Source organism: Roseobacter sp. MH60115 (genome assembly GCF_015644665.1).
In the GTDB taxonomy this organism is placed as follows: domain Bacteria; phylum Pseudomonadota; class Alphaproteobacteria; order Rhodobacterales; family Rhodobacteraceae; genus Roseobacter.
This window is the reverse complement of the sequence record NZ_JADOBQ010000004.1, coordinates 7,501-118,634: the sequence shown is the minus strand read 5'-3', so window position 1 is coordinate 118,634 and position 111,134 is coordinate 7,501. Positions and strand designations below refer to the sequence as shown.

The window sequence follows — 111,134 nt, the reverse complement described above, 5'->3', positions numbered from 1 at the left end:
CCTTTACCGAAACCGCTAGTGCTCATTTGAATTGCCCTCTTTTATCCCGAACCGGAATGATGCCCATGCACCTTATTGCGATGTTATCCTGCATTGCTGGCACCACCGCAATGACCCTTCTGGGATCGCAGGCTACTGCCGAATGGACGGTAAGCACCGCTTGCGACGATCTGCCTGAAGGCACGGAATATTGCGTGGCTGTCGTTGCCTGTTTTAGTGACAATCAGAACATCACTTTTGTCGGTCGCGCGACGGGCGCAACCGAAGGTTCAATCTTCGGTGCAACGAACGAAGGTGTTCTTTGCCGGGGAACTTGGGTATCGGACAGAGAGCGCGGGTACGGTCGTGCGAACTTTGAGTGTGCCGACGGGCGCAAAGGGTATGCCACCTATACGTCGATTGACCTGTCGACCGGTACAACGATCGGATCGGGTGTCACAGAGGACGGTGTTCAGATCCGTGCGTGGTCCGGCAATGCGATCAAGCAGTTCATGCAGAACGGCAGCGATGACATCAATGCGCGGTTGATGTGCAATGGCGCGCCTACCCCGATCAGCTGATCAGGCCTTATCTGCAAAATCCTTGTGGATGTATTTGCAATCGCAATAGCCGCATTCGACCCAACCGGTATCCTTGGGGATCTGCAGCCATACGCGCGGATGTCCCAAGGCGCCTTCACCACCGTCACAGGCGATGCGGAAACTCTCGACGATCTTGGTTTCGGGCGGCTGCTGCATGGAAAAGGCGTCCTCTGGCTTTGCCGTGCCGTTATGGCCAAAGCCGTGGCGTGGGGCAAGCCCATCCGCACCCCCATAGGTCAATCGCGTTCAATTCGGGCCTGATAGCAGTTGTTGCGTGCAGATCGGACGTGGATGAACGCAACCTCGGGGTTGTTGAAGACATCGGCAACCTTGGCCTGAATATCCGTTGTCGCAACGACTTCGCCCGTGCCGTAGACGATATGTTCATCTGCGGAATAGCCTTTCACCAGGTAATCCGGTGATGTCGTCAGGATTGTGGGCAGATCAGCCGAATTGCCGCCGCGCGCGCAGGGCTTGGCGCACAGGAAAATCGGCCCGGTTTCGGCATAGGCATGCACCCCGTCAAAGGGGCGGTGCGCGAGAATCAGCATCTCCTCTCCCTCAGGCACGTCTCTGAGGCAGTGTCGGCAGGGGTTGCCGGCACCCGTGGAGGTTTTGCGCTGCGGTTTCTGACCGTTGATGTCCAGACCACCGTTTTGAATAGTGCGGACCATATCCGTCTCTAAGGCAATGAAATTAGGCATGTTCGGTATCCCTTTCCGCGTATTTGCTGCGACGGGTGTGCCATGAAGAGGTGGCTGCAATCGATCCGAATGATGCGCTTTCAAAAGAGACTCCAAATAGGAACAAAAGGTGAATATACTGCAGCCCTGCTATGTTTGCCGAACTCAATATCACCTCGAATTTCTCCTTCCTCAAAGGGGCGTCCCATCCTGAGGAATACATGTCACGGGCGGCTGCCTTGGGTCTGCACGCGATTGCCATTGCCGATGAAAATTCGGTGGCCGGGATCGTGCGGGCACATGCGCAGGCCCGCGACATCACGCGGCAACTGCAGGAGCGTGAGGCTTGGGACGCCGCGCATGGACCCATGGGGCCGCCTGCACCAAAAGGCCCGAGCCAGTCGGAAAACATCCTTTCTGTCCGGCCCCGATTGATCCCGGCGGCCCGACTGGTCTTTACCGACGCCTGCCCGGTGACGGTGCTGCCCGAAAGCCGGGCGGGCTGGGGTGTTCTGTGTCGTTTGCTGTCCAAGGGTCGATTGGCTGCGGAAAAAGGTGCCTGTGACCTGCAGCTTGCGGACCTTCTGAAAGGGGGGGCAGGGCTGCAGATGATCCTCTGGCCACAAACGCAAAGCTCACCGGGCGGCGCGGATGGATGGGTGCAAACTGCGCACAGGCTGACGCGCCGCTTTGCCGGAAAACTCCACCTCGGTCTCGTGCCCCAATACGATGGCCGCGATGCTGATCATTTTGCGGGCCTTACGTATCAGGCGGCAGCCCTGGGCATACCAACCCTGGCCAGCGCCGCGCCGCTGATGCACCACGGTGCCCGGCGCAAGCTGGCGGATGTCGTCACGGCCATCCGGTCCCGCTGCCGGGTGGATGCGCTTGGCCGTGACGCATTGCCCAACAGCGAGGCACGCCTGCGTTCCGAGACAGAGATGCGGCGGCTCTTTGCAGGGTTCGAAGAGGCGGTCGACCGCGCCTATGCCCTGTCACAGAACCTGAGTTTCTCGCTGGATGAGCTGCGCTACGAATACCCGTCGGAAGGCACCGAAACCGAAACCCCGTCCGAACGCCTGCGCCGTCTGGCGTATGAGGGTCTGGACTGGCGCTATCCCCAGGGCGCGCCCAAAAAGGTGCACAAACTGCTCGAACACGAGCTGACCCTGATCGCCAAGTTGAAATACGAGCCCTATTTTCTGACGGTCCGCGATATCGTTGCCTTTGCCCGGTCCCGCGACATTCTCTGTCAGGGGCGCGGGTCGGCGGCCAATTCCGTGGTCTGTTTCTGCATGGGCATCACCTCTGTCAGTCCGGAAATCGGCACGATGGTCTTTGAACGTTTCGTCTCCGAGGCGCGTGACGAGCCGCCGGATATCGACGTGGATTTCGAACATGAACGCCGCGAAGAGGTGATCCAGCATATCTATGAACGCTACGGGCGGGAACGCGCAGGCATTTGCGCGACGGTCGTGCATTACCGCGGCAAACGCGCGATCCGCGAGGTGGGCCGCGCCATGGGCCTGACCGAGGACACGATCTCGGCGCTCTCCTCCCAGCTTTGGGGGTTTTTCTCCACCAAGGGGATCGAGGCGGAACGCATGGCTGAAATCGGACTGGATGCCCGCGACCGCCGCCTGCAGCAGACGCTGGAACTGGTCTATGAAATCAACGGTTTCCCCCGGCACCTGTCCCAGCATGTCGGCGGTTTTGTGATCACCGACGGGCGGCTTGATGAGCTGGTGCCTATCGAGAACGCCACGATGGAAGGCCGCACGGTCATCTGCTGGGACAAGGACGACATCGAAGCTCTGGGCATTCTCAAGGTCGACGTGCTGAGCCTTGGCATGCTCACCTGCATCCGCAAGGCGTTTGATCTCCTGAAACTGCACCACAACGCCAGCTATACGCTGGCCACGCTGCCCCCTGAGGATTCGCGCGTCTATGACATGCTGTGCAAGGCCGACAGCATTGGCGTCTTTCAGGTCGAAAGCCGGGCACAGATGAATTTCCTGCCCCGGATGAAGCCCCGCACGTTCTACGATCTGGTGATCGAGGTGGCGATCATCCGGCCCGGTCCCATTCAGGGGGATATGGTGCATCCTTTCATCCGGCGCCGGAACAGGGAGGAAGCGGTTTCCTTCCCCTCGGACGAATTGGGCGAGGTGCTGGGCAAGACATTGGGCGTGCCGCTCTTTCAGGAGCAGGCGATGCAGATCGCCATCGTTGGCGCAGGCTTTACCCCCGATCAGGCGGACCGGCTGCGGCGCTCGCTGGCGACCTTCAAGAAACATGGCAATGTCAGCGAATTCCGGGCGCTGTTTCTGCGCGGGATGAAACGCAACGGCTATGAAGACGACTTTGCCGAGCGGTGTTTTTCCCAGATCGAAGGTTTCGGATCCTACGGGTTTCCCGAAAGCCATGCGGCCAGCTTTGCGCTGCTGGTCTACGCCTCAAGCTGGATCAAATGTCACCACCCGGGCATTTTTGCCTGTGCCTTGCTGAATGCCCAGCCCATGGGGTTCTATGCGCCCGCGCAGATCGTGCGGGATGCGCGTGAACATGGGGTAGAGGTCCGCCCCGTCTGTGTGAACGCCAGTTTCTGGGACAATACGATGGAACCTGACGGGCAGGGCAGGCTGGCGCTGCGGCTGGGGTTTCGCCAGATCAAGGGGTTGAACGAAGAGGATGCAGGCTGGCTGACCGCTGCGCGCGGAAACGGCTACCGCTCCGTGCAGGATGTCTGGCGGCGTGCGGGGCTGGCCCCGGCGCTGATCGTGCGGCTGGCCGAGGCGGATGTCTTTGCAAACATCGGGCTGGCCCGGCGTGATGCGCTTTGGGACGCCAAGGCGCTTGTCCCGGGCGCGGTCTTGCCGCTTTTCGCCAGCGATCTGGACGGCGAGGTGGTCAATGAGCCCGTAGCCCTGCTGCCTGAAATGACAGTGGGGGAAGAGGTGGTCGAGGACTATGTGGCGACACGGCTGACCCTCAAGGCACATCCGCTGGCGCTTTTGCGGGACAGGCTGACACCCGGCGCGGCGGGGATCTCAAAGGAATCCTCCACCTCTGACGGAGAAACGCGAGGCCGGTGAAGGCGGAACGCGGAGAAAGGGTTCACGCCGCCCGGCACAGCCGCTACAAAGCCGCAAAACCGCCCGAGGAGAAGAGCAGATGAGCGCACCGAAACCTGTTGTCTTATGCATTCTGGATGGATGGGGCCTGAGCGACAGACGCGAGGGGAATGCGCCGCTGCTCGCCAAGACGCCCACGATGGACCGGATCATGGCGACCTGCCCGCAGGCGACGCTGACCACCTTTGGCCCGGACGTCGGCCTGCCCAAGGGGCAGATGGGCAATTCCGAGGTGGGGCACACCAATATCGGCGCCGGACGCGTTGTGGCGATGGACCTCGGCCAGATCGATCTGGCCATTGAAGAGGGCACCTTTGCCGAAAACACCCGGATTAGGGCATTTATCACCCGGTTGCATGGCACCGGCGGGACGGCGCATCTGATGGGGGTTGTCTCGGATGGTGGGGTGCACGGTCATCTCAACCACATGATTGCTGCAGCCAAGGCGCTGGATGCGGCTGATGTGCCGGTTGTCATTCACGCGCTGACCGACGGACGCGATGTGAGCCCGAAATCTGCCGAAGCTTTCTTTGAAACTCTGCAAAATGCACTGCCGGAACGGGTCAGGATCGCCACCGTCACGGGGCGCTACTACGCCATGGACCGCGACAATCGCTGGGATCGGGTGTCAAAGGCTTTTGCCGCCATCGTGAAGGGCGAGGGGGCGGAGGCCGCTGATGCCCAGGCCGCCGTTTCGGAGGCCTACGCGCGAGGCGAGACGGATGAGTTCATCGCCCCCACCGTGCTGAATGGATATGCGGGCGCACAGAACGGCGATGCGGTCTTTTGTCTGAACTTCCGGGCCGACCGCGCGCGCGAGATCATGGCAGCCATCGGCGATCCGGGGTTTGACGCCTTTGCAACCGGGGATCGGCCGAACTGGGCCGCCCTGATGGGCATGGCGCAGTATTCCGAGGCGCATTCGGAATACATGTCGGTGATGTATCCAAAGCCGGAGATCGTGAACACCTTGGGCGATTGGGTGTCGCAGAAGGGGTTGCGGCAGTTTCGGCTGGCCGAGACGGAGAAATACCCGCATGTGACCTTCTTTCTGAATGGCGGTGAAGAAGTGTCCTTTGACGGCGAAGACCGCAAGATGCCGAAATCCCCGGATGTGGCGACCTATGATCTGCAGCCCGAGATGTCGGCAGGCGAGGTCACGGCCAGCCTGGTGGGCGCCATTGAGGACGGGTATGACCTGATCGTCGTGAACTACGCTAACCCCGATATGGTGGGGCACACAGGCGATCTTGATGCAGCCATCAAGGCCTGCGAGGCGGTGGATCAGGGGCTGGGTCAGGCCGTCGCGGCGTTGGAGCGGGTGGGTGGTGCGATGATCGTCACCGCCGATCACGGCAATTGTGACATGATGATTGATCCTGAAACCGGTGGCCCGCACACGGCGCATACGCTGAACCCCGTGCCCGTTGCGGTGGTCGGTGCGCCTGCGGGCGCCAAGCTGACCGAGGGGCGGTTGGCCGACCTTGCGCCGACGGTGCTGCACCTGATGGGCATCGCGCCGCCGCCAGAAATGACAGGCCGTTGTTTGCTGACATGAAATGGGCCGCGTTGATCGTTGCACTTTGTCTGCCCGCCGCGGGGTTCGCGCAGCAGGACAATGCCGACCGGGCCCGTGCGGCGATGGCCCTGTTGCAGGACGCATCGGCGCAGCTGGAGGCGGCGGAGTCCGCGCGTGACCGTGTCCGCGCGCTCACGCAGACGATCCAGGCCTTCGAAGACGGGCTGGGGGCCCTGCGCAGCGGCTTGCGTCAGGCCGCCGTCCGCGAGGCGCGGCTGACCGCGCAATTGCAGGCCCGGAACGAAGAAATTGCCACCTTGCTTGCCGTCCTGCAGCGGATCGGCGCGCAACAATCCCCGGTCGCGTTTCTGCATCCCGGCGGGCCGACGGGCACGGCGCGCTCGGGCATGTTGCTGGCGGAGATGACACCTGCGCTGCATGCCCGCGCAAGTGATCTGCGCCGCGATCTGGAAGATCTGCAAATCCTGCGCGCCATACAGACGGATGCCGCCGGAGAGCTGTCCAAAGGGCTCAACGAGGTTCAAGCCGCCCGTACCGCGCTCAACCAGGCGATTGCCGAACGCACCGACCTGCCCAAAAGGTTCACCCAGGATCCGGTGCGCGAAGCGATCCTGATCGCCTCGGCAGAGACGCTGGCGGGTTTCGCCAACGGGCTGGCGCGGGTGGTGGAGGATGAAAGACAGGCCGCACCGGTCACACTGTCCGGTGAGAAAGGCGACCTGCCCCTGCCGGTTCAGGGCATCGTGCTGCATGGTGCAGGCCAGGCCGATGCCGCCGGGATCACCCGCCCGGGGATCATCCTGGCTACCCGTCCGCAGGCGATCGTGACCAGCCCGGTCGCGGCCACGATCCGCTATACCGGACCGCTCCTGGATCTCGGGCAGGTGGTGATTCTCGAACCGCAGGCGGAGGTGCTTTTTGTGCTGGCCGGTTTGGATGTTGTTTACGGTACTGCCGGAGAGGTCATTGACGCAGGGGCTCCTTTGGGGCTTATGGGCGACGCTGCGGCGAAAATCCGGGGCCAATTGTCAACAGATGGTGATGACACTGGCGCAGAGCGATCAGAAACGCTCTATATAGAGGTAAGACATCAGAACGCAGCCGAGGACCCGAGCCTCTGGTTCCGAACCGATAAGGATGGATAGAGAAAAATGAAAAAGTTTGCCATGGCAGCAGTGGGCGGCACGCTCGCAGGCATCATCGCAACGACGCAGGTTGTGGGTCCTCTGTTGGCGCAGGAGACAGCAAAATCCGGCAATGTCTATGAACAGCTGGACCTCTTCGGAGACATCTTTGAGCGCATCCGCGCGCAATATGTCGAGGAGGTCGAGGCCGGTGAGCTGATCGAAGCGGCCATTGACGGGATGCTGACCTCGCTCGATCCGCACTCCAGCTATCTGTCGCCCGATGACGCCTCAGCCATGCGCGTCCAGACACGTGGTGAATTTGGCGGTCTGGGCATCGAGGTCACGCAGGAAGAAGGCTTTGTCAAAGTCGTCTCCCCCATTGATGGGACGCCTGCCGATGAGGCCGGTGTCGAAGCGGGCGATTTCATCACCCACGTGGATGGCGATTCCGTGCTGGGCCTGACGCTGGATGAGGCCGTCGAGATGATGCGCGGCCCCGTGGGGTCGGAAATTCTGATCACCATCGTGCGCGAAGGCGAGACCGAGCCCTTCGATGTGTCGATCATCCGCGACACAATCAAGCTGACGGCGGTGCGCACCCGGACGCAGGGCGACACGGTTGTCTTGCGGGTGACGACCTTCAACGACCAGACCTACACGAACCTCGAAGCGGGCCTGAAAGAACAGATCGAAGAGGCCGGTGGGATCGACAAGATCAACGGGATCGTCGTGGATTTGCGCAACAACCCCGGTGGCCTGCTGACGCAGGCGATCCGCGTGTCGGACGCCTTCCTTGAAGGCGGCGAAATCGTCAGCACGCGCGGTCGCGAGGTTCAGGACGGCGAGCGGTATAATGCCACGGCGGGTGATCTTGCCGAGGGCAAACCGATTGTCGTGCTGATCAACGGCGGGTCCGCGTCGGCCTCGGAAATCGTGGCGGGCGCCTTGCAGGATCACCGCCGCGCCATCGTCGTGGGCACCAAGAGCTTCGGCAAAGGGTCCGTGCAGACCGTTATGCCGCTGCGGGGGGACGGGGCCATGCGCCTCACAACCGCGCGGTATTACACGCCGTCCGGCCGCTCCATCCAGGCTCTGGGCGTGTCGCCGGATATTGTTGTCGAACAGCCCCGCAACCGGCCTGACGAGGAAGAGGACGAGGATACGCCTCGCAGCCTGCGCTCCGAAGCCGATCTGCGCGGTAGCCTGAACAATGACAGCCTGTCCGACGACCAGATCAAGCAGATCGAGGCGGATCGCGCAAAAGCGGATGCGGCGGCGGCCCTGCGGGAAGAGGATTATCAGCTGGCCTATGCCATCGACATTCTCAAGGGCCTCAGCGCGCTGGTGCCTGTCGAGTAATCCGCACATCGCATTGCACTCAAAAAGCCCCGCCGGTTCGACTGGCGGGGCTTTTTCTTAGGCGGTCTCGACGCAATGCCGCCGGAAGGCACGTTTGAGCATATCCAGCTCCGCGCGCAGCAGATCGACCTCCGCGCGCAAGTCATCCCCCAGTGCCTCGCCGGCAATCAGCGTGAAACTGTCGAGCCGGGCACCGGTTTCGGTGTCGGTGATCAGAATGGTCTGAACCCCATCGGCAATCGCCTCCACGGGCACCGGAATGTGCAACAGCCAGCTGCCGGCCTCCGCGGCTGCTGTCAGGGTGACGTCGGGCAGCGGATTTTCCAGGTGTGTCACACTCACGGCAGGTGGCGTATCGCCGGAACCGGTGACGATACCTTCCCAGGTGCCGCCGTGCAATCTTGTCTTGATGACAACCAGCTCAGTCATCTGTTCCGCTCCTAGACTTGCGCGCGCTGGCGGCGTGAAAAGGTCAGATCGCGCAGCGTGACCTGATTCATTTCCGGCCCTTCGAAAATGAAATCGACCCAGGCTTTTTCGATGCGATTTTCGTTCAGAGTGCAGTAGGCGAGGTCAAATTCCACTTCCACGTCCTTGCCGGTCACCTGTACCTCCCGCACGAGCTGTTCGGTGTTCGGGCCATGGCGAATGTTGAGGCGCACAAAAATCTCGATGGGTTTTTCCATTTCGATGATGCTGCTGACGCGCAGGATATGTGTACGTTTGAGGCCATCGACGGCTCCGCCGGGCAGATCGACGACTGCCGACAGGAAGGAGCCGTCAAACCGAAAGACGTCAATGCGCAGGCAGTAGGGCGCCAGATCTTCCTGCCGCGTGTTGCGAACCTGCCGCAGCGTGATCTCGGAGCGGTCACAATCGTGAAAGAGCGTCACCTCATCGCCCAGCATCGATTTGTTCTGCACCGAGGAGAGGCCGGGTATCGGCAACGGACCGCGCCACAGTTCGGGCCGCCAGGCCCAATCGGCGTTATGCGGTTTGGGAAAGCTGTTGGACCCGACAACCGGTAGGGCCAGCCTTTCCTCTGCGGTGTGGATCAGGCGATCCAGATGGGCGCGGAGCAGGCGGGCGCGGGTACGTTGCTTGCGCAGAATGCTCAGTTTCGCGGTACGGGCCTGGCGGGCCGACAGCGCCCAGCCTTGCAAAGCGCGCCGATAGATCGCCGTGTTCCAAAAGGTGTCTCCGCCCTTGCCCATCGGTCTGCGATTTGCCCCTATTGCCTCTGACCGCCCTTATCTAACGAAAGGGTTGCGCGAGTATAAACCACGAAATCGGGACGATGCGTGGATTTTTTGGAGACAGTTGCGCCCGGATCAGAACCGACCCCTTGCGCCTGCCAGAGGCGCAAGGATCAGGGGGATCACAGCGCCATGTAGTCGTGGCCTTCTTCCTTGGCGCCGGGGTGCGTCACCGCGCCCAGGTAGGTTGGCCCAACCAGTTTGGCGTATTTCCACAGGGCGCCCGCGCCGTAGATGGTCTCGCGGGGGCCTGTCCACTGCGCCTTGCGCTCGGCCATTTCGTCGTCGGACACATCCACCGAAATGGTGCCTTCGATGGCGTTCAGGGTGATTACATCGCCGTTTTTCAGCAGGGCGATGGGGCCGCCATGGGCCGCTTCGGGACCAACGTGACCCACGCAGAAGCCGCGCGTGGCGCCAGAAAACCGGCCATCGGTGATCAGTGCTACCTTCTTGCCCATGCCCTGACCGGAGAGCGCCGCCGTGGTTGCCAGCATTTCACGCATGCCGGGGCCGCCGGAGGGGCCTTCGTTGCGGATCACGAAGACGTCGCCTTCCTCATAGGTGCGGTTCTGCACGGCCTCGAAGGCATCCTGTTCGCATTCAAAAACGCGCGCAGGCCCGTTGAAGAGCAGGTGCTGCGGCTCCATACCCGCGATTTTCACGATGGCGCCTTCGGGGGCAAGGTTGCCCTTGAGGCCCACGACACCGCCGGTTTTCGACAGTGGCATCTCCACCGGGTAGATCACCCGGCCGTCCGCTTCCAGCGTGACCTTGTCGATTTCCTCGCCGATGGAATAGCCGGTGGCGGTGATGCAATCCTCGTGGATCAGGCCCGCCTTGCGCAGCTCTTTCATCACAACCGGCACACCGCCTGCTTCATAAAGGTCCTTGGCCACATATTGGCCGCCGGGCTTCAGATCGACAAAATACGGCGTGTCGCGGAAAATCTCGCAGACGTCTTCGAGGAAGAAGTCGATGCCGGCCTCATGCGCCATCGCGGGCAGGTGCAGACCTGCGTTGGTCGACCCGCCGGTGCAGGCCACGATGCGCGCGGCGTTTTCCAGTGATTTGCGGGTCACGATGTCCCGCGCGCGGATGTTCTTTTCGATCAGGTTCATGACCGCCGCACCGGAGGCTTCGGCATAGGCATCGCGGCTCTCGTAGGGGGCGGGGGCCCCGGCGGAGTTCGGCAGCGCAAGGCCAATGGCCTCTGACACGCAGGCCATCGTATTGGCAGTGAACTGCCCGCCGCAGGCCCCGGCAGAGGGGCAGGCCACGCGTTCCAGCACCTCAAGTTCGGCCTCGGTGAGGCTGCCGCTTTGCTGGCGACCGACGGCTTCGAACATGTCCTGAACGGTCAGATCGCGATTGGCAAAATCTTCGGGAACGGCGGCCCCTGTGGGCGCACGGCCCGGCAGGATCGACCCGCCATAGAGGAAGACAGACGGCACGTTCAGACGGATCATCGCCATCATCATGCCCGGCAGCGATTTGTCGCAGCCCGCCAGACCCACGATGGCGTCATAGCAATGCCCGCGCATGGTCAGCTCTACCGTGTCGGCAATCGCCTCGCGGGACGCGAGCGAGGAGCGCATGCCTTCATGCCCCATGGCAATCCCGTCGGTGACGGTGATGGTGGTGAACTCACGCGGCGTGCCGCTTTCGCGTTTCACGCCCATTTTCACGGCCTGCGCCTGACGGTTCAGCGCGATGTTACAGGGGGCGGCCTCGTTCCAGCAGGTCGCGACCCCGACCAGCGGTTGGTGAATTTCCTCATCCGTCATTCCCATGGCGTAGTAGTAGGACCGGTGCGGCGCGCGCGCGGGCCCTTCGGTCACGTGGCGGCTTGGCAGTCTTGATTTGTCAAAACGCTGGCTGGTCATGGGCGGTCTCCCCTTCAAAAAACTCCCGTCCCGAATAGCCAACCCCCCGATGCCCTGCAAGGCACAAGCGTTCAGATATGCACAAGCCTTGATCATCCCAGCGCTTGTATTGCCAAAACCGGAGCCCTAAGTTGCATGAACAGCAACGTTTTTGCGCGTCCCCACCCGTTGCGACGGCGCCGTCAGCCCAATACCGAAAGCCATTGCATGGAATCCTCACTCTTTGCGTTCATTTGGAAGTTTTCCAAACGAGAGCAGCTCTTTTTGCTGTTCTTCACGCTTTTTACCTTTCCCTTTCTCTACGCCACGCTGGAATTGCCCAAGCGGATCATCAATGACGCCATCGGTGCGGCCAGCGATACGGTCACCGTGTTCGGGATCAGCATGACGCAGACCCAGTTCCTGATGGCGCTGTGCTTTGCCTATCTTGGTGCCGTGCTGGTGCACGGGCTGCTGAAAATGCGGCTGAACACCATGAAGGGCGTGCTGGCGGAGCGGATGCTGCGGCGGTTCCGCTACAGGCTGATCAACCGGATGATGCGGTTTCCGCGCGCCTATTTTCGCAAGACCTCGCAGGGTGAACTGGTGTCCATGGTGACATCGGAGGCCGAACCCATGGGCGGTCTGATGGGGGACGCCGTGGCGCAGCCGGTGTTTCAGGCCGGGCAGATGCTGATCATCGTGATCTTCCTCTTTGCGCAGAGCGTGTGGTTCGGCCTGGCCGGTGTGGCGCTGATCCCGCTGCAAGCCTGGCTCATCCCGATGCTGCAGCGCCAGATCAACCAGCTGAACAAGAAGCGCATTGTCGAAGTGCGCAGCTTCTCCTCCGAGATCGGCGAGACAGCGGCAGGCATCGGTGATCTGCGCACCAACGGCGGGCTGCGGTATCGTCTGGCGACTTTCACGGAACGGCTGGGACGGCTTTTCGAGATCCGCTTCCAGATCTATCAGAAAAAATTCTTCATGAAGTTTCTCAACAACTTCATCACCCAGCTGACGCCGTTTTTCTTTTATTCCGCCGGGGGCTATCTGGCGATCCGTGGCGACATCACCGTAGGCGCGCTGGTGGCTGCCCTCGCGGCCTACAAGGACCTGTCCAGCCCGTGGAAAGAGTTGCTGACCTACTACAATCAGGTGCAGGACATGTCCCTGCGCTGGGAAATCGTGACCGAGCGTTTTGCGCCCAAGGACATGATCGACGAGTCGCTCTTTGAAGGTGAGCCCAAGGAGGTGCCCCGGCTTGATGGCGTGATTTCGGTCAAGAACCTGACCGTGCGCAATTCCGACGGGAACGCGGTTCTTGAAAACATCGATCTTGAAATTCCGGCGGGTGCGCGCGTTGCCATTCAGTCGACCAGCCAGGTCGAGCGGACGGCGCTGGCGGAGGTGCTGACCCGCGAGATCATGCCCACCCGCGGCAGTGTGACGGTGGCCGGGCACGAGCTGTCGCAACTGCATCAGGCGGTGATTGCCGCCCGTATTGGGTACGCGCATTCACGTCCCTATCTCTTTGACGGCTCGCTGGGGGACAACCTGCTGATGCCGCTGCGGTCCAGCCCCAAGACCGTGTTGTGGGACCCTGATCGCAAGGACAGGACCGGCATCGAGGCAAAGCGGTCGGGCAACAGCCTCGACAGCACAAAGGCCGACTGGCTCGACCCCGGTCTTGCCGGTCTCAACAGTGCCGAAGAAATCCGCGGCTGGTGGTTCCAACTGGTCGAGGCCATGGGCGTTGACGAGTTCATGTTTCGCCGCATGCTGAATTCGCGCATGGATCCTGAATTGCACACGCAATTGGCGGCCTCCATCGTGGCCATGCGCGAAGAGGTCTATCAGAAACTCGTGGAACGCGGTCTCGACGGCTTTGTGAACCGGTTCCACCCGGAGGAATTCAACCCGTCTATCCCGCTGGGCGGCAACCTGATGTTTGCCTCCCCCAAACGCGATATCTCGCAGCAGGGTCTTGCGGCAGAGCGGGATTTTCTGGCGCTGATCTCCGAAATAGGCCTTGCAGAGCAGGGGATCGCGATCTCGCAGACACTGATCGAGACGCTGCACCAGACCTTTGGCATGGATGGCACCAGCCACCCGCTTTTCACCGCTTTGGGCATCGAGGAAGAGCTTTACGAGCGACTGGTCGACATCGCGACACGGCGGCAGGAAAAAGGCGACCAGGCGCTGACCGAAGAAGAATTTGCGCTGCTGCTGACCGTGCCCTTTGCCTTTACCGCAGAACAGATCGGGCCCGGCTTTCCCGAAAGCTTCAAACAGGAGATCCTCGAAATCCGCCGCAACAAGAGCGACGAGATGCGCGAGCGCACGCGCGGTCTTTTTGTACCGGTCGCCCCGGAAAACTACCTGCCCCGGCTGACGCTGCTGGAAAACGCGCTTTATGGCCGGATTTCCGCCATCGCCGGTGTGCAGGGCGAGTTGATCGAGGATTTGGTGGCCGAAGTGCTGTCGGAACATGGGCTGAAACGCTCCGTGGCAGAGACGATACTGGACATCAAGACCGGCCTGGGCGGCACCAATCTGGCCAGCATTTTCCAGGAGCGCGCCGCCTTCAGCCGGGCCGGGATCAAACGTCCGGATATCCTGATCCTCGACACGGTGCTGGCGAGCCACGATGCCGAAAGCCGCAAACGCACCCGCGCCAAGCTGCAGGATCTGCTGCCCGACACCACGATGATCTTCCTGGAGGACAAATTTGAGAACCCGACGGCCTATGACATGTTCGTCGAGCTCAAGAATGGTCGGATCGATGGGGTAGAGCATACCGATTTGAACGAGAACGAAGACAGCGGATCGGATGATTTGCGCCGCAAGATACGGGTGATTTCGCGCACGGATCTCTTTGGCAAACTGGATTCGCGCAGCCAGCGGCTGCTGGCGTTCTCCGCCCAGTGGTATACGGCGGAGAAGGGCCAGCGCATCTTTGGCATGGGTGAGCGGCCGGATGCGGCCTACCTGTGCCTGTCCGGTAGTGCGATGATGGGGTACCGCGACGACGACGAAAACTGGCACGATGTGACGGCTGTTGGCCCGGGTCGGCTGATCGGGGACCTTGCGGTCATTCTGGACGAGCCGCGCCAGCTTGACCTTGTGGCGATCGAGAAAACGAAATTCCTGCGCATCGGCGCAGAAGAATTCCGGTCCGTGATCGAGACGGACCCGAACGTCCTGATGATCCTCTTGCGCACGGTCGCCGGGCATCTGACCGGTGCGGCGGAACTCTTGCGTGAGGCGCGGGTGGAGATCCCGCAGGACACGCCGGAAGACGCGAAAACGGACGCCTAGGGAGAACGGCACATGTTCTGGCGCAGAGCCTATGCGGCACATGAAGCCCTGATAGCACCGGCGCGCGACACCGCGCAGCTGTGGCGGCTGGTCATGGGGCTGATCATCGCGTCGGGCGTGTATCTGATCTGCAATCAGACGATGTTCCAGACCCTGTTCACCTGGCAGGGCAAGGAGGCAGGCGCCTTTGCGGAACGGCTCAACAGCGGCTCCACACCGTTCACCATGTATCTACTGCTCCTCAGCTTCGGGTTCATGATCCTCGGTGTCGCCGTGGCTCTGCGGGTTGTACACAAACGCGGATTTGGCGGCACTTTGGGCAACTTTCGTCTGTGCATAGCACAGATGCGCGACGTGCTGATCGTGCTTGTTTTGCTCAACGCGGTGATCTGGATCCTGCCACCCTGGGACATGGGCGCGCCACTGGTGCCCAACCTCGGGTGGGGTCTCTGGCTGATGCTGTTGCCGATGTCCCTGCTCGCGGTGCTCGTGCAGGTCAGCGCCGAGGAGGTGCTCTTTCGCGGCTACATTCAACAACAACTGGCCGCGCGGTTCCGCTCCCCGCTGATCTGGATGGTATTTCCTGCCATCCTGTTTGGTTTCGGGCACTACCTGCCGGACACCGCCGGACCGAATGCCCAAACCATCGCCGTCTGGGCGATGATCTTTGGTTTGCTGATGGCCGATCTGACCGCGCGCGCGGGGACGTTGGGGCCCGCGATTGCCGTGCATTTCGTGAACAACGTCGCAGCGATCCTGATCATCTCTCTGCCCGATGACCTGTCGGGTCTGGCGCTTTACCTCAGCCCGTTCTCGCTGGCCGATACAGAGGCGGTGCGGGCCTGGTTACCGGTTGATTTCGGCTTCATGTTCGTCAGCTGGCTGGCCGCACGTCTGGCCATCCGCCGTTGATTGCACTTTTCGCGGGACAGGATTAACTAGGGTCAAGGGACGCCAAAGGAACCGCCATGAACTGGATCACGAACTATGTCCGGCCAAGGATCAACTCGATCTTTTCGCGCCGCGAGACGCCGGACAACCTGTGGACCAAATGCCCCGAATGCGGCACCATGCTGTTTCACCGCGAGGTGTCGGACAATCTGAATGTCTGCACCAACTGTGATCACCACATGCATATCACGCCGCGCGACCGCTTCACGTCGTTGTTCGATGGCGGCATTTTCACGGAAGTGAAGGTCGAGGCGCCCAAGCCTGATCCGCTGAATTTCCGCGATCAGAAACGATATCCCGACCGGCTGAAGGCCGCGCAGAAACAGACCAGCGAAGCCGAAGCCATGCTGGTCGCCAGTGGCGAAATCGGGCGGACGCCGATTGTGGCCGCCGCCCAGGACTTCTCTTTCATGGCGGGGTCCATGGGCATGTATGTGGGCAATGCGATCATTGCCGCGGCCCAGGAAGCGGTGAAGCTGAAACGCCCGCTGATCCTGTTTTCCGCCGCCGGTGGCGCGCGCATGCAGGAGGGGATTCTCAGCCTGATGCAGATGCCGCGCACAACCGTGGCGGTGCAGATGTTGAAGGAGGCGGGCTTGCCCTACATCGTGGTGCTGACGCATCCGACTACCGGCGGCGTCACAGCGAGCTACGCGATGCTGGGCGACGTGCATATTGCCGAGCCCAATGCGCTGATCTGTTTTGCCGGGCCACGGGTCATTGAGCAGACCATCCGCGAGAAGCTGCCCGAAGGCTTCCAACGGGCCGAATATCTGCTGGATCACGGCATGCTGGATCGGGTCACGCATCGCGGCCAGATGCGGGACGAGTTGATCTCCATCACCCGGATGCTGCTTGGCCTGCCCCCTGCGGTACGTGGGGATCTGCCGCCGCCTGAACCGGGCGCGGACCTGCCGCATGCGCTGTCGGAAGAAGAAGATCAAGCCGCTGCCGAGACCGACAAGAAATGACCCCCCAGACATCGGACGTCATCCTGGAGCGGATGATGGCGCTGCACCCCAAGATCATCGATCTGACGCTGGATCGTGTCTGGCGTCTGCTGGAGGCGCTGGGCAATCCGCAGAACGACCTGCCGCCGGTGATCCACATCGCAGGCACCAATGGCAAAGGCTCTACGCTGGCCATGATCCGCGCGGGGCTGGAGGCTGCGGGCAAGACCGTGCACGCCTATACCAGTCCGCATCTGGCGCGGTTTCACGAGCGTATTCGCGTGTCGGGCGAGCTGATTTCAGAGGCGGCGCTGACGGCGGTTCTGGACGAGTGCTATGCTGCGAACAACGGCGAGAACATCACCTATTTCGAGATCACCACCTGCGCGGCATTGCTGGCCTTTGCCCGCTCAAGGGCGGATTACACCCTGCTTGAAGTGGGGCTTGGCGGCCGTCTGGATGCCACCAACGTCATTGCGGCGCCTGCGGTGAGTGTGATCACGCCTGTTTCCATCGATCACCAGCAGTTTCTGGGGGACACGCTGGCCAAGATCGCCTTTGAAAAGGCAAGCATCCTGAAACGCGGCATCCCTTGCGTGGTTGCCCGACAGGAAGAGGACGGTCTGGAGGTCATCGAGGAGGTCGCTGCACGCCTCTGCGCGCCGTTGCTGGCTTACGGTCAGCACTGGCATGTGGGGCCGGAGCGTGACCGGATGGTGTATCAGGACGACAACGGGTTGCTGGATCTGCCGCGTCCCAACCTGCCCGGAGACCATCAGATCATGAATGCCGGTGCGGCGCTGGCCGTGTTGCGACATTTGGGTCTGGACACCCCGGCCTGCGAAGCTGCCGTGACATCCGCCCATTGGCCTGCGCGCATGCAACGGCTGAAGAGCGGCCCGCTTTGCGAGGCGGCGCCGCAGGTCGAGTTATGGCTGGACGGCGGGCACAACCCAGCCGCGGGCGAGGCGCTGACGCGTCACATTGCGAGCCTGCCGACACGGCCCACCTATCTGATCTGCGGCATGCTGAACACCAAGGATATCGGCGGCTATCTGCGTCCCTTGGCGGCGGTGGCTGACGCCCTCGTGGCGGTGTCCATTCCCGGCGAGGCCAATACCTTGCCCGCAGATGTCACCGCCGAGGCTGCGCGGACCGCCGGGTTTCAGGCAACGACAGCCCCGACGGTGATGGACGCGCTGGCGGATATTGCCCGCCGCACACCCGCCGCACGCGTGTTGATCTGTGGGTCCTTGTATCTTGCCGGGGCTGTTCTGCGCGACAACGGCTGAGATCGGGATTGCTTTCGGTCGCATGCGGATGCCCTGTATTTTTCGGGCCGCTGCGGGCAAATCGACAGGAACGCGGACGGCCAGCGACCCGGACCCACACTTTGGCGTCTCAGGGTGTCTAAAGCCCCCAGCCCTCCGACTGCATCTCGCGCAGGCGCGAGGCCGTGCGTTCAAACTCAAACGTGCCTTCTCCTTCGAGATAGAGCATTTCCGGTTTCGCCGCCGCAGAGCAGATCAACCGTACCTTGGCCTCATAAAGCGCATCGATCAGGGTCACGAAGCGCTTGGCCTCATTGAAGTTGTTGCGCGACAGCGTCGGCACATTATCCAGCATCAGCACTTTGACCGCCTCCGCCAGTGCCAGAAAGTCCGCCGGTCCCAGAGGTTTGCCGCACAGGTCGTGAAACCCGGCCCGCGCGACCCCGTTGCGGAACGCGGGCAGTTCCACCTCGCGCCCCTTCACCTTCAGGATCAGCGGCTCGCCCGGGCCCCCGGCGAGATCGTTCCAGACAGCTTCCATGGCGGCGCGCGCCTCGGCGTTGATCGGCGTGAAGTAGACCGGTTGCCCGCCAAGCCGGTCCTGTCGGTAATCGGTGGGGCTGGTCAGCTCAACGACATTCATCTTTTCCTTGATCAGCGCGATGAACGGCAGGAACAGATCGCGGTTGAGCCCGTTGTGGTAGAGGTCATCCGGCACCCGGTTGGACGTGGTGACCACCACGACGCCATCTGCAAACAAGGCCTCGAAAAGCCTGCCGACGATCATCGCATCGGTGATGTCGGTGATCTGCATCTCGTCAAAGGCCAGCAGCCGCACAGAGGCGGCGACATCGGCGGCCACTGGGGCAATGGCGTCCTCGACGCCGGTCTTGCGCACCTCGTGCATGGCGGTGTGGATTTCCTGCATGAAGGCGTGAAAGTGCACGCGCCGCGCCGGAATACCTTCCAGATGTTCCACGAAAAGGTCCATCAGCATGGATTTCCCGCGCCCCACACCGCCCCAGAGGTACAGCCCCTCGGGCGGCTCCGGCGCCTTGCGGAACAATCCCTTTTTAACCGGCACGCTCAGAGCCGCGCGGATGCGGTCGAATTCCGGCAAGACGGTCAGCTGGGCGTCGTCCGCCTGCAGCGCGCCTGCGTCGATCAGGTCTTGATAGATGTCGCCCAGCATTTTCATCATTTCGCAATAGCGCGCGGTGCGTGCGGAGGAAAGGCTGTCGATACATAAGGAAATTTGATGTGACCCAAATAAATGCTGAATTGACCTGTGAGGGGACGGGCGTAGTGTCGCGAGACTGGAGGACCGACCATGCAGCACCGCACCCCCCTTTTCACGCCCGTCTTGATGGTTGGCTGTGTGATCATCATCGCCAGTTTTGCGGTCCGGTCCGCTTTTGGCGTCTTCCAGATCCCGATCGCCGAGGAGTTTGGCTGGCTGCGGGCGGAATTCTCCCTGGCGATTGCCATTCAAAACCTCGCCTGGGGGATCGGGCAGCCGCTCTTTGGCGCGCTGGCCGAAAAGATCGGGGATCGCAAGGCAATCATCCTCGGGGCGCTCATCTATGCGCTGGGGTTGGTGCTGTCGGCCTATTCGGTGACGCCTATTGAGCACCAGCTTTACGCCTGGCTTGTCGGGTTCGGCATCGCCGGTACCGGGTTTGGCGTGATCTTGGCGGTGGTCGGGCGGGCCGCATCGGACGAGAACCGGTCGATGTCGCTGGCCATCGTGTCGGCTGCAGGCAGCGGGGGCCAGATCTTTGGCCCGCCACTGGCCCAGTGGATGCTGGGGTTCATGCCGTGGCAGAATATCTTTCTGGTCTTTGCTCTCTCCATCATCCTTGTGCTGCTCCTGCTGCCGCTGATGCGGGCCCCGCAGGTTGCCACCAGATCCGAGCTGGAAGAGAGCATGGGCGAGATTCTGGTCAAGGCGTTCCGCGATCCCTCCTATACATTCATTTTTCTGGGGTTCTTTTCCTGCGGTTATCAGCTGGCCTTCATCACCGCGCATTTCCCGGCCTTTATTGTCGAGCTTTGTGGTCCCATCGCGCCGGGTGGCATGCTCGATAGCATGGGTGTGAGCACGACCTCCGCCCTGGGCGCCGTGGCCTTGTCGCTGATCGGCGTAGCCAACATCGGCGGCACGCTGCTCGCCGGGTGGCTCGGCAAGCATTATTCCAAGAAATACCTGCTCGCGGCGATCTACGTGGGACGAACCGTGGCCTCGGCGCTTTTCATCATGTTCCCGATCACCCCGACCAGCGTGATCCTGTTTTCCATCGTCATGGGCAGCCTGTGGCTGGCGACGATCCCGCTCACCTCCGGGTTGGTCGCCCATATCTATGGGCTGCGCTACATGGGCACGCTCTATGGGATCGTGTTCTTCAGCCACCAGATGGGCAGCTTCATGGGGGCGTGGCTGGGCGGACGGATGTATGACGTCTATGGCGACTACACGCTGGTCTGGTGGATCGGTGTCGGCGTCGGGGCGTTCAGCGCAATCATCCACCTGCCCATCCGGGAGCGCAGACTGGAAGGGCTGCGCGTGGCCTAGTCGCGGTGCTGCACGAAACCGTTGATTTCTTCCAGCACGTCCGCGGTGTGCGAATAGGGCAGACCGTGGCCCGCGCCCGCGATCACCGCCGTGTGCGCGTCGCTGTTCCAGTGCTGCAGCACGTCACGGGATGACAGCGGGATCACGGTGTCCTTGTCGCCAAAGATCGCCAGCACCGGCACATCTTCGCGGTGCAGCAACCTGTGCGCCTCCTGCAGGTCTTCGGACAGGATACCGGCGAGGCTGGCGCGGACAGCGGGCACAAACCCGCACCAGTTGAGCTCCGCGTCCTGCAGATCGGTGATCCCCGCCACGCTGGTTGGATTGCCTTTTTCAGCCCTCAGCCCCTGACGCAGCAGGATCGGGTAGAGCCCCAGCATCAGCCAGGTGCCAATCACCGACGTGCGCGCCATGAAACCCAATATGCCCTTTTTCAGATCGGCCATTCCGGCGGGCGCAAGCAGAATAAGTTCATGAACACGCCGGGGCGTACGGGCGGCGAAGGTCGTCGCGATCGCCGCTCCCATCGAATACCCAACCAGCGTGATATCATTGTCGACACCCTGATCCTCCAGAAGATCGTTCAACTGCCTCAGAAAGAAGTCACGATCCTGCAGGCCGCTTGGCCGGTCAGAAAATCCGCGTCCGTAAAGGTCATAGACAAGTACGAGGAACCCCATCTGTGCGAGCCCCTTGGCGATCCCCTGCCAGACGAAGCTGGGCGTGGTCAGCCCATGCACGCAAACCACGACGGGACCATCGCCGGGGCCGTACCACTGGTAGTGCGTGATGCCTTGCGACAGCTGCGCAAACTGTCCGGGCGCGGTGGCGCGGGCTTTGTCCCCCATGCGCTTGCGGGTCGCCTCGATGATCAGCGGGGTTGCAATGATCGCGGCCAGAATGAGGTACACCCAGATCATGTGTGAGCCTCCCATCGGTCGAGAATGTAGCGGCTGGTCATCAGATCCAGATGCGCCCCGCCCCCGTTCTTGAAAACCGTGATCTCGTCCTCGCTGCGGCGGGCAAAGGCCTCTGGTGCATAGTAATCGGCCACGATGTCCGACGCCTGAATCGCGCCTGTTTCGATTGGAATCCTGATCTCGCCGATGTGCCCGACCGTGGTATCGAGACTGTCGACAAAGAGCCGTCCCCGCTGCAGGGCCATGTCGTCTACCTCCCGCATATCGGGGCGGTAGGCGCCGATCAGGTCCAGATGCTGCCCGGGTTGCAGCCACTCTCCTCGTATCAGCGGCGTGGTGGACATGGTGGCACAGGTGATGACATCCGCCGCGCGTACGGCGTCTTCCAGCGATGTTGCAACGGTAAGGGCGGGGATCTCCCGCGCCAGGGCTTCAGCATTTGCGCCGGTGCGGTTCCAGATCGTGAACTCTGCTTTGGGAAAGGCCGCGCGATACGCGGCATGCAGCCCACGCGCCTGTGTCCCGGCGCCGACGATTAGGATGTTTCGACTGTCGGGTCGGGCCAGACGCCGCGCAGCAAGCAGGCTGTCACCGGCAGTTTTCCATTTGGTCACCAGATGGAAATCAATGATTGCCTGCAAGGTCCCGTCAGCATCGGAAAACAGCATCACCCCACCGTTGATCGAGGATGCGCCGCGCGCGCTGTTGCCTGGAAAGATCGTGGCGGATTTCACCGCCGACCCCAGCCCGTCTATCCAGGCGGCGCGGTTCAGCAGCGTGTCGGGGTCCCGGTAGAGGAATGTATCGGCAATCTCGGCCTTGGGCAGCCGGTGCCCCGCTGCCAGCGCCTCCGTCAGAGCGATCCAGTCGAGATGTGCCTCGCCTTCTGCAAAGGGGATGACGGTGGTGGTCACCTTGCCTCATCCTGCGTCAAAAGCCCGCTTTCGATCAGCCTTGCGGCCCATCCCTGCGGTCCCTCGAACAGATGCGTCTGCCAGCCCCGCGCGGCGGCGACGGCGATATTGTCGCTACGGTCATCGGTGAAAATCAGGTCGCTGCCGCCCAGTCCAGAGACCTCTTCAAGCTGCGCGTAAATGTCAGGGTCCGGCTTGGTCACCCGCATATGACCAGAGATGAAGTCGCGGTCGAATTCGCGCAGGAACGGATAATGCGTCGCCGCAAAATCATAGCTTTCCACCCCGAAATTGGTCAGTGAAAAAACCGGGACCCCCTTCGACTGCAGGGCCTTCATCAACCGCACGGAATGTTCGATCACCGGGGTTGCCATCTCGATCCAGCGATCATGCCACATCCGGATTTCCGCACGCCAGTCCGGCGTCGCCTCTGCCTGCGCGTAGATCGTATCCGTGAAATGTTCACCGCGATCCACCCGCTCGTTCATGCCGTGCAGATCAACCGCGTCGAACATCTCGCGGCGACGTGGCTCACCGATCACCCGGTCGTAGAATCGTTCCGGTTGCCACTCGATCAGCACATTGCCGATGTCAAAGATCACCGCTTTCGGTTTCATATCCGCATCTTCAATCATGTATTTCAATCAATCGCTTTTGCAGACCGCAGGGCCCGCTCTAATGCGTCCAGAAAACGGGACCTGTCGGCTTTTGTAAAGCCCTTGCCGCCTCCTGTCCGAAACGGATCGGCGGCGCGCAGGTCCGCCATCAGGTCCCGCGTCGCCAAAACATTGCCGATATTGGCCGATGTCAGAGGCTCGCCATTGTGCTTGAGTACCTGCGCCCCGGCCTCCACGCATTTGGCGGCCAAAGGGATATCGCCGGTCACCACGACATCCCCTGCCCCACAGCGCTCCGCGATCCACATATCGGCGATATCCGGCCCGTCCGAGACGATAACGGTTTCCACCAAGGGATTTTGCGAAGGCCTGAGCCCGCCATTGGACACGACAAACATCTTCACGCCATGGCGCGTGGCGACCTTTTCAGCCTCCGCCTTGACCGGACAGGCATCCGCATCGATGTACAGCGCGGTCATGCGTAAAGGGCGTCCGCGTGAAAGGCCACGTGCTCCTCCATGAAAGTGGACACGAAGAAATAGCTGTGATCATACCCCGGCTGCAGCCGCAGTGTCGCCTGCTGACGGCGCGCCGCCGTTGCCGCAGCCAGCGCCTCGGGTTTCAACAGATCAATGAACTGATCCTTGCTGCCGGTATCGATGAGGACGGGCCCTTCAAACCCCTTCTGCTGCATCAACAGGGTCGCATCGTGGGCCGCCCCGGCCTCTTCATTGTTCCCCAAATATGCAGAAAACTGCTTGCGCCCCCAATCGCTGTCCGTCGGGTTCGAAATCGGCGCAAAGGCGGAAACCGAGCGGAACCGCCCCGGCAGCGACATCGCCATGGTCAGCGCGCCATGCCCGCCCATGGAATGGCCGGTGATCGCCTGGCGGGACATGTCCAGCGCAAAGGAATGATCCAGCACCTTTGGCAGTTCCTCGGTGATGTAGTCCCACATGCGGTAGTGCGGCGCCCATGGGTCTTCAGTCGCGTTCACGTAAAACCCGGCACCTTTGCCAAGATCATAGGCCTCGTCATCCGCCACATCCTCGCCGCGCGGGGAGGTATCGGGAAACACCACCGCAATCCCCTGTTCCGCCGCCCAGGCCTGGGCGCCCGCCTTGGTCATCGCATTCTCGTGCGTGCAGGTCAGGCCCGACAGATACCACAGCAGGGGCACGGGGCCGTCTTCGGCTTCGCGCGGCATAAAGAGGCCAAAGGTCATGTCACAGGCGCAGGGTTTCGAGGCGTGCGTATAGACTCCTTGCGTCCCCCCGAAGCAGGCATTTTCAGAGATGGTTTGCATCGGCGGGCTCCTCGTTCCTGATGTACATGATGGCTACCGCGCGTAGCGCGGTGCGACAAGGGGGCTCAGGTCGGTGCGACCACGGCAATGATGCTGCTGACGGTCAGAATGCTGACGATCGTGGACACAAGGATCGCAGCGGAAACCCGGTGCGGGGCCACGCCGTAATGCTGGGCAAGGATGTAGACGTTGCCCGCCACCGGCAAAGCGGCGGCCGAGATGATCACGGCCGCGAAATACGGATCGGCCGGAAACAGGTAAAGCACCCCCACGGCAACAAAAAGCGGATGAAGCCCCAACTTGCAAAAACTCAGCCAGCCCGCGATCTGAAGCCTCTCAGCGGATTTGCTGGCCAGTGACGCGCCGATGGCAAAAAGCGCGCCGGGTGTCGCGGCTCCCCCCAGAATGGCCAGAAACTCATTGGCCGGTGCCGGAATGGGCAGATCGAAAAAGGACCACATCAACCCCACAACGATGGCCACGATCATCGGGTTCTTGATCAGACCCAGTCCCACCGTCCGGAACACGCCGAAACTCAACCGCCCATCGCGGGAGCCGGTGATCAGGATGACAATCAGGCTGGAAAAGACAATGAGATCAACCGCCAGCGCCATCATGATCGGCCCGATGGCGGCCTCCCCCAGCAGCAGGGTCAGCATGGGTACGCCCAGAAAGCCGACATTGCCAATCGCCGCACATTGCGCCTCGACCGCCGTGGTGGCCACATCGAGTTTGCGCAGATATCCCACCAGTGTGGCGATGAGGTAGACGGCCAGGGTCCCAACCAGATACCCGGCGACGAGATTGGTGTCCCAGACGTCTTCAAAGGACAAATTGGCCGAGAAGCGAAACAGCATCGCGGTCAGGGCAAAGTAGAAGACGAATTTGGTGAGATAGGCCGTGGCCTCTTCGCTGAAAAACCGCGTGTAGCCCGCCCAGTACCCCAGACCGATCAATGCAAAGAAGGGGACGGTCTTGAGGAAAACTTCAACCATACTTGGTTGTTAGTGCGAAGCGTCCCGGGCTGCAAGCTAGCCCGATCCGATGAGCACCCCGGCGGCAAAGACCAGGGCGCCGCCGCAAACGACCTGCAGCGTGGCGCGCCAGAAAGGCGTATCCATATACCGGTTCTGGATCCAGGCAATTGCCCAAAGCTCGACAAAGACAACGATGATCGCAATCACCGTCGCGGTCCAGAAATCGGTGATCAGATAGGGCAGGGCATGCCCCAAGCCGCCCAGCGTGGTCATGATCCCGGAAGCAAAGCCGCGTTTGACGGGCGAGCCACGGCCAGACAGTTGCCCGTCGTCTGATGCCGCTTCGGTGAAGCCCATGGAAATGCCCGCACCGACGGAAGCCGCCAGCCCCACGAGGAACGTGGTCCAGGTGTCCTGCGTGGCAAAGGCCGTGGCAAAGATCGGCGCGAGGGTGGAGACCGAGCCATCCATCAGCCCGGCCAGCCCCGGCTGCACCCATGTCAGCAGAAACTGCCGATGCGCGGTCTTTTCCTCGGTGGCCAGCGTGTCCGCATCGAGGTGTTTTGCTTCCAGATCGCTGGCGGTGATCTGGTGACCCGCTTCCGCCGCCGCAAGATCCCCCAGCAGCTTGCGGGTGGCGGCATCCGAGGTCTGCGCGGCAGCGGCGAGATAGAAGGTCTCGGCCTCGCGCTCCATGGCGGCGGCTTCGGTCCGGATACGCTCCAGCCCAAGGTTTTCGACCAGCCAGACGGGCCGCCGGTGGTAGTATCCCGCCACATGCTCCCGCCGAATGAGCGGGATGACATCGCCAAAACGCGTCTTGTGCAGATCGATCAATCGCTGCCTGTGCTGGTCCTCTTCTGCGGCCATCCCGTCAAAAACATGCGCAGAATCGGGAAAATCCGCCCGCAGATACTCCGCATAGCCCCGATAAATGCGCGCATCGTCTTCTTCCGAAGAGATGGCCAATGCCAGTATTTCCTGCTCGCTCAAATCTCGGAACCGCTTGCGGGAAAAGGAAAATCGCATGAAGGTCGCCTTTCAGTTTAGAATAGTTCTAATCTATGAAAAAGCCTTCGGCAACCGGCTTTGCGTGGGGTCATACGGGTTTTTGCTTGGAACTGAACGGTCCGGTTTATATTGTGATTGGGCAAAGTGGGGGACGCCATGACATCGACAGCGGAAATGATCCGCAAGGGCCGGAAATTCGATCAGGTGCTTGAGGGCGCGCGGCAGGTGTTCATGGCGGATGGTTTCGAAGGGGCGAGCGTGGATGAGATCGCGCGCGTGGCCAATGTCTCCAAGGCCACCCTCTACAGCTATTTCCCGGACAAACGGCTGCTGTTCATGGAGGTGGCAACGACGGAATGCCAACGGCAGGCCAGTGATGCGCTGAACAGGATTGATATGAGTGCCGCACCGGAGGAAGTGCTGACCCAGACCGGGCAACATTTCCTGGGCTTCATCACCTCGAAATTCGGACAGCAGATTTTTCGGATCTGTGTTGCCGAATCGGATCGGTTCCCGGAGCTGGGCCAGAAATTCTATAACTCCGGCCCTGCAGTCATGCGCGCGGAGATGGCCGCCTATTTCGAAGAGGCGGAGGCGCGCGGAGAGCTGCGGATCGAGGACCGGACCCTTGCCGCTGATCAATTCGGCGAGCTCTGCAAGGCCGATGTCTGGCCGCGTCTGATTTTCGGCATGACCAAGGTGGTGACCGTCGACGAGATTGAACGCGTGGTCGATGGCGCAGTGAAAACCTTCATGGCGCGGTACGGGACCTAAGCCCCGACATGACTCGACTCAGGATGGGTTGCGCTCTATTTTAGAACAAATAGTGAACAAGTGAGTCTGCCCGTTCTGCTGCCCATGACCAACCGCCGCGTTCTTTCGCTCTGGTTTCCGCATCTGGGGACCGACCGGCTGATCCGCCGAACCCCCCAGCTTGCCGATGTGCCGCTGGCAGTGGTCGAGGAGCAGCAGAATGCGCAGGTGCTGACTTCCCTGAACTTTACTGCGCTTGGCTATGGTTTACGGGTCGGTCAGCCGGTCCGGGATGCCCATGCGATGTGCGAGGGGCTGATCACACGCACCCGCAGCCCGCAGGAGGAGGCCGGTTTTCTTGTATCATTGCAACGGTGGGCCGGAAAGTTCAGCCCCTGGGTCGCAACCGAGGCAGAGGATGGGCTGGTGGTGGACCTGACCGGCTGCGCCCATCTTTTCGGGGGGGAGGCGGCCTTGTTGGAGGTGGTGCAGCAGGACTGCACCGATCTGGGCCTTGCCGTGCGTATGGGGCTGGCGGATACCCGGGGGGCGGCCTGGGCGCTGGCGCGATTTGCGGGGCAGGTGGCCGGGTCGCACCGCTCCGGTGACGCCATCGATCAGGAGGCGCGCGCCACCCGGTCCCGGGCAAGCAAGCGGCGCCACTGGACCCGCGGCGGGGCGGCCCCGGTTGTCACCCTGGGTCCGGAGGAGACCGCGCACCGCATTGCCGCGCCCGGCCAGATGTATTCCGCGCTTGGCCCTTTGCCCATCGCGGCATTGCGCCTGGAGCCGCATATCACCGAACAGCTGTCCCGGCTGGGTCTGCGCCGTATCAGTGACCTGCTGGGGCAGCCGCGTGCAGGTCTGGCGCGGCGCTTCGGGCGGGGGCTGGTGAGGCGCATGGATCAGGCGATGGGCTCTGCGCCGGAACCGGTATCGCCCGCGCGGCCCCCCGATCAGTTTGCCGTCCGGCTGACATTGCCCGACCCCATCGGGCTGGAGGAGGACGTACTTGCCGGGATCGACCGGTTGCTGTCGCGCCTGTGTGCAACCCTGAAAACCAAGGGGCGCGGGGCCCGGCGGGTCCGGCTGCAAGCGTTTCGCAGCGATCATGGGATCGAGAGCATCGAGGTCGGGCTGGCCACGGCCTCGCAGGTGCCAGAGCGTATCCGCCCTCTGCTGGCATTGAAGCTCGGCGAGATCGACGCAGGTTTTGGCATCGACATGCTGCGGTTGGAAGCCGTGCAGACCGAACCGCTTTTTGACCGCACCGTCGAGGGACATCTCGAAGCGGGTCAGGCCGTGAACAGGCGGCTGACACAGGACACGCGGTTTGAGGATCTGATCGGGCGGATCGGCGCGCGGGTGGGGCTGGAAGCCATCACCCGGCGGCACCCGGCCTCAAGCCACATCCCGGAAAAGACCAGCACCGTTCTGGCCGCAGCCTGGTCCAAACCGCATGAGGGGGGCTGGCCCGCGCCCGCCAATCCGCGCCCGGTGTTGATATGGCAGCCCGAGCCGGTGGGCGCGCCGGATACCCCGAAACTGCCGCAGGTGTTTCGCTGGCGCGGGCAGGATCTGACACGGGTGCGGGCCATCGGCCCGGAACGCATCGCGCCCGAATGGTGGCTGGACGATCCCAACTGGCGCAGCGGCGTGCGCGATTACTGGGTGACGGATACCGAAGACGGCCAGCGATTGTGGCTGTTTTACGGGCACGGGCATACGATGTCGTCAGGCTGGTTCTGTCAGGGCGCGTTTGCCTGAGACACCGCGTGGACACATGCCCGCACCGGAGAGTGGTGCGGGCATCATGAACACCAGGCTGCGGCGCTGGGTCAGGCCGGACTGCTCATTCGACGGTGATCGAAATCGCCTCGCTCATCACGGGCGGGTCGTGCGGAATGTGGTTCAGGTCGCCCAGAAGCAGTTGGATGCTGTGTGTCCCGCTGGGCAATTCCTTGGTCACCTGCGTCTGGCCGCCGCCGAAATGCACGATCTGGTCCGTGGCAGGCAGAGCTTCGTTCATGTCGATCCCGGACGGGTCGGTGTTGATCAGCAAGTGGTGATGCCCGGTGTCATCCACATCGGTGCCGGCGGGTGCGACACCCATGCCATCGAGGCCGAAGACGATGGTGACCGGGTTGGAGACCGTCGCGCCATCCTCAGGTGAGATGATATACACCTTTGCGCCCTCCGGCGCTTCGGTGCGGTGCCCATCGGCAAGGACGCCCGTGGCGAGCAGCGCAATCGCGGCGGTTGTGAAAAATGTTCTCATGATCTCCTCCAAAACTGTTTGATCTATACACAAACTGTAGGCCGCGACGGCAGGCTGGCAACGTTTGCGGCCTATCGTACGGGCGTCTCGAAGACTGCTTGTGCCACACGGCCCGCTGCGTCCGAGCACGTTTCTCGGCCCACAGGCTGGTACATGCCGCGACGTGCTCCAACCGGGCGCTGCTACGGGCTGCGTCTTAGCTCTTTGGGCGTTTATCGACGATCCGCACGGCTTTGCCCTCGGACCGGGTAACCGACCCCGTACTGCCCACATCCACTTTCACGCTGATGCCGATGGTTTGCTTGACGGATGCGGAGAGTGCTTTGGCGCACCCGGCTGCGTCGACCGATGTATCCGCCGTTTCACAGAGAATACGCATCTGGTCCATGCGGTCGGGGCGGGTCAATTCGATCTGGAAATGCGGGGCAAGGCCAGGAACGGCCATCAGCGCCTCTTCGATCTGCGTGGGGAAAACATTCACGCCGCGCAGGATGATCATATCATCCGACCGGCCGGTGACTTTTTCCATCCGCCGCATCGTGCGCGCCGTGCCAGGCAAAAGACGCGTCAGGTCGCGGGTACGGTAGCGAATGATCGGGAAAGCTTCCTTGGTCAGAGAGGTAAAAACAAGCTCCCCCTGTTCGCCGTCTGCCACTGGCACGCCGGTTTCGGGGTTGATGATCTCGGGGTAGAAATGGTCTTCCCAGATGTGCAGCCCGTCCTTGCTTTCCACGCATTCCATGGAAACGCCGGGGCCCATCACCTCGGAGAGACCGTAGATATCGACGGCGTGCATATCGAAGGCCTGTTCGATCTCCGCCCGCATTGCGTTTGTCCAGGGCTCTGCCCCAAAGATGCCGACCTGCAGGGAAGAGGCGCGCGGGTCCAACCCCTGCTTGTTGTATTCATCCAGAATCGACAGCGCATAGGATGGGGTGACCGTGATGCCCTTTGGTTGGAAATCCTCGATCAGGCGCACCTGGCGCGGGGTCATCCCGCCGGAGATCGGCACCGTCGCAAGCCCCAATGCGTCTGCCCCGAGGTGAATGCCCAGCCCGCCGGTGAAAAGCCCGTAGCCATAGGCATTATGCAAAAGGTCGCCGGGCACCAGCCCCGCCGCCCGCAGGGAGCGCGCGACAACGCTGGCCCAGTGATCAAGGTCGGTCTGGGTATAGCCGACAACCGTGGGCTGCCCGGTGGTGCCGGAGGAGGCATGGATGCGGGCAACCTGATCCCGGGGCACGGCAAACATGCCAAAAGGGTAATTGTCCCGCAGATCGGTTTTCACCGTAAAAGGAAACTTTGACAGATCCTGCAAGGCGGAAAGATCATCCGGATGCACACCCGCCGCGTCAAAGCTTTGCCGATAGAAGGGCACGTTTTTATAGGCGTGGTTCAATGACCAGCGCAGGCGTTCGGTCTGCAGTGCGGTGATTTCGTCGCGGCTGGCGGTCTCGATGGGATCGAGCGAATGCGGCGCAGGGGTCAGATCCTTCATGCCGGGTCTCCGTTCTCGGGGAAGTGTTGGCCTTTGATGGTGCGGGAGAGACCGCGAAACAGTGCAATCATCGTACCGGCGCTGTTGGACACGGTCACGTCGTAGGTGCCGGACCGTCCGATGCGTGCGACTTCGAGGGCGGTGGCGGTCAGGCGGTCGCCGGCCTTGCCCGGCGCCAGATAGGTGATCTGGTTCTGTTGCGCGACGGTTAGCTGATTGTAGGTATTGCAGGCAAAGGCAAAGGCGGAATCGGCAAGGGTGAAGATATAGCCGCCGTGGCAAATGCCATGCCCGTTCAGCATTTCCGGTGTGACCTGCATGGACAGGGTGGCCATCCCCGGCGCCACCCGATCCAGCTGCATGCCCAGACCCCGGCTGGCAGCGTCCTTATCCATCATCAACGCGGCACATTTTTCGGCGCGGGCCTGCGCCGTCACGTCTTCAGACATACATGTTTCCGATTTTCTCCTCCACTGCGAAATCCGTAACATGAATTGCACGCGCTGTATATCGCAACCTCGGGGCTTGATTTGTGGGCCCAAGAGCGCAAGTCTGGAGCCATGAACATCCCTGTGCCACCGTCCAGCAACCTGCATCACCTCCCGGCAGAGCAGATTTCTTTTCACCGCACGGAGCTTTCAGTCATTCTTTCGCTTTACGGCAGATTTGTTGCAGCGGGCGAATGGCGCGACTACGGGATTTCATGCCTGCGCGATGTGGCGGTGTTTTCGGTATTCCGGCGTACGGCGGAGAACCCGATGTACCGGATCGAGAAACGCCCGAAGATGCGCGACAAGCAAGGGATGTACGCGGTGGTCGGGATGGATGGGCAGATTCTGCGGCGCGGGCATGACCTCAAGACGGTTTTGCGCGTGCTGGAGCGCAAGCTGATCCGCGCCGTCGAGTGATTTTGTCAAAAGGCGGCCCGTGCCGGGCCACACGATGCCTGCAATCGCCTCCGGCAATTGCGTTTGTCGCCTGGGGCACTGTCAGGGTAGTTGTAACCGCTTATGTGCGGTGACAGGTCCGTCTCCCTGGTCCAGGATACGGGCAATTCCAGCCTTGATACCTTCCCTGGCAACGGCCATGTCGCCTGCGTTGGCGTGCAGCATTGTTTGGGGGTCCGTGACCAAGGCGACATGACCTTTCCAGAACAGCAGGTCGTTGCGCTGGTAGGGGCTTTCTGGGGGTAGAAGGGTGCCCAACCGGTCGCATTGCTGATCGCTGTCGCCGGGGCAGGGGATACCGCAGGCCAGGCAAGCCGCTTGCACCAAGCCTGAACAGTCTATCCCGGTGCCGCTATTCCCGCCCCAGAGATAGGGCGTGCCGAGAAACAGTTCTGCGACAGTAACCGGATCGGTGTCGAGGTGATCAATACTGCTCAGATGCTGGCGGGGGATGAACCCCAAATTTGTTTCGATGAAGCCCGCTGTTTCCGACAACGCGGTGACCCTGCTGCCGAACGACAGGCTGGCCAGATCGGGTGATTTCAGATCGGGCCGTTCGTAGGCATGTGTGGTGCGGGCTGACATGCGATGGGTTGCGGCCTGAGGTGCCCCCAGCGCGCGTGCCGGAACGTAGCCGTGAAACCCATCCTTCTCGGCTCGGATCAAGCGCCAGTCTGCGTCGTGATGCAGAACTGTAACGGTGTCTCCTAGGAGAAGTTGACGTTCCCTTTTGCCGTCCGGCTGGCGACGCAGATCGATCAGGGGGCAGGAAATCTGCATGGGATCGGCGCGGGTGACAAGGTTCAGATCGGGCGTGTCGCGGGGATCGGTCATGCGTGGGCCATCTGCGCAAAGGTTTTCAGCAGCGCGCGGGTGCCTTGCCCGGCGCCCCCTTTGGGGCGAGCAGGCGCATCGCTGGGCTGCCATCCGTAGATATCAAAATGTGCGTAGGGTGTTTTTTCGACGAAGCGGCGCAGGAAGAGGGCCGCGGTGATCGAGCCTGCAAACCCGCCTTTCGGCGCATTGTCCAGATCGGCGATACCCGGTTCGATCATCGTCTCGTAAGGCGTGTGAAAGGGCATGCGCCAGATCGGATCGGCCTGTGTTTGTGCAGCGACCTCCAAGAGGTCCACGAAACTGCTGTCATCGCAGTAGTAGGGGGCGAGATCAGGGCCCACCGCAACCCGCGCCGCACCGGTCAACGTGGCCATGGAGACAATGAAGTCGGGATCTTCCTCTTCCGCCAGCGCCAGCGCGTCCGCGAGCACAAGACGGCCCTCGGCATCGGTATTGTTGATTTCAACCGTCAGCCCCTTGCGCGATGTCAGGATATCCCCGGGGCGGAACGCATTGCCGGAGACGGCATTTTCCACAGCCGGGATCAGAACGCGCAACTGCATAGGCAAACCACTGGCCATGATCATCTGCGCGAGGCCAAGCACGGCTGCCGCCCCACCCATGTCCTTTTTCATGAGCCCCATGGAGGCACCGGGTTTCAGGTTCAGACCGCCGGTGTCGAAACACACGCCCTTGCCGACAAGCGTGATGCGCGGGCCCCCATCGCCCCACCGCATGTCGATCAGGCGCGGCGCACGATTGGCGGCGCGGCCGACGGTGTGGATCATCGGCAGGTTTTCTGCGAGCAGGTCATCGCCGAGGGTGACGGCAATCTTCGCGTCATGCTGGGCGGCGAGATTGCGGGCGGCCGCTTCAAGATCATCAGGACCCATATCAGAGGCCGGCGTGTTGATCAGATCGCGGGTCAGCGCCTCCCCCATTGCAATGGCCGCAAGAGCGTTTGCGTCGATGTCCTCAGGTGCCACGAGCCGTGCCGCCATTTCTGTCTGGTCGCGATAGCGGTCGAACCGATATCCCGCGAGCAACCAGCCAAGCGCCTCGATCTCGCTTTGATCTTCTGGCAGGCCCGAGGCGATCCTGTAAGCCCCTTCCGGAAGCTTTGCGGCAGCTGCAGCAAGGTGGAAACGCCCGCGGGCGCGGGTTTGCGCGGAGCCATATCCCACGACGGCACTGTCAGGCGTGCCATCGTCACCGGGGAGCAGCACGGCCTGCCCAAGACCTCCGTTGAACCCCTGCGCCGTGACCCATGTCTGCAGCCGCTCTGGCTGCGCCGAATACCAGCTGTCAAACTGGTCCTGAGGTACGATGTGCAGGGGGTAGGCCGGGCCCGTTGGATCGGCAAAAAGAGGCAGGGGCATGATCAGGGGCCTTTCAAGCGGTGTTTCCCGCCCAGCCTAGACTGTCATGCCCGTCGCGCAAGACATCAGATGGTGATGTCCTGCAGGTCCCAGATGGCGGTCAGCGATTGCTCGCCAATGCGGATCAGCCGGGCCAGTGTCGCTGAGAGAGCCGGACCATCGCCGGCATCGATCGCCGAAATCACGTCGCGTGCCACGCGGGTCAGCACATGCATGCCGATCTGGTCGCCGATGGCGATCAGGGATCGGGCGCATTTGCGCAATTCGGTCAGGTTCGACGAGGAATGAAGGCGGCTGCAGTGGGACAGACGCAGAGCGAGTTCTTCCATAGCACGGCACACCACGTCTTCTGCGCCGGTGTCACCAAGTTCTGCGTAGAGTGCGGCAAGTCGATCCTGATCGACGTGCACGGTTTCCTTCAGCCTGATTTTCAGGACTTGATCCATTAGACTCACCCTTATATGCCCCCACGGCACGCGAGTGTTATGGCCCTAAAATCTATCCAAAGTATTGAGACGGAGGCCTGTTTTAGCTCGAATTCTATATGAATTCAGTATAACTCGGCCCACAAAAAAGACGAACGGGACAGTTATGGATCACGCAAAACCGCTGCCGAACTACCTTGTGCAGCGCTATCACGGCTGGAAAGCGACCGGTTATTCCGAGAACAAGGCGTGGTATCGCCACCTCGCGACCGAGGGGCAGCACCCGAGGGCGATGGTCATTTCCTGCTGCGACAGTCGGGTGAATGCGATCTCGATCTTTGGCGCGGATCAGGGCGAATTCTTCATCCACCGCAACATTGCCAACCTGGTGCCTCCCTACCGGCCGGATGGCGACTATCACGGCACTTCTGCGGCTGTCGAATACGCGGTGGACGTGCTGCATGTGGCGCATCTGATCGTGCTGGGGCACTCGAATTGCGGCGGCGTGAAGGGCTGTATCGAGATGTGCCGTGGCAATGCCCCCGACCTGGAAGAGGAAACCAGTTTCGTCGGGCGCTGGATGGATATCCTGCGGCCGAAATACGATCTCGTGGCCGATGAAAAAGACGCGGCGGTACAGGCACAACAGCTTGAAAAACAAGCGGTTCTTGCCAGTCTGGAAAACCTTCTGACCTTTCCCTTCGTGAGCGAGAAAGTCACCGGCGGGGGGCTGACGCTCCACGGTCTGTGGACGGATATCGGTGAAGGCGGGTTGGAATATTTCGACGCGGGCAGGCAGGCGTTTCAGCCCCTATGAGGACACAAACCCCCGCGGTGGGGCAAGGAGCAGTGCATGGACCAAATTCTCTCACTGGCGGCGACCAACCTGCTGTCTCCCATCATCCTGTCCTTCGCTTTGGGCCTTGCGGCGGCGCTGGCCCGCTCCGACCTCAGCGTGCCCGAGGCGGCGGCCAAGGCGTTGTCGATTTACCTGCTCTTCGCCATCGGGTTCAAAGGCGGGGTCAGCGTTTCTGCGCATGGGATCGACGCGAAACTCGGGTTGACGCTTGTGGCGGGCATCGTGCTGTCGGCGGTGCTGCCGTTGATCGCCTTTGCCCTCTTGAACGTCATGACATCGCTGAGCCGTCTGGATGCCGCCGCCGTCGCCGCGCATTACGGTTCGATCTCTATTGTTACCTTCGTCGCAGCCACCTCGGTGCTCGAAAGCAGCGGCATTGCGTCCGAAGGATACATGGTGGCCGTGGCCGCCGCGATGGAGGCGCCCGCAATCCTGTCGGCGCTGTGGCTCATCTCTCGTGGCGGCGGCAACGGGCAACGCATGGACAGCGACCTGTGGCGCGAGATTTTACTGAACGGATCCATTGTCCTGCTGGTGGGGTCATTTTTCATCGGCTGGGCAACAGGCGAGAAAGGTCTGGAAGAGATTTCCAGCTTCATCGTGGCGCCGTTCAAAGGTGTTTTGTGCCTGTTCCTGCTGGACATGGGGCTGGTTGCCGGACGCGGGTTGCGCGAGCGCAGCGATGTGCTGCGGCCCGGCGTGCTGGCGTTTGGCATTCTGATGCCGGTCATCGGCAGCCTCTGCGGGCTTGGTGCCGGGCTTCTGCTGGGCCTGTCATCCGGTGGCGTCGCGCTGATGATGGTGCTTTCGGCCTCGGCCTCCTACATCGCGGTGCCCGCGGCAATGCGGGTGGCGCTGCCCGAGGCGAACCCGTCAATTTACCTCACGCTGTCTCTTGGGGTAACCTTTCCCTTCAATCTGACGCTCGGCATTCCGCTGTATGTCGCGCTGGCCACGGCCATGACAGGAGCCTGATCCCATGCAGACACATCAAGCAAAACGGGTCGAGATCACCATCGAAGCCATCATGCAATCCCGCCTGACCGAGGCCTTGCTGAAAGCGGAAGTTACCGGTTTCACGGTCCTGCCGGTGCTTGGCGGATCGGGGCGGTCTGGCGCCTGGACCCGCGCGGGCGAGATTGGCCGTGCGAGCGGCATGGTTCAGGTCATCTGCATCATTCGGCCGGAAAAGCTCGACAAACTGTTGGAGGCCGCTTTCAGTGTCGTGGAACGCCACATCGGTGTCGTGGCGATTGTTGACTGCGAAGTGCTTCGGGCAGAACGTTTTTAACCTTTTCTAAACCAAAATTAAGGAATCCTCGGCGACATGAATAGCCGTACTGTTTCGATTCAACTGCCTGCCGATCTGGCACTTGCAGTCCATGATCTGGCGACGGAACAGGAAGGCACGGTTGCAAAGGTTGTCGAGGACCTTCTGGTCGCGCATCTCGCGGCACGCAAAGGGTCCAAACGCCCGTCGGAAGTTGTCGATCAACGGCTGATCTTTGCCCTGCAAAAGCTGCTGTTTCGTGACATGGCAGAGGCGCAGGACTGGGACGATCTGGACGAGCGTTTGCGCCGCCATGGATACTTCATGAAGATCGCCTGGGGCGGGCTGTCTCTGCATACCGAAACCAGCGGCCAGAAACTGTGCAACACCGCCGATCTGGGGTTTTCCTATGTCACCTTCCTGCGGCGATTCGGACCGGGCAAGCCAAGAGATCCACATATGAGCTGAGCCCGTTTTTTTCCGGGCAGTCGGTCAGTTCTGGAAGATACCGGTTGCATGACCGTGCGCTGGCTGTTCATCTTCGAACAGGAAACAGCGCGAGGAGGTCCGGATGGCCTGGTCTGAAATCATCACCTTTACACTGGTCGCGTCACTCTTGGTCATGTCACCCGGCCCGAACGGTGTCCTGATTGCAAAAACCGTACCGACCTCCGGGCGAGCGGCGGGATTCGCGAATGTATTGGGCTTTGTGACCGGGTTTTACCTACACGGTGCGCTTTCAGTGCTCGGCATCTCCATCATCTTGGTGCAATCGGCAACGGCCTTCACCATCGTGAAATACCTCGGGGCGGCTTACCTGTGCTGGATCGGGATCAGGGCATTGATCTCGGCTGTCAGAGGCGTCGCACCGCCAAAAGAGGTGGCACCGGCCAAAAGGCAGCGGACGTTGATGAAAGCCTATATCGAAGGCCTGCTGACAAACGCGCTCAATCCCAAGGTGTCCATGTTCTATCTCGCGGCTTTCCCGCAATTCATCACAATCGGGGAGACAACAGCCGCGTCTTCCTTCCTGCTTGTCTTCATCCACTCCGTGCTGAATGCGATCTGGTTCGGTGCAATGGTGCTCCTTCTGGCGCGTCTCTCCAGAGGGGCCAAGGACGGCAGCTTTCAGCGCTGGCTCAAGGGTGTGACCGGCGTGGTGTTCATCGGTTTCGGAGTAAAACTCGCGTCTTACCGGCCAAACCTGTGACATAGCTTTGCAGGCAGGTCCGGTGCGAAGCCGCTCGCCGCGCTGCCACAAAAAAAGCCCGCCAGCGGTCAACGTGGCGGGCTTTCGTTTAGCTATCTGAAAGATCAGCCTTTTTTCAGCACCCGATTGCCCAGCAATTCGGCGATCTGAACGGCATTGAGAGCAGCCCCCTTGCGCAGGTTGTCCGACACGCACCAGAAGTTCAGCCCGTTATCGATCGTGCTGTCCTGCCGGATGCGGCTGACGAAGGTGGCGAAATCACCGACGCATTCGACGGGCGTGACGTAGCCCGCGTCCTCGCGCTTGTCGATCACCATGACGCCGGGTGCCTCGCGCAGAATCTCGCGCGCCTCATCCTCATCCAGATGATCTTCGAACTCGACATTCACCGACTCCGAGTGACCGACAAAGACCGGCACACGCACACAGGTGGCCGTGACCTTGATGGCTGGATCGACGATTTTCTTCGTCTCCACCATCATCTTCCACTCTTCTTTCGTGTCGCCCGAATCCATGAAGACGTCGATCTGCGGGATCACGTTAAAAGCAATCTGCTTCTGGAACTTCTTGGGTGGCTTGTCATCGGTCGGATTGTAGATCGACTTGGTCTGATCCCAAAGCTCATCGGCACCCTCTTTGCCTGCGCCCGACACCGACTGGTATGTGGAGACCACAACGCGCTTGATCGTCGCGCGGTCGTGCAGCGGCTTCAAGGCCACAACCATCTGCGCTGTCGAGCAGTTGGGGTTGGCGATGATGTTCTTCTTCGCATAGCCCTCGATGGCGTCCGGGTTCACCTCGGGCACAATCAGCGGCACATCCGGGTCATAGCGGTAGAGCGACGAGTTATCGATCACGACGCAACCGGCCTTGGCTGCTGCAGGCGCGTACTTCTTGGTCGCCTCGGACCCCACCGCAAAGAGCGCGATGTCCCAGCCGGTGAAATCAAACGTATCGAGGTCCTTCGTCTTGAGCGTCGTCTCGCCAAAGCTCACTTCCGTGCCCAGCGACTTGCGCGACGCAAGCACCGTGATCTCGTCCACCGGGAAGTGGCGTTCGGAAAGGATGTTCAGCATTTCGCGGCCCACATTGCCTGTGGCGCCCGCAACAACGACGCGGTAACCCATCTGTTTTACTCCAATGTTCAAGTGATGGTCCGCGCCTCTTATACCCCTTGTGTCTTAAGGGGAAGGGCCTCAAGACTTCGTGTTCTGCCACTTGGCGGCAACGGCCTTGGCGGAGTTCAGCAGCAGCGCGATATCCATCGCCACGGCGACAAAGCGCGCGCCCGCGTCCAGAGACGCCTGGATCATGCCATCGTCGGATGTGAGAATGCCCGCAGCCTTGCCGCTGTCACTGATCCGTTTGAGCGCGCCCAGGATCGTGGCCTGCATATCCGGGTGCATGGTCTGGCCCAGATAGCCGAGGCTGGCCGATAGATCCGCGGGGCCGATGAACACGCCGTCAACGCCCTCGACGGCGAGGATTTCGTCCAGGTTTTCGAGGCCGGTCTTGTTCTCCACCTGCACCAACAGGCAAATCTGCGCATCTGCCGTGGGGCCATAGTTTTCTGTCTGGCCGAAGTTCGACACGCGGCCCACTGCATAGCCCACGCCGCGCGTGCCGTTGGGTGGATAGTGGCAGGCCCGCACCAGGTCGCGCGCCTGCTCGGCGGTCTCGACCATGGGCACCAGAACGGTCTGGACACCGACATCAAGCACCTGTTTGAGAATCCAGGTCTCGCCAATTGGAACCCGCACAACCGGATGGCTGGCACTGCCCTTGAGGGCCATCATCTGATCGCGGATCGACCGGATGTCGTTGGGCGAATGCTCCCCGTCGATCAGCAACCAGTCAAACCCCGCGCCGCTGAGGATTTCCGCCGTGTAGCTTTCGGCCATGCTCATCCAACACCCCAACTGGGTCTCACCGTCTGAGAGGGCTTTTTTGAACGTATTGAGGGGCGCTGACATGGTGGTTTTCCTTCGTATGTATCGGTCGCAGACTAAGCACACCAGACGGTGCTGCACCATGGCATGTGTCTCGTTCGGGACAAATGTGGCTGCGTTTCGGACAAAGTCGCCGCTGCGCCTTTCACTCAGGACCATCATGCGCCACCAACTTTTCTTCAGATAGAAATGTGTATTTGACGTTTGGGGGCATTATGAGATTCTTGGCGGGTGCGCTCTTTGGCGCTCTAACTTCTTTTTCAATGTCGGCGCATGCTGCAACAGTGACCTACACGGATCGTAACAGCTTTGCAGCACAGTTGCTGACATCCGATACCGATACCTTCAGCGGATCAGTTTACACCTCAGGCGATAGTCCCGGTGGCCCTCCTAACGCAAGAAGCTATACCAACGCTGGCATGAGTGCGGTGCGTGGCGAGACGGATTTCACGGCGACGTATTTCAGCTCCAACTACGTGTTTGGGCCTTTTGGCACAGGTTCCAACACGTACTATTGTGCGGGATGCAATGGGTCCTTCACTTTGGGTTTCACCACCACATCCCTTGGCACGAACCTCGGGGTCGGTGGCGTTGGGCTGGATATCTTGTTCAACAACACAATCAAGGAAAACCGCTATTCTGCGTTTGTCACTTTTGGTGACGGGTCCATGCAGACCTACGCCCTGCCGGCAGGGAAAAGCTTCTTTGGGATCGCCTCCGATCTACTCGTGTCGTCAATCAATTTTACATCATCACCCACCGGCGGATCGAGGGGCGCCTGCTGTTTTATAATCGACAACCTGACCATCGGCGCGGCGGCGCCCATACTGGCGCCGATTCCGATCCCGGCGGGGTTACCCCTCGTCCTCTCAGGCGTGGGCCTGCTGGGCCTGGTCGGTCGTCGCCGGTCGCAGTTTGGTGGATCATCCTAGTCGCGGATGATGTGCACGTCATTCTGTCGGCGCTGAATAAAGGGGCGTGTTCTGCCGGAGATCCGATGGACCCGCCAATTCTGATCGGACGGCCATGAGCCTGCTCGCAACCCTGCAGGTTTTGCAGTCGATCCAACCTGAACCTGCGTTTATGGCAAAGACGCTGATAGAGCCCCGTTTCCGGATTGGGTCCACAGCTTTGTCCGCCATGCAGCGCCCGGCAAATCGTGCCGCTTGGACCTTTCTCAGATCACCTTGATCACGTCTTTGTCTATCGCCAGCATATAGCCCCGGCGCGCGATGTTCTTGACCAACAGTTCCGCTACGATCTGATTTCCCAGCGTGTCGCGGAGGCGCTTGATCCGTGTTGCGCCCGCCGCCTCTTCACATTCGGTGGGGCTGCGACCTGAAATCATGCCTTCGATTTCCGAGCCTGACAGCACGTCGTCGTCCATCCGCGCCTCGGCCAGCACCGACATCGTCTCCATCGCCGCATCGGTCAGCTTGAAGCCGAGGTTGTTGAGGTAGACGGTGTTCTCCTCGCGGCTGATCAGCAGGGAATTGACCTGTATGCCCGCCCGTTCGATCTGTGCCACGCGGCGGTTGAAACTGACCAGCATGACCAGAAAGACCAGGGCCGCGATGAGCAGCGCCGTGGCAAAGAGGAGCAGCACGAAAATCACCACACGGTAGCTCCTCAACGTATCCGAAAATGCGGTGCCCGACTGGGCGAGGATTTCCAGCAGCTTGATCTCCGCCTGTGCGGTCAGATCGTTGTTTTCGACAAAGAGTTGCTCGACCCGCGCGTTAAAGGCATTGGCATCGGGCAGCGCCCAGAACAACAAGGCAGCGGTGATCAGCAGGATCAGTACAATCGCCGCGATCCCGATGACCACGATCCGTCCGCCCGAACGGCGCATGTCAGAAGCGGAGGAAGTTGGATCCTGCACTCTGTTTCCTTTCTGCCAGCCCGCTTTCATCAAAGACGGAGACAATGTTCAGCAGGGTCCAGCCCTGGGCGGCAAGCCGTGCGGAAAGCTCTGCCCGTGCCGCTCCTTTAGAGCATTGGGAAATCTGCGCCACCCCATAGTGCAATCGCAAGGGGTTGTCCTGTTTGGCCTTGTAGTCGGCGTAACATCCGGCCGTATGGCCCGGTTGGGCAAGGGCAAGTGCCGTAATAAGACCCGCGATGAGGGCTGTGTGTTTCATGGTCCGATCCTGCGCGCCGTATGCAGGATATTCAATAACAAAAGGACCTTAGGGCGTGTGTTATCGGATAACGGGGCGTTGATATTGCCTGTCTGGCAGGGGGTGACCCAGATTGATCCCACAAGGCCGCTTGTTCCGCGAGGGGTCGCAAGATCAAGAAAAGGAAATGCCCCATGCACCGCAAATTCATCGCCACCATCGTCGCCGCTGCCGTCGCGGTTACTGCTTTCGGCAACGCACCTGCACGTGCGGATGAAGATGTCTTGCGCGCACTGGCGGCCATCGCCGGCATCGCGATTGTCGGCAAGGTGATCCACGACAGGAACGAGCGCAAACGCCAAAAGCACACTGTGACACGGAATGTCCATAAAGCGCCCGTCTATCACAACCACAATCAGGTTTATGATCTTGCGCCGCGTCCGCTGCCCCAGCGCGCCAAGAACCGGCGGCTGCTGCCTGGTGATTGCCTGCGCACCGCGGAAACGCGGCAGGGGCGCGTGCGTTACTTTGGCAAGCGCTGCCTGGAGCGGAACTACAATTATGTGAACCGGTTGCCACAGGCCTGTGCGATCCGCTTGCGCGGGGATGATCGCAACCGGCGTGGATACGAGGCGCGGTGTCTGCGCCGTGAAGGATACCAATTGGCCCGCCGCTAAGGATGGGTCGATGCAAGGTCGGGAGGGTTCCCTGACCCGACCTTGACCTGGAAGGGGGCGTTCGGGCGCTTCCTTCCCTTTTTAACCAGTGCCGCGCGCTCCCTCATGGGAGCGCGCTTTTTCGTTTGGGCATCGGAACAACAGGGTTGCACCGTCGCCGTGATCGTTGGATCAGAAGGAATGGAACCCGATTTCGAATTTGAAACCGCAGCCTATGCCGCCGGTGCCTCTCGTGTGGCGGGGGTGGATGAGGTCGGACGGGGGCCGCTGGCGGGGCCCGTCACTGCCGCCGCCGTTGTGCTGGATCCGGCCTCTATTCCCGAGGGGTTGAACGATTCAAAACAGCTGTCGATCAAGAAACGTGTCTATCTGGCGGAACTTCTGACGGACTGCGCCGAGATTTCGGTCGCGCACGCCTCGGTGGAAGAGATCGAGCAACACAATATCCTCCGCGCCAGTCATATTGCGATGATGCGGGCTGTGGCGGGTCTGCCGGATGCGCCGGACTATGTGCTGATCGACGGATCGATGATACCGCGCGGCATGAACATTCCCGCGCAGCCGGTGGTCAAGGGTGACACTCGATGCCTGTCGATTTCGGCGGCCTCCATCGTGGCAAAAATCGCCCGTGACAAGCTGATGGTGGATTTGGCGCAACAGCATCCCGGCTATGGGTGGGAGACGAACATGGGATATGGATCAAAAAGCCACATGTCCGCGCTTCAAAATCTTGGGCCGACCCCACACCATAGACGAACCTTCAAACCGGTGCACAATATCTTGTATCAAGATAAAAACTTAAAGCCTTGATTCAAAAAAGAAATTGACCGCGAATCGCCTTTGACTCATGCTGTGCTCAACCAATGAGTGCAGCAAGCACCGGGACAGAGGCAGAAAAATGATGACCAAGACCAAAGGCGCCACTGCGCTTCCTTTGAACACGATACTTGACGGCGATTGCATCGAGATGATGAACAGCCTGCCAGAGGCGTCCGTCGATCTGATTTTCGCTGATCCGCCTTATAATCTGCAGCTCAAGGGCGAATTGCACCGCCCGGACAACAGCCGCGTGGATGCGGTGGATGACGCCTGGGACCAGTTCTCCAGCTTCAAGGCCTATGATGATTTCACCCGCGCCTGGCTGAAGGCCGCGCGACGCCTGCTGAAGCCAAATGGTGCGATCTGGGTGATCGGCAGCTATCACAATATCTTTCGCGTCGGCGCCGCGCTGCAGGATGCGGGCTTCTGGATCCTGAACGACGTGGTCTGGCGCAAGTCGAACCCGATGCCGAATTTCCGGGGCAAGCGTTTCACCAATGCGCATGAAACGATGATCTGGGCCGGCAAGTCCGAAGACAGCAAATACACCTTCAATTACGAAGCGCTCAAGGCGCTGAACGAAGGCATCCAGATGCGGTCCGACTGGGTGCTGCCGATCTGCAATGGTCACGAGCGGCTGAAAGACCACAAGGGCGACAAGGCGCATCCGACACAAAAGCCCGAAAGCCTGCTGCACCGCGTGCTGGTCGGCTCGACAAATCCGGGAGATGTGGTGCTCGATCCGTTCTTTGGGACCGGGACGACCGGGGCCGTCGCCAAGATGCTGGGGCGTGAATTCATCGGGATCGAACGCGAAGAGGCCTATCGCACGGTTGCGCAAAGACGCATCGCCAAGGTCCGCAAGTTTGACCGCGAAGCGCTGCAGGTCTCGGCTTCCAAACGGGCGGAGCCCCGCGTTCCTTTTGGCCAACTGGTCGAGCGCGGTATGCTGCGCCCGGGCGAGGTGCTCTATTCCCCCCGTGGCCAGATTGCCAAGGTGCGCGCCGATGGCACGCTTGTCGGCAATGACATCAAAGGCTCGATCCATCAGGTGGGTGCCGCCTACGAGGGTGCCCCGAGCTGCAACGGCTGGACCTACTGGACCTTCAGGCAAGAGGGCAAGAACGTGCCCATTGATGTCCTGCGCCAGCAGATCCGCTCGGAAATGGCGAGCTGACGCATCCCTGATTTACGAACACCGCCGGTGCCTGTGGCCTAGACAAGGCTGCCTTTGACGGCACACACCTTACCCCGCCCGATGTGGCGGGGTTTTTTCGTCATCGGGATCAGCGTGAGACGTATGGGCTGTTGCCCGGACGGCAACTTGGTGCCCGCATCTGGTCAAAGCAGTTGATGGATGTGTCATCGGTGTGAATGACCCGGGATCGGTCGAGTGACAGGCCCCGCCCGTACCCGCCTCAGTTCAAACGTCTCGGCCTCACATTGTGATTGAGCGCCGCATGGATGTAGCGAGCACCGAAGTCGGATTTACTGACCACGTGGATCACCCCCGCCGACTGCGCCTTGTCGAACATGAAGGGCGTGGGCCAGTCGCTGACCATTACGATTGGTATCTTGGCAAAATCCGGGTTTTCCGCCAATTCTATCGCAAAATTTGCCCCGGTGCCGTCTGGCAGGTGATTGTCCAGCAGGATAAAGCTGGTCTGATAGCGCGCCATATGCTCGCGCGCCTCTTCGATGGTTGCGGCAACGGCAACGAAAACACCCTTGAAACTCTTGTCGAGGATGCGCTTGATCCGTTCCTGGTCAAAGGTGCTGTCTTCGACAATCAAACAGGTTCGGGTCTGGGCGCTTGTCGGTGATTGTGCAATTTGCTGCTGCATTCTTGCCCCTCGTGTAAATCGCCTGAATGCCACCATTGCCATATAATGTTTAAGATTGAGTGATCGACCTCAGCGCGGCATCGGGTTTGCAGCGCTGTTGTAGGCGCTCCAATCCGTGATTTCCGGATAGTACATCTGCCGCCAGCGCCGCACGCGCGGGTTCATGATACGCCGCCAGAGCGGCGGCACCATCGCGGCCATGGTCATGATCGGGTAGCCATAGGGCAGCTGCGGCGCCTCCACGTCGGAATAGGTTTGCAGCACCGGAAAGCGCCGGTCGGGTTTGTAGTGGTGGTCCGAGTGTCGCTGCAGGTTGATCAGCAGCCAGTTGGACATGCGATGATCGGCATTCCAGGAGTGCTGCGGTTTGACGTGTTCGTATTTCCCATCGCCCAGATGTTTGCGCGTCAGACCGTAGTGCTCGATGTAATTCACCAGCTCTAACTGCCAGATCGCCGTGCCTGCCTGCACAAGGAACAGCACCAGACCGGACCATCCGCCGAGGCCAAGGGCCAGCACCAGCATGAAAAGCTGCAGCCCCCAATACCGAAAAAACGGGTTGCCGCGATCATACCACGGCAAGTCGCGCCGTTTCAGCATGTGCTTTTCGGCGGAGAAGGCCGAGTGCAGCGACTGGCGCAGCACCCGGGGGTAAAACCGGTGGAACCCTTCGTTGTAGCGCGCGGTGACGGCATCCTTGGGGGTGCCCACGTAGCGGTGATGCACCAGCAGATGCTCGGACCGGAAGTGTGAATAGAGCACCATGGCCAGCAGGATGTCGGCCATCCAACGCTCGGTCTTGTTCTTCTGGTGCATCAGCTCGTGGCTGTAGTTGATCCCGACCGTGCCGGTAATCACGCCGACACCGAAGAAGAGCACCACGCGTTCCAATACGCCCAGGTGGTCGGCCTGCGGCACATACCAGATCAGGCTGAAGAGCAGGCAAAACTGGACCGGCGTCCAGATCAGCGTGATGACCCGATACCAGAACAGGCTCTGTTCCGGCGTATCGGGGTCCGCGTTCGATTTGTCATGACCAAAGACCGCGTCCAGAGCTGAAAACAGATACCATGTCACGACCGGCAGCAGGGCCACCGTCCACCCACCGTAAAGCGCACCTACCCAGGCCACGGGCACCAGCAGCAGCGAAATCCAGAACGGTGCCGCGCGCGACAGCCGCGTCAGATCGGCAAGAGGGATGGGTCTCTGATCGTGCATCATTGTCAGAATCCTGTTGGCTCCGCGCAGTCTAATCCGGCGCGGGCGATTGTTCCAAGTGTGACGCAGCGCTCATGCCGATGCCTGCGCAAGATCAAAAGCCTTGCGCATGACGGTTGGCAGGTCGGACGGTCGAAAGTCGGCGGGCGGTCGGAAACTGCCACGGGTTGGCGTCGTGTCCGGTGCCACCTCAGCCGTCCAGACCTGCAGGATCAGGTGAAAATGGGTGAAGGTGTGACGCACTTCACCTGACAGTTGCGTCCAGTCTGCCGATGCAGGGGGCGGCACATCTGGCAGGGCGATGTCTGTGTCGATCCACTCTGATCCCGGCCAGCCCAGCATGCCGCCCAACAGGCCCCTGTCTGGCCGCGTTTCCAACAGCCATGCGCCATCGGGGCGACGACCGAGATAGACGATACCGTGACGGACCGGCTTGGCCTTCTTGGGCGCTTTCCTGGGTAGCTCGCCCGCCGTCCCGCGCAGGCGCGCCAGACAGGGATCACGCCAGGGGCAGATGCCGCAGGCCGGAGACTTCGGGCTGCAGATCGTCGCGCCCAGGTCCATGACGGCCTGTGCATAGTCGCCGGGACGGCTGGTTGGGGTGAGCGCCTCAGCCTCAGCCATCAATGCGGGTTTTGCCTCGGGCAGCGGCGTATGGATATCGTGCAGCCGCGACATTACCCGTTCCACATTGCCGTCCAGCACCGCGTGGGGCAGGTCGAACGCAATCGAGGAAATCGCGGCGGCGGTATAGGGCCCGATCCCCGGCAGCTTCAGCAAGGCGGCGTGATCGGCGGGAAACTCCCCGCCATGCTCTGTCACCACGGCGCGGGCGCATTTCAGCAGGTTGCGGGCCCGGGCGTAATACCCCAAGCCGGCCCATTCCCCCATCACATCGGCATCCTCGGCTGCCGCCAGATCGCCTACGGTGGGCCAGCGCGCCGTGAACCTGTGAAAATAGTCTTTTACCGTCGCCACGGTGGTCTGCTGCAGCATCACCTCGGACATCCAGACGCGGTAGGGATCGGGCAGCACCCCGGCCTTGCGGTCCGCGGGCGGCACCCGCCAGGGCATCGCGCGGGCATGCACGTCATACCAGGCCAAAAGGGCGCCGTTCAATTCTTCGGGATCAGGGGCAATTTCACGCAATGTTTATGATCGTCCGTCCGCTTTGTCTGGTTGCCGCTGCTCGGAAAGGCTATGCTGGGCCAACCGTTTCTTGAGAAGATAGCGATGCCGCCCAGACGTGCCAGTACAAAAGGGTTTACCCGCACCGCCAGCCTGCTCACAGGCCGGATCAGGGCGGCGTCTGAAAGCCGGGGATTCGCGCAAAGTCGGCTGTTGACCCAGTGGTCAGAGATCGTCGGCGCGGATGTCGCGGCAATTTCCCGCCCGGTCGAGGTGAGCTACGGGCGCGCAGGTATGGGCGCCACGCTGACGCTGCTGACCACCGGCGCACAGGCCCCGATGCTGGAAATGCAAAAGGAAAAACTGCGTGCCAAGGTCAATGCCGTCTACGGCTATAACGCCATTGCGCGTGTCCGGGTGACCCAGACCGCCGCCACCGGGTTTTCCGAAGGGCAGGTTGCCTTTGAACCGGCCAAACCCGGCGCCGATGCGGCGCCCGTTGATCCCGCCATTCGCCGCAAGGCTGCCCAAACCGCCAGCCCCGTTGAGGACAGCGGGTTGCGCGACGCGCTTGCACGTCTGGGCGAAAACATACTGAACAAGACAAATCGCTGAAAAGGATAGACCGATGTCGCGAATGATGATGATCTCCGCCGCTGTGGCCGTGCTTGGAATAGGGGCATATTTCGTCACATCCCCCAGCCCGTCCGTGACGCCCGCCGATCCTCTGGGAGCCGCAAATGCGCAGACGGCAGAAGCGGATGTGGACATTTCCACGATCCAAGAAATGTCTCTGGGCAATCCGGACGCGCCGGTCACCGTGATTGAATATGCGTCCTTCACCTGCCCGCATTGCGCGTCTTTCCACGCAGGTCCCTACAAGCAGCTGAAGGCGGATTACATCGACACGGGCAAGATCAATTTTGTCTATCGCGAAGTCTATTTCGACCGCTTCGGTCTCTGGGCTTCGATGATCGCGCGTTGTGCTGGCACACCGCAGAGCTTTTTCGGCATGACCGATCTGATCTATTCCGGCCAGTCCACTTGGGCGCGTGCCGGTGAGCCTACGGAGATCGTTGCGGAATTGCGCAAGATCGGTGCGCTGGCGGGACTGGATGCGGATACCATGGAGGCCTGCCTGCAGGACGGTGACAAGGCGCGTACGCTGGTTGCCTGGTATCAGGAACATGCCGAAGCCGACGGGATCGACAGCACCCCAAGCTTTGTCATCAACGGTCAGAAGTATTCCAACATGGCCTACAATGAAATGGCCGCTCTGATCGACGCCGCAGCGGAATAATGGCCGCCCCTCTTGACGGTCTGAAGGTCGTCGAACTGGCACGTGTTCTGGCCGGCCCCTGGGCAGGCCAGACGTTGTCAGACCTCGGCTGTGAAGTGATCAAGGTGGAAAGCCCCGCAGGCGATGACACCCGCCAGTGGGGTCCGCCGTTTGTCACCCGGGATGACGATGTCTCGGCGGCCTATTTTCATTCCACCAATCGGGGCAAGGCGTCGGTCACGGCAGACTTTCGCACCGAGGAAGGCAAGCAGAAGGTCAAGGACCTGCTGGGCGATGCTGACATCCTGATCGAAAACTTCAAGACCGGCGGGCTTACGAAATACGGGCTGGACTATGACAGCCTGTCGAAAGAGTTCCCGCAGTTGATCTATTGCTCGATCACCGGGTTCGGCCACACCGGGCCCTATGCGCCGCGCGCGGGATATGATTTCATCGTGCAGGGCATGTCGGGTTTGATGTCCGTGACGGGCGAACCCGAAGGGCAACCGCAGAAATACGGGATCGCGATCACGGACATTTTGACGGGTGTCTATGCGACAACAGCGATTCTGGCGGCGGTGCATCAGCGGCACCAAACCGGACGCGGCCAGCATATCGATATGGCCCTGATGGATGTGGCGGTGTCGATCACGTCCAATCAGGCGATGAACTATCTGACCACCGGCACGCCGCCGCGCCGGATGGGCAATGCGCATCTGAACCTCGCGCCCTATCAGGTCTTTGACTGCGAGGACGGGCATATCATCATCGCCACCGGCAATGACGGCCAGTATCAGCGGCTGTGCCGCCTGCTGGGGCTGGAGGAGATGGCGACGGCGCCCGAATTCCTCAAGAACGTGGACCGTCTCGCCAATCGGGCAGAGATGGACGCACGGCTGACGGCGGTGACCCGGACGCGCACGCGCGCCGATCTGCTGGCGGCCTGCGAGGCCGCAGGTGTGCCCGCCGGGCCGATCAACGACATGGCCGAGGTGATGGCGGACCCTCAGGTGCAGGCGCGCGGCATGCAGCTTGATCTGGAGGGCGTGCCGGGTGTGAGGTCCCCTTTTACCTTTTCCGATGCAGAGCTGGTGTTGAACCGTCCCGCACCAAAGCTGGGGGAAAGCGACTAGGGCGCTTTGAAGCCGTCCAACCGGTCAAAGAGCGGGTTGTAGGTCCCGTCAAAGCTTAGCCGAACCGGCAGCGTGATCACCTTCATCCGAAACGCCGGGGGCAGCCGTACGGCGTCCTTTTCCGTGGTGACAAGCTGTGCGCCTTTTGCGTTTGCATCCGATTCCAGACGCGCCATCAAGGTAGGGGTCAACGGCTGGTGATCTTCCAGAGGCTCGGTGTGCAGCAGGCGCGCACCCAGCCCGCGCAGGGTGTCAAAGAACTTCTCGGGATGGGCGATCCCGGCAAAGGCCACAAAGGGCTCGTCCGTCCAATCCATACCCGTCTGCAAGGGGGCCAGATGGGCCGCAACGCGCGGCAGCCTCTGGGGGATGGTTGCTTTGAACTCTGCCTGCGCCGCGGCATCGCCCAGTGTGAGCAGGATATCCGCCCGCGCCAGCCCGACATCCACGGGTTCGCGTAGCGGGCCTGCGGGCAGGCAGCGTTCATTGCCAAAACCACGTTTTGCATCCACCACGACAATGCTGAGGTCCTTGTGCAGCGCCGGGTTCTGAAACCCGTCATCCAGCACAATGATGCTCGCGCCCGCAGCTTCTGCCGCCTTGCCGCCTGCGGCACGATCCTGCGCGACCCAGACATCGGCAAAGGCGGCAAGCAGCAGCGGTTCGTCCCCCACGTCCGCTGCCGTGTGCAGGCCCGGATCCACACGCACGGGCCCCTTGAGGCGTCCGCCATAGCCGCGCGTGACCACATGCGGCTTGTGAAACTTGCCGCTCAGCCGTTCCAGAACGGCGATCACGGTGGGTGTCTTGCCGGTGCCACCTGCATTGATGTTTCCGACGCAGATCACCGGAATGCCGAGTTTCAGGCCGCTCGTTCCGGCAAGCCGCCGCGCCGTGCCCTGTGCATAGATCCGCCCCAGGGGAGACAGGACGCGCGCCAACAGGCCGGGTTTTTCCGGCGGTGCGAACCAGAAGTCAGGCGTTCGCATGGCGTTTTTCCAACCGCTCATCGAGCGTGGTCTGCACCAGATCGATCACCCGGTCGGTCAGTTCGGCCCCGTGGCTGATTACATCCCAGCCCGCATGCGCCATCGCCGCCGCCTGATCCGGCGCGATCAGTCGGGTGACGGCTGTCCCAAGGCTCTGTGCGTCTTTCACGATGCGGGCCGCACCGGCATTTGCGAGCCGTGAATAGAAAGGCAGGTAGCGCCGTACATTCGGGCCATATAGAACGGCAGATCCCAGCGCTGCAGCCTCAAAGGGGTTGCAGCCGCCGTGACCGGGCGACAGGGAGCTGCCCAGAAAGGATACCGGGGCCAACCGGTAAAAGAGGCCCAGATCATGACCGTCTTCGGCCATCAACACCTGCGTCGTCTCGCTGATGTCGTCTCCGACGGACCATTCGCCAACGCGAAAGCCCTGCTCCACCGCCTGTTCGGCAAAATCGATCAGCGACTGGCTGTGCGCCGGATGCAGGATCAGCAGCAATCGGTGGGAATAGCGCACCGCGTAACGATGAGCGGTCAGGATGGTTGCGACTTCTTCCTCCTGCACGCTGGTGGCCAGCCAGACAGGCCGTCCGCTCAGTGTTTTTGTCATTTCCGACAGGTCTTCATCTGCGCAGGGCAAGGCTTGCCCGCCCGCCTGTAGGGGGGATGTCACCTCGATGGCGTTCGAGGGCAGACCGAGGTTCTGCAGACGCTGCGCCGCCTGGACCGAGCGCGCCATCCGGGCCGCGAAACCCGTCAGCAGGTCACGCGACAGATCGGGCAGCCAGCGGTCCCGGCGCCCGTCAAACCCGCCGGTATCTGCGTCGATCAGGATCATCGGGCAGCCGTTCCGATGGGTCTCGTGCACAAGCGTTGGGCGCAACCGGCCCCAGGACCAGATGCACATGTCAGGCGCCCAGTTCTTGAGGAAGCTTTCCACCGCTGCCGGATGCTCTGACGGGAGCTCATCGAGATGGATGGTGTCCTCTTTCGGGCTGGTTGTGCGGGCCATGTTCAGACCTTCGCCGTCCGGCAGGGTGATCAGCACATGCAGACCATCCCGCGCGCTGCACAGCCGCTGGGCAAGGTCCTGAATGGCCAGCAGATTGCCCGCCTCAGCCGCGTGCAGCCAGACCACTTCGCCCTTGGGTCGATGCGCGCTCGGAACAAAGGACCGGGCCGCCGATCTGCGTGACAGCGCCCGGTAAGCCGCCATTCCGAACGAGCGGCTCATAGGTCTTTACCCCAGTTCTTCGGTCGCGGAGGCGGCTGTCTCTTCATCCCGGAGACGGTGAAGGTGGGCAATGAAATAGCGCATGTGGGCGTTGTCCACGGTGCGTTGCGCCTCGGATTTCCACGCGTTGAACGCCGTTGCATAGTCCGGGAAAATACCAACGATATGAATGTCTTCGACATTCTTGAAGGTGTTGCGGGTCGGGTCCACAAGTTCGCCACCAAAGACGAGATGCAGGCGTTGCGTCATGAGTTTTATCCTTTGAGACGGAGGGTTGGCGGAAAATCGCGTATCTGGGGGCTGGGGTCAAGGCGCGGCGGGTGCAAGCGCCGAGAGGACACGTGGGTGCAGGTTGGGTCCGGCGGCGATTACTCCGTTGAGCGTGGGTGTTTCATTGTTGAAACGCAGCGGCGCCCCGGATTTGTCGGTACACAGACCCCCCGCTTCGGTCACGATCAGCGCGCCGGCGGCAATATCCCATTCCCAGCTTGGTCTGAAGGTCAGCATGGCGTCAAAGCGGGCTTCGGCCACCAACCCCAGCCGGTAGGCCAGCGAGGGACGATGGGAACGGTGAAAACCCGGCTGCCCCTCGGACCAGTGGCTGGGGTCCATCACCGGCTTGGTCGCCAGGATTTCTGCCCCCTGTAATTCCGAAGCGGTCGAGGTGGTCAATGGCGTGCCATTGAAAAACGCACCTTCTCCCAAGGCGGCAGTATAAAGCTTGTCGCGCATCGGCAGGTAGATGGCGGCCGCCGTGATCTGGCCGCGATGCGCCACGGCAACGGAATGCGCCCAGGTGCGTGATCCTTCGACAAAGCTGCGCGTGCCATCGATCGGATCGATGATGAACAGCGTCTCCTGACCCAGCCGGTCGGCGGTGTCCTCGGTTTCCTCGGAGAGCCAACCATAGTCTGGGCGGGCGCTGCGCAGGGTCGTTTCCAGTGCCGTGTTGACCGCAAGGTCGGCTTCGGTCACCGGCCCGGCGCCGCCCGGTTTGTCCCAGGATTTTGCATCCTTGCCGACAAATCCGGTTGCCACACGGCCCGCCAGGCGGATTGCGTCGGTGATCAGGGCGAGGTCAGTTGCCTGCAAGGGTCATTCCTGGCACCAGCAAGGAGGGGACCACGCGGCTCAGATGCGCCCGCGCGTCATTGGCCGGCACGATCCGGCGCAGCATGTCGCGCAGGTTGCCCGCAATGGTGCATTCGTTGATCGCGTGGGTGACCTCGCCGTTTTCCACCCAGAACCCGGCGGCCCCGCGTGAATAGTCGCCCGTGTTGGGATTGATGGTCGCCCCGATCATCGAGGTTACCAGCAAGCCGGTGCCCATGTCGCGGAGCAGATCCGCGTGGCTCGCCTTCCCCTGGCTCAGTGCCACATTCCAGGTGGAGGGTGAGGGCGCGGAGGAGGCCCCGCGTCCTGCATTTCCCGTCGAGGGCAGCCCGAGCTTGCGCCCGGTGGCCAGATCCAGCGTCCAGCCGGTCAAAACACCGTCCTTGACGATCTCGCGCCTCTGGGTCGGCAAACCTTCGGCATCGAACGGGCGCGAGCCGGACGCGCGGGGGCGGTGCGGATCCTCGACCAGTGAGAGGTGATCCGGCAGTACGGATTGCCCCTTGGCATCGCGCAGCCAGGACGCGCCACGGGCGATGGACGAGCCGTTGATGGCGACCAGCAAATGGCCGATCAGGGAAGAGGCGATGCGTTCATCAAAGAGCACGGGAAAGCTGCCGGTGGGCGGTTTGCGGGCGTCCAGTCGGGCCACCGCCCGTTCCGCAGCCTGTGTGCCGATCTCTCGCGGATCGCGCAGGTCGGACTGAAAGGTGCGGCTGTCGCCATCCACGTCGCGTTCCATACCGGTGCCGGTCCCCGCGATGGCGACACAGGACAGCGCACGGCTGGTGCGGCTGTAGCCGCCGGAAAACCCGTTGGTGGCCGCCAGATGCACATGTCGGGCAGAATACCCCGCGGAGGCGGATTGTACCTGGGTCACGCCCTTGTTCTCCAGTGCTGCGGCTTCGGCGGCTTGCGCGTCTTCCTGCAGGCTTGCGGGCGAGGGTTCCGGTGTCGGATCGTGCAGCTCCAGACGTGCCACATCTATATCACGGGCCAGCTGGTCGGCATCGGCAAGACCGGTATAGGGGTCTTCGGGGGCTTCCTGCGCCATGGCGATGGCCCGCACGGCCATTTCCCCCAGCGTCTTGGAGGCGGTGTCGGACGCGGATACCGTGGCGCTGCGCTGGCCGACAAAGACCCGGAGCCCGAGGTCCACGGCTTCGGCCCGTTCGGCATGCTCCAATGCGCCCGTCCGCACGTCGATGCTGAGCGATGTGCCCTGCATCACGATGGCATCGGCGGCATCGGCACCCGCTGTCCGGGCGGCATCGAGTAGCTGAGCGGTCAGGCTCTCCGGCGACTGGGTCATTCAGTAAGCTCCAAACCAATTCCACGTCAGGTAGCGGTGTCGTGCAGGCACTGCAAGGGAGGAAGGCAAAAAGGGGCGCTCGCCGCGCCCCTCTTTCTCGTCTACATGCGTTTATTCAGCGATTACTGAATGCGCTGGCCGTTGGCCATGATGTGGCCTTGCTCATTGATCTCGATCTTGGAGTTGAGCGTATCGGGGGCGGTGCCCGGCACGGCAAGCAGCCCCATCATCATCCGGGCACCCATCGCCTGATCCTCGGGCAGCAGGCCAATGGACACAAGCGTATCGAGCAGTTTGTTGCCGCCGACCAGCATCAGATCCGCGGAACCCTTGGGTTTCAACCCGGCCCCCGGCGTATCCGTATCGAAGGTGAATGCACCTTCGCCGGTCAGCTCGGCACCGGCCGCCGTGACCTGCAGCCGGTTGATGTCGACGGATTCCAGTTCGGCCGGCGTAAAGTCGGGATCATCCACGGCTGCCGCTGCAGAGGGGTCGAGGAAATCAAACAGAAGCCGGGCTTTGCCGGTCAGGTCCAGCACAAAAGTCGCAGGCGTGCGCGGCAGCTGTGCCTTTGGATCGAACAACCCCCACAGCAGATCGGACATGGTGAAATCGTTGAAGGAAAAACCAACGGCAAAATCATCGGCGGCATCGGATTTCTGCAATGGCATCGCAAAGTTGAAGCTCGCGCTGGCCATGTCGACTTCGATGGGTACCGGGAAATCCTCCGTTGTCATGGCCAATTTGAGGTTGTTCTGACCGCCAGAGTAATTCAGACCATCGGCCCCCATGACAACTTCGAGTTTGCCACCCGTCGAGGAGGTCTCTGCGGAAAAAGCCTCGGCGTTGTTCTCTTTGACCGACATGGTCGTCGAGCCGCCCGAGTAGTTGAACGCGCCTTTGACCGCCATGCCAGCGGCAAGGAGGGCGGAGACATCGCTGGCATCCTGAACGACAAGCGGCACGGCGCTTTCACCGGAAAAGCTGATGCCGTCTATCCCGCCTGCAAGATCAACTGTGTCCTGGCCCTCGGGACTGATGAAAGCAAGGGTATAGTCAACGTCCGTGGCCTGCATACGCTGGTCATAGAGGCGCTTCCCGGTCACACTGGACTGCGTGGTACCGGACAGGCCGTTCATGATCACGCGCATGGCTACATTGGCTGCGTCGATCGTTTCGCCATCCACGATTAGTTCCGTCAACAGAAGTTCGACACTCTGCGCTGTATAGGCGCTGGTCATCTGGGTCGGCATACCAGACACGGTCGTATTTGCACCGGAGGGGCGGATTTCCATCTGGATGTCCAACTTGGCGCCGCCCTGATCGACGGTAGACATCTCCAGCGGCATTACCTCTGGAAACACCACCTCGACGGTTCCGTCACCTGCCTCGGTAAATGTCATGCGGTCAATGCTCACCGTTACGGCAGCGGCATCACTTGTTTCCGGAGAGGTGAATTCGATGTCGCTGACGGTCAGCGTGTCCCCGGATTTCGACTCGTCCGCCGAGACGTCATAGCCAATCCCTTTGAAGTAGGTTTTCCAGTCATTCCACACATCCTGTCCGCTGACATCCGCCTGCGCTGCCGATGCCATCGCACCGACGATCAGCGCAACGGACGCAGTTCGGAGGGTTAAAAAAGTCATTCTCTAGTCCTTATCAACAACTGTCGCGCGCATGGTCTGCCAAGGTATGGCGATGGTCAAGAGGCTGTGGGTCTGGACCCCGCTCGCGCGGCACTTTACCACAAGGCCATCAGCAAGGAGCGTTGCACATGGATATGACAGGAAAAACAGTACTGATCACCGGGGCAAGCCGCGGGATTGGCGCAGAAACGGCACGGGTTTTCGCCAAGGCCGGGGCGAATGTGGCACTTGTCGCGCGCGGGCAGGGCCAGATTGCGGATCTGGCCGGCGAGATCGGCCAGCAGGCGATTGCGATTCCCTGCAACGTGGCCAATGCCCGCGAAGTTGCCGCCGCTGTCGATACCACCGTCGATGCCTTTGGCAGCCTGGACGTTCTGATCAACAACGCCGGTGTGATCGAGCCGATTTCCCATCTGAGCGACGCGGATGTCGAAGCCTGGGGGGACGTCATCGACATCAACCTCAAGGGGGTCTTTTACGGCATGCGGGCCGCCGTGCCGGTGATGAAGGCAGGCGGGGGCGGATCGGTTCTGACCATCAGTTCGGGGGCCGCCCACGGCCCGGTCGAGGCCTGGAGCCATTACTGCGCGTCCAAGGCTGCGGTGAATATGCTGACCCGCTGCCTCGACAAGGAAGAGGCGGAACACGGTATCCGCGCCATCGGCTTGTCGCCGGGCACGGTCGCGACGCAGATGCAGCGCGAGATCAAGTCCAGCGGGATCAACCCGGTGAGCCAATTGGACTGGGACGCGCATATTCCGGCGGACTGGCCCGCGCGGGCGCTGTTGTGGATGTGCGGCCCTGAGGCTGACGCGTGGTGCGGGCAGGAGATTTCGCTGCGGGACGAGGATATTCGCCGGCAAGCGGGCCTTTCATGATCACGCTCGACCGGGAGAGCGATGTCTGGACGGTCACGTTGAACCGTCCGGATAAGGCCAATGCTCTGACCGAAGAGATGCTGACCGAATTGCGGGACGTCATGCATGCCGCCGCAGGGGCGCGGGCGGTGATCCTGACGGGCACGGGGAAGGTCTTCAGCGCCGGGGCGGATCTGGACGCGGCCCGTGCCGGGCTCGCGACCTCGCCGCTCTGGGAAGAGCTCTCGATGGCAGTGGCGGCACTGCCCGGTCTGTCGATTGCAGCGTTGAACGGCACGCTTGCGGGGGGCGCCATGGGCATGGCGCTGGCCTGTGACATGCGAATTTCCGTTGCAACGGCGCGGTTCTTTTATCCGGTCATGAAGCTGGGCTTTCTGCCGCAGCCGAGCGACCCCAAACGCATGGCGGCGCTCATCGGCCCGGCGCGGACCAAGCTGATCCTGATGGGGGGTCAGAAAATCGATGCCGAAGAGGCGCTGAGGTTCGGGTTGATTGACCGGATCGTGCCGCCTGAGGACTTGATAACGCAAGCGCTGGCCCTGACCATCGATACGGTTGCCGCGCAACCCGACCTCGCCGGGCAAATCAAGGACATGTGCGGCTAGGCAGTCACCTTTTGCGCCGCCCGCCCGGCACTTTCGACAAGAACCCCGGCGGGCGCTTGCGCACCCAGGCAATGAATTTCTCCAACCGAGGATGACGGCGGAGCGCTTCCATCTCGGCGTAGTCCCGTGCCAGTTCCGCCTCTGTCAGCGTCGCGTGGATTTCCCGGTGGCAGATGTGATGCAGCAACACAGTTGGCCCGCCCTTGCCGCCTTTCAGCTTGGGGATCAGGTGATGATGGCTCTGCTTCACCTCCGCCGGGATCGGACGATCACACAGGGGGCAGATCGGATCGGACATCTGGGCTTGCTCCGGCAGTCGGGGACGGGCAAGACTCTAGGCGTGATCGTGACGATGAAAAGAGGGACACCGCGTGGAATTTGACCTGTCCAGTCAGCCGGAGATCGTGCAGCGCGCGGCCGAATACGCCCTGATCGGGTGGGATCTGGCAAAATCCTGGGCGCTGAGCCCCGCCGCGTGGTCACAATTCGCGCTGCTGGTGCTCGCCTATTTGCTGGCCATCGTGGTGGCCCGTCGCCTGCGTGGCCTGCTGACGCGGGTCATTGCCCCCGCCGAAGACGCCGACACTATCATCGCACAGGCGCGGCGCACCATATTGTTGGGCCTGCCGCTGTTACTGCCACTGCTGGCCTATCTCTTCACGGCAATTGGCGAAAGCGTCGTGCGGTCCGTTTTCGACAGCGGCGCGGTCATTGCCTTTGGCAAGCGCCTGTTCATGTTCCTCGCCGTCCGCACCCTGGTGAGAGAAATCATCACCGACCCCTTCCTCAAGCTGTTGGGACGCTACGTGCTGGTTCCGGTGGCCGCGCTCTACGCGGTCGGGTTGCTTGACCCGCTGGTGGCCAAGCTGAACGAGATGACGGTGTCGCTGAGGAATATCTCCTTCTCCGTCATGTCCCTGGTGCGCGGCGTGATCGCGGGCGGTGTGCTTTTCTGGCTGGGCGGCTGGTCCAACCGGCAGACCGCGCAATTCATCGAAAACCAGAAAGACATGCGCCCGTCGTTGCGGCAGCTGATGGCGAAGGTCATCGAGTTCACGATTTTCGGCGTCGCCTTCCTGTTGCTGCTGAACATCATGGGGATCAACCTCAGCGCGCTGGCCGTGATCGGCGGCGCAATTGGTGTGGGCCTGGGCTTCGGGCTGCAAAAGATTGCCTCGAACTTCATCTCCGGAGTGATCCTTCTGATCGAAGGGCAGGCGACGGTTGGCGATTTTGTCGAACTGGACGGCGGCGAGGCCGGGCAGATCGTGAAAATGACCGCGCGGGCAGCGATCCTGGAAACCTTCGATGGGCGCTGGATCGTGGTGCCGAACGAGGATTTCATCACCACACGCGTGGTGAATTATTCGGACAGCGGTTCCGCCAACCGCTACGAGGCGCCGTTTTCGGTCAGCTATGACACGGACATCAACAAGGTCCCGCCGATCATCGAGGCTGCCGTTGCCACGCACCCCGATGTCTTGGATGCCCCTTACCCGCCCGATTGCGAATTGCGCGGTTTCGGCGACAGCGGCATCGATTTTGCGGTCGAATTCTGGGTCAACGGGCTGGATGACGGGCCGAATAAATACACCTCGGATGTGCTTTTTCTGGTGTGGAATGCGTTGAAGGACAACGGCATCGAAATCCCCTATCCGCACCGCGTCGTGGAATTCAAAGGTGAGATGCCGCAGGTTCAGGAGTGAGCCACGCGCTGGTGATTGGCGCCGGGCCTGCGGGGTTGATGGCGGCGGAAGAACTGGCTGCCGCCGGGCTGAGCGTGACGGTCTGCGAGGCCAAACCCTCTGTCGGGCGCAAGCTGCTGATGGCGGGCAAATCCGGGCTCAATCTGGCCAAGGACGAGCCTTTCGAGGATATGATGCCCCGCTATTTCGAAGCCGCGGACCCGCTGCGCCCGATACTCCAGACGTTCGACGCAACCGCGGTGCAGGATTGGGCGCGCGCATTGGGGCAGGAGATTTTCACCGGATCGACCGGGCGGGTGTTTCCCCGTGCGATGAAAGCCTCGCCGCTTTTGCGCGCGTGGTTGACCCGGTTGACCGCTTCGGGTGTTGTCTTTCGCACCAACATGCGCTGGCGCGGTTGGCAGGACGGGAACATGGTTTTTGAGGGTCCGCAGGGGCCGGAGATCCTCCGCGCAGAGGTCACGGTGCTGGCGCTTGGCGGGGCAAGCTGGGCGCGGCTGGGGTCCGATGGTGCCTGGGCCGAAATTCTGGCCGCGCGGGGCGTTGATCTGGCGCCCTTTGCAGCCAGCAATGTGGGGCTGCAGATTGCGTGGTCACCGCATATGCAAAAGCACGCGGGCGAAGCTCTGAAAGGCGTGCGGTTCACAGCCGGGCCGATCGCGTCGCGGGGTGAGGCGGTGATCAGCCGGACGGGCCTCGAAGGCGGCGGCATCTACGAGATCAGCCGCGCCGTCCGATTGCGTCACAGGTTGGTCGTCGATCTTTTAACTGATCTTGATGCGGCAGAGGCGACCAGACGCCTGTCGCGCGCCCGGGGGAAATCCAGCCTGTCGACGCACCTGCGCAAAACCCTAAAACTGGATCCGGTGAAAATCGCGTTGGCGCAGGAACTGGCGCGTCCCCTGCCGCAAGAGCCTGCGGATCTTGTGCAAGCCCTCAAGGCGCTGCGCCTCTCTCACGACGGTCTGCGCCCGCTGGATCAGGCGATATCGGTCGCCGGTGGCGTGCGGTTCGACGCGCTGACGCCGGGATTGATGGTGAAACCGCTGCCCGGGGTCTTTTGCGCTGGCGAAATGCTGGATTGGGAGGCGCCGACGGGCGGCTACCTGATCACCGCCTGTCTGGCCACGGGCCGGTGGGCGGGCCGCGCCGCCGCCGCTTACGTGGCCGAGACCGCCTGAAACGCTGGCCGTTCCCGCAGCGCCTTGGCGTAGTGAAAAAGCTTGTCATCGGTACGCGGGAATTTCGCTCCGATCGCCCAGTTCAGGCAGTGACAGGCCAGGATGTCGGGCAGTGTCATCTCGTCCCCCATCAGATAGGGCCCATCGAGGCGGTCGGACAAGATCGCGGCTGACCGCTCGAATTCATATTTCAGCGCGTCTTTGACCTCTGGCACACGCCTGTCCTCAGGCAGGACAAAACTGTGTTTCGCAGCCGCCCATAGAATCGCGTCCAACTCATCAATGAGCCAGAAGGTCATCGCGTCCTGACGGGCCCGTGCCACTGTTCCGGCAGGCGCCGTCAGCTGGCCGTGTTTATCGGCCAGATAGGTCATGATCGCCACGGAATCGGTCAGCACATCGTCCCCATCCACCAGCGCGGGGATTTTGCCGAGTGGATTGTATTTCATCGCTTCTTCCGAGCGCGCACTGGCGTCGATCTGCGCGTAAGGCACGCTCATCTCCTGCAACATCCACAACACCCGAAACGCCCGCGATTTGGTTGTGCCAATGACCTTGTACATCGTCTGCTGTCCTTTGGATTGCTGCCTGTCCGGACTGTTTCATGCAGAGCGAAGGCTGGCAACTGGTGACAGAAAATGTCAGTGGATTATGAGAATGATTTTGGCGAACCTGTATCCAGAAAAGGAGTATGATGATGTCCAAGACCGGGAGCTGCCTTTGTGGCGCCGTAAGCTACACGTTGACCAGCGAACCGAAGGAATTCGGTGCCTGCCATTGCAACATGTGCCGCAAGTGGAGCGGTGGGATCTACCTCGGCCTCGAAGTGCCAAGCGACAGCATCGAAATCAAGGGCGCGGACAGCCTGACCACATTTGCATCATCGCCCTGGGCGGAGAGGGCGTTTTGCAAGACATGCGGCAGCAGCGTCTATTACCGGGTCACGGCGCCGGGCCCGCATGAGGGCACGTATCATCTGGGGGTCGGTACGCTGGATGACGCCGGTGCCGCGCCGCTGACGGGCGAGCTCTTCATCGACAACAAGCCCAAGGGCTACAGCTTTGCGGATAAGACCCATCAGATGACCACCGAAGAGGTCATGGCGATGTTTGCGCCGGAGACCTAGCGCCCGCCCAGCATCGCCAGCCGGATAAAGGCGCGTTCCACCAAGGCCATGCCGGGCGCATTCTGCCCTGCAGAGCGCAGTTGCAGGTCGGTGTCGGTCAGCAGGGTGATTGCTGCTTCCAGTTTCGCCGCACCCCATCGGCGGGACTGGGCGAGCATCCGGTCCCGGTTGGGTCCGAAGATCGTGGGCCTGCCAGAGGTGTCGCTGGCCGCGCGATGCAACGCCCGGAAGTGGCGCATCGCCCCGATGCACAGCCCGACGGGCGTTGCACCCTGTGCCACCAGTTTTTGCATGACCGGGCCGATGTCATGGGCGCGGGCCTCGGCCACAACCATCAGCACATCATCCACATCCGCCTCAGTGGACGTTGGCGCGCAGGCGGCGATATCGGCGGCAGACACCGGATCGGTCTCGTTCATCTTGTAAAGCGCCAGTTTCTCAACCGTCTGCCTGAAATCGCCCGGATCAATTGCCTGCGCAAGATCGGCGAGGGCGGCCATCGCCTCGCTAGGCACTTGCGTCAGACCGGCATCGCGCAGGGCGGTGTCGATTTCTTCCCGGGTAGGGGGGTTATCGTAGATCGCCGCCGCATAGGCCTGCGGATGGGCTTCAAAGGCTTTGCGCAGCTTCGAGGTCGGTTTCAGGGCACCACTGGTTACAATGATCTGGGCATCCCCGGGTTGCCAGTCTTCCAGCGCCGCAAGTATCGCTGGGGCGGCCGTGTCATTTGCCTCTTCGACAAAAACGGCGCGGGGACCTGGAAAAAAGCCCACCGCCTTTACGGCATCGATCAGCAGGGCGGGGTCCTTGCGGATATCGCTGCCCGCCATCCGGCTCAGCCGCATTTCTTCCTCAGCGTCCTCGCCCAGCAACGCGGTCAACATTTGCTGACGTTTCAGCGCCACGCGCATGCCGTCGGTGCCGTAGATCAGCAAACCGGTCTTGTTGGCATCCGGTTTTGCGAAATAGGCATTGGCGTCGCGCGGAGAGAGTTTCATCAGATGTCCGCGACCAGCACCCGGGTGACGATTTGATCCGCCAGCAGGATCATCAAGCGTTTTTGAGCGTCACGTTCTGCCGCTAGCGTGACAACGGTTGTGTCTGCGGCGGAGTATCCCGTGAAGTTATCGACCGACCCGGAGGTGATCACGCGGCCCGTGGCAACCTCGACCAGAGAATAAGTGGCAAAACCCAGCAGATTATAGCGCGTGATGCTTCCCTCACGGTCAACTGCAAGGCCTGCCAGGTCGGTCCGTACCGACAGGTTCAGCAGGTAAGTTGGCTCTGCGGCGCGGCCCAGGCGCTCTTCGACCCGCTGTGTCAGTAAGAAGGCATTGCGCGTCGACGGCTCTGACACCGTGATGCTGTTCTGCAACTGCGTGCCTGCGCCCCCTGTCCCGTAAACGGGCGTAAAACCACAGGCCGTCAAGACCAGAGGCAGGATCAGCAGGAGGGTACGGCTAGACAACAACATTCACGATCCGTCCGGGGACAACGATGATTTTCTTGGGCTCAGCGCCATCAAGGGTTCTGAGCACAGCCTGATCCGCAAGCGCCGCCTTTTCAACCTCTTCTTTGGGCATATCCGCAGGCACGGTGATTTCCGCGCGCCGCTTGCCGTTGACCTGAATGGGCAAGGTGACGGTGTCGGAAACCAGCATCGCTTCATCGGCCTTGGGCCATGGGGCCGTGGTGATCAGGCCGTCGCCGCCCTGATGCGCCCAGATATCTTCGGCCAGATGCGGGGTCATGGGCGACATCAGCTGTGCCAGCGTCATGATCGCCTCGCGCTGGGCGGTGTATCCCGCCTTGGACTTCTGCAAGGTGGCCGTGAAGGCGTAGAGCTTTGCAATCGCCGCGTTAAAGCCGAAGCTTTCGATGCCCATGGTCACGTCATGGATGCAGACGTGCATGGCACGCAGCAGCTCTGCGTCCCCCGTGCCTTGGGCGCTTTTGTCCATTGCGCCGATCCGGTCGCAGAGGTTCCAGACGCGGGTCAGGTGCTTGAACGCAGCCTCCGCGCCGGAGGCCGTCCATTCCACATCCCGTTCGGGTGGGCTGTCGCTCAGCACGAACCAGCGCGCGGTATCGGCGCCATAGGCCGAGATGATGTTGATCGGGTCGACGACATTCTTCTTGGATTTCGACATCTTGGCCGAAGGGATGATCTCCACCTCTGTGCCGTCTGCCAGCCGCCCGTCGGTTACTTCCTCGGGAAGGTGATAGACAGGCCGCCCCCGGTCATCACGTGTCTGGTAGATCTCATGGGTGACCATGCCCTGGGTGAAAAGCGCGTCGAAAGGCTCTTCGGTGCCCTGTGGCAGATGCCCGGTGATCCGCATCGCCCGCGCGAAGAACCGCGAATAGAGCAGGTGCAGAATCGCATGTTCAATGCCGCCGATGTACTGGTCCACGTTCATCCAATAGGCGGCGTCTTCCATCACGGTCGGTGTGTCGGCGTGCGGGGCGGTGAAGCGCGCGAAGTACCACGAGCTGTCCACGAAGGTATCCATCGTGTCGGTTTCCCGCAGCGCAGGTTTGCCACAGGACGGGCAGGTAGTGTCCCGCCATGTCGGATGCCGGTCGAGCGGATTGCCGGGGACGCTGAGGTCCACGTCATAGGGCAGCTCGATGGGCAGGTTCTCTTTCTTCTCCGGCACCACACCGCAGGCCTCGCAATGCACCACCGGGATCGGGCACCCCCAGTAACGCTGGCGGGAAAGACCCCAGTCGCGCAGCCGGTATTTGGTCACGCCCTGGCCAATGCCGTTCGCCTCACAAAAGTCGATGGCGGCGTCGATGCCTTCCAGCCCGGTCTGATGCGGCTCACCTGCGAAGCCGCGGTTGTAATAGACCTTCTCGGTCTTGGCAGGCACATAGGCCTCCGACAGCGTCTCGTCGCTGTCTTCAGACGGCAGGTAGGTCGCAATGATCGGCAGCCCGTATTTGGTGGCAAACTCGAAATCGCGCTGGTCATGCGCCGGACAGCCGAAAATCGCACCGGTCCCGTAGTCCATCAGGATGAAATTGGCGATGTAGACGGGCAGTTCATGTGCTGTATCGAAAGGATGGCGGACGCGAATGCCGGTGTCAAAGCCCAGCTTTTCGGCGGTCTCGATGGCCTCTTCGGTGGTGCCCCCCTTGCGGCACTCCGCGCAAAAGGCGGCGACGTCCTCGCGGTCGCGCTCCAGCACCTTCGCCAGCGGATGATCCGGTGAGATGCCCACGAAGGACGCGCCCAGCAGCGTATCGGGCCGGGTGGTGTAGACCTCGATCCGGTCATGCCCGTCCGGGGCGTCTATTGTCGAGAAAGCAAACTGCAGCCCACGGGATTTGCCGATCCAGTTCTCCTGCATCAGCCGCACTTTTGCAGGCCAGTTCTCCAGACGATCCAGCGCATCGAGCAACTCTTCCGAATGATCGCTGATCTTGAAGAACCACTGCGTGAGCTCGCGCCGCTCGACCAGCGCGCCGGAGCGCCAGCCGCGCCCCTGTTCAACCTGCTCATTCGCCAGGACGGTCATGTCCACTGGATCCCAGTTCACCACGGCGTTTTTGCGATAGACCAGCCCGGCCTCGAGGAAATCGAGGAACAGCGCCTGCTGCTGGCCGTAGTACGCCACATCGCAGGTGGCGAACTCGCGCGACCAGTCGATGCTGAGGCCCAGCGGCTTCATCTGGTCCCGCATGTCCCTGATGTTGTCGTAGGTCCAGTCCTTGGGGTGCCCGCCAATGGCCATCGCCGCGTTTTCCGCAGGCATGCCGAAGGCGTCCCAGCCCATGGGGTGCAGCACGTTGTGGCCCGTGCTGAGCTTGTAGCGTGCGATCACGTCACCCATTGTGTAGTTGCGCACATGCCCCATGTGGATGCGGCCCGAGGGGTAGGGGAACATCTCCAGCACATAGTATTTGGGTTTGTCGGCCGAGCGCACGGCCTTGAAAACTTCGTCGCGAGACCATGCCGCCTGCCAGCGGGCTTCGATCTCTGCGGGGGTGTAACGCGTCATGACGGCGTCCTTTTTAACGTGAGAGCGCCGGGAGCCGTGTCATCTACGGGGCCCGGCGCTGATATTGCATGGGTTCGAAAAACCGAAAGCCTAGAGCCTGTTATCCGCGATGCGTAGCTGGCGGGCGCGGCTGAGGATGGCGTCTTCCACCGCGCGCACGGTGGCCGCGCTGGCCGGACCGCCCTGCGTCTGCAGCGATACATTCAGCGAGCGTGCGTCCAGGGCCGGATCGTTGATCAATACGGTCGCACGGTAGGACCGTCCCCCGCCGGGCGGGCGGCCGAAGCCGGTGATGATCACGCCGGTGAACGGGTCGACCGATTGCACGGGCAGAAAGTCGAGCACCTCCAGCGACGCAGACCAGATGTATTTGTTCACCGACACATTCGTTTCTGTGTTGCGGCGTCCGAAGGCCTCCCAGATCGTTTCGGCTCCGGCCCCGTCCGACGCGCGTGCGGCATCGCTGTCTATGTCCGGGTCGACCTCGACAGGTGCACCGCCCGTGCGGTTGCCTCCCCCGCAGGCGGACAGCGCCGCGACAACGGTGGTGACGGCAAAGAGCCTTAAAATACTGGTGGGTGTCATGTCGCTACCTGCTACTCAATCTCGGCTGCACGTTAGTCTATATAATGGAGGAGGGACAAGGGCGTTATCGCCTCCGGCGCTGTCGGTGCGCGCGTGTTTTCGCGGAGCGGATATCTGGTCACCGGGTCGATAGGAAAGAGTGTGGCAAAGCTGCACCATTTTTTCCGGCTCTCGCCTCACCATTGCCCAAGTCCTTGCAAAAGGGGGGGGTTAAGAGCGAAACACGGCTCAGGTTCAAAAGGGATTCCCCCGTTGGACAACGAATAGCAAACCGAGGACAAGTTCATGAAAAAACTTCTCATCGCTACAACAGCACTGGTGGGAACAGCCAGCGTCGTAGCAGCTGACAATGCAAACATTAACTTCGGCGGGTACGGTCGTTTTGGTATCCTGTACGAAGAAGATCGTTCGCGTTCCGCTACCGCAGCAGACGTTACAGCCGGTAATGCCGCTGCAGTAGGCGACACCGTTCAAGAAGAAGAAACACGCATCGAAAGCCGTTTCCGTCTGAACATCGACGCATCGACTGAAACAGACGGTGGCGTTCGCTTCGCTGCACGTGTTCGTGTTGAAGCAAACGAGAATGCAGACAACTCCGCAAACGCTGCATCCTTCTCCGGCCCACGTTTCCAAGTGTCCTCCGGTGGCCTGCGCGTTCGCGTTGGTAACATCTCCGGCGTGACAGACGCGGCAAACGTCGTTGACTACTTCGGTCACGAGCCCGGCCTCGTCGGTCAAACTGGTCAGTATGCTAACAGCGGTGTTTCGCTGCCAGCATTCTCCAGCACCGGCGCAGGTAACAACGGCATCAACGTTCTGTACGAAATGGGCGACTTCAAAGTCATGGCGTCCTACACAGATGATCACACCGACAACGACGGTGCGACCGCGGACACAACCGCCTTTGGCGACTCGTTCGAAATCGGTGCATCCTACACGTTCAGCGCATGGACGCTGGGCGCCGTTTATGGTGAGTTCGAAGGCGCAGGTTCTGACGTCAGCAACGACTGGATTGTCGCTACTCTGTCCGGCACCATCGGTACAGCCGACGTGTCGTTCCTGATCTCCGACTTCGAAGGTGACGACGACGCCGTGTTCGGTGCTTCTGCCTCCTTCCCGGTTGGCGCAGCAACAAACATCCTCGCATCGGTTTCCGATGGTGGTGATGACGGCAACGACACATCCTACGGCCTGGGCTTCCGCCACTCGCTGGGTGGTGGTGTTCGCCTCGACGGTATGGTCGGCTCGAACGCAGCTGGCAACACCATTGCTGACCTGGGTGTTCGCTTCGACTTCTAAGTCGATCTGAACGATCCAAGACTTTTGGGGCAGACCTTCGGGTCTGCCCCTTTTCTTTTGTGCGGGGCTGTTATCTTGTGCGGCAAAAGATCGATTGGAGAGCCAAATGGGTTTAGCGGAGATTTCAGACCGGATTGCAAAGGCAGAGACTGCGGCAGGGCGCGAAAACGGATCGGTTAAACTCATCGCCGTCTCGAAGGTGCAGCCCAACGCACGGGTGGAGGCCGTACTGCAGGAAGGTCACCGCTGTTTTGGGGAGAACCGCGTGCAGGAAGCTGCCGGCAAATGGCCTGCGTTTCGTGAGGCATTTGACGGTATCGACCTGCACCTTATCGGACCCTTGCAAACGAACAAGGCGCGACAGTCTTTTGAGCTTTTCCAGAGCATTCATTCCCTCGACCGGCCAAAGCTGGCGAAAACCTTTGCCCGGCTCGCGCAGGAGATGGGCACCTGCCCGGAGATATTCATTCAGGTCAACACAGGCGAAGAGCCGCAAAAGGCAGGCGTGCTGCCCGCGGATACCGACGCGTTTGTTGCGGAATGCCAGGCGATGGATCTGCCCATACGGGGGCTGATGTGCATTCCACCAATCGAAGAGGAGGCCGCACTGCATTTTGCCCTTCTGGCCAAGATCGCCGCGCGTAACGGTCTGTCCGGCCTCAGCATGGGCATGAGCAGTGATTTCGAGAAAGCCATCGCGCTGGGTGCAACGCACGTGCGCGTGGGCTCTGCGATTTTCGGAGAACGCGCACCGGCCTGAAAGCGCTCCTAAGACTGGTAAAGGTCCGGCACGATCAACCGTGTCTTGTAGCCGATCCGCGGCGCAATCCGTTGCAGATCGGTGCGCGACAGGGCAATGCACCCTTCGGTCGGATACCCCGGCCTGCGATACTGGTGTATAAAGATCGCCGAGCCACGCCCTTTCACAGCATAGGGCCAGTTCCAGTCGGTCAGGATCACCAGATCATAGAGCGGATCGGCCCGACGCAGCTTTTCATGGCTGGCGTCGTAAGGCGCACGCACCATCAGATTGTAGTCGGGGGCGCTGCTGTCATCCGACCATAGATCGCGCGGGCCAATCGGTAGCGCCCAATGCGTGGGCCGCGCCATCCGGTCCGGCCGGTAGAGCATGCCAACAATGCGGTGCACGCCGACGGGCGTGGCACCATCGCCTTCTTTCTTGTCTTGCGTGCACCCCGTTTTACCCACCGTGCAGGGATAGGTCCGCCCCTGAAACCGAAGACCTCTCGGGGTCAGAACCAGGTCATCGGGGGTCACAGCAGGTGACCTGACTTTGCCGCCTTTGTGGCCAGATAGGCGTGATTGTGGCGGTTCTCGCCGACCTGCAATGGGACGCGGGCTGCAACGGTGATCCCGCTGGCCTGCATCATCTCAACCTTGCGGGGGTTGTTGGTCAGCAGGCGCACGGACGAAAATCCCATCGCCTGCAGGATATCCGCCCCGAGCCTGAAATCGCGTTCGTCGTCCTCGAACCCAAGCCGGTGGTTGGCCTCTACCGTATCAAATCCCTGATCCTGCAGGGAATAGGCGCGCATCTTGTTGGCCAGACCGATACCACGCCCCTCCTGGTTCATGTAAAGCAGCACGCCCTGGCCTTCCTGACCCATCTGGGCCAACGCCGCGCGCAGCTGAGGGCCGCAGTCGCATTTGAGCGATCCCATCAGGTCACCGGTGAAACAGGCAGAATGAAGCCGGGTCAGCACCGGTTGTGATCGGTCAGGCCGCCCAATTTCGACGGCGTAATGCTCCTCGCCGCCATCTTCAGGCCGGAACACGTGCAGCCTGCCGGCCTCCGACACTTCCAATGGCAAGCGGGCGTGAACGACCGGGTGCAGCGGGCTGCGATCGCTCAGGTGCGCGACAACCTGATCCAGTGAAAGCATTGTCAGTCCGTGATCGCGCGCAAAACGCGCCGCGTCCTCAACGGGCGTCACCAGAACCGCCGGTAGCAGCCGCGCCGATTTGGCGATCTGCAGGCCTGCGCGGTGCGCATCGACGTTGCCGCCGCGCGCGCAAGCCAGAGGCCCCTTCATCGGCGTCATCAGATCACCTGCCGGGTCGGCGATGCCGAGCACCCAGTCCAGCGTCGCATCGGGCGGCAGCAGCACGCGCGCCAGATCGCCATCGTAAACACGGGCCTTCAGGGTTTCGGCCCGCCGCGCGGTGATGGCCACGACGCTGTCACCGGGCGTATCCAACAAGACCTTCAGGCGGGCGGGAGACAACGTTTCTGCCACTGAAATCAACACCGGCACAGGGCAGTCCACCACCACGGGAACGCCCATGCGCAGGTCGGCGCGCGCGCGCGCCAGCAGTTCAGTGATGTCGGGTCCGATAGTCATGATGTTACAATGCCTGTATTTTCCGCGGTTGATCTAGGCCAATTCCAACGAAATTGAAACATTTCACGGTCCCGGTAACACGACCGCGTGAGAGAATTCGCTGCGCGCTTGCGGGAAAGCGCAGGAACACACATTTGTGTTGCACTCAAGGGAGACAACCTATGGCACAGTTAAAAAAGATACTCTTGGTCGATGACGACGACGATCTGCGCGAAGCGCTGAGCGAACAGTTGATCATGACCGAGGATTTTGATGTATTTGAGGCCGCAAACGGCGCCGACGCAATGATCCGCGCCAAAGAAGCACTCTATGATCTGGTCATTCTCGACGTTGGTCTGCCCGACACTGACGGTCGTGAGCTCTGCCGTCTGATGCGCAAACAGGGGGTCAAAAGCCCGATCCTGATGCTGACCGGGCATGACAGCGACGCCGACACGATCCTGGGTCTGGACGCCGGTGCCAATGATTACGTCAGCAAACCCTTCAAGTTTCCCGTTCTTCTGGCACGTATTCGCGCGCAATTGCGCCAACACGAACAATCCGAGGACGCGGTGTTCCAGCTGGGGCACTACACGTTCAAACCGTCGATGAAAATGCTGGTCACAGAGGACGACAAGAAGGTTCGTCTGACTGAAAAAGAGACTAACATATTGAAATTCCTCTATCGTTCCAACGATGGCGTGGTGCCGCGCGACGTGCTGCTGCACGAGGTTTGGGGCTATAATGCCGGTGTGACGACCCATACGCTGGAGACGCACATCTACCGTCTGCGGCAGAAGATTGAGCCTGATCCGTCCAATGCGCGGCTTCTTGTAACTGAATCCGGCGGATATCGTCTTATGGCGTAACGCGTTGGGTTTTTATTAACCATTTAGCGCTTATATGAATCGTGAAGGTGGCAAGTCATTCAGGTCACATTCAGAAATCCCGCGCATGTCCGGGTTATGACATGCACCTCCCTGTTGGACTTGGCCGGGCCTTGTGCCCGGTCTTTTTTTGCCCATCCACATGATCTTGAACGCTGCCTTTCCGCACGTTTCGGCATGGCGAAGGGCCACAGCACGCGCTAGGGTGCCGCGAAACCGAAGCGGAGCGTGATTATGACCTTTACCCTGGCCACCTGGAACATCAACTCCGTCCGCCTGCGCGCAGAACTCGTTCTGAAGCTGCTCGCCGAAGAAGGTCCCGATGTTCTGTGCCTGCAGGAGTGCAAAAGCCCGGTGGACAAGATGCCGCTGGAGGCCTTTGCCGCCGTTGGATACGGGCATGTCGTCGCGCGGGGTCAGAAAGGGTACAACGGCGTGGCGATCCTGTCGAAAATCCCGATGCAGGAGGTCGGGTCGCATGACTTCGCCGCGCTTGGGCACGCGCGTCACATCGCGGGACAGCTAGAGAATGGCGTGACGGTCCATAATTTCTACGTCCCGGCAGGTGGGGATGTTGCAGATCGTGCCGTGAATGAGAAATTCGGTCAGAAGCTCGACTACCTTACGGAGATGCGGGATTGGTTTCGGGCCAATCGCCCCGAAAAGTCGATCCTGGTCGGGGACCTGAATATCGCGCCGCGCGAGGACGATGTCTGGGATCACAAAAAGCTTTTGAAAGTCGTCAGCCATACGCCCATCGAAGTGGAACATCTCGCTGAGACGCAGGACGCGGGGGGATGGCACGACGTCACCCGCAAGGACATCCCCGACGGGCGGCTTTACAGCTGGTGGTCGTACCGGGCAAAGGACTGGGATGGCGCCGACAAGGGGCGCAGGCTCGATCATGTCTGGGCCAGCGGCGATATTGCAGGTGCCGCGCATTCCAGCCGCATCCTGCGGGACGCCCGAGGTTGGGAGAAGCCGAGCGACCATGCACCCGTCTTTGCCACTTTTGACCTTTGAATTGATACGCGGCCTCCCATATAACCTCTGACGCAACCCGTAAGGACACGAAGATGATGGACCTGAACCTGAGCGCAGCCCCCGCCGCCGATGACCTGATCAAGGACTCGACCGAAGCAACCTTCATGGCGGATGTGGTCGAGGCGTCGCAGACCACGCCGGTGATCGTTGATTTCTGGGCGCCTTGGTGCGGGCCATGCAAGACCCTCGGGCCGCAGCTCGAAGAGGCGGTGCGCGCGGCAAAAGGCGCGGTGAAGATGGTCAAGGTCAACGTGGACGAGGCCCAGATGATCGCCGGGCAGCTGCAGATCCAGTCCATTCCGACGGTTTATGCCTTTCACAAGGGCCAGCCGGTGGATGGTTTCCAAGGCGCCGTACCACAATCCGAGATCAAGGCCTTTATCGACCGTGTGGTGAAAGCGGCGGGCGGTGAAGCCCCCGGCGACACGCTGGACGAAGCGGTCGCTGCTGCCGAGGAAATGCTGGCAGAAGGCGCCGCGACGGATGCGGCGCAGACCTTTGCGGCGATCCTGGGTGAAGACGCCAATCACGCGGGGGCCTATGGTGGTATGGTGCGCGCGCACATCGCGATGGGCGAGCTGGACCAGGCAGAGGCGATTCTGAACGGGGCACCGGCAGAGATTTCCAAATCGCCCGAACTCGAAGCCGCTCATGCGCAGCTGGAACTGGCGCGGCAGGCCGAAGGGGCCGGGCCGGTGGATGACCTGAAGGCTGCGGTTGAGGCCAACCCGGAAGACCCGCAGGCGCGTTTTGATCTGGCGCTGGCGATGCATGCCAATGACGATATCGAAGGGGCGGTCGATCAGTTGCTTGAGCTTTTCCGGCGCGACCGGGAATGGAACGACGGTGCCGCCAAGACGCAGCTTTTCACCATTTTCGAAGCGCTGAAGCCAAACGACCCGATCATGTTGAATGGACGGCGCAAACTGAGCTCGATGATATTTGCCTGAGGCCGTCCGCGGGCTAGGTGGCAGTCTATGATAAAAGCCGCAGAGCTTCCCGACACAATTGCGATTTTTCCGCTGCCCGGTGCTCTGTTGCTGCCGCGGTCAAGATTACCGCTCCATATTTTTGAGCCGCGCTATCTGCAAATGCTTGAAGACGCATTGAAAACCAGCACGCGCCTCATTGGCATGATCCAACCCAACGAGATTCCGGGACGCAGCGGCAGCGGGTTGCATTCCATCGGATGCGCGGGCCGGATCACGCAGTTTTCGGAAACCGAAGACGGCCGCTACCTGATCACACTTGGCGGTGTTTCGCGGTTTCGCGTGGTTCAGGAGGTGCAGGGCTTCACGCCCTACAGACGCTGTGACGTAAAATGGGATGGTTTCGACCGTGACCTGGGGCCTGACGAAAAAGACCCCTGTTTTCAGCGGGCCGGGTTCATGGACCTGCTGGGCCGGTACTTCGACGCGCGGGAGCTTTCGGCGGATTGGGATACCCTCAAGGAAGCCGACGACGAACTTCTGATCAATTCATTGTCGATGATGTTGGACTTCGACCCCGAGGATAAGCAGGCACTGCTGGAAGCGCCCTCGCTCTCCACGCGCCGCGAAACGCTGGTGACATTGATCGAATACCAACTGCGCGGCGGTGCCGAGAGCGAGATGATCCAATGACGGAAACAACCGTGGAATTCGACCGCCGCATGCTGGAGGCATTGATTTGCCCGCGCAGCCAGACGACGCTGAAGTATGACGCGGAACGGCAGGAGCTGATCTCGACCACCGCCAATCTGGCCTATCCGATCCGCAATGGCATTCCGGTGATGCTGGTGGATGAGGCGCGCACGCTCGACTAGAGGTTTTCGCCTTTCATCAGGCGGGGCAGGTCACCGGTGAGACCTGCTGCCTCGCGAATGAAACCGCGCCGCAGGGCAGGCATACGCCCAACCACGCCCATGCCAAAATCACGCAATCCGCGCAGGAGCGGATTGTCGTTGGAAAACAGCTTGTTGAAACTGTCGGTGGCCACTGCGAGCGCCGTGTTGTCAAAGCGTCGCCATTGCTGATAGCGGCCCAGAACCGGGGTGGATCCAACGTCCTCTCCGCGCCGTGATGCATCCGCGATCACATCCGCCAGCGCAGCCACATCCCGCAAACCCGCGTTCAGGCCTTGCCCGGCAATCGGGTGCATGCCATGCGCGGCATCCCCCACAAGCGCCACGCGCGGCGCAATCAGATCATTCGCCAGCGAGAGCGACAGCGGGTAGGTAAACCGCGCCCCGGCCAGTGAGATGTCCCCCAAGAAGCTGCCGAAACGTGGTCGCAACACGTCGAGGTAATCGGCCTCTGACAGGGCGTTGATTTCCCGTGCGTTCTGCGTGGTTTCGCTCCACACAATAGAGGACCGGTTGCCGGTGAGCGGCAGAATGGCCAGGGGACCGGGGGGCATAAAGAACTGATGGGCGACGCCATGGTGCGGCAGTTCATGGGCCAGTGCACAGACCAGGGCAGTTTGGTCGTACCCCCAACCGGTGCGCGTGATGCCCGCGCGCGTGGCCGTGCCGGACCCGCGCCCGTCACACCCCACAAGCAACCGCGCGCGCAGGGTCTTTCCAGAGGCAAGTGTCGCCGTGACACCCGTTGTGTCCACCTTTTGCGCGATCACCTCGTCGCCGTTGATCTGCCGGATCGCTTTGGCCTTTTTGGCAGCATCAAGAAGGGCCGGACGCAGATGCCGGTCCTCGACCATATAGCCCATCGGGCCCTCTTCGATCTCGGCATGATCGAAATGCATGAAGAAGGGCGATGGTCCTTCGCCCGCGCGGCCATCGCTGACCTTGATGTCGAGCATCGGCTGCGCCTGATCTTCGATGGCGTCCCAGACACCTAGAGCGCTGAACAGCCGCATCGATGTCAGCGCCAGCGCGTAGGAGCGCCCATCGAAAGCCGCGTTCTTGCGCGTCTTCACCGGCAGGGCGTCCACCAGGGTGACGGCCTGTCCCGCGCTGGCCAGCGCCAGCGCCAGAGCGGGGCCATTTAACCCGCCACCGACGATGAGAATGTCACAGTCAAAATCCATACATCTCAATAGGACCGGGGATGGGGGATTGTCCATGCGCGCTTGCGTCGCTACCCTTTCGCCGGGGCATCGGGGAGTAAGACATGCAGGATTGGTTGCAGATGACGGCAGCCGCGCTGGGGCGTGGCATCGCAGCGGGAGAGATTGACCCCGTGGCGCTGACGCAGACCTATCTGGAGGCGATTGATGCCCACCCGTTGAAAGACCGGATTTACGCGCGTGTGACACCCGACCGGGCGCTTGCAGAAGCCACCGCCGCCGCCGTCCGCGCGGCTTCGGGGCAGCGTTTGTCGCCGCTGGATGGCGTGCCGATCAGTTGGAAAGACCTCTTTGACACGGCGGGCGTGGGAACCGAAGCAGGCTCGAAATTGCTGGCCGGGCGGGTACCCGACGCTGATGCCCATGTGCTGGCCAATGCAACCGCTGCCGGGCTGGTTTGCCTGGGCAAGACCCATATGTCGGAGCTGGCTTTTTCCGGGTTGGGGTATAACCCGAGCACGAATACGCCGCCTTGCGTCAACGATGAAGGTGCCGTGCCCGGGGGGTCCTCCTCGGGTGCCGCTGCGTCGGTGGCGTTCAACCTCGCGGCGGCGGGCATCGGGTCAGATACGGGCGGGTCGGTGCGTATCCCCTCTGCCTGGAACGATCTTGTCGGGCTCAAGACCACATCGGGTCGGCTCAGCCTCGAAGGGGTGGTTCCGCTGGCGCTGCGTTTTGACACCGTGGGGCCGCTCTGCCGGTCGGTTGAGGATGCAAATCTGCTGATGGCGGTGATGGAGGGGCGCAAGGCGTTTGACCTTGAAGGTGCGACGCTCACCAACAAGCGGTTTGCCATCCTCGAAACGGTGGCCCTGCAAGACGTGCGCGCCGAACCGTTGGCCGCCTTCCAGCAGGCGGTTCTGCAACTTGGTGCCGCGGGTGCCAGCATCGACCGCATCCATGTGCCCGAGGTTGAAACGGCCATGGCGCAGAGCACTTGTGTCTACACATCAGAGGCTTACGGCCTGTGGCGTGATGTCATCGAGGCCAATCCAGATGCCATGTACAGCGAGATTCTGGAGCGGTTCCGTCTGGGCAAGAATCACACCGGACCAGATTATGTTGCTGCCTGGGCAGCGCTCGAAGCGGCGCGGCAGGCCTACGGTCAGGCGACCGCTGGCTATGACGCCGTTCTCTTGCCAACCGCGCCTATCTTGCCGCCAAACCTTGAGCGCCTGAATACGGATCATGACTATTACGTCACCGAGAATCTGCTGGCCCTGCGCAACACACGTATCGGCAATTTGCTGGGGCTCTGTGCGCTGAGCCTGCCCACCGGCGTGCCCAGTTGCGGGCTGATGATGATGGCCCCGCCCGATGGCGAAGGCGCGCTGTTGCGTCTTGGCGCAGCGGTCGAGAAGGCATTGGCTTAAAAGCAACAAATTCCGAATAAGCTGCGCGTTTTTCTGGACGCAGGCCGCCGCCTTGGGTACCTTGGAAGAAACGGGACGCGAATGATCCCGATCTGAGGCAGTTTTAATGGTGTATCCTGAGCGGTTTTCGAACCTTCCGGCACATGCTTGGCCGCGTTTGCGCGCTCTGTTGGGCGTATCCGACGGGGGTGGCCCGGCCATTCACATGACCATCGGTGAACCAAAACATGCGTTCCCGGCCTGGGTTATGGATGTGATTGCGCAAAACGCGGCCGGATTTAACAACTATCCGCCAAATGAGGGGTCACCCGAGCTGCGCGCGGCGATCTGCGGTTTCGTGAACCGCCGCTACGGTGTGCCGCTTGATCCCGACACGCAGGTCATGGCGCTCAACGGCACGCGCGAAGGGCTTTACAACGCCGTTATGGCGCTTTGTCCGGAGACCAAGAACGGTCAGCGCCCGACGGTTCTGATGCCGAACCCGTTTTACCAAGTCTACATGATCGCGGCGCTCTCTGTTGCTGCCGATCCGATCATGGTGCCTGCGACGCGCGAGAATGGCCATTTGCCCGATTTTGCGGGCCTGTCAGAAGATGTTCTGAATCGCGCCACGGCGGTCTACATCTGCTCGCCCGCCAATCCGCAGGGTGTTGTGGCCAGCCGAGACTACTGGCGCGACCTGATCACCTTGGCGGAAACATACAATTTCAAGGTCTTCGCCGACGAATGCTATTCCGAGATTTACCGCGACACCCCGCCTGTGGGTGCCCTGCAGGTGGCGCAGGAGATGGGTGCAGACCTGAACCGCGTCGTGATTTTCCATTCGCTGTCCAAACGGTCGAACCTGCCGGGACTGCGGTCGGGGTTTGTGGCCAGCGGCGCGGAGAATATCCGTGAGATCAAGCAGCTGCGGAACTATGCCGGTGCGCCCTTGCCACAGCCTCTGCAGGCTGCCGCCGCCGCCGTCTGGGACGACGAGACGCATGTGATCGAAAACCGCGCGCTTTACGTCGAAAAATACGACATCGCCGACCGTGTCCTGGGCAATGTGCCCGGATATGCGAGCCCCGAGGCCGGGTTTTTCCTGTGGTTGCCGGTGGAGAATGACGAAGCAGCGGCGGTCAAGCTATGGCGCGAAACCGGTGTTCGGGTGCTTCCCGGCGGGTATCTGGCGCAGGATTATGACGGGGTGAACCCCGGACAGGGATACATCAGGGCCGCCATGGTGGCCCCAAAAGCGGAAACGGCGCGCGGGATCGAACTGATCCGCGACTGCCTTTACCCGCAATAAGGTACGAGGGATCAGAGCATGGCATATCAAACACGTGGACGCGACCCGCTGCTGGACAGCAATATGGCTGAGGCGGTCGAAAAACGTGGCAAGGAACTGCTGGGGCTGGTGCTGATCGCCCTGGGTTGCATGGCCTGCGCGATGATCGCCTCCTACACGCCGGATGATCCCAACTGGATGGTCTCCACGGATGCGGCGGTGCAGAACTGGCTGGGGCGCACAGGCGCGTCCATTGCCGCACCGCTCTTCATGATCGTGGGCTGGGGCGCCTGGGGCATCGGCATCGTGCTGGTGGCCTGGGGTGTGCGATTTGCCCTGCATCAGGGGGCGGAACGGGCGATTGGGCGGCTGATCTTTGCGCCGATCGCGATTGCACTGGGCTCGATCTACGCCGCCACGCTGACACCGGACGGCAACTGGCTGGACACGCACAGCTTTGGCCTCGGCGGGCTGTTCGGAGACACGGTCATGGGCTTTCTACTGACGCTTTTGCCCATTGGCTCCACCTTCACGGTAAAACTGATGTCGGTGCTGATGGCGGTGGGTATCCTTGCGCTCGGCGCCTTTGTGACAGGGTTCACCAAGCCGGAACTGATGCGCATCGGACGTTTCCTGCTGGTGGGGGTCGTGATGATCTATGCGGGCATCATGGCCTTGCTTGGGCGCGGTGCCAGCGGTGCCTTGATCACGGCGCAAAACCTGTCTGCACGCCATGCCGAACGCCGCGCGCAGGTGCGTGAAGAACGCGCAGCGGCGGCAGAGGCGATTGCCGCCCAGACCATCCATACCGAAGTGGCCCCCGCCCATGGCGCGCCGAGCTTTCAGGAACTCGATGAGGAACCCAAGGCGGGGCTGTTTTCGCGCATGCCGGGCCTGATCAAGCGGCCGGAGATCATGCCGGAACCGGAACTGGTCGAGAGCGGCATGGCGATGGATGTCGATGATGCGCCGGGGGAAGACCGGATCAGAGCGCGCATCGCGGATGTGATCAAATCCCGTGCCCGCACCAGTCTGGCGGTGCAGACGCCGACAACCGCTCCCCTGACAAGGGGCCGCGGGCGTGGGCCGGACCCGCTGCTTCTGGACACCGATGGCGCGCGGGCCGAGCCGCCGTTGACTGCGCAGCAGGCCGGGGCCATCCCGCCCGCACCGGAAGATATGGATTTGATTGCACCTTTCGACGACGAGGCTGTCGTTGATGTGCCCGTGGCAGAGCCGCGCCGCGTGGTGCAGCAGCCCACGCGCAAACCCGTCCAGCCCTCTACCCGCGCCAAGGCAGAGGCGCAGCCGAAACTTTCGTTTGACGATACTCATCCGGGCTTCGAATTGCCGCCGCTCAACCTCCTGGAAAATCCAATCGACGTGCCGCGCCTGCATCTCAGCGATGAGGCGCTGGAGGAAAACGCGCGGATGCTGGAATCGGTGCTTGATGACTATGGCGTAAAGGGCGAGATCGTTGCGGTACGCCCCGGTCCGGTTGTGACCATGTATGAATTGGAACCGGCCCCCGGCCTCAAGGCGTCCCGCGTGATCGGGCTGGCCGACGACATCGCGCGCTCAATGGCCGCGCTGTCGGCACGGGTATCGACCGTGCCCGGCCGCTCGGTGATTGGCATCGAACTGCCCAACGACAGCCGCGAGAAGGTGGTGCTGCGCGAGATCCTGTCGGCCCGCGATTTCGGCGACAGCAACCAGCGCTTGCCGCTTGCCCTCGGCAAGGATATCGGGGGCGATCCGGTCGTGGCCAACCTCGCCAAGATGCCCCACCTGCTGATCGCGGGGACCACGGGCTCCGGTAAATCGGTGGCCATCAACACCATGATCCTCAGCCTGCTCTACAAGCTGACGCCGGAAGAATGCCGCATGATCATGATCGACCCCAAGATGCTGGAGCTCAGCGTCTATGACGGTATTCCGCATCTGCTTTCCCCCGTTGTGACCGACCCGAAAAAGGCGGTTGTGGCCCTGAAATGGGTCGTGGGCGAGATGGAAGAGCGCTATCGCAAGATGTCCAAGATGGGCGTGCGCAACATCGAAGGATTCAACGGGCGCGTGCGCGAGGCGCTGGCCAAGGGCGAGATGTTCACGCGCACAGTGCAGACCGGCTTTGACGATGAGACCGGCGAACCCGTCTTTGAGACCGAAGAGAACACGCCCGAGGCGCTGCCCTATATCGTTGTGATCGTCGACGAGATGGCCGACCTGATGATGGTTGCGGGCAAGGAGATTGAGGCCTGCATCCAGCGGCTGGCGCAGATGGCGCGGGCCTCCGGCATTCACTTGATCATGGCGACACAGCGCCCGTCGGTGGACGTTATCACCGGGACGATCAAGGCGAACTTCCCCACGCGGATTTCTTTCCAGGTGACCTCGAAAATCGACAGCCGCACCATTCTGGGTGAAATGGGGGCTGAGCAACTGCTGGGCATGGGGGACATGCTCTATATGGCGGGCGGGGCGAAGATTACCCGTTGTCACGGGCCGTTCGTGTCGGATGAAGAGGTCGAAGAGATCGTGAATCATCTCAAGGCCTACGGCGAGCCGGACTATGTTTCAGGTGTGGTTGAAGGGCCCTCCGAGGACAAGGAAAGCGATATTGACGCGGTTCTAGGGCTGGGCGGGAATACCGATGGGGAAGACGCCCTCTATGACACGGCCGTCCAGGTGGTGATCAAGGACCGCAAGTGTTCCACCAGCTATATTCAGCGCAAACTGGCCATCGGCTACAACAAGGCCGCGCGTCTTGTGGAGCAGATGGAAGACCAGGGCCTGGTGTCGCCGGCGAACCACGTGGGCAAGCGCGAGATTCTGGTGCCGGAACAAGGGTAGAGGTTCCTGCGTTACACCAGCGATCACAGCGGATTGAAGCGTATGATCGCCGCTGATATCGCATATCAGCGCGTTGAACCCTATCTGAGGTGCAAGTTTGAATGTGCAAGGAGCCCTTGATGAAACGCTTGTTCCCGGTCTTTTTGGCCATGTGCCTCAGTGGCATCGCGGCCCTCCCCGCAGCAGCGGAGAAGTTGTCGCTGAACCAGATTTCCACCTATCTGAATGGATTGAAAACGGCGCAGGGGGCGTTCACGCAGATCAATGACGATGGATCGATCAGTTCGGGCACGCTTTACATCAGCCGCCCGGGTAAGATGCGGTTCGAGTATGATCCGCCGGAACAGGCCTTGGTTCTGGCCAGTGCCAATGCGGTTGTGATCATTGACAACAAATCCAATCAACCCCCGGAAACCTACCCGCTCAGCCGGACGCCGCTGTCCCTGATCCTTGCGCGGCAGGTCAACCTTGGTCAGGCCCGTATGGTGACGGGCCATGATTTTGACGGCACCGCCACAATTGTCACCGCGCAGGATCCGAAGAACACGGAATACGGCACCATCGAGATGAGCTTTACCGACAATCCCGTGCAGCTGCGGCAATGGGTGATCAACGATGCGAATGGCGGTCGGACAACGGTTATTCTGGGAGAATTCGAAACCGGTGTGCGCCTGCAGAACCGCTTGTTCGACCCCGGCATCGCTTTGCAAAACCGGGATCGGTAGTCGTCAGCGTCGGAGGTTACAGGTGGCGAGCTGCGCCTGATAGACATCGGCGCGCGCATCCACCTTGTTCGCCACGCTGAGCAGCCAGGATTTGCGGTTGTAGCTGCCGCGGGCATAGCCTGTGTGGCCTTCGTGATAGGCTAGGTATTGGTTACGCGTATCCGTGAGGGGGATCCCGTTCTTCGAACGGCTTGTCACCATATACCACCCCATGAAGTCCGAGGCGTCCCTGATCCGGTCGCGCCGGGCAAAGCGTTTGCCCGTGGCCTTCTTGTAGTCTTCCCACGTGCCATCCAAAGCCTGCGCGTAGCCATAGGCGCTGGACTGACGCCCCATCGGGATCACGCCAAGTGCATATCGGTGTGGCGTGCGCGCATTGGAGATGAACTTGCTCTCCTGATGGATGGTCGCCATCTGAACGTGCACCGGCACGCCCCACTTCCGTTCCGTCTTGCGGAACGCTTTGATGTATTCCGGGCGCTCATTGGCGATTCTGCACGCGTCATCCAGATGTCGCGGTGCTGTGCCCTGGCCACCCCCACAGGAGGCCACCAAGATAACCAATGCCATAGCGCGAAGAGTTCTGCTCATCTGCCTCTCGCTTCTTTTATGTTTTTTGTGAGTTTAGCTGAAAAATGCGGTTTGGGAAATCATGTTTTCTACCCGGGTCGTGATATTTGGCGCTTTTCTAATCGCTTAGCAGAGATATGGCGGTCTGCCGCCGCAATTGAGCGACTGTCGGCGAGATGTTCACAAACTGTTTCGCAAAAATCCGAGGCTGTGATTGGACAAATCCCCCTTGAAGCGTTTAACTTCAGTCGGTAAGGGGCTTGTTTGTAATGTTAAGAACGCGTGCCAAATACCATCTCGGACAAGTGGTCCGACATAAGAAACACCCCTTTCGCGGTGTGATCTTCGATGTCGACCCGGAATTTTCCAATACGGAAGAGTGGTACGAGGCGATCCCCGAAGACAGCCGTCCGGTCAAGGAACAGCCATATTATCACCTGCTCGCGGAGAACGAGCAGAGCTACTATGTGGCCTATGTCTCAGAACAGAACCTGATTGCAGACTACTCTGGGGAACCCGTGGATCACCCGGACATCCCCGATCTTTTTGGACCGTTTCAGAACGGGACTTACCCGCTGCATTTCCAGCTGAACTGAGGCAAGGTGGCCTGAAAGCCCACCCTACCTGCTGATCAATACCCCAATGCGCATCCGTCTTTGCGTGGGTCGCTTGCGCCTTCGAGCACGCCATCATCTCGGATCAGAATCGCCTGGGCGCCGCCGATGGGGGTCTCAGGAATGCTGACGGTGTGGCCCATGTCTGCAAGCTCCTGCCGCACCGTGTCGGTGTAGCCCTTTTCAACCTTCATATCGCCCCGGTCAGAGAAGGCGCGGGGCGCGTCAATTGCTGTCTGCGGGTCCATGCCGAAATCCACGACGTTTGAGGCCAATCGTGCGTGACCGTTCGGCTGGTAGGCACCGCCCATCACGCCGAAGGGCATGATGATTTTTCCCTTTTTGCGCAGCATGCCAGGGATGATCGTGTGCATCGGTCGTTTGCCGCCCTTGAGCTCATTCGGGTGGCCTTCTTCCAATGTGAAGCCAGAACCGCGGTTTTGCAGCAGGATCCCGAATTTATCCGAGGCGATGCCGGAACCGAAACCGTTGAAGATCGAATAGATCAGCGACACCGACATACCGTCACGGTCGACAGTTGTGATGTAGATCGTGTCCTTATGCGTGTTTTCAGAAATCTGCGTGGCATCGGCCATCGCTTTGCCGGGGTCGATCAGGGCAGCAAGCGCCTCGGCGGTGTCCATGCTCAGCATGTGGTCCAGTCGGGTGGTGTAATCCGCATCGGCCAGAAAACGGTTGCGGGCGTCATAGGCCAGTTTGGCCGCTTCCGCTTCGAGATGCGTGCGCAGTGTGCCGAACGGATCCATGGTCGCGATGTCGAATTGGGCGAGGATGTTCAGCATCAACAACGCTGTTGCGCCATGGCCGTTGGGCGGGTGTTCCACCACGTCAATGTCTTTGTAGCCCCCTGAAATGGGGGTGGTGTGGGTGCAGGCCGCGTTTGCGAAATCTTCGGCTGTATGACGGCCCCCCAGCGCCGTCAGCGTGTTGATCATATCCTCGGCGATTTCACCGGTGTAGAACGCGTCACGCCCCTGTTTGGCAACGCGCCGCAGGACATCTGCCTGACCGGGCGCGCGAAACAGCTGTCCCACTTGGGGGATCTGTCCATCGACGAGGTAGTAATCCCGCGCCCTGCCTTGCAAAACAGTCGCATCGCGTTCCCAATCGAATGCCGCACGGGGCGCGACAGGTACGCCGTTTTCAGCAGCGGAGATGGCCGGTGCCAGCAGGGCGTCCAACCCGAGCTTGCCGACGGTTTCAGACAGGTGGCAAAAGGCGTCGATGGCCCCGGGAATCGTCACGGAATGAGCACTCTGGATCGGGACAGTTGTCTCGCCTGTGCTGCGCAAATCAGCGGCGTCCAGGGCCGCCGGCGCGCGGCCGGACCCATTCAGCGCCTGAACATCAGCCTCTCCCTGCTGCCAGAGCACAAAACAATCCCCGCCGATCCCGGTCATTTGCGGCTCGCAAATGCCCAATACCAAGGCACCGGCAATGGCCGCATCCATCGCGTTGCCGCCACGCTCCAGTATGTCGATGGCGGTTTTGGCGCCCAGCGGGTGCGACGTGGCACACATGCCGTTGGTGGCAAGAACGGGCGAGCGTCCGGGAAAGTGAAAATCGCGCATCTACGGCCTCTTTGTACAATTTCTGTGCAAAGTACTGCGTGATGCGCCAATGTCCATGGCTGCGATTTTCACGATTTGGGAGGTAAATTCCTCGACGCTGCGCACTGGGTGGGGGCTATTACGCGCAGCGCCGAGGGAAGCTTTATGCAGCTACATTTTCAATATGCGAAGGGAACAAGGCAGCAATATGATCGCACCGGGGCGCTTTAGGGGAAGAATAAGGCGAAATATGGCTTGGGGTTGGATTGCTGCAGCGCCGCGAGGTCAATGAACCGCAACCGCCAGTCGCATGGTGAGCTGGTTGTCTGGCCCAATACGTTGGTAAGACACATCCTTTGCCAGACCCTGGATCAGGAACCAGCCAAAACCACCCTCTGGCAGATCATCCAGATCCACATCGACCGAGGCGCATTGACCTACTGGTGTCGTGCCGTCTGGCATCGCCAAACCCTGGTCGGTGATCTGTAGGTGCAAACCGTCCTTCTGATGTGTGCAGGCAACGGTGAAATCCCCAGCCGTGTCCGGGTCCGGATAGGCATGTTCAACGATGTTGTTCAGAGTTTCGGCCAAAACCAATTCAACCGTACCGGCCTCTTCTACACTGAGCTGAAGGGGCTGTAGTGCGTGCAGAAACTGCTCCAGCGCATCGCGGACAGCCAACTCGCTGCATTTCACTGATATCTCGAAGGGGGGCAAATGTGCCATTTGTCCGGTCTTTTCCTGGTGTTTGCTCAGTGTTGCAACTCGGCCAACGCGCCATCCAACGTCGAAAAAACGCTGAACACCGTGTCCATTCGGGTCAATTGGAACACGCGCTCAACCGTCGGGGTGAGACCCGCGAGCGCCATCTTGCGTTCGGCCCCAAGACTTTTCATGGCGGCAACAATCGCACCAAGTCCGCTTGAGTCGATGAACTGAACCTGACTCAGGTCGAGCACCACCGTGTCAGGCCCGTCCTCCGTCTCGACACGCATCGCATCCTTGAATTCCAGCGCAACAGCCGCATCGATGCGGTCTTCCTTCACCGATACGATGCGCAACTGCTCTTCTGTTTTCGTGAAGAGTTGCATTATATAGCCTCACTACTCGTTTGATTGTTCTGTACTTGGCAAATCTTACGAAATTCTTAGGCATCGAAAGGACGAGAGCATGCGCAACGTCGTGATCGCTGGGGCGGCCCGGACGCCGATGGGCGGGTTTCAGGGAGATTTTTCCGACCTGGACGCTTCTGAGCTCGGAGGGGCCGCAATCAAGGCCGCGATGGCGGATGCAGGTCCGGCACAGATTCAGGAAGTGCTGATGGGCTGCGTCCTGCCCGCGGGACAGGGACAGGCACCCGCCCGACAAGCCGGGTTCAAGGCCGGACTGGGGGAAGAGGTGCCCGCCACGACCCTGAACAAGATGTGCGGATCAGGCATGAAGGCCGCGATGATTGCCTTTGACCAAATCGCTCTCGGGCAGACGGATGTGATGGTTGCGGGTGGCATGGAAAGCATGACCAAAGCCCCGTATCTGCTGCCAAAAATGCGTGACGGTGCGCGTCTGGGGCACGGTCAGGTGATCGATCACATGTTCCTCGACGGGCTGGAGGATGCTTATGACAAGGGTCGTCTGATGGGCACTTTTGCAGAGGATTGCGCGGAGACCTATCAATTCACGCGAGAGGTGCAGGACAGCTATGCGCTGGCCTCGCTGTCACGCGCGTTGGACGCACAGAAAACCGGCGCGTTTGAGGGTGAAATCGCAGCCGTTACCGTGCCGTCGCGCAAGGGGGCGGTGACGGTTTCGGCGGATGAACAACCCGGCAACGCGCGCCCCGAAAAGATTCCACAGTTGAAACCGGCTTTCCGCGAGGGCGGAACGGTGACGGCTGCCAATTCCTCCTCCATTTCGGACGGGGGTGCCGCTCTTGTTTTGGCCGCCGCGGAGGCCGCCGAGGCGCAGGGGTTGAACGTGCGTGCGCATATTGTGGGGCATGCCAGTCACGCCCAGGCGCCCGGGCTGTTTACCACGGCGCCGGTGCCTGCTGCGCAAAAACTGCTCGACCGGATTGGCTGGGACAAGGCCAGTGTCGATCTGTGGGAAGTGAATGAAGCTTTTGCCGTGGTGCCGCTGGCCTTCATGCAGGAAATGGGGCTCGATCATGAGATCGTCAACGTGAACGGCGGGGCCTGCGCGCTGGGTCATCCGATTGGCGCCTCCGGCGCGCGTATCATGGTGACGCTGTTGAATGCGATGGAGAAACGGGACGTCAAACGGGGCGTGGCCGCGATTTGCATCGGGGGCGGGGAGGGCACGGCCATCGCCATAGAACGCCGATGAGAGTGGACTATGAGGCGCTGGCGAAGTCCATCGCGGCGCTGACGGAGGGCGAAACGGATGCCGTGGCGCTCATGGCGACCGTGACCTGCGAGGTGCATCACGCGGATGACCGTTTTGACTGGACCGGATTTTACCGGGTCACCGCGCCCGACCTGTTGAAGATCGGTCCCTATCAGGGCGGGCACGGCTGTCTGGTCATCCCGTTTTCGCACGGCGTTTGCGGGGCGGCCGCGCGCACCGGCGCGGCGCAGCTTGTGCCGGATGTCGAGGCTTTTGACGGGCATATTGCCTGCGCCAGTTCCACGCGGTCTGAATTGGTGTTGCCGGTGCGCAATGGGGCAGGCGAGATCATTGCCGTTTTCGATATCGACAGCGACCAGCCGGATGCTTTCACCGACCAAGACGCAGGGGCGCTGGCGGATATTTTGAAATCTGTGTTCGCGCATGTCTAACATGCCCGGAGTGCAGTCTCTCCAACCATCTGTGGCATGCGCCCCATCACTCTGACGGCATGGCCGGTCCTGACCGCTACGGCTGTTAATATGCGCGGATGTCTTGCTGCCGCGCGACGGACATTCAACCGAACTGTATACCATCGCCGACCGTGAAAAAGTTCTGGATTTTTTCATCAGAATCGTTAACGTGAATAAATCACCATTTTTTTCACGAGCCCGATGCGCCACGACCTGCCTACCCACTCCGATACGCTTGGCGCTGACCTGCGGGCTTTGCGAAAGTCGCGCGGTCTGACGCTCACTGATCTGGCCGATCGCCTGGGCCGGTCAGTTGGGTGGTTGAGCCAGGTGGAGCGGGACTTGTCCGAGCCTTCCATCACCGATCTGCGCCAGATGGCCGGGGCACTAGAGGTCTCCGTGTCGATCCTCTTCCGTCATGCCGCCGCCCCGGCGCATGAGGCAGGATATGTCGTGCGCAACACTGCACGGCGGCGCATTGGCAACACGGTCGCGGGGCTGGTCGAAGAGCTGCTCTCGCCGGACCTCACGGACGACTTTGAGATGGTGCATTCCACCTTTGAGCCCAACAGCCGGATCACCGAAACGGTTACCCGGCCCACGCAGGAGGTGGGCTATCTGGTGTCAGGGCGGCTCGATCTGGAGATCAGCGGCACCACGCACACGATCACTCCCGGCGACAGCTTCCGCATTCGCGGCGAAGCTTTCCGCTGGGCCAACCCTTACGACACACCCGCTGTGGCCATCTGGGTCATCGCGCCGCCGGTGTATTGATGAGCTTCGAGGCCTGGACCATATTCGCGCTGTTCTGGGTGGTCTTCGTGACGACGCCGGGGCCGAATGCGGTCAACTGCATCACCAACGGGATGCACCTGAGTTTTCCCCGCGCCATGGTGGGCGTGCTGGCAATCCTGACGCAGGCGACGCTGTTCCTTGTGCTCTCGGCACTGGGGATCACGGCGCTGATCGCCGCCTCGCCGACCGGCTTCTTCATTGCCAAGCTCATCGGGGCGGGGTTCCTGATCTACCTCGGTTTGCGGGGCTGGATCATGGCCAAGCGTACCGTTGTCGTGGGCGACCGGCCCGCGAAGTCGGTCTACCTGCACGCGCTGGCTGTCGCCACGATCAACCCCAAGAGCGTGGCGGGCTATCTCGCCGCCTTTTCGCAATTCGTGCAGCCCGGCGTGCCGATCTGGGAGCAGATGGCCGTGATTGTGCCCACGGCGCTGACCATCACGGCGCTGAGCTACACCGGATTTACGCTGCTCGGTGCCGGCCTCGGGCGCGCGGCTTTGGGCGCGGTCTTCAACATCTGGGTGCGGCGGGTGCTGGCGGCGTGCTTCGTGATTTACGGCGTTCTGCTGGGCACCTCCGCCACACCGGGGAGGACGTGAGATGATCACCGGCAGCTGTTTGTGTGGCGCGGTTACGTACGAAGCCAAAGGCACGCCGGGCGCGCCCGCCGCTTGCCATTGCACCCAATGCCGCAAGCAATCGGGGCATGTCTGGGCGTCGTCTTACGTCGACGACGGCGCGCTGGAGATCTCCGGCGAGGTGCGCTGGTTTCAGTCGTCGGAGAAGGCGCGGCGCGGGTTCTGCCCGATCTGCGGCTCTGCGCTCTTCTGGGACCACGACGACGACGATTTCATCTGTTTTTCAACCGGCTCGATTGACGGGCCGACGGAGCTGCGCCTGCGCGGCCATATCCATACCGCCACACAGGGCGATTACTACACAATCTCGGCCGACGAGCCGCAAAGGGAGACCTAAGACATGGCAGATTTTCCAACAACGGCCCGCGTGGTCATCATTGGCGGTGGTGTCGTCGGCACCTCGACGCTCTATCACCTCGCCAAGGCGGGCTGGACCGACTGTGTGCTGCTGGAGAAGAACGAGCTGACGGCGGGCTCGACCTGGCACGCGGCGGGCAACTGCCCGAACTTCGCAGGCTCCTGGGCGGTCATGAACATGCAGCGTTATTCGCTGTCGATGTACCGCACCCTGGCCAAGGATGTCGACTATCCGATGAACTACCACGTCACCGGGGCGGTGCGTCTGGCGCACAGCAAAGACCGGATGATGGAGTTCGAGCGGGTTGCGTCGCAGGCGCGCTATCAAGGGCTGGAGATGGACATCTGCACGCCGGAGGAGCTGAAAGAGTTCAACCCCTTCATGGAAACCCACGATCTGGCCGGGGGTCTGTGGGACCCGCTGGATGGCGATATCGACCCCGCACAACTGACCCAGGCACTGGCCAAGGGTGCGCGCGACGCGGGCGGGCGGATCGAGCGGTTCTGCCCAGTCAAGGGTATCGAGCGTGACGGTGATGAATGGATCGTGAAGACCGAGAAGGGGGACATTCGCTGCGAGTATGTGGCCAACTGTGCGGGCTACTACGCGCAGCGCGTGGGCGAGATGTTCAAGCCCTTCGGCGGGCGCACCGTTCCGATGGTTGTCATGTCGCACCAGTATTTCCTGACCGATGAAATCCCAGAACTGGCCGAGTGGACCAAGGAAAAGGGCCACAAGATGCCGATGATCCGCGACGTGGACATCTCCTACTACCTGCGACAGGACAAGAACGGTCTGAACCTCGGGCCCTATGAGCGCAACTGCAAGGCGCATTGGGTCACGCCGGACGATCCGATGCCGGAAGACTTCTCCTTCCAGCTCTATCCGGATGATCTGGAGCGGCTGGAATTCTACATCGAAGACGCGATGGAGCGGGTGCCTGCTCTGGGCACCGCTGGGGTTGGCCGGAACATCAACGGCCCGATCCCGTATGCGCCGGACGGGTTGCCGATGATCGGCCCGATGCCGGGTGTGAAGAACGCCTTTGAGGCGCATTCCTTCACCTTCGGCATCGCGCAAGGTGGGGGCGCGGGTAAGTGCCTCAGCGAATGGATCATGCACGGTGAGACCGAGCTGGACATGTGGGCCGTCGACCCGCGCCGCTACACCGACTATGCGGATCGCGACTATTGCCTGTCGAAAGCGCTGGAGACCTATGGCCACGAGTACGCGATGCACTTCCCGCATCACGAATGGCCTGCGGGGCGAGACAAGAAGCTGTCGCCGAACCATGACCGCCTCTTGGCTGATGGTGGCCAGATGGGCGCCTACAACGGGTGGGAGCGGGCGAACTGGTTTGCCAAGGATGGCGACGATACCTCTGAAGCCGCGACCGAGACGTGGGACCGCAACGGCCCCTGGGCGGTACGTGTGAAAGAGGAGGTCGAAGCGGTGCGCGATGGTGCAGGCGTGCTCGATATGCCGGGCTTCTCGCGCTACACGCTCTCGGGTGAAGGGGCTGCGGAATGGCTGCGCGGGCAAATCGCAGGCGCGCTGCCCAAGGCGGGCCGGATGAACCTCGGCTATTTCACCGACAGCCGCGGCAAGATCGTGACCGAGGTGACGATCATCCGCTGGGGGGAAGACGACTTCTGGCTGATGACGGCTGCCGTGGCGCAGTGGCATGACTTTGAGTTCCTGCAAGGCCGTCTGCCCGCCGACGGGTCGCTGACGCTGACCGACATCACCAAGGAATGGTCGACGCACCTGCTGACCGGTCCGAAGTCGCGCGACATGCTGTCTGGCATCGTCGAAGGCGCGGATCTCTCCACTGGTTGGCTGACCATCCAAGAGGCGACCGTGGCGGGCAAGCCGGCCAAACTCTTCCGCATCTCCTTCGCGGGCGAATTGGGGTGGGAGGTGCATACCTCCTTTGAGGACAGTGCTGCCGTCTACACGGCCATCCGCGATGCAGGCGCCACACCGTTTGGCATGTTCGCGCTGAACTCCATGCGGGTCGAGAAAGGGTATCGCAGCTGGAAGGGCGACCTCTCCACCGACTACTCCCTGCTCGAAGGCGGGATGGAACGCTTCATTCGCTTCGACAAGCCGCAGGACTTCATCGGCAAGGCTGCACTTCTCAGTGAAAAGCAACAAGGCAGCAAGAAGCAGTTCGTCACACTCATCGTCGATGCGGGTGATCAGGACGCGCCTTACATGTCGCCGCTCTTTGTCGGTGACGAGGTTGTCGGCGAAACCACAAGTGGTGACTGGGGCTACCGGATCAACAAATCCGTGGCTCTGGGCATGCTGCGCGAGGACCTGACCGAACCGGGCACCGAAGTGGAGGTGGAAATCTACGGTCACCGCCGCAAGGCCACCGTGCAACCCGACCAGCCGCTGTGGGATCCGGAAAACGAAAGGATCCGTGCGTGACACAAATCACGCTTCTGGATGGAGGCATGGGGCAGGAGCTGATCCACCGCGCAGGGGATCGGCCCACGCCCTTGTGGTCGACGCAGGTGATGTCGGACCATCCCGGCATGGTGCAGGGGGTGCATGCGGATTTCTTTGCCGCAGGGGCCACCATTGCGACGACCAACACCTACGCGATCCATCGCGACCGTCTGGAAGACACAGCCCTAGAGGGGCGTTTTGAGGCCCTGCATGCAGCAGCACTTGCAGAGGCCAAAGCCGCACGCGCGGCACATGGAGCGGGCCGCATCGCGGGAGGGATCGGCCCGCTCCAAGCAAGTTATCGCCCTGATCTGCACCCGGAGGCGGAGGTGGCTGTGCCGCTCTTTGCCGAAGTGGCGCAGGCGCTCGCGCCAGAGTGCGACGTTCTCATTCTGGAGACCTGCGCGTCCGTCGCCCATGCGCGTGATGCGTTGGCCGGTGCCCGCACGACGGATTTGCCCGTCTGGCTGTCGCTGACCGTCTCGGACACCGATGGCACGCGACTGCGCTCGGATGAGCCACTGGCCGATGCGCTGGAGGTGGCCGCCGGGGCAGACGCGGTGCTGATCAACTGCTCAGCCCCCGAAGCGGTCACCCAGGCGCTGCCGATCCTCGCACCGCTCGGCAAGCCCTTCGGTGGCTATGCCAATGCGTTTGAAATGATCACTGAAGATTTTCTCAAGGCCAAACCCACCGTCGAGGCGCTAACCGCCCGGCGGGACATGGGGCCGCGTGCCTATGCCGGATACGTCCTGCAATGGGTTGGTCTGGGAGCCACCATCGTCGGCGGATGCTGTGAAGTCAGCCCCGCCCATATCGCTGAACTCGCCCGGCGGCTGCAGGCCGTCGGTCATACCATCGTTTAAAGGAACACTGCTCATGGCTTTGCCACCGTCGCACGCGCGCGTTGTCATCATCGGAGGGGGCGTCATTGGCTGCTCCGTTGCTTACCACCTCACAAAACTGGGGTGGAAAGATGTGGTCTTGCTGGAGCGCAAGCAGCTGACCTCGGGCACCACATGGCATGCCGCAGGGCTGATTGCACAGCTGCGGGCGACGGCGAATATGACCAAGCTGGCGAAGTATTCCCAGGAGCTTTACGGCAATCTGGAAGAAGAAACCGGTGTGGCCACCGGCTTTAAACGCTGCGGGTCGATCACTGTGGCGCTGACCGAAGAACGCCGCGAAGAGATTTTGCGCCAGGCCGCGATGGCGCGGGCCTTTGGTGTGGAGGTCGAGGAAATCTCGCCCACCGAGGTCAAGGAGCGTTACGAGCATCTGAACATCGACGGGGTGACCGGGGCGGTCTACCTCGACAAGGACGGGCAGGGTGACCCGGCGAACATCGCACTGGCACTGGCCAAGGGCGCCCGTCAACGCGGCGCGCTGGTGCTGGAGCGCACCAAAGCCACACGCATCGTGAAAGACGGTCGTCGGGTGACCGGTGTCGACTGGGAGCAGGGTGGCGAGAGCGGCCATATCACCGCCGACATGGTGGTCAACTGCGGCGGCATGTGGGCGCATGAGGTGGGCCGCATGGCAGGGGTGAATGTGCCCCTGCACGCTTGCGAGCACTTCTATATTGTGACCGAAGCCATCCAGGGGCTGAAACAGCTGCCGGTGCTGCGCGTGCCGGATGAATGTGCGTATTACAAGGAAGATGCGGGCAAGATGCTGCTCGGTGCCTTTGAACCCAATGCGAAACCCTGGGGCATGGGCGGCATTCCGGCGGATTTCGAGTTTGACCAATTGCCGGAGGACTTCGATCACTTTGAGCCGATCCTTGAGGCGGCGGTCGAGCGTCTGCCCATGCTGGCCGAAGCGGGTATCCATACGTTCTTTAACGGGCCCGAGAGCTTTACGCCCGACGATGCCTACCATCTGGGCCTTGCGCCGGAGCTGGATAATTTCTGGGTGGCGGCTGGCTTCAATTCAATCGGTATTCAGTCCGCGGGCGGCGCGGGCATGGCGCTCGCACAGTGGATGGAAGACGGGCAGAAACCTTTCGATCTGGGCGACGTGGATATCTCCCGGATGGAGCCGTTTCAGGGCAACAAAAGCTACCTTTACGAACGCTCTACTGAGTCGCTGGGTCTGCTCTATGCCGACCACTTCCCGTTCCGCCAGAAGGAAACCGCGCGCAAAATCCGCCGCTCGCCGGTCTATTGGCAGTTCCTCGATCGCGGCGCGGTCATGGGCGAGTTTGCAGGATGGGAGCGGCCCAACTGGATCGCGAAACCGACGCAGACGCCGGAGTATGAATACAGCTGGAAACGCCAGAGTTTCTTCAACAACATAGCTGAAGAGCACACCGCGATCCGCAACAATGTCGGCATGTATGACATGTCCTCCTTCGGCAAGATCCGGGTCGAGGGGCGGGATGCCACGGCCTTCATGAACTACGTGGGCGGTGGCCAGTATGACGTGCCGGTGGGCAAGATCGTCTATACGCAATTTCTCAACCCGAACGGTGGGATCGAGGCAGATGTGACGGTGACGCGGGTCAGCGAGACCGCCTATCTGGTGGTCACGCCAGCGGCGACGCGTCTGGCCGATGAGACCTGGATGCGCCGTCACGTGGGTGATTTCAACGTGGTGATCACGAATATGACGGCGGGCGAGGCCGTGTTAGCGGTCATGGGCCCCAATTCCCGCGCGCTGCTCAATCTGGTGTCGCCGAATGATTTCTCCAACGAGGTGAACCCGTTCGGAACGGCGCAAGAGATCGAGATCGGCCATGGCTTGGCGCGGGTGCACCGGGTCACTTACGTGGGCGAGCTGGGCTGGGAAGTCTATGTCTCCTCAGAGATGGCCGCCCATGTCTGTGAGACGCTGATCGAAGCCGGAGCGGATCTGAACCTGAAACTCTGCGGCATGCATATGATGGACAGCTGCCGGATGGAGAAGGGCTTCCGCCACTTCGGGCATGACATCACCTGCGAAGATCACGTGCTGGAGGCGGGGCTTGGGTTTGCGGTGAAGACCGATAAGCCCGATTTCGTGGGCCGTGATGCGGTGCTGCGCAAGAAAGAGGAAGGCCTGAAGAACCGGCTTGTGCAGTTCAAGCTGACCGATCCGGAGGCGCTGCTCTATCACAACGAGCCGATCATGCGGAATGGTGAGCTGGTGGGGTATCTGGCGTCGGGCGCGTATGGGCACACCCTGGGTGGTGCGATGGGTCTGGGCTATGTGCCCTGTTCTGGTGAGACCGCGGCCGAGGTGCTGGCCTCCGAGTATCACATCGATGTGGCCGGGACATTGGTGAAAGCTGAAGCTTCGCTGAAACCAATGTACGACCCGAAGTCTGAACGCGTGAAAGTCTGAGATAAGGGTGGCCTGAAGCCCACCCTACCTGAAAGCAGGTAAGGTGGGCTTTAGGCCACCGACTGTTGCGCGCACCGCAAGGGTTGAACATCGCGCGCGCATCTGCGAGCAGGCGGCATGAGTGACGCTTACGCTCCCCCTCAGGATCCCCTGGTTGTTCTGCACGAGGACGCAGAGGTGCTGCTGGTCGATAAGCCTGCAGGTCTGCTTTCTGTGCCCGGCAAGGGACCTGAACTCGCGGACTGCCTGTTGGCCCGGGTGCAGGCGGCTTTCCCGGATGCGCTGCTGGTGCACCGGTTAGACCGCGATACATCCGGTGTCATGATCTTTGCGCTTACACCCCATGCACAACGCCACCTCGGATTGCAATTCGAGAAACGGATGACCCAGAAGACCTATGTCGCGCGGATCTGGGGCGTGCCGACGAAGAAGACCGGCACCGTGGACCTGCCATTGATTGTCGACTGGCCCAACCGCCCGCGCCAGATGGTGGACTTTGAGAAGGGCAAACCGGCACAGACCGATTGGCGCGTGCTGAAAGACGAGGGCGATACCGCGCGTGTCCGGCTGCACCCCAAGACCGGGCGCAGTCATCAGCTGCGGGTGCATATGTTGGCGCTCGGCCACCCGATTCTCGGTGACCCTTTCTACGCCACAGGCCCGGCGCGTGACTTTCCGCGGCTGATGCTGCACAGCCTCGAGCTTCGATTCAAGCATCCGCAGGGCGGGCGATCCATGAAAATAAGGGCCGCAGCGCCCTTCTGATCCTCACATTTGCCGCCAAGTATCGTTGGGCTTGACGTGATACCTTTTGGTTATATAAAAGAGATACCATATAGTATCACATTGGAGGACACATGACCCCTGTACAATCCGCCTTTCGCGCCTTGGCGGATCCGACCCGGCGCGACATTCTGCTGATGTTGCGGGACCGCGATCTGACAATTGCCGAGGTCGCACAGAACTTCGACATGACCCGCGCGGCAGTGAAGAAACACCTGACCGTGCTCAGCGATGGCGGCCTGATAACCGTCCATCCGCAAGGACGCGAACGGATCAACCAGCTGAATCCAAAAGGGATTACGCCTGTTTTCGACTGGCTGAGTTACTTTGACGGCTTCTGGGATGACAATCTTTCCGCACTGAAAATTGCAATCGAAAAGGATGAAAAATGACTGACACAGTTTTACGGAAAACCATTTTCCTGCGGGCACCCCGGGCCAAGGTCTGGGCCTATCTGACCGAGCCCAAACACCTGGCCGAATGGTTCCATCCTCCCAAGGTCACCCTGAAAGAAGGCGCAAGGTTGGAGATGTTCGGCGCGCAAAGCGGCGACAAGCTGATCTGGGGAGAGGTCAAGGTCGCCCGAGAGCCGGAATACCTTGAGTACAGCTTCACGGTGAAGCCGATGGGGGATGCGGAAAGCCTGGTGAAATGGACCTTGACGGACGTGCCCGGCGGCACGCAGCTTTCACTGGAGCACGCAGGCTTGCCGCAGGGCGCTGAAGCCTTTGATCTGACGCTGTCGCTCGACAATGGCTGGGATGGGCATCTCATGGACATGCGCAAGGCTGTGCATGGGGAGGCCGCCTGATATGGAGAGAGCCGCTTTTCGCGAGCGGCTCTTTTTCTCGACGTCTGCTTTTAAAAGGCGCAGTTTGACCAAAGTGATTATCGTGCCACGCCCAAGCGCCCGTTTGCCGCAAGAGTGCCGGAGCAGAGACGTTATGCGCTCCGGGGCGGCTTAATGCGCAGCCGGATAGCAAAGCACTCTTGTGTCTACCGTCGGGGCAGGCGCAACCGTGCCAATCCGGTCCAATACGTTGCGGTAGGAGGCCGTCGCCAACCGGATCAGCAGGCTTTCTGCTGGCGAGGTTTTACGGGCAGAGGGCTGAGCCGTCATCACGTGCGCCGTCGTTTTGCTTTCTGGGCGGGCACCATTTTTGTCAGTGCGCGATGCTTTTTCCCCTGCCGCAGCTTTGGCCCGGTCTCCTGCTTTTCTGGAGGTTTGGCCTGTGCCCGACGCGCGGCGTTCAGTATTCCGTTGTGCAAACTCCTGGCGGTCGCGGCATTCTCCGTCAGGCTTTTTCGGGGCTTGGTCTCTGAGATGAGCGATCAATGTGTCGGCGGCGGCATTAATACGTGCCATGTGACGCGATGACCGCACTGGATCGCTGGACCGGTCAGGATGATACTTAAGCGCCAGCGCGCGCCGTACCCGCCGTACATCGGCCAGCGTTGCTTCATCAGTCAAGCCCAGGACGCGGGCTGCATGTTTCGGTGTTGCTGACATTTTATCTCCGAACCGTGACTGAAGAAGTTAAGATGTCTCCACTATATTGAGAAAAATTTTACACGAATACGAATACATTTGATTTTGGTTAACTGCCGCTCGCAAGCGCGCGACAAAGATCTGCTGTCAAATCTGCGGGTCGGTTTGGTCCATCAGACGCATGCTATCAAAGGGTGTCGCCTCTGTGATACCTGCTAGCCGCAGCCCAAAGATGCCAGGGGGAACAATATGCTGTTCCCGCTTTGTTTGACCTCGCCTCATCTAATCCAAACAGGGCCGTTCTGATCTTCTACGGCAAAACCGGAGAGATTGGATGGCAGATGATGCAAGTGGCCGCTGACCTTGGCCTTTTCATGCACATATGCACTAGAAGAGAAAGGCGATCCCTTCGCCCGTCAAGAACATGGACCTAACGCAGCGTCTAGCTGAACACCGTACAGGCCTCCAAATTACTTGGGCATGGGTCAAAGGTCATTCAGATGACCAAGGGAACGAAGAAGTCGATGGCATGGCTTCACAGCAAGCACAACTCGCACAGGAAGCCTCCCAATCGAGCCGGGTACTGAACTAGCCCACCGAAACATCTGCAGACCAGCTCTGCAATCTGAAGCCCCCCCAAACTCTGGGAACGAGGCATTCAGATTTGCTGCCCCCAATCTTTTAGAAAAGAGTCACTCCATGACAAACGCAACCCCTGCGTCCCTCCTGAGCCTGATCGTGGGGGCAAGACCTCACGCGGTCACGACTACTACCACTTCGCTAAAGTCGCACCTCCCAAGAACCCCACAGAGATGACATCAGGGAAAGCTGCGACGAAACACTGGGCGATGTGAGCGTGTAGGTAGGTGCTATCAAGTTCCTACGGTAGTCGTTGAGTGGAGCCTCAGGGGAAGGCGGCACAACGAAAGAGATCGACGCGGCATGCTGCCTCGATCCAATCCCCCTCGTAAATGGAGATCGTCCGATGACACCGATAAAGTCCTTCCTTCTGGCCGCAGCAACAGCGCTGATGGTGCCGACCGCTGCAACCCCGCAGCAAGCCCCCCTCGTAGACCCAACGAATACTGTCGAGGCGAAGCTGCAGACGCTGCTGGACCGCGAAGAAATCCGCCAGGTCATCACCAATTATGGTCTGGCGTTCGACATGCAGGACTGGGAGCTGCACTGATCAGTCTTCACCGATGAGATCCAGATGGATTTCACCGCGTCATTGGGCGGAGGATTGCAGAGCATATCGGTCGACGCCTGGGTCAACGCGGTCAAACCCTTTTTGCCAATCTCAAAGGCACGCAGCATATCGCCATGCCGCTGATCATCGAGATCGACGGAGACACGGCCTATGTCCGCGTGATGTTGCACGCCCAGTATCACTTGCCCAATGTCAGGGGTGGCCCGGTTCAGACCATGATCGGATATTATGACAACTGGCTGGTGCGCACTGAAATGGGGTGGAAGATCACGAAGATGGTGCAGACGATCACCTGGAATGAGGGCAATTGGTACATCGTCGAAAAGGCCGCCGGATTGAGCGAGTGACCGTTGCGCGGGCGCGCGGTTATGACCCGGGGCTGGGTCCACCGCTGTGGGTGCGTCAACCGTTTTTCGCGATCTCACGCTTGTGCGCCTCAAGAAAGGCCCGAACTGCCTTCGTTTTCCGGTCTGATCGCCACATCAGCCCGATGGAGATCGGATCAAAGCCCGACACGGGCCGACGGGTCACCCCCGGCGGCAGATCGGGCAACACATAGGACGCATGCAGGAAACACCCGAGCCCGTCGCGCACATACTCCGGCCCCGTCGAGGGTTGGGACACGTGGTAGGCAATGCGGGCCTCGGGATGTGCGGACTGCATCAGGCGCAGCACCTTGTCATAAAGCGGTGAATTGAGATGTCGGGCGAAGGTGATCACGCTGTCCCCAGCCAGCCGGTCCAGCGGAAGCTCGTCGAACTGCGACAAGGCGTGGTCCTCTGGGATCGCTGCCATCCAGACGCCGCTCATGGTCTCGCGCCCCGCAAGATCGGGATGGTCCGGGGGCAGGAAGCCGACACCGACCTCGATGTCGCGGGCAACAAGCGCATGCAGCACAGCGTCGGAATGCAGCTCTGACATCCGGACGTCGATCTCGGGGTGTTTCTGCCTGAGATCACCCAGAACTTGGCTCAGATGCGGAACCTTCAGATACTCAAGAAAGGCAATCCGCAGTAGCGTGTCGTCCTGCGCTGCAAGGCGTTTGATCTCGGCCTGGGCCTTCTCCAGCTGCATTAGTGCGTCCCGAGCAGCAGGCAACAGGACTTTGCCGGCCTGGGTTAAACTTACCTTGCGCCGATCGCGATCAAAGAGCTTCACACCCAGGGATTTTTCAAGCGCTGCGATCTGCTGACTGAGCGCGGGTTGCGTCATCGCGACCTGTTCGGCCGCCTTGCGAAAGTGCAGCGTCTGGGCGACCGCCACAAAACACTCGTATCGCCTGAATCCTGACATGACCCAAATCTGCCAGAACAGCCTTTAATAAGCAATGCCTATCACAGAACGGGCCATTCGAATTGGCAATCAAGCCCCAGCAGCGTGATGTTTGTGAGGACCAGACAACAGATCAAACCGGAGACATGACAATGAAACCGCTCAACAAGATCATCTATATCGAAGCCTCGCCACGCAAGGAACGCTCACATTCCATCGCACTGGCGACGCAATTTCTGGCTGACATCCAGACTGCAAACCCAACCGTCGAAATCGACCGGATGGACCTGTGGAACACCGACCTGCCAGACTTCAACGGTGCGCTGATCGATGCCAAATATGCCCTGCTGAATGGCGAGGATCCGACCTCCGACCAGGCCCGTGCCTGGAAAAGCGTGACGCAGGTCATTGATCGCATCGCCGATGCGGACCTGATCGTGATCTCGACCCCGATGTGGAACTTCGGCGTGCCCTATGTCCTCAAGCACCTGATCGATATCATCGCGCAACCCGGCTACACCTATCAGCCCCGTGCGGATGCCCCTTATGAGAATTGGGGGCTGCTCAGCGGCAAATCCGCTGTGGTTATCACCGCGCGCGGCGGCACCGTCGCCCCCGGAACCGGCGTCGAAGACTGGGATTTCCAGGCGCGCTATCTCGACTATGCGCTGAAATTTATCGGCATCCAGGACGTCACTCAGGTGGCCGTCGAACTGACCGCCGTTGACAAGGCGCACCTGCCGGACCAGCAGGCCGCTGCGGCGCAAACACTTTCACAACTGGCCAAACAACTGACCAAACCGGCAGCCGCAACCGTGGCCGCCTGACACACATCGAAAGGAGCAAGACCATGACACAGTTTTTCAAAACCACCGCTCTCGCAGCCGTATTCGCGCTTGGCGTCGCTGGATTAGGACAGGCCCAAGACACCGCGGACGACGCGGAATTGCGCCAATTGACCGGTGCCTGGGTGGCGGGTTGGAGCACCAGCCCCGACGCCCCGTTCTCGATTGATCAGATCGCCCATCTCTACGTTCAGGACGAACGTCTGTTTTCCTACGACTTTGGCCGGCCGCATAATGGCGTCGAAGGCTGGGACGCCGCATCGCGCTACTATGAGGGTTTCATGGCGCTGCCTGCGGAATGGATGCTGGTCCCGGCGGACGACATGCGCGTCACGGTCCGGGGTGACATCGCCTGGACCACCGTATCGCTGTCGGGATCGGGCACCATGCCTAACGGAGATCCGATTGCCTTTCCGGAGGCCCGCGTAACCCTGATCTTTGAAAAACAGGAGGACGGGGCGTGGCGGATCATCCACGAGCACGGCTCGTCTGCGGTTCCCTTCCCGGACCCAGAGACCACACGGTCGCTCATCAGCGATGACCGCAACTGAGGAGCAAGGCCATGACGACGCCAATCCTGATCAACAAGTCATCGCTACGGCGTGCTGCCCTTCTATGGGCAGCCATCTTCCCCCTCATCACCCTGGTGCTGGCCCTGACCGGGCCGGTCATCGGGGACTGGCCGCTGATCGCAAGAACGCTGGTTCTGACGTTGATCGTCGTCCCGCTTCTGAACTTTCTCATTATGCCGCATCTGATGGCGCGCTTCGGCCGCTGGGTCGAGGCTGGCTGAGACAATCCACGACCGAAAGGACTGAAACCATGACACCGCACGCGCAGATTACCGAAGGCATGAACAGATGGTTCGCGGCCTGGAACATCGGCACCAATCCCTTTGATATCGAGAGGCTGCGCGCGCTGTTCTCGACCGGCCAGATCCATGTCGTTGACAGTTTCGACGACAAGGTCGTGGTGCTGAAGAGTTTCGACGCCTACGCCCGCACCTGGACCTTGTCGGGATTCCGCAGCTGGTCCATCGTGCCCATCGGAGAGCCCCAGATCCGCATATCGGGCGACCTCGCCGTCGTGACATTCGCCTTTCTGGGTGACGACATCTCGACCAGGGGTGACAAAGCATCGGCAGCACAGCACGGCACCCATGCCGGGGTATGCGACGGTCCAAACACGGCGACCTGTCCCCAATGAAAAAAGCCGCCCCGAGGGAGCGGCTTTTTTGCATCACGTGGTTTGATCAGCCCTGACGGGCTTTGAACCGACGCTGGGTCTTGTTGATCACGTAGACGCGGCCTTTGCGACGCACAATGCGGCAGTCGCGGTGCCGGTTCTTGAGCGAGCGGAGCGAATTGCGAACCTTCATGGTCGTCTCCTCATGTCTTCTTCTCAGTCGGCGCGCTGGCCAGCGCCGGGGTTGCGGGTCGTCCGGCGGGCCGGACGGGTGAAACAGGTGGTGGGCGATACTGGGATCGAACCAGTGACCCCTTCGATGTCAACGAAGTGCTCTACCGCTGAGCTAATCACCCACTTTACCTGCGCGAAACCCTGTGCCCCAAACAAAAATGGGGCGCGAAAAGTCGCGCCGGTAGCGGGGTCTTTAAAAGGAGTCGCGCATAAGATCAAGGGCTTTTGGTTTTTGGTTTTTCTGCGCTATGGTCAGGGCCGGAGGAAGGCGTATGTCGAAGTCAGCGTTTGAAGTCAGTTATCCCGAAAGCAATGCGTCCTGCGTGGTTTTCGCGTCCCCTCACAGCGGACGGGAATACCCGTGGTCTCTGCTGCGCACAACCGTTCTGGATGATCTGGCGATCCGCACCTCCGAAGATGCCTTTGTGGATCAGCTGTTTGACTGCGCCCCGCAATTTGGCGCGACTTTTCTCAAGGCTGGCGCGCCCCGCGCCTTCGTCGATTTGAACCGCAGCAGCGACGAGCTTGACCCCGCCCTGATCGAAGGCGTGCGGCGCCGGGGGCACAACCCGCGTGTGGCTTCGGGCCTCGGGGTCATTCCGCGCGTGGTGGCCAATGGCCGTGCGATTTACCGCGGCAAGATCACCCTTGTGGAAGCCAAGCGGCGGCTGGATGACTATTGGCATCCTTATCACAACACGTTGCAGAGTCTGCTGGATGAGGCAGTGAATCACCATGGGCAGGCGGTACTGATCGATTGCCACTCCATGCCACATGAGGCGGTGCAAGGCATCGCCCGTTCCGGTGCGAAACGCCCAGAGATTGTGCTGGGGGACCGTTTTGGCGCAGCAGCAGCGGGTGACGTTGTGGACCGTGTTGAAGCGGCTTTTGCCTCGGCCGGCTTTGTCGTGACCCGCAACGCGCCTTTTGCCGGCGCCTATGTGACGCAGGCTTATGGACGCCCCACGCGCGGCCAGCATGCGGTACAGGTGGAGATCGATCGCGCCATCTACATGGACGAATCCCTGATCCGCCCTTCCGAGCATTTCGCCGATGTTCAGCGCACCCTGCGTGGTGTGATCGCGGACATTGCCCAAATCGGTCAGGAACGGACGCCGCTGGCGGCTGAATAGGCGCTATCGCAGCGCGCGACCTTTCAGAATGGCATCCGGCCCAAAGCGGGCACGGATGGCATCGGTAGCGCGCTCGGCCTCGCCGCGCCGTTTCGCCTGTGGGTCAAGCAGATCACTTGATCTGTCGGCATCCTCGGCTCCGATCAGATCGGAGAGACCGCACCCCAACAACCGGTAGGGACCCTGATCGCCGACCTGATCGAAAAGTCCACGCGCGGTGCGATAGACCGTATCGGCCATCTGCGTTGCGTCGCGCAGGCTCAGCCGCCTTGAGATCAGCGAGTGATCCGCCCGTTTCAGTTTCAGCGTAACCACGCGGCCTGCGAGCCCCTTGGCCTTGGCGCGATCGGCCACTTTTTCGGCCATCCGCCAGAGATGGCCGTCCAAAAGCTCAGGGTCGGAGGTGTCCTCGTGAAAGGTGGTCTCGTTGGAGATCGATTTCATCGGCGTATGTGCCGAGACACGGCGGCGATCCTGACCCCGCGCCAGGTGCCACAGGCGGTCCCCCATCGATCCGAACCGCGCAATCAATTCGGTGCGGTCCCAGCGCAACAGATCGGAAAAGGTGCGGATACCGGCCTTGTCGAGTGAGGCTTGCGTGGCGGCCCCCACGCCCCAGATCAGCCGTACCGGCTGGTCCCGCAAGAAATCATCCGTTTCCGCCTTGCCGATGATCGAAAACCCGTGCGGTTTGTCGAGATCGGAGGCGACCTTGGCCAAGAACTTGTTGTGGCTGAGACCGATGGAGCCGGTCAGGCCCAGCTCGTCACGCATGCGTTTGATCAGTCGCGCCAGCATCACCGCGGGCGGGTGACCATGCAGCCGCGCGGTGCCGGAGAGATCCATGAAGGCCTCGTCCAGCGACAGGGGTTCAATGTCGGGCGTCAGCTCTTCCATCATCTGACGAATGGCGCGGGAGGCATCAACATAGGCCTCCATCCGTGGTTTGATGATCACCGCGTCGGGGCAGAGTTTCAGCGCCTGGAACATCGGCATCGCCGAGCGGACACCCCGAATGCGCGCCACATAGCAGGCGGTGGAAACCACACCGCGCCGCCCGCCGCCGATAATGACCGGTTTGCTCATCAGGCTGGGGTCATCGCGCTTTTCCACCGAGGCATAGAAGGCATCGCAGTCCATATGGGCAATGGAGAGGGTATAAAGCTCGTCATGCACAACCACGCGCGGGCTGCCGCAGGCGGGGCAACGGCGGCTGTCGTCAAATTCGGTCAGGCAATCGCGGCAAAGTGCGGGCATAATCCGGCGGTTCGGTTAAGGTGCGTGCATGTCCCGATCTTACGCCACTGCAGATGAAATGAACATGCCGTTCACGGGGGCCAAGCTGGCCCTGCTGGTGGGCCACCGGATCATCGTGATCCTGCGCGATGACATTCCGACGATCCCGTTTCCGGGCTATTGGGACCTGCCAGGGGGCGGGCGGGAGGCGGGAGAGCCACCGCTGGCCTGCGCGTTGCGGGAGACCTTTGAGGAGCTGGGTCTGACGATCCGGCCCGACGTGATTTCCTGGGGGCGGTGTTTCCCCTCTGAGAGCGAGGTGAACTGGTTCTTTGTCGCGCATGTGCCCGAAGAGATCGTGGGTTCCATCCGGTTTGGAGATGAGGGCCAGCGTTGGGAGGTGATGGCTGTCACCGACTTTCTGAACCACCCCAAGGCCGTGCCGAATTTCAAGATACGGCTGGCCATCTACCTGGCAGAAGAACGGGAGCTTTTAAGGAAAAACCCCCCGCTGATCTGAGCGGGGGGAGGTAACGAACCTCAGGAAGACGTGGTTCGTTGGGGAGTATCACCTTACGTCAACTTACCACCTAAAGGCGAATTCGCCTAATAACCAAAAAGTCTTAAAGACCACATCCTGTGGTCTGTTGTGTTACGGCCACAGTGTCTTGCGGTCCCTCTTTGGACCCAATGGGTGCGTTCCGGTTGTGGACAATTCCGAATTCTGACGTTGGATCAGTGGTTTGGGCTGTGGGCCTGCGGGCTGTTCAATTCGGCCAGAATCGCCTCTGCAGACGCGCGCGGATTTGCCGATTGCCAGACCGGACGGCCGACGACGACATGGTCCGCACCCGCAGAAATAGCATTCGCGGGGGTCGCCACACGTTTCTGGTCACCAAGATCCGCGCCTGCAGGACGGACGCCGGGGGTGACGATCAGGCGATCCCGGGCCTCTGGCAGGGCGCGGATTCGCGCGGCTTCCTGGGGGGAGGCGATCACACCGTCGGCGCCGGCCTCAAGGGCCGCGGCGGCACGTGCGACAACCAGATCCGGCACATCGCCCTGACGGATCTGGCAGGCATCAAGATCGGATCGGTCCAGCGATGTCAGGATGGTAACGGCCAGGATTTTCATCTCCGACCCGCCCGCGCCTTCCTTTGCGGCGGCGACCACATGCGGGTCACCGTGCACGGTGAGAAAATCGAGATCGAACTGTGCCAGTCCCCGGACGGCGGCTTCTATCGTGGCGCTGATGTCGAAGAGTTTCATGTCCAGGAAGATGCGTTTGCCATGCTCCTGTTTGAGCTCATTGGCCAGCGCCAGACCGCCGCCTGTCAGCATGCCCAGACCGATCTTGTAGAAATTGACGGCGTCGCCGAGCTGCGTGGCCAGCTGATGACCTGCCAGAGCATTTGGCACATCCAGCGCCACGATCAGTCTGTCATCCACCATATGCCGCTCCTTTTGCCATCGGTGTCTCTTAGGCGGAACGGGTCTGCCTGTCCATTGCACAGCAGGGCGGAAAAAGACCCGGAGGCATCTCCCATGCGCTCCGGGTCAAGGTGATAAGCCGATCAGAAGCGTGCGGCCTTCCCGTCAAGCGGGCAAGTTACCGGCAAACCGAGGTTTGCTCCTGTGGCAGATTGCGCCCCCGGGCCTGAAGTGGAACTGTGAGGACCCGGGGCACAATTGGAACTGGCAGAACAAGCCAACTGGTTACATACGATGAAGGACTGCGGTGCGGGTACGCCTTCACATGGCATCAAAGATAGGGGATCAGAGGGGGTCAAAAACGGGGAAAGGGCGGCGGCTATTCCCACAAGGGTTGCTCGTTTGATTCATATCAGAGCAACCACTTGCAGGATAAGGTATCGCAAATGCGGGGCGTAGCAGCCTCTTGAAGCGGGCTCGCCTGCGCCCCAAATAAACCTCAAGGTCCTGACCGCTGTCGTGCCGCTATGCCGGGCGCAGCACATCCGGGACGCTTTACATAAAGGAGAATACCCATGGACTTGACCAAGTTCACGGAGCGATCGCGCGGTTTCATTCAGGCGGCACAGACAATTGCGACGCGCGACAGCCATCAGCGGCTGGCGCCTGAACACATCCTCAAGGCACTGATGGACGACGATCAGGGGTTGGCGAGCAACCTGATTGCCGCTGCGGGTGGCAAGCCTGCAGATGTCGTGCAATCGGTTGAGCTGGCCTTGTCCAAGATGCCCAAGGTCAGCGGCGATGCCGCCCAGGTCTATCTTGACAATGCGACGCAGAAGGTGCTGGCAGAGGCCGAGGCCCTGGCCAAGAAGGCAGGCGACAGCTTTGTCCCGGTTGAGCGCATCCTGATGGCGCTCTGCATGGTGAAATCGGCTGCCAAAACCGCGCTGGACGCAGGTGGCGTAACTGCACAGGGGCTGAACACGGCGATCAACGACGTTCGTAAGGGCCGCACCGCCGACACCGCCAACGCCGAAGAAGGATACGACGCGCTGAAGAAATACGCGATGGACCTTACGGAGCGCGCTGAGGCAGGCAAGATCGACCCGATCATTGGCCGTGACGAAGAGATTCGCCGCGCCATGCAGGTGTTGAGCCGTCGGACCAAGAACAACCCCGTCCTCATTGGTGAGCCCGGTGTCGGTAAAACGGCGATTGCCGAAGGCCTTGCTCTGCGTATCGTGAACGGCGACGTGCCCGAATCCCTGCGCAACAAGAAGCTGCTGGCGCTGGATATGGGCGCGCTGATTGCTGGCGCGAAGTACCGGGGTGAATTCGAAGAGCGGCTGAAAGCTGTTCTGACCGAGGTCACTGAGGCCGCAGGGGAGATCATCCTCTTTATCGACGAAATGCACACGCTGGTGGGGGCAGGCAAGGCAGACGGCGCGATGGATGCCGCGAACCTGATTAAACCTGCCTTGGCGCGGGGTGAGTTGCACTGCGTGGGTGCGACCACGCTCGATGAATACCGCAAGTATGTGGAGAAGGACGCAGCCCTTGCGCGGCGGTTCCAGCCCGTCATGGTGCTGGAGCCGACGGTGGAAGATACCGTATCTATTTTGCGCGGTATCAAAGAGAAGTACGAGCTGCACCACGGCGTGCGAATTTCGGACTCGGCGCTGGTGGCCGCAGCCACACTCAGCCACCGCTACATTACCGACCGATTCCTGCCGGATAAAGCCATCGACCTTGTCGATGAGGCGGCGAGCCGGTTGCGCATGGAAGTGGACAGCAAGCCCGAAGAACTGGATGCGCTGGACCGCCAGATCTTGCAGATGCAGATCGAGGCCGAGGCTCTGCGTCTGGAAGATGACGCGGCGAGTAAGGACCGCCTGACCACGCTTGAAAAGGACCTCGCGGAACTGCAGGAGAAAAGCGACGCGCTGACCGCCAAATGGCAGGCCGAGCGGGACAAGATGGCAGGCGCGCGGGACATCAAGGAAAAACTGGATCACGCCCGTGCCGAGCTTGAGATTGCCAAGCGGGAAGGCAATTTGGCGAAGGCCGGTGAGCTGTCCTATGGGGTGATCCCTCAGCTTGAAAAACAGCTGGGCGAGGCCGAGGGTCGCGACGAAACCGATGTGCTGGTGGAAGAGGCCGTGCGCCCCGACCAGATTGCCAGTGTTGTCGAACGCTGGACGGGTATCCCGGCGGGCAAGATGCTGGAAGGCGAACGCGACAAGCTGCTGCGCATGGAAGATCAGTTGCACACGCGCGTGATCGGTCAGGAAACCGCCGTGCGTTCGGTTGCCAATGCGGTACGGCGCGCACGTGCTGGTCTGAACGACGAGAACCGGCCTTTGGGATCTTTCCTCTTCCTCGGTCCGACCGGTGTGGGCAAGACCGAGCTGACCAAGGCCGTGGCCGAGTTCCTCTTTGACGATGACAGCGCGATGGTGCGCATCGACATGTCGGAGTTCATGGAGAAACACAGCGTGGCGCGTCTGATCGGGGCTCCTCCCGGCTATGTGGGTTATGACGAGGGCGGTGTGCTGACGGAGGCTGTGCGGCGCAGGCCCTATCAGGTTGTGCTTTTCGACGAGGTCGAGAAGGCGCACCCGGATGTCTTCAACGTGCTGTTGCAGGTGCTTGACGATGGGATGCTCACCGATGGTCAGGGCCGCACCGTGGATTTCAAGCAGACGCTCATTATCCTGACGTCGAACCTTGGGGCGCAAAGCCTCAGCCGCTTGCCGGATGGGGCGGATGCCTCGGATGCCAAGCGCGATGTGATGGATGCGGTACGGGCGCATTTCCGTCCGGAATTCCTCAACCGACTGGACGAGACCATCATCTTTGATCGTCTGGGCCGCGAGGATATGGACGGCATCGTTGATATCCAGATGGCGCGTCTGCTCAAGCGGCTGGCCGCGCGGAAGATCACGCTGGATCTGGACGACGGCGCGCGGACCTGGCTGGCGGATGAAGGCTATGACCCGGTTTTCGGGGCGCGACCGCTCAAGCGCGTGATCCAGCGGGCGCTTCAGGACCCCCTGGCGGAGATGCTCTTGGCGGGTGACGTCAAAGACGGCGAGAGCGTGAGCGTCAGTGCGGGCAGCGAAGGGTTGATCATCGGCGACCGGATTGCCGCGTCGAACCGCCCGAAACCGGATGATGCCGTCGTACATTGACGGCGCGGTCAAAATAACTGCACAAAGGCCGGGACTTAACCCCGGCCTTTTTTATGAATTTCCCTCCAGACCTGGTGATCTTTGACTGTGACGGTGTCCTCGTGGACAGCGAACCGGTCACCAATGTGGTCATTCAGGACAATCTTGCGCGTCATGGGCTGGAAATCTCCCTTGAACGTATTGTCGATCTCTTTGTCGGGGGGACGATGGCGGGCGTGATGTCTACCGCTCGCGAGATGGGGGCACAGCTGCCGGACGGTTGGCTCGACAGTATATATAGTGAGATGTTCGAGGCGCTGGAGGCCGGGGTTGACCTTGTCCCCGGGGTTGTCGGTGTTCTCGACGCGCTGGATGCAGCCGGGATCGGTTACGCCGTCGGCTCCAACGGGCCGCACCGCAAGATGGAAATCACCCTGACCCGCACCGGGCTGCGCCAGCGTCTGGATGGTCAGATTTATTCGCGCGAAGATGTCGCCCAACCCAAACCGGCGCCTGACGTCTACCTCAAGGCGGCAGCCGAGGCGGGTGTTTCACCTGATCGCTGCGTGGTGGTCGAAGACAGCGCCAGTGGTGCCCGTGCGGGCAAGGCGGCGGGCATGTATTGCCTCGGCTATGTGGCAGAGACCGATCCGGAACGTCTGGCCCCGATCTGTGACGCTCTCTTTCAAAGCATGGACGACCTGCCCGGCATGCTGAACCTGCGCGCGCTGGCGTGAATAGTTACAGACTGCTGTCTCATTCGTGACTCGAATTGGTTTGGTCCTGCACGTACTACTCTCTACATGAGCTGAAACGCGATTGCTTTGGAGTAGATGATGGCACATCGGTGGACCAACACGCTGACGCATAAAGATGTGACGCCGCAGGCGCATTTCATGAACCGCCGCCAACTGATGGCAGGCGCGGCGTCCGGCGTGGCCCTTGCCGGTATCGGTGCGGGCGCGCAGGCCGAAGAGGCGCTGGAACCGAACCCGTGGGAAGACATCACGCAATATAATAACTTCTATGAATTCGGTACCGGCAAGAGCGATCCCGCGACGTATGCCGGCGCGTTGACGACCGATCCCTGGACGGTGGCGATCGATGGGCTTGTCGAAAAGCCGGGCGACTACAGCTTCAAGGACATCATGGCCGAGATGACGGTGGAGGAACGTATCTACCGCTTCCGCTGTGTCGAGGCCTGGTCGATGGTGATCCCCTGGAACGGATTTGAACTGGCGGACCTGCTGGCGCTGGCCGGTGTGATGCCCGAGGGCAAATACGTGCGCTTTGAAACGCTCTACCGGCCCGAAGAGATGGTGGGGCAGAAGTATCGCACCATCGACTGGCCCTATGTCGAAGGTCTACGCATGGACGAGGCGCTGCATCCGCTCACCATCATGGCGACCGGCATTTACGGTAAAACCATCCCGAACCAGAATGGCGCGCCCCTGCGTCTGGTGGTGCCGTGGAAGTATGGGTTCAAATCGATCAAGTCGATTGTGCGGATCACGGTGACCGAAGATCAGCCCGTGAACACATGGCAGGCGCTGCAAGCCAGCGAATACGGTTTCTATGCGAATGTGAACCCAACCGTGGATCACCCCCGCTGGAGCCAGGCGACGGAACGCAAGGTCGGGGGCGGTCTGTTTTCAAAGCGTGTGCCCACATTGATGTTCAACGGCTACGAAGAGGAGGTCGCCAGCCTCTATGAGGGCATGGACCTGACGGTCAATTATTAAGCCGTCTGTGTTAGGCTGATGCCATGACAATTGTTGACCGTATCAACGCCTTCGCGCGCCGGGTGCCCACATGGGTGCTCTATATACTGTATCTGTTGCCGGTGCCCTGGCTGCTCTACCTCGCGCAGACGGGGGGGTTGGGCCGCGAACCGATCAAGGCGCTGGAACATGAACTGGGCGAAATTGCCCTGCAACTGTTGATCATCGGCCTGACCATCACGCCGCTGCGCCGCTACCTCGGGATCAACCTGCTGAAGTTCCGCCGCATGTTCGGCCTGCTCGCCTTTATATATGTGTCCCTGCACCTGCTGGTCTGGCTGGTGCTGGACGTGGGCATCCTGAGCCAGATCTGGGCGGACATCCTCAAGCGCCCGTATATCACAATCGGTATGGCAGGCTTTATGCTGTTGATCCCCCTGGCGCTGACGTCAAACAACTGGTCGGTGCGCAAACTTGGAGCCGGTTGGCGCAAACTGCACCGTCTCTCTTATGTGGCCGTTATTCTGGGCGGGGTGCACTATATGATGCTGACCAAGACCTGGGCGCTGGAGCCGGTGATCTATATGGCCGTGATTCTGGGCCTGTTGGCGCTGCGGCTGCCCAAGCTGCGCAGCAAACAGGCGGCCTGAGGCCCATCCGCATCATTGTTGAGCGGTTTCGAAACCCGTGATTTGCAGATTCGACCGCAAATCACCCCGCCAAACCGATTCATTTTTGACCATTTGGACGAATCCTTTGACCCGGTGCACCTGAATCGGCAGCGATTCACCTGATTCACGCCCCGAGTCGTGCCTGATTTGCCCGGTGACTCGCGGAGTCTTGGGGATAGCCCTGTGGATAACGCTATATATAGCGGAAGCAGGGTGGGCCTTGGATGTGGCCAAACGAAATAATCCTGCTCAAAACCCATATTTTGCGAAATCTTGAGTAAGCAACCACCTGTTTTCAAAGGAAAAACAAGAAACATGTAAAAAAAATGACGTTTCCTGAAAAAAGGGGTTGCGGGTCCCCCGTACTAACCGTAGAACCCCCCCTCACCGGCGGC

General features: G+C 61.1%; 117 protein-coding genes, 1 tRNA gene and 1 pseudogene (2 of these 119 only partly in view). 66 read left to right on the top strand and 53 right to left on the bottom strand.

Annotated features, from left to right (window positions below):
• Positions 1-26 carry the 5' portion of a DNA polymerase I gene (gene polA / locus ISX84_RS13640; protein ID WP_195820933.1) on the bottom strand. The gene continues 2,779 nt to the left of window position 1, outside the view, so only the first 26 of its 2,805 coding nucleotides appear in the window; the start codon lies at positions 24-26; its stop codon lies beyond the left edge, outside the window.
• On the opposite strand from polA, the gene ISX84_RS13635 reads away from it, so the two are divergent.
• Positions 1-560, top strand: the 3' portion of a protein-coding gene (locus ISX84_RS13635; protein ID WP_195820932.1) for a hypothetical protein. 13 nt of this gene lie to the left of the window's left edge; the window shows 560 of its 573 coding nt (coding positions 14-573); its start codon lies beyond the left edge, outside the window; it ends in the stop codon at positions 558-560. The two genes, polA and ISX84_RS13635, sit on opposite strands and share 39 nt — an antisense overlap.
• Here ISX84_RS13635 and ISX84_RS13630 read toward each other — a convergent pair whose 3' ends face one another.
• Positions 561-737 (bottom strand): zinc-finger domain-containing protein, encoded by a 177-nt coding sequence (locus ISX84_RS13630; RefSeq protein WP_195821310.1) that lies wholly within the window; start codon positions 735-737, stop codon positions 561-563.
• 80 nt (positions 738-817) lie between these two features.
• A complete protein-coding gene (locus ISX84_RS13625; protein WP_195820931.1) occupies positions 818-1,285 on the bottom strand; it encodes a DUF1203 domain-containing protein in 468 nt (155 codons plus the stop codon).
• A 131-nt stretch (positions 1,286-1,416) separates the two neighbouring features.
• Between ISX84_RS13625 and ISX84_RS13620 the strand changes: the two genes are divergently transcribed.
• From ISX84_RS13620 to ISX84_RS13605, 4 genes are all read left to right on the top strand, one after another.
• Entirely contained in the window at positions 1,417-4,359 is a 2,943-nt protein-coding gene (locus ISX84_RS13620) for an error-prone DNA polymerase (RefSeq protein WP_195820930.1), read from the top strand.
• A gap of 79 nt (positions 4,360-4,438) precedes the next feature.
• Positions 4,439-5,956, top strand: coding sequence for a 2,3-bisphosphoglycerate-independent phosphoglycerate mutase (gene gpmI / locus ISX84_RS13615; protein WP_195820929.1), 1,518 nt, complete (start codon positions 4,439-4,441; stop codon positions 5,954-5,956).
• A complete protein-coding gene (locus ISX84_RS13610; RefSeq protein WP_195821309.1) occupies positions 5,953-7,083 on the top strand; it encodes a murein hydrolase activator EnvC family protein in 1,131 nt (376 codons plus the stop codon). The genes gpmI and ISX84_RS13610 overlap by 4 nt, the downstream gene beginning before the upstream one ends.
• Before the next feature lie 6 nt (positions 7,084-7,089).
• Complete coding sequence (locus tag ISX84_RS13605; protein WP_195820928.1) at positions 7,090-8,424, top strand: S41 family peptidase; 1,335 nt, start codon at positions 7,090-7,092, stop codon at positions 8,422-8,424.
• Positions 8,425-8,481: 57 nt separating this feature from the next.
• On the opposite strand, the gene ISX84_RS13600 is transcribed toward ISX84_RS13605, so the two are convergent.
• From ISX84_RS13600 to ilvD, 3 genes are all read right to left on the bottom strand, one after another.
• Complete coding sequence (locus ISX84_RS13600; protein WP_195820927.1) at positions 8,482-8,853, bottom strand: hypothetical protein; 372 nt, start codon at positions 8,851-8,853, stop codon at positions 8,482-8,484.
• Positions 8,854-8,864: 11 nt separating this feature from the next.
• Positions 8,865-9,638, bottom strand: coding sequence for a DUF6478 family protein (locus ISX84_RS13595; RefSeq protein ID WP_195820926.1), 774 nt, complete (start codon positions 9,636-9,638; stop codon positions 8,865-8,867).
• A 164-nt stretch (positions 9,639-9,802) separates the two neighbouring features.
• On the bottom strand, positions 9,803-11,566 hold the full coding sequence (ilvD, locus tag ISX84_RS13590) for a dihydroxy-acid dehydratase (RefSeq protein WP_195820925.1): 1,764 nt from the start codon (positions 11,564-11,566) through the stop codon (positions 9,803-9,805).
• A 207-nt stretch (positions 11,567-11,773) separates the two neighbouring features.
• On the opposite strand from ilvD, the gene ISX84_RS13585 reads away from it, so the two are divergent.
• Genes ISX84_RS13585 through ISX84_RS13570 form a run of 4 tightly spaced genes read left to right on the top strand, consistent with a single transcriptional unit; the run spans position 11,774 to position 18,056 of the window.
• Positions 11,774-14,863 carry an ABC transporter transmembrane domain-containing protein gene (locus ISX84_RS13585; protein WP_195821308.1) on the top strand — a complete coding sequence of 1,030 codons (3,090 nt, stop codon included), beginning with the start codon at positions 11,774-11,776 and terminating at the stop codon, positions 14,861-14,863.
• Positions 14,864-14,875: 12 nt separating this feature from the next.
• Entirely contained in the window at positions 14,876-15,775 is a 900-nt protein-coding gene (locus ISX84_RS13580) for a CPBP family intramembrane glutamic endopeptidase (protein WP_195820924.1), read from the top strand.
• A 56-nt stretch (positions 15,776-15,831) separates the two neighbouring features.
• Positions 15,832-16,785, top strand: a complete 954-nt coding sequence (accD, locus tag ISX84_RS13575; protein WP_195820923.1) for an acetyl-CoA carboxylase, carboxyltransferase subunit beta — start codon at positions 15,832-15,834, stop codon at positions 16,783-16,785.
• The gene (locus ISX84_RS13570; RefSeq protein ID WP_195820922.1) at positions 16,782-18,056 is read left to right on the top strand and encodes a bifunctional folylpolyglutamate synthase/dihydrofolate synthase; all 1,275 of its coding nucleotides are present in this window, start codon (positions 16,782-16,784) and stop codon (positions 18,054-18,056) included. The genes accD and ISX84_RS13570 overlap by 4 nt, the downstream gene beginning before the upstream one ends.
• A 118-nt stretch (positions 18,057-18,174) precedes the next feature.
• On the opposite strand, the gene zapE is transcribed toward ISX84_RS13570, so the two are convergent.
• Positions 18,175-19,233, bottom strand: a complete 1,059-nt coding sequence (gene zapE / locus ISX84_RS13565) for a cell division protein ZapE (protein WP_195820921.1) — start codon at positions 19,231-19,233, stop codon at positions 18,175-18,177.
• A gap of 132 nt (positions 19,234-19,365) precedes the next feature.
• Between zapE and ISX84_RS13560 the strand changes: the two genes are divergently transcribed.
• Positions 19,366-20,607, top strand: a complete 1,242-nt coding sequence (locus ISX84_RS13560) for an MFS transporter (RefSeq protein ID WP_195820920.1) — start codon at positions 19,366-19,368, stop codon at positions 20,605-20,607.
• Here the strand turns inward: ISX84_RS13560 and ISX84_RS13555 are convergent.
• The 7 genes from ISX84_RS13555 to mbfA all read right to left on the bottom strand — a co-directional run bounded on the left by ISX84_RS13555 (position 20,604) and on the right by mbfA (position 26,370).
• Entirely contained in the window at positions 20,604-21,527 is a 924-nt protein-coding gene (locus ISX84_RS13555; protein ID WP_195820919.1) for an alpha/beta fold hydrolase, read from the bottom strand. The two genes, ISX84_RS13560 and ISX84_RS13555, sit on opposite strands and share 4 nt — an antisense overlap.
• Positions 21,524-22,441, bottom strand: coding sequence for an ornithine cyclodeaminase family protein (locus tag ISX84_RS13550; protein WP_195820918.1), 918 nt, complete (start codon positions 22,439-22,441; stop codon positions 21,524-21,526). The genes ISX84_RS13555 and ISX84_RS13550 overlap by 4 nt, the downstream gene beginning before the upstream one ends.
• Positions 22,438-23,058 (bottom strand): HAD family hydrolase, encoded by a 621-nt coding sequence (locus ISX84_RS13545; RefSeq protein WP_195820917.1) that lies wholly within the window; start codon positions 23,056-23,058, stop codon positions 22,438-22,440. The genes ISX84_RS13550 and ISX84_RS13545 overlap by 4 nt, the downstream gene beginning before the upstream one ends.
• A gap of 23 nt (positions 23,059-23,081) precedes the next feature.
• On the bottom strand, positions 23,082-23,537 hold the full coding sequence (locus ISX84_RS13540) for a YaiI/YqxD family protein (protein ID WP_195820916.1): 456 nt from the start codon (positions 23,535-23,537) through the stop codon (positions 23,082-23,084).
• Entirely contained in the window at positions 23,534-24,364 is an 831-nt protein-coding gene (fghA, locus tag ISX84_RS13535) for an S-formylglutathione hydrolase (RefSeq protein ID WP_195820915.1), read from the bottom strand. Before fghA ends, ISX84_RS13540 begins: the two co-directional genes overlap by 4 nt.
• Before the next feature lie 65 nt (positions 24,365-24,429).
• Positions 24,430-25,359 (bottom strand): AEC family transporter, encoded by a 930-nt coding sequence (locus ISX84_RS13530; protein ID WP_195820914.1) that lies wholly within the window; start codon positions 25,357-25,359, stop codon positions 24,430-24,432.
• Between the two features lie 36 nt (positions 25,360-25,395).
• Entirely contained in the window at positions 25,396-26,370 is a 975-nt protein-coding gene (gene mbfA / locus ISX84_RS13525) for an iron exporter MbfA (protein ID WP_195820913.1), read from the bottom strand.
• 138 nt (positions 26,371-26,508) lie between these two features.
• On the opposite strand from mbfA, the gene ISX84_RS13520 reads away from it, so the two are divergent.
• Positions 26,509-27,126, top strand: a complete 618-nt coding sequence (locus ISX84_RS13520) for a TetR/AcrR family transcriptional regulator (RefSeq protein ID WP_195820912.1) — start codon at positions 26,509-26,511, stop codon at positions 27,124-27,126.
• Between the two features lie 84 nt (positions 27,127-27,210).
• A complete protein-coding gene (locus tag ISX84_RS13515) occupies positions 27,211-28,872 on the top strand; it encodes a Y-family DNA polymerase (protein WP_195821307.1) in 1,662 nt (553 codons plus the stop codon).
• Between the two features lie 85 nt (positions 28,873-28,957).
• Here ISX84_RS13515 and ISX84_RS13510 read toward each other — a convergent pair whose 3' ends face one another.
• The 3 genes from ISX84_RS13510 to paaI all read right to left on the bottom strand — a co-directional run bounded on the left by ISX84_RS13510 (position 28,958) and on the right by paaI (position 31,330).
• The gene (locus tag ISX84_RS13510; protein ID WP_195820911.1) at positions 28,958-29,383 is read right to left on the bottom strand and encodes a DUF4399 domain-containing protein; all 426 of its coding nucleotides are present in this window, start codon (positions 29,381-29,383) and stop codon (positions 28,958-28,960) included.
• A 196-nt stretch (positions 29,384-29,579) separates the two neighbouring features.
• Entirely contained in the window at positions 29,580-30,881 is a 1,302-nt protein-coding gene (paaK, locus tag ISX84_RS13505; protein ID WP_195820910.1) for a phenylacetate--CoA ligase PaaK, read from the bottom strand.
• A complete protein-coding gene (paaI, locus tag ISX84_RS13500; RefSeq protein WP_195820909.1) occupies positions 30,878-31,330 on the bottom strand; it encodes a hydroxyphenylacetyl-CoA thioesterase PaaI in 453 nt (150 codons plus the stop codon). The genes paaK and paaI overlap by 4 nt, the downstream gene beginning before the upstream one ends.
• A gap of 111 nt (positions 31,331-31,441) precedes the next feature.
• Here paaI and ISX84_RS13495 point away from each other — a divergent pair, with 111 nt between their 5' ends.
• A complete protein-coding gene (locus ISX84_RS13495) occupies positions 31,442-31,789 on the top strand; it encodes a DUF2794 domain-containing protein (RefSeq protein WP_195820908.1) in 348 nt (115 codons plus the stop codon).
• Positions 31,790-31,870: 81 nt separating this feature from the next.
• On the opposite strand, the gene ISX84_RS13490 is transcribed toward ISX84_RS13495, so the two are convergent.
• From ISX84_RS13490 to ISX84_RS13480, 3 genes are all read right to left on the bottom strand, one after another.
• Positions 31,871-32,662: a C40 family peptidase gene (locus ISX84_RS13490; protein WP_195820907.1), complete on the bottom strand. Its 792-nt coding sequence runs from the start codon at positions 32,660-32,662 to the stop codon at positions 31,871-31,873.
• On the bottom strand, positions 32,659-34,044 hold the full coding sequence (locus ISX84_RS13485; protein WP_195820906.1) for a leucyl aminopeptidase family protein: 1,386 nt from the start codon (positions 34,042-34,044) through the stop codon (positions 32,659-32,661). The genes ISX84_RS13490 and ISX84_RS13485 overlap by 4 nt, the downstream gene beginning before the upstream one ends.
• 65 nt (positions 34,045-34,109) lie before the next feature.
• Entirely contained in the window at positions 34,110-34,490 is a 381-nt protein-coding gene (locus ISX84_RS13480) for a hypothetical protein (protein WP_195820905.1), read from the bottom strand.
• Positions 34,491-34,635: 145 nt separating this feature from the next.
• On the opposite strand from ISX84_RS13480, the gene ISX84_RS13475 reads away from it, so the two are divergent.
• The 5 genes from ISX84_RS13475 (at position 34,636) to ISX84_RS13455 (ending at position 37,808) form a co-directional block, all read left to right on the top strand.
• Positions 34,636-35,286: a carbonic anhydrase gene (locus ISX84_RS13475; RefSeq protein ID WP_195820904.1), complete on the top strand. Its 651-nt coding sequence runs from the start codon at positions 34,636-34,638 to the stop codon at positions 35,284-35,286.
• 36 nt (positions 35,287-35,322) lie between these two features.
• Positions 35,323-36,303: a sodium-dependent bicarbonate transport family permease gene (locus tag ISX84_RS13470; protein ID WP_195820903.1), complete on the top strand. Its 981-nt coding sequence runs from the start codon at positions 35,323-35,325 to the stop codon at positions 36,301-36,303.
• A gap of 4 nt (positions 36,304-36,307) precedes the next feature.
• A complete protein-coding gene (locus ISX84_RS13465; RefSeq protein WP_195820902.1) occupies positions 36,308-36,619 on the top strand; it encodes a P-II family nitrogen regulator in 312 nt (103 codons plus the stop codon).
• 36 nt (positions 36,620-36,655) lie between these two features.
• Complete coding sequence (locus ISX84_RS13460; RefSeq protein ID WP_195820901.1) at positions 36,656-37,066, top strand: hypothetical protein; 411 nt, start codon at positions 36,656-36,658, stop codon at positions 37,064-37,066.
• Between the two features lie 103 nt (positions 37,067-37,169).
• Entirely contained in the window at positions 37,170-37,808 is a 639-nt protein-coding gene (locus ISX84_RS13455; protein WP_195820900.1) for a LysE family translocator, read from the top strand.
• Positions 37,809-37,912: 104 nt separating this feature from the next.
• Here ISX84_RS13455 and ISX84_RS13450 read toward each other — a convergent pair whose 3' ends face one another.
• Both ISX84_RS13450 and ISX84_RS13445 read right to left on the bottom strand, forming a co-directional pair.
• Complete coding sequence (locus tag ISX84_RS13450) at positions 37,913-38,935, bottom strand: aspartate-semialdehyde dehydrogenase (RefSeq protein ID WP_195820899.1); 1,023 nt, start codon at positions 38,933-38,935, stop codon at positions 37,913-37,915.
• 69 nt (positions 38,936-39,004) lie between these two features.
• Positions 39,005-39,781, bottom strand: a complete 777-nt coding sequence (locus ISX84_RS13445) for an HpcH/HpaI aldolase family protein (RefSeq protein ID WP_195820898.1) — start codon at positions 39,779-39,781, stop codon at positions 39,005-39,007.
• Between the two features lie 83 nt (positions 39,782-39,864).
• On the opposite strand from ISX84_RS13445, the gene ISX84_RS13440 reads away from it, so the two are divergent.
• A complete protein-coding gene (locus ISX84_RS13440; protein WP_195820897.1) occupies positions 39,865-40,689 on the top strand; it encodes a VPLPA-CTERM sorting domain-containing protein in 825 nt (274 codons plus the stop codon).
• 245 nt (positions 40,690-40,934) lie between these two features.
• On the opposite strand, the gene ISX84_RS13435 is transcribed toward ISX84_RS13440, so the two are convergent.
• The gene (locus ISX84_RS13435) at positions 40,935-41,639 is read right to left on the bottom strand and encodes a winged helix-turn-helix domain-containing protein (RefSeq protein ID WP_195820896.1); all 705 of its coding nucleotides are present in this window, start codon (positions 41,637-41,639) and stop codon (positions 40,935-40,937) included.
• Positions 41,611-41,898 carry a hypothetical protein gene (locus tag ISX84_RS13430; RefSeq protein ID WP_195820895.1) on the bottom strand — a complete coding sequence of 96 codons (288 nt, stop codon included), beginning with the start codon at positions 41,896-41,898 and terminating at the stop codon, positions 41,611-41,613. The genes ISX84_RS13435 and ISX84_RS13430 overlap by 29 nt, the downstream gene beginning before the upstream one ends.
• Positions 41,899-42,071: 173 nt before the next feature.
• Here ISX84_RS13430 and ISX84_RS13425 point away from each other — a divergent pair, with 173 nt between their 5' ends.
• The 3 genes from ISX84_RS13425 to ISX84_RS13415 all read left to right on the top strand — a co-directional run bounded on the left by ISX84_RS13425 (position 42,072) and on the right by ISX84_RS13415 (position 44,550).
• Complete coding sequence (locus ISX84_RS13425) at positions 42,072-42,554, top strand: hypothetical protein (protein WP_195820894.1); 483 nt, start codon at positions 42,072-42,074, stop codon at positions 42,552-42,554.
• Positions 42,555-42,734: 180 nt separating this feature from the next.
• Positions 42,735-43,364, top strand: a complete 630-nt coding sequence (locus tag ISX84_RS13420) for a ribonuclease HII (RefSeq protein WP_195820893.1) — start codon at positions 42,735-42,737, stop codon at positions 43,362-43,364.
• Between the two features lie 88 nt (positions 43,365-43,452).
• Positions 43,453-44,550: a site-specific DNA-methyltransferase gene (locus tag ISX84_RS13415; RefSeq protein ID WP_195820892.1), complete on the top strand. Its 1,098-nt coding sequence runs from the start codon at positions 43,453-43,455 to the stop codon at positions 44,548-44,550.
• A gap of 241 nt (positions 44,551-44,791) precedes the next feature.
• On the opposite strand, the gene ISX84_RS13410 is transcribed toward ISX84_RS13415, so the two are convergent.
• The 3 genes from ISX84_RS13410 to mutY all read right to left on the bottom strand — a co-directional run bounded on the left by ISX84_RS13410 (position 44,792) and on the right by mutY (position 47,584).
• The gene (locus tag ISX84_RS13410; protein WP_195820891.1) at positions 44,792-45,217 is read right to left on the bottom strand and encodes a response regulator; all 426 of its coding nucleotides are present in this window, start codon (positions 45,215-45,217) and stop codon (positions 44,792-44,794) included.
• Between the two features lie 69 nt (positions 45,218-45,286).
• Positions 45,287-46,438: an alkane 1-monooxygenase gene (locus tag ISX84_RS13405; RefSeq protein ID WP_229884318.1), complete on the bottom strand. Its 1,152-nt coding sequence runs from the start codon at positions 46,436-46,438 to the stop codon at positions 45,287-45,289.
• A gap of 69 nt (positions 46,439-46,507) precedes the next feature.
• Positions 46,508-47,584, bottom strand: a complete 1,077-nt coding sequence (mutY, locus tag ISX84_RS13400) for an A/G-specific adenine glycosylase (protein WP_195820890.1) — start codon at positions 47,582-47,584, stop codon at positions 46,508-46,510.
• Between the two features lie 84 nt (positions 47,585-47,668).
• Between mutY and ISX84_RS13395 the strand changes: the two genes are divergently transcribed.
• The 3 genes from ISX84_RS13395 to ISX84_RS13385 are packed head-to-tail and all read left to right on the top strand — an operon-like array spanning position 47,669 to position 49,975.
• Positions 47,669-48,178, top strand: a complete 510-nt coding sequence (locus ISX84_RS13395) for a DUF721 domain-containing protein (protein ID WP_195820889.1) — start codon at positions 47,669-47,671, stop codon at positions 48,176-48,178.
• 13 nt (positions 48,179-48,191) lie between these two features.
• Positions 48,192-48,863, top strand: coding sequence for a DsbA family protein (locus ISX84_RS13390; protein ID WP_195820888.1), 672 nt, complete (start codon positions 48,192-48,194; stop codon positions 48,861-48,863).
• Entirely contained in the window at positions 48,863-49,975 is a 1,113-nt protein-coding gene (locus ISX84_RS13385) for a CaiB/BaiF CoA transferase family protein (RefSeq protein WP_195820887.1), read from the top strand. Before ISX84_RS13390 ends, ISX84_RS13385 begins: the two co-directional genes overlap by 1 nt.
• Here ISX84_RS13385 and lpxK read toward each other — a convergent pair.
• The 6 genes from lpxK to ISX84_RS13355 all read right to left on the bottom strand — a co-directional run bounded on the left by lpxK (position 49,972) and on the right by ISX84_RS13355 (position 56,269).
• A complete protein-coding gene (lpxK, locus tag ISX84_RS13380; protein ID WP_195820886.1) occupies positions 49,972-50,964 on the bottom strand; it encodes a tetraacyldisaccharide 4'-kinase in 993 nt (330 codons plus the stop codon). The two genes, ISX84_RS13385 and lpxK, sit on opposite strands and share 4 nt — an antisense overlap.
• Positions 50,951-52,198: a 3-deoxy-D-manno-octulosonic acid transferase gene (locus ISX84_RS13375; protein WP_195820885.1), complete on the bottom strand. Its 1,248-nt coding sequence runs from the start codon at positions 52,196-52,198 to the stop codon at positions 50,951-50,953. The genes lpxK and ISX84_RS13375 overlap by 14 nt, the downstream gene beginning before the upstream one ends.
• 6 nt (positions 52,199-52,204) lie before the next feature.
• A complete protein-coding gene (locus tag ISX84_RS13370) occupies positions 52,205-52,447 on the bottom strand; it encodes a DUF4170 domain-containing protein (protein WP_195820884.1) in 243 nt (80 codons plus the stop codon).
• A 57-nt stretch (positions 52,448-52,504) separates the two neighbouring features.
• On the bottom strand, positions 52,505-53,290 hold the full coding sequence (locus ISX84_RS13365) for an inositol monophosphatase family protein (RefSeq protein WP_195820883.1): 786 nt from the start codon (positions 53,288-53,290) through the stop codon (positions 52,505-52,507).
• Positions 53,277-54,623: a TldD/PmbA family protein gene (locus ISX84_RS13360; protein WP_195820882.1), complete on the bottom strand. Its 1,347-nt coding sequence runs from the start codon at positions 54,621-54,623 to the stop codon at positions 53,277-53,279. The genes ISX84_RS13365 and ISX84_RS13360 overlap by 14 nt, the downstream gene beginning before the upstream one ends.
• Positions 54,624-54,745: 122 nt before the next feature.
• On the bottom strand, positions 54,746-56,269 hold the full coding sequence (locus tag ISX84_RS13355; protein WP_195820881.1) for a DUF2125 domain-containing protein: 1,524 nt from the start codon (positions 56,267-56,269) through the stop codon (positions 54,746-54,748).
• 128 nt (positions 56,270-56,397) lie between these two features.
• On the opposite strand from ISX84_RS13355, the gene ISX84_RS13350 reads away from it, so the two are divergent.
• Both ISX84_RS13350 and ISX84_RS13345 read left to right on the top strand, forming a co-directional pair.
• Positions 56,398-57,147: an SDR family oxidoreductase gene (locus ISX84_RS13350; protein ID WP_195820880.1), complete on the top strand. Its 750-nt coding sequence runs from the start codon at positions 56,398-56,400 to the stop codon at positions 57,145-57,147.
• The gene (locus ISX84_RS13345; protein ID WP_195820879.1) at positions 57,144-57,752 is read left to right on the top strand and encodes an enoyl-CoA hydratase/isomerase family protein; all 609 of its coding nucleotides are present in this window, start codon (positions 57,144-57,146) and stop codon (positions 57,750-57,752) included. The genes ISX84_RS13350 and ISX84_RS13345 overlap by 4 nt, the downstream gene beginning before the upstream one ends.
• A gap of 4 nt (positions 57,753-57,756) precedes the next feature.
• On the opposite strand, the gene ISX84_RS13340 is transcribed toward ISX84_RS13345, so the two are convergent.
• The gene (locus tag ISX84_RS13340; RefSeq protein ID WP_195820878.1) at positions 57,757-58,050 is read right to left on the bottom strand and encodes an HNH endonuclease; all 294 of its coding nucleotides are present in this window, start codon (positions 58,048-58,050) and stop codon (positions 57,757-57,759) included.
• A gap of 73 nt (positions 58,051-58,123) precedes the next feature.
• On the opposite strand from ISX84_RS13340, the gene ISX84_RS13335 reads away from it, so the two are divergent.
• The gene (locus ISX84_RS13335) at positions 58,124-59,458 is read left to right on the top strand and encodes a mechanosensitive ion channel family protein (RefSeq protein WP_195820877.1); all 1,335 of its coding nucleotides are present in this window, start codon (positions 58,124-58,126) and stop codon (positions 59,456-59,458) included.
• A complete protein-coding gene (locus ISX84_RS13330; RefSeq protein WP_195820876.1) occupies positions 59,455-60,639 on the top strand; it encodes a TIGR03862 family flavoprotein in 1,185 nt (394 codons plus the stop codon). Before ISX84_RS13335 ends, ISX84_RS13330 begins: the two co-directional genes overlap by 4 nt.
• On the opposite strand, the gene ISX84_RS13325 is transcribed toward ISX84_RS13330, so the two are convergent.
• Positions 60,618-61,202: a glutathione S-transferase family protein gene (locus ISX84_RS13325; protein ID WP_195820875.1), complete on the bottom strand. Its 585-nt coding sequence runs from the start codon at positions 61,200-61,202 to the stop codon at positions 60,618-60,620. The genes ISX84_RS13330 and ISX84_RS13325 overlap by 22 nt on opposite strands.
• A 134-nt stretch (positions 61,203-61,336) precedes the next feature.
• Between ISX84_RS13325 and ISX84_RS13320 the strand changes: the two genes are divergently transcribed.
• Positions 61,337-61,765: a GFA family protein gene (locus ISX84_RS13320; RefSeq protein WP_195820874.1), complete on the top strand. Its 429-nt coding sequence runs from the start codon at positions 61,337-61,339 to the stop codon at positions 61,763-61,765.
• Here the strand turns inward: ISX84_RS13320 and holA are convergent.
• From holA to ISX84_RS13300, 4 genes are all read right to left on the bottom strand, one after another.
• On the bottom strand, positions 61,762-62,763 hold the full coding sequence (holA, locus tag ISX84_RS13315) for a DNA polymerase III subunit delta (protein ID WP_195820873.1): 1,002 nt from the start codon (positions 62,761-62,763) through the stop codon (positions 61,762-61,764). The two genes, ISX84_RS13320 and holA, sit on opposite strands and share 4 nt — an antisense overlap.
• Positions 62,763-63,239, bottom strand: coding sequence for an LPS assembly lipoprotein LptE (lptE, locus tag ISX84_RS13310; protein WP_195820872.1), 477 nt, complete (start codon positions 63,237-63,239; stop codon positions 62,763-62,765). The genes holA and lptE overlap by 1 nt, the downstream gene beginning before the upstream one ends.
• Positions 63,226-65,772, bottom strand: a complete 2,547-nt coding sequence (gene leuS, locus ISX84_RS13305; RefSeq protein ID WP_195820871.1) for a leucine--tRNA ligase — start codon at positions 65,770-65,772, stop codon at positions 63,226-63,228. The genes lptE and leuS overlap by 14 nt, the downstream gene beginning before the upstream one ends.
• 90 nt (positions 65,773-65,862) lie before the next feature.
• Positions 65,863-66,357 carry a DUF3576 domain-containing protein gene (locus ISX84_RS13300; protein ID WP_195820870.1) on the bottom strand — a complete coding sequence of 165 codons (495 nt, stop codon included), beginning with the start codon at positions 66,355-66,357 and terminating at the stop codon, positions 65,863-65,865.
• Positions 66,358-66,642: 285 nt separating this feature from the next.
• On the opposite strand from ISX84_RS13300, the gene ISX84_RS13295 reads away from it, so the two are divergent.
• Both ISX84_RS13295 and ISX84_RS13290 read left to right on the top strand, forming a co-directional pair.
• Entirely contained in the window at positions 66,643-67,656 is a 1,014-nt protein-coding gene (locus ISX84_RS13295) for a porin (protein WP_195820869.1), read from the top strand.
• A 106-nt stretch (positions 67,657-67,762) separates the two neighbouring features.
• The gene (locus ISX84_RS13290) at positions 67,763-68,416 is read left to right on the top strand and encodes a YggS family pyridoxal phosphate-dependent enzyme (RefSeq protein WP_195820868.1); all 654 of its coding nucleotides are present in this window, start codon (positions 67,763-67,765) and stop codon (positions 68,414-68,416) included.
• Positions 68,417-68,424: 8 nt separating this feature from the next.
• Here the strand turns inward: ISX84_RS13290 and ISX84_RS13285 are convergent, their stop codons facing one another.
• The gene (locus ISX84_RS13285) at positions 68,425-68,934 is read right to left on the bottom strand and encodes a L,D-transpeptidase family protein (RefSeq protein WP_195820867.1); all 510 of its coding nucleotides are present in this window, start codon (positions 68,932-68,934) and stop codon (positions 68,425-68,427) included.
• Complete coding sequence (gene ribA / locus ISX84_RS13280) at positions 68,931-70,019, bottom strand: GTP cyclohydrolase II (protein WP_195820866.1); 1,089 nt, start codon at positions 70,017-70,019, stop codon at positions 68,931-68,933. Before ribA ends, ISX84_RS13285 begins: the two co-directional genes overlap by 4 nt.
• Before the next feature lie 161 nt (positions 70,020-70,180).
• Here ribA and ISX84_RS13275 point away from each other — a divergent pair, with 161 nt between their 5' ends.
• The 5 genes from ISX84_RS13275 (at position 70,181) to ISX84_RS13255 (ending at position 73,733) form a co-directional block, all read left to right on the top strand.
• Complete coding sequence (locus ISX84_RS13275) at positions 70,181-70,867, top strand: response regulator transcription factor (RefSeq protein ID WP_195820865.1); 687 nt, start codon at positions 70,181-70,183, stop codon at positions 70,865-70,867.
• A gap of 252 nt (positions 70,868-71,119) precedes the next feature.
• Entirely contained in the window at positions 71,120-71,908 is a 789-nt protein-coding gene (locus tag ISX84_RS13270) for an exodeoxyribonuclease III (RefSeq protein ID WP_195820864.1), read from the top strand.
• A 53-nt stretch (positions 71,909-71,961) separates the two neighbouring features.
• On the top strand, positions 71,962-72,879 hold the full coding sequence (gene trxA, locus ISX84_RS13265) for a thioredoxin (protein ID WP_195820863.1): 918 nt from the start codon (positions 71,962-71,964) through the stop codon (positions 72,877-72,879).
• A 27-nt stretch (positions 72,880-72,906) separates the two neighbouring features.
• The gene (locus ISX84_RS13260; RefSeq protein ID WP_195820862.1) at positions 72,907-73,551 is read left to right on the top strand and encodes an LON peptidase substrate-binding domain-containing protein; all 645 of its coding nucleotides are present in this window, start codon (positions 72,907-72,909) and stop codon (positions 73,549-73,551) included.
• A complete protein-coding gene (locus ISX84_RS13255; RefSeq protein ID WP_195820861.1) occupies positions 73,548-73,733 on the top strand; it encodes a Trm112 family protein in 186 nt (61 codons plus the stop codon). The genes ISX84_RS13260 and ISX84_RS13255 overlap by 4 nt, the downstream gene beginning before the upstream one ends.
• On the opposite strand, the gene ISX84_RS13250 is transcribed toward ISX84_RS13255, so the two are convergent.
• Positions 73,730-74,956 (bottom strand): FAD-dependent monooxygenase, encoded by a 1,227-nt coding sequence (locus ISX84_RS13250; protein ID WP_229884317.1) that lies wholly within the window; start codon positions 74,954-74,956, stop codon positions 73,730-73,732. The genes ISX84_RS13255 and ISX84_RS13250 overlap by 4 nt on opposite strands.
• Positions 74,957-75,039: 83 nt before the next feature.
• Here ISX84_RS13250 and ISX84_RS13245 point away from each other — a divergent pair, with 83 nt between their 5' ends.
• The 4 genes from ISX84_RS13245 to ISX84_RS13230 all read left to right on the top strand — a co-directional run bounded on the left by ISX84_RS13245 (position 75,040) and on the right by ISX84_RS13230 (position 81,213).
• The gene (locus tag ISX84_RS13245) at positions 75,040-76,368 is read left to right on the top strand and encodes an amidase (RefSeq protein WP_195820859.1); all 1,329 of its coding nucleotides are present in this window, start codon (positions 75,040-75,042) and stop codon (positions 76,366-76,368) included.
• Between the two features lie 106 nt (positions 76,369-76,474).
• Positions 76,475-77,659: an aminotransferase class I/II-fold pyridoxal phosphate-dependent enzyme gene (locus tag ISX84_RS13240; RefSeq protein ID WP_195820858.1), complete on the top strand. Its 1,185-nt coding sequence runs from the start codon at positions 76,475-76,477 to the stop codon at positions 77,657-77,659.
• 18 nt (positions 77,660-77,677) lie between these two features.
• Positions 77,678-80,488 (top strand): DNA translocase FtsK, encoded by a 2,811-nt coding sequence (locus tag ISX84_RS13235; protein WP_195820857.1) that lies wholly within the window; start codon positions 77,678-77,680, stop codon positions 80,486-80,488.
• A 119-nt stretch (positions 80,489-80,607) separates the two neighbouring features.
• On the top strand, positions 80,608-81,213 hold the full coding sequence (locus tag ISX84_RS13230; RefSeq protein ID WP_195820856.1) for a LolA family protein: 606 nt from the start codon (positions 80,608-80,610) through the stop codon (positions 81,211-81,213).
• Positions 81,214-81,216: 3 nt separating this feature from the next.
• Here the strand turns inward: ISX84_RS13230 and ISX84_RS13225 are convergent, their stop codons facing one another.
• Positions 81,217-81,804 carry a transglycosylase SLT domain-containing protein gene (locus tag ISX84_RS13225; RefSeq protein WP_195820855.1) on the bottom strand — a complete coding sequence of 196 codons (588 nt, stop codon included), beginning with the start codon at positions 81,802-81,804 and terminating at the stop codon, positions 81,217-81,219.
• 248 nt (positions 81,805-82,052) lie between these two features.
• Here ISX84_RS13225 and hspQ point away from each other — a divergent pair, with 248 nt between their 5' ends.
• A complete protein-coding gene (gene hspQ / locus ISX84_RS13220; RefSeq protein WP_195820854.1) occupies positions 82,053-82,379 on the top strand; it encodes a heat shock protein HspQ in 327 nt (108 codons plus the stop codon).
• A 35-nt stretch (positions 82,380-82,414) separates the two neighbouring features.
• Here hspQ and ISX84_RS13215 read toward each other — a convergent pair whose 3' ends face one another.
• From ISX84_RS13215 to ISX84_RS13205, 3 genes are all read right to left on the bottom strand, one after another.
• A complete protein-coding gene (locus ISX84_RS13215; protein ID WP_195820853.1) occupies positions 82,415-83,989 on the bottom strand; it encodes a gamma-glutamyltransferase family protein in 1,575 nt (524 codons plus the stop codon).
• Between the two features lie 264 nt (positions 83,990-84,253).
• Entirely contained in the window at positions 84,254-84,694 is a 441-nt protein-coding gene (locus tag ISX84_RS13210) for an ATP-binding protein (RefSeq protein ID WP_195820852.1), read from the bottom strand.
• Positions 84,695-84,720: 26 nt separating this feature from the next.
• On the bottom strand, positions 84,721-85,059 hold the full coding sequence (locus ISX84_RS13205; protein WP_195820851.1) for an STAS domain-containing protein: 339 nt from the start codon (positions 85,057-85,059) through the stop codon (positions 84,721-84,723).
• A gap of 79 nt (positions 85,060-85,138) precedes the next feature.
• Here ISX84_RS13205 and ISX84_RS13200 point away from each other — a divergent pair, with 79 nt between their 5' ends.
• The 11 genes from ISX84_RS13200 (at position 85,139) to ISX84_RS13150 (ending at position 95,950) form a co-directional block, all read left to right on the top strand.
• Complete coding sequence (locus ISX84_RS13200; RefSeq protein WP_195820850.1) at positions 85,139-86,311, top strand: acetyl-CoA C-acyltransferase; 1,173 nt, start codon at positions 85,139-85,141, stop codon at positions 86,309-86,311.
• Positions 86,308-86,763 (top strand): GAF domain-containing protein, encoded by a 456-nt coding sequence (locus ISX84_RS13195; RefSeq protein ID WP_195820849.1) that lies wholly within the window; start codon positions 86,308-86,310, stop codon positions 86,761-86,763. The genes ISX84_RS13200 and ISX84_RS13195 overlap by 4 nt, the downstream gene beginning before the upstream one ends.
• A 222-nt stretch (positions 86,764-86,985) precedes the next feature.
• Positions 86,986-87,558, top strand: a complete 573-nt coding sequence (locus ISX84_RS13190; protein WP_195820848.1) for a helix-turn-helix domain-containing protein — start codon at positions 86,986-86,988, stop codon at positions 87,556-87,558.
• The gene (locus ISX84_RS13185) at positions 87,558-88,178 is read left to right on the top strand and encodes a LysE family translocator (protein WP_195820847.1); all 621 of its coding nucleotides are present in this window, start codon (positions 87,558-87,560) and stop codon (positions 88,176-88,178) included. The genes ISX84_RS13190 and ISX84_RS13185 overlap by 1 nt, the downstream gene beginning before the upstream one ends.
• Before the next feature lies 1 nt (position 88,179).
• Positions 88,180-88,554 carry a GFA family protein gene (locus ISX84_RS13180; RefSeq protein WP_195820846.1) on the top strand — a complete coding sequence of 125 codons (375 nt, stop codon included), beginning with the start codon at positions 88,180-88,182 and terminating at the stop codon, positions 88,552-88,554.
• Positions 88,555-88,557: 3 nt separating this feature from the next.
• The gene (locus ISX84_RS13175; RefSeq protein ID WP_195820845.1) at positions 88,558-91,011 is read left to right on the top strand and encodes a GcvT family protein; all 2,454 of its coding nucleotides are present in this window, start codon (positions 88,558-88,560) and stop codon (positions 91,009-91,011) included.
• On the top strand, positions 91,008-91,898 hold the full coding sequence (locus ISX84_RS13170; RefSeq protein ID WP_195820844.1) for a homocysteine S-methyltransferase family protein: 891 nt from the start codon (positions 91,008-91,010) through the stop codon (positions 91,896-91,898). The genes ISX84_RS13175 and ISX84_RS13170 overlap by 4 nt, the downstream gene beginning before the upstream one ends.
• A 13-nt stretch (positions 91,899-91,911) precedes the next feature.
• The gene (locus tag ISX84_RS13165) at positions 91,912-94,356 is read left to right on the top strand and encodes a GcvT family protein (RefSeq protein WP_195820843.1); all 2,445 of its coding nucleotides are present in this window, start codon (positions 91,912-91,914) and stop codon (positions 94,354-94,356) included.
• 117 nt (positions 94,357-94,473) lie between these two features.
• Positions 94,474-95,121: a pseudouridine synthase gene (locus tag ISX84_RS13160; protein ID WP_195820842.1), complete on the top strand. Its 648-nt coding sequence runs from the start codon at positions 94,474-94,476 to the stop codon at positions 95,119-95,121.
• Positions 95,122-95,213: 92 nt separating this feature from the next.
• Complete coding sequence (locus ISX84_RS13155; RefSeq protein ID WP_195820841.1) at positions 95,214-95,531, top strand: ArsR/SmtB family transcription factor; 318 nt, start codon at positions 95,214-95,216, stop codon at positions 95,529-95,531.
• Positions 95,528-95,950: an SRPBCC family protein gene (locus tag ISX84_RS13150; RefSeq protein ID WP_195820840.1), complete on the top strand. Its 423-nt coding sequence runs from the start codon at positions 95,528-95,530 to the stop codon at positions 95,948-95,950. Before ISX84_RS13155 ends, ISX84_RS13150 begins: the two co-directional genes overlap by 4 nt.
• Before the next feature lie 150 nt (positions 95,951-96,100).
• On the opposite strand, the gene ISX84_RS23270 is transcribed toward ISX84_RS13150, so the two are convergent.
• Together ISX84_RS23270 and ISX84_RS23580 are read right to left on the bottom strand one after the other, a co-directional pair.
• Entirely contained in the window at positions 96,101-96,259 is a 159-nt protein-coding gene (locus tag ISX84_RS23270) for a hypothetical protein (protein WP_229884316.1), read from the bottom strand.
• 222 nt (positions 96,260-96,481) lie between these two features.
• Positions 96,482-96,649: pseudogene (locus tag ISX84_RS23580) on the bottom strand (J domain-containing protein); the annotation flags it as partial.
• 382 nt (positions 96,650-97,031) lie between these two features.
• Between ISX84_RS23580 and ISX84_RS23575 the strand changes: the two are divergent.
• The 3 genes from ISX84_RS23575 (at position 97,032) to ISX84_RS13130 (ending at position 98,185) form a co-directional block, all read left to right on the top strand.
• The gene (locus ISX84_RS23575; protein WP_442800627.1) at positions 97,032-97,220 is read left to right on the top strand and encodes an RNase H family protein; all 189 of its coding nucleotides are present in this window, start codon (positions 97,032-97,034) and stop codon (positions 97,218-97,220) included.
• A 393-nt stretch (positions 97,221-97,613) separates the two neighbouring features.
• Positions 97,614-97,817 carry a hypothetical protein gene (locus ISX84_RS13135; protein ID WP_195820837.1) on the top strand — a complete coding sequence of 68 codons (204 nt, stop codon included), beginning with the start codon at positions 97,614-97,616 and terminating at the stop codon, positions 97,815-97,817.
• A 41-nt stretch (positions 97,818-97,858) separates the two neighbouring features.
• Positions 97,859-98,185: a nuclear transport factor 2 family protein gene (locus tag ISX84_RS13130; protein WP_195821305.1), complete on the top strand. Its 327-nt coding sequence runs from the start codon at positions 97,859-97,861 to the stop codon at positions 98,183-98,185.
• Positions 98,186-98,240: 55 nt separating this feature from the next.
• Here the strand turns inward: ISX84_RS13130 and ISX84_RS13125 are convergent, their stop codons facing one another.
• Positions 98,241-99,131: a LysR family transcriptional regulator gene (locus ISX84_RS13125; protein ID WP_195820836.1), complete on the bottom strand. Its 891-nt coding sequence runs from the start codon at positions 99,129-99,131 to the stop codon at positions 98,241-98,243.
• 131 nt (positions 99,132-99,262) lie between these two features.
• On the opposite strand from ISX84_RS13125, the gene ISX84_RS13120 reads away from it, so the two are divergent.
• The 4 genes from ISX84_RS13120 to ISX84_RS13105 are packed head-to-tail and all read left to right on the top strand — an operon-like array spanning position 99,263 to position 101,161.
• The gene (locus tag ISX84_RS13120) at positions 99,263-99,937 is read left to right on the top strand and encodes an FMN-dependent NADH-azoreductase (protein ID WP_195820835.1); all 675 of its coding nucleotides are present in this window, start codon (positions 99,263-99,265) and stop codon (positions 99,935-99,937) included.
• Between the two features lie 23 nt (positions 99,938-99,960).
• A complete protein-coding gene (locus ISX84_RS13115; protein ID WP_195820834.1) occupies positions 99,961-100,506 on the top strand; it encodes a YybH family protein in 546 nt (181 codons plus the stop codon).
• Positions 100,507-100,517: 11 nt separating this feature from the next.
• Positions 100,518-100,748 (top strand): hypothetical protein, encoded by a 231-nt coding sequence (locus ISX84_RS13110; RefSeq protein ID WP_195820833.1) that lies wholly within the window; start codon positions 100,518-100,520, stop codon positions 100,746-100,748.
• Between the two features lie 29 nt (positions 100,749-100,777).
• Positions 100,778-101,161, top strand: coding sequence for a hypothetical protein (locus ISX84_RS13105; protein WP_195820832.1), 384 nt, complete (start codon positions 100,778-100,780; stop codon positions 101,159-101,161).
• Between the two features lie 46 nt (positions 101,162-101,207).
• On the opposite strand, the gene ykgO is transcribed toward ISX84_RS13105, so the two are convergent.
• Entirely contained in the window at positions 101,208-101,333 is a 126-nt protein-coding gene (gene ykgO / locus ISX84_RS13100; protein ID WP_039685556.1) for a type B 50S ribosomal protein L36, read from the bottom strand.
• An 88-nt stretch (positions 101,334-101,421) separates the two neighbouring features.
• Positions 101,422-101,496, bottom strand: a tRNA-Val gene (locus ISX84_RS13095).
• A 150-nt stretch (positions 101,497-101,646) separates the two neighbouring features.
• Between ISX84_RS13095 and ISX84_RS13090 the strand changes: the two genes are divergently transcribed.
• Positions 101,647-102,507, top strand: coding sequence for an N-formylglutamate amidohydrolase (locus ISX84_RS13090; protein WP_195820831.1), 861 nt, complete (start codon positions 101,647-101,649; stop codon positions 102,505-102,507).
• A 3-nt stretch (positions 102,508-102,510) separates the two neighbouring features.
• On the opposite strand, the gene ISX84_RS13085 is transcribed toward ISX84_RS13090, so the two are convergent.
• Positions 102,511-103,764, bottom strand: a complete 1,254-nt coding sequence (locus tag ISX84_RS13085; RefSeq protein WP_195820830.1) for a DNA polymerase IV — start codon at positions 103,762-103,764, stop codon at positions 102,511-102,513.
• Positions 103,765-103,792: 28 nt separating this feature from the next.
• Between ISX84_RS13085 and ISX84_RS13080 the strand changes: the two genes are divergently transcribed.
• Positions 103,793-104,263, top strand: a complete 471-nt coding sequence (locus ISX84_RS13080) for an NUDIX hydrolase (RefSeq protein WP_229884315.1) — start codon at positions 103,793-103,795, stop codon at positions 104,261-104,263.
• 215 nt (positions 104,264-104,478) lie between these two features.
• On the opposite strand, the gene pyrF is transcribed toward ISX84_RS13080, so the two are convergent.
• Positions 104,479-105,195 (bottom strand): orotidine-5'-phosphate decarboxylase, encoded by a 717-nt coding sequence (gene pyrF / locus ISX84_RS13075; protein ID WP_195820829.1) that lies wholly within the window; start codon positions 105,193-105,195, stop codon positions 104,479-104,481.
• Between the two features lie 554 nt (positions 105,196-105,749).
• Here pyrF and clpB point away from each other — a divergent pair.
• The 4 genes from clpB to msrQ all read left to right on the top strand — a co-directional run bounded on the left by clpB (position 105,750) and on the right by msrQ (position 110,718).
• Positions 105,750-108,368 (top strand): ATP-dependent chaperone ClpB, encoded by a 2,619-nt coding sequence (gene clpB / locus ISX84_RS13070; RefSeq protein WP_195820828.1) that lies wholly within the window; start codon positions 105,750-105,752, stop codon positions 108,366-108,368.
• A 53-nt stretch (positions 108,369-108,421) separates the two neighbouring features.
• On the top strand, positions 108,422-109,084 hold the full coding sequence (locus ISX84_RS13065) for an HAD family hydrolase (RefSeq protein ID WP_195820827.1): 663 nt from the start codon (positions 108,422-108,424) through the stop codon (positions 109,082-109,084).
• Positions 109,085-109,183: 99 nt separating this feature from the next.
• Positions 109,184-110,089 (top strand): protein-methionine-sulfoxide reductase catalytic subunit MsrP, encoded by a 906-nt coding sequence (gene msrP / locus ISX84_RS13060; RefSeq protein WP_195820826.1) that lies wholly within the window; start codon positions 109,184-109,186, stop codon positions 110,087-110,089.
• A 23-nt stretch (positions 110,090-110,112) separates the two neighbouring features.
• On the top strand, positions 110,113-110,718 hold the full coding sequence (msrQ, locus tag ISX84_RS13055; protein WP_195820825.1) for a protein-methionine-sulfoxide reductase heme-binding subunit MsrQ: 606 nt from the start codon (positions 110,113-110,115) through the stop codon (positions 110,716-110,718).
• The last annotated feature ends 416 nt before the right edge of the window (positions 110,719-111,134 follow it).

Bases quoted from the DNA above. Each gene is read 5' to 3' on its own strand.
- ISX84_RS13630 (WP_195821310.1), bottom strand. From the start codon at position 737: ATGCAGCAGCCGCCCGAAACCAAGATCGTCGAGAGTTTCCGCATCGCC.
- ISX84_RS13625 (WP_195820931.1), bottom strand. From the start codon at position 1,285: ATGCCTAATTTCATTGCCTTAGAGACGGATATGGTCCGCACTATTCAA.
- ISX84_RS13620 (WP_195820930.1), top strand. From the start codon at position 1,417: ATGTTTGCCGAACTCAATATCACCTCGAATTTCTCCTTCCTCAAAGGG.
- gpmI (WP_195820929.1), top strand. From the start codon at position 4,439: ATGAGCGCACCGAAACCTGTTGTCTTATGCATTCTGGATGGATGGGGC.
- ISX84_RS13610 (WP_195821309.1), top strand. From the start codon at position 5,953: ATGAAATGGGCCGCGTTGATCGTTGCACTTTGTCTGCCCGCCGCGGGG.
- ISX84_RS13605 (WP_195820928.1), top strand. From the start codon at position 7,090: ATGAAAAAGTTTGCCATGGCAGCAGTGGGCGGCACGCTCGCAGGCATC.
- ISX84_RS13600 (WP_195820927.1), bottom strand. From the start codon at position 8,853: ATGACTGAGCTGGTTGTCATCAAGACAAGATTGCACGGCGGCACCTGG.
- ISX84_RS13595 (WP_195820926.1), bottom strand. From the start codon at position 9,638: ATGGGCAAGGGCGGAGACACCTTTTGGAACACGGCGATCTATCGGCGC.
- ilvD (WP_195820925.1), bottom strand. From the start codon at position 11,566: ATGACCAGCCAGCGTTTTGACAAATCAAGACTGCCAAGCCGCCACGTG.
- ISX84_RS13585 (WP_195821308.1), top strand. From the start codon at position 11,774: ATGGAATCCTCACTCTTTGCGTTCATTTGGAAGTTTTCCAAACGAGAG.
- ISX84_RS13580 (WP_195820924.1), top strand. From the start codon at position 14,876: ATGTTCTGGCGCAGAGCCTATGCGGCACATGAAGCCCTGATAGCACCG.
- accD (WP_195820923.1), top strand. From the start codon at position 15,832: ATGAACTGGATCACGAACTATGTCCGGCCAAGGATCAACTCGATCTTT.
- ISX84_RS13570 (WP_195820922.1), top strand. From the start codon at position 16,782: ATGACCCCCCAGACATCGGACGTCATCCTGGAGCGGATGATGGCGCTG.
- zapE (WP_195820921.1), bottom strand. From the start codon at position 19,233: ATGAAAATGCTGGGCGACATCTATCAAGACCTGATCGACGCAGGCGCG.
- ISX84_RS13560 (WP_195820920.1), top strand. From the start codon at position 19,366: ATGCAGCACCGCACCCCCCTTTTCACGCCCGTCTTGATGGTTGGCTGT.
- ISX84_RS13555 (WP_195820919.1), bottom strand. From the start codon at position 21,527: ATGATCTGGGTGTACCTCATTCTGGCCGCGATCATTGCAACCCCGCTG.
- ISX84_RS13545 (WP_195820917.1), bottom strand. From the start codon at position 23,058: ATGAAACCGAAAGCGGTGATCTTTGACATCGGCAATGTGCTGATCGAG.
- ISX84_RS13540 (WP_195820916.1), bottom strand. From the start codon at position 23,537: ATGACCGCGCTGTACATCGATGCGGATGCCTGTCCGGTCAAGGCGGAG.
- fghA (WP_195820915.1), bottom strand. From the start codon at position 24,364: ATGCAAACCATCTCTGAAAATGCCTGCTTCGGGGGGACGCAAGGAGTC.
- ISX84_RS13530 (WP_195820914.1), bottom strand. From the start codon at position 25,359: ATGGTTGAAGTTTTCCTCAAGACCGTCCCCTTCTTTGCATTGATCGGT.
- mbfA (WP_195820913.1), bottom strand. From the start codon at position 26,370: ATGCGATTTTCCTTTTCCCGCAAGCGGTTCCGAGATTTGAGCGAGCAG.
- ISX84_RS13520 (WP_195820912.1), top strand. From the start codon at position 26,509: ATGACATCGACAGCGGAAATGATCCGCAAGGGCCGGAAATTCGATCAG.
- ISX84_RS13515 (WP_195821307.1), top strand. From the start codon at position 27,211: ATGACCAACCGCCGCGTTCTTTCGCTCTGGTTTCCGCATCTGGGGACC.
- ISX84_RS13510 (WP_195820911.1), bottom strand. From the start codon at position 29,383: ATGAGAACATTTTTCACAACCGCCGCGATTGCGCTGCTCGCCACGGGC.
- paaK (WP_195820910.1), bottom strand. From the start codon at position 30,881: ATGAAGGATCTGACCCCTGCGCCGCATTCGCTCGATCCCATCGAGACC.
- paaI (WP_195820909.1), bottom strand. From the start codon at position 31,330: ATGTCTGAAGACGTGACGGCGCAGGCCCGCGCCGAAAAATGTGCCGCG.
- ISX84_RS13495 (WP_195820908.1), top strand. From the start codon at position 31,442: ATGAACATCCCTGTGCCACCGTCCAGCAACCTGCATCACCTCCCGGCA.
- ISX84_RS13490 (WP_195820907.1), bottom strand. From the start codon at position 32,662: ATGACCGATCCCCGCGACACGCCCGATCTGAACCTTGTCACCCGCGCC.
- ISX84_RS13485 (WP_195820906.1), bottom strand. From the start codon at position 34,044: ATGCCCCTGCCTCTTTTTGCCGATCCAACGGGCCCGGCCTACCCCCTG.
- ISX84_RS13480 (WP_195820905.1), bottom strand. From the start codon at position 34,490: ATGGATCAAGTCCTGAAAATCAGGCTGAAGGAAACCGTGCACGTCGAT.
- ISX84_RS13475 (WP_195820904.1), top strand. From the start codon at position 34,636: ATGGATCACGCAAAACCGCTGCCGAACTACCTTGTGCAGCGCTATCAC.
- ISX84_RS13470 (WP_195820903.1), top strand. From the start codon at position 35,323: ATGGACCAAATTCTCTCACTGGCGGCGACCAACCTGCTGTCTCCCATC.
- ISX84_RS13465 (WP_195820902.1), top strand. From the start codon at position 36,308: ATGCAGACACATCAAGCAAAACGGGTCGAGATCACCATCGAAGCCATC.
- ISX84_RS13460 (WP_195820901.1), top strand. From the start codon at position 36,656: ATGAATAGCCGTACTGTTTCGATTCAACTGCCTGCCGATCTGGCACTT.
- ISX84_RS13455 (WP_195820900.1), top strand. From the start codon at position 37,170: ATGGCCTGGTCTGAAATCATCACCTTTACACTGGTCGCGTCACTCTTG.
- ISX84_RS13450 (WP_195820899.1), bottom strand. From the start codon at position 38,935: ATGGGTTACCGCGTCGTTGTTGCGGGCGCCACAGGCAATGTGGGCCGC.
- ISX84_RS13445 (WP_195820898.1), bottom strand. From the start codon at position 39,781: ATGTCAGCGCCCCTCAATACGTTCAAAAAAGCCCTCTCAGACGGTGAG.
- ISX84_RS13440 (WP_195820897.1), top strand. From the start codon at position 39,865: ATGTGGCTGCGTTTCGGACAAAGTCGCCGCTGCGCCTTTCACTCAGGA.
- ISX84_RS13430 (WP_195820895.1), bottom strand. From the start codon at position 41,898: ATGAAACACACAGCCCTCATCGCGGGTCTTATTACGGCACTTGCCCTT.
- ISX84_RS13425 (WP_195820894.1), top strand. From the start codon at position 42,072: ATGCACCGCAAATTCATCGCCACCATCGTCGCCGCTGCCGTCGCGGTT.
- ISX84_RS13420 (WP_195820893.1), top strand. From the start codon at position 42,735: ATGGAACCCGATTTCGAATTTGAAACCGCAGCCTATGCCGCCGGTGCC.
- ISX84_RS13415 (WP_195820892.1), top strand. From the start codon at position 43,453: ATGATGACCAAGACCAAAGGCGCCACTGCGCTTCCTTTGAACACGATA.
- ISX84_RS13410 (WP_195820891.1), bottom strand. From the start codon at position 45,217: ATGCAGCAGCAAATTGCACAATCACCGACAAGCGCCCAGACCCGAACC.
- ISX84_RS13405 (WP_229884318.1), bottom strand. From the start codon at position 46,438: ATGATGCACGATCAGAGACCCATCCCTCTTGCCGATCTGACGCGGCTG.
- ISX84_RS13395 (WP_195820889.1), top strand. From the start codon at position 47,669: ATGCCGCCCAGACGTGCCAGTACAAAAGGGTTTACCCGCACCGCCAGC.
- ISX84_RS13390 (WP_195820888.1), top strand. From the start codon at position 48,192: ATGTCGCGAATGATGATGATCTCCGCCGCTGTGGCCGTGCTTGGAATA.
- ISX84_RS13385 (WP_195820887.1), top strand. From the start codon at position 48,863: ATGGCCGCCCCTCTTGACGGTCTGAAGGTCGTCGAACTGGCACGTGTT.
- lpxK (WP_195820886.1), bottom strand. From the start codon at position 50,964: ATGCGAACGCCTGACTTCTGGTTCGCACCGCCGGAAAAACCCGGCCTG.
- ISX84_RS13375 (WP_195820885.1), bottom strand. From the start codon at position 52,198: ATGAGCCGCTCGTTCGGAATGGCGGCTTACCGGGCGCTGTCACGCAGA.
- ISX84_RS13370 (WP_195820884.1), bottom strand. From the start codon at position 52,447: ATGACGCAACGCCTGCATCTCGTCTTTGGTGGCGAACTTGTGGACCCG.
- ISX84_RS13360 (WP_195820882.1), bottom strand. From the start codon at position 54,623: ATGACCCAGTCGCCGGAGAGCCTGACCGCTCAGCTACTCGATGCCGCC.
- ISX84_RS13355 (WP_195820881.1), bottom strand. From the start codon at position 56,269: ATGACTTTTTTAACCCTCCGAACTGCGTCCGTTGCGCTGATCGTCGGT.
- ISX84_RS13350 (WP_195820880.1), top strand. From the start codon at position 56,398: ATGGATATGACAGGAAAAACAGTACTGATCACCGGGGCAAGCCGCGGG.
- ISX84_RS13345 (WP_195820879.1), top strand. From the start codon at position 57,144: ATGATCACGCTCGACCGGGAGAGCGATGTCTGGACGGTCACGTTGAAC.
- ISX84_RS13340 (WP_195820878.1), bottom strand. From the start codon at position 58,050: ATGTCCGATCCGATCTGCCCCCTGTGTGATCGTCCGATCCCGGCGGAG.
- ISX84_RS13325 (WP_195820875.1), bottom strand. From the start codon at position 61,202: ATGTACAAGGTCATTGGCACAACCAAATCGCGGGCGTTTCGGGTGTTG.
- ISX84_RS13320 (WP_195820874.1), top strand. From the start codon at position 61,337: ATGTCCAAGACCGGGAGCTGCCTTTGTGGCGCCGTAAGCTACACGTTG.
- holA (WP_195820873.1), bottom strand. From the start codon at position 62,763: ATGAAACTCTCTCCGCGCGACGCCAATGCCTATTTCGCAAAACCGGAT.
- lptE (WP_195820872.1), bottom strand. From the start codon at position 63,239: ATGTTGTTGTCTAGCCGTACCCTCCTGCTGATCCTGCCTCTGGTCTTG.
- leuS (WP_195820871.1), bottom strand. From the start codon at position 65,772: ATGACGCGTTACACCCCCGCAGAGATCGAAGCCCGCTGGCAGGCGGCA.
- ISX84_RS13300 (WP_195820870.1), bottom strand. From the start codon at position 66,357: ATGACACCCACCAGTATTTTAAGGCTCTTTGCCGTCACCACCGTTGTC.
- ISX84_RS13295 (WP_195820869.1), top strand. From the start codon at position 66,643: ATGAAAAAACTTCTCATCGCTACAACAGCACTGGTGGGAACAGCCAGC.
- ISX84_RS13290 (WP_195820868.1), top strand. From the start codon at position 67,763: ATGGGTTTAGCGGAGATTTCAGACCGGATTGCAAAGGCAGAGACTGCG.
- ribA (WP_195820866.1), bottom strand. From the start codon at position 70,019: ATGACTATCGGACCCGACATCACTGAACTGCTGGCGCGCGCGCGCGCC.
- ISX84_RS13275 (WP_195820865.1), top strand. From the start codon at position 70,181: ATGGCACAGTTAAAAAAGATACTCTTGGTCGATGACGACGACGATCTG.
- ISX84_RS13270 (WP_195820864.1), top strand. From the start codon at position 71,120: ATGACCTTTACCCTGGCCACCTGGAACATCAACTCCGTCCGCCTGCGC.
- trxA (WP_195820863.1), top strand. From the start codon at position 71,962: ATGATGGACCTGAACCTGAGCGCAGCCCCCGCCGCCGATGACCTGATC.
- ISX84_RS13260 (WP_195820862.1), top strand. From the start codon at position 72,907: ATGATAAAAGCCGCAGAGCTTCCCGACACAATTGCGATTTTTCCGCTG.
- ISX84_RS13255 (WP_195820861.1), top strand. From the start codon at position 73,548: ATGACGGAAACAACCGTGGAATTCGACCGCCGCATGCTGGAGGCATTG.
- ISX84_RS13250 (WP_229884317.1), bottom strand. From the start codon at position 74,956: ATGGATTTTGACTGTGACATTCTCATCGTCGGTGGCGGGTTAAATGGC.
- ISX84_RS13245 (WP_195820859.1), top strand. From the start codon at position 75,040: ATGCAGGATTGGTTGCAGATGACGGCAGCCGCGCTGGGGCGTGGCATC.
- ISX84_RS13240 (WP_195820858.1), top strand. From the start codon at position 76,475: ATGGTGTATCCTGAGCGGTTTTCGAACCTTCCGGCACATGCTTGGCCG.
- ISX84_RS13235 (WP_195820857.1), top strand. From the start codon at position 77,678: ATGGCATATCAAACACGTGGACGCGACCCGCTGCTGGACAGCAATATG.
- ISX84_RS13230 (WP_195820856.1), top strand. From the start codon at position 80,608: ATGAAACGCTTGTTCCCGGTCTTTTTGGCCATGTGCCTCAGTGGCATC.
- ISX84_RS13225 (WP_195820855.1), bottom strand. From the start codon at position 81,804: ATGAGCAGAACTCTTCGCGCTATGGCATTGGTTATCTTGGTGGCCTCC.
- hspQ (WP_195820854.1), top strand. From the start codon at position 82,053: ATGTTAAGAACGCGTGCCAAATACCATCTCGGACAAGTGGTCCGACAT.
- ISX84_RS13215 (WP_195820853.1), bottom strand. From the start codon at position 83,989: ATGCGCGATTTTCACTTTCCCGGACGCTCGCCCGTTCTTGCCACCAAC.
- ISX84_RS13210 (WP_195820852.1), bottom strand. From the start codon at position 84,694: ATGGCACATTTGCCCCCCTTCGAGATATCAGTGAAATGCAGCGAGTTG.
- ISX84_RS13205 (WP_195820851.1), bottom strand. From the start codon at position 85,059: ATGCAACTCTTCACGAAAACAGAAGAGCAGTTGCGCATCGTATCGGTG.
- ISX84_RS13200 (WP_195820850.1), top strand. From the start codon at position 85,139: ATGCGCAACGTCGTGATCGCTGGGGCGGCCCGGACGCCGATGGGCGGG.
- ISX84_RS13195 (WP_195820849.1), top strand. From the start codon at position 86,308: ATGAGAGTGGACTATGAGGCGCTGGCGAAGTCCATCGCGGCGCTGACG.
- ISX84_RS13190 (WP_195820848.1), top strand. From the start codon at position 86,986: ATGCGCCACGACCTGCCTACCCACTCCGATACGCTTGGCGCTGACCTG.
- ISX84_RS13185 (WP_195820847.1), top strand. From the start codon at position 87,558: ATGAGCTTCGAGGCCTGGACCATATTCGCGCTGTTCTGGGTGGTCTTC.
- ISX84_RS13180 (WP_195820846.1), top strand. From the start codon at position 88,180: ATGATCACCGGCAGCTGTTTGTGTGGCGCGGTTACGTACGAAGCCAAA.
- ISX84_RS13175 (WP_195820845.1), top strand. From the start codon at position 88,558: ATGGCAGATTTTCCAACAACGGCCCGCGTGGTCATCATTGGCGGTGGT.
- ISX84_RS13165 (WP_195820843.1), top strand. From the start codon at position 91,912: ATGGCTTTGCCACCGTCGCACGCGCGCGTTGTCATCATCGGAGGGGGC.
- ISX84_RS13160 (WP_195820842.1), top strand. From the start codon at position 94,474: ATGAGTGACGCTTACGCTCCCCCTCAGGATCCCCTGGTTGTTCTGCAC.
- ISX84_RS13155 (WP_195820841.1), top strand. From the start codon at position 95,214: ATGACCCCTGTACAATCCGCCTTTCGCGCCTTGGCGGATCCGACCCGG.
- ISX84_RS13150 (WP_195820840.1), top strand. From the start codon at position 95,528: ATGACTGACACAGTTTTACGGAAAACCATTTTCCTGCGGGCACCCCGG.
- ISX84_RS23270 (WP_229884316.1), bottom strand. From the start codon at position 96,259: ATGACGGCTCAGCCCTCTGCCCGTAAAACCTCGCCAGCAGAAAGCCTG.
- ISX84_RS13135 (WP_195820837.1), top strand. From the start codon at position 97,614: ATGACACCGATAAAGTCCTTCCTTCTGGCCGCAGCAACAGCGCTGATG.
- ISX84_RS13125 (WP_195820836.1), bottom strand. From the start codon at position 99,131: ATGTCAGGATTCAGGCGATACGAGTGTTTTGTGGCGGTCGCCCAGACG.
- ISX84_RS13120 (WP_195820835.1), top strand. From the start codon at position 99,263: ATGAAACCGCTCAACAAGATCATCTATATCGAAGCCTCGCCACGCAAG.
- ISX84_RS13115 (WP_195820834.1), top strand. From the start codon at position 99,961: ATGACACAGTTTTTCAAAACCACCGCTCTCGCAGCCGTATTCGCGCTT.
- ISX84_RS13110 (WP_195820833.1), top strand. From the start codon at position 100,518: ATGACGACGCCAATCCTGATCAACAAGTCATCGCTACGGCGTGCTGCC.
- ISX84_RS13105 (WP_195820832.1), top strand. From the start codon at position 100,778: ATGACACCGCACGCGCAGATTACCGAAGGCATGAACAGATGGTTCGCG.
- ykgO (WP_039685556.1), bottom strand. From the start codon at position 101,333: ATGAAGGTTCGCAATTCGCTCCGCTCGCTCAAGAACCGGCACCGCGAC.
- ISX84_RS13090 (WP_195820831.1), top strand. From the start codon at position 101,647: ATGTCGAAGTCAGCGTTTGAAGTCAGTTATCCCGAAAGCAATGCGTCC.
- ISX84_RS13085 (WP_195820830.1), bottom strand. From the start codon at position 103,764: ATGCCCGCACTTTGCCGCGATTGCCTGACCGAATTTGACGACAGCCGC.
- ISX84_RS13080 (WP_229884315.1), top strand. From the start codon at position 103,793: ATGTCCCGATCTTACGCCACTGCAGATGAAATGAACATGCCGTTCACG.
- pyrF (WP_195820829.1), bottom strand. From the start codon at position 105,195: ATGGTGGATGACAGACTGATCGTGGCGCTGGATGTGCCAAATGCTCTG.
- clpB (WP_195820828.1), top strand. From the start codon at position 105,750: ATGGACTTGACCAAGTTCACGGAGCGATCGCGCGGTTTCATTCAGGCG.
- ISX84_RS13065 (WP_195820827.1), top strand. From the start codon at position 108,422: ATGAATTTCCCTCCAGACCTGGTGATCTTTGACTGTGACGGTGTCCTC.
- msrP (WP_195820826.1), top strand. From the start codon at position 109,184: ATGGCACATCGGTGGACCAACACGCTGACGCATAAAGATGTGACGCCG.
- msrQ (WP_195820825.1), top strand. From the start codon at position 110,113: ATGACAATTGTTGACCGTATCAACGCCTTCGCGCGCCGGGTGCCCACA.